This window comes from Rhodophyticola sp. (assembly GCF_965284195.1).
Taxonomy (GTDB): domain Bacteria; phylum Pseudomonadota; class Alphaproteobacteria; order Rhodobacterales; family Rhodobacteraceae; genus Rhodophyticola.
The window spans coordinates 3,484,932-3,597,313 of record NZ_CBDIRM010000001.1; the positions used below are offsets into that span (position 1 = coordinate 3,484,932).

Annotated in this window: 107 protein-coding genes, 1 tRNA gene and 1 pseudogene (2 of these 109 cut by a window edge); 61 read left to right on the plus strand and 48 right to left on the minus strand. The window is 65.5% G+C overall.

The annotated features are described in order from the left end of the window. The 5 genes in view from fliF to ACQ651_RS17465 are tightly spaced (at most 12 nt apart) and all read left to right on the plus strand, a layout consistent with a single transcriptional unit that may run on beyond the window. Nucleotides 1-1,319, plus strand: the 3' portion of a protein-coding gene (gene fliF, locus ACQ651_RS17445; RefSeq protein WP_375551001.1) for a flagellar basal-body MS-ring/collar protein FliF. 358 nt of this gene lie to the left of the window's left edge; the window shows 1,319 of its 1,677 coding nt (coding positions 359-1,677); its start codon lies off the left edge, out of view; it ends in the stop codon at nt 1,317-1,319. Beyond that, nucleotides 1,316-1,933 carry a flagellar biosynthesis protein gene (locus ACQ651_RS17450; RefSeq protein ID WP_430449981.1) on the plus strand — a complete coding sequence of 206 codons (618 nt, stop codon included), beginning with the start codon at nt 1,316-1,318 and terminating at the stop codon, nt 1,931-1,933. The genes fliF and ACQ651_RS17450 overlap by 4 nt, the downstream gene beginning before the upstream one ends. Next, nucleotides 1,933-2,211: a FliM/FliN family flagellar motor switch protein gene (locus ACQ651_RS17455; RefSeq protein ID WP_375550999.1), complete on the plus strand. Its 279-nt coding sequence runs from the start codon at nt 1,933-1,935 to the stop codon at nt 2,209-2,211. The genes ACQ651_RS17450 and ACQ651_RS17455 overlap by 1 nt, the downstream gene beginning before the upstream one ends. Then, nucleotides 2,201-2,929 (plus strand): flagellar type III secretion system pore protein FliP, encoded by a 729-nt coding sequence (fliP, locus tag ACQ651_RS17460; RefSeq protein ID WP_375550998.1) that lies wholly within the window; start codon nt 2,201-2,203, stop codon nt 2,927-2,929. The genes ACQ651_RS17455 and fliP overlap by 11 nt, the downstream gene beginning before the upstream one ends. Before the next feature lie 12 nt (nt 2,930-2,941). Then, nucleotides 2,942-3,427: a hypothetical protein gene (locus ACQ651_RS17465; RefSeq protein ID WP_430449982.1), complete on the plus strand. Its 486-nt coding sequence runs from the start codon at nt 2,942-2,944 to the stop codon at nt 3,425-3,427. A 245-nt stretch (nt 3,428-3,672) separates the two neighbouring features. Here the strand turns inward: ACQ651_RS17465 and ACQ651_RS17470 are convergent, their stop codons facing one another. The 13 genes from ACQ651_RS17470 to gmd all read right to left on the minus strand — a co-directional run bounded on the left by ACQ651_RS17470 (nt 3,673) and on the right by gmd (nt 20,805). Further along, a complete protein-coding gene (locus ACQ651_RS17470; protein WP_227286527.1) occupies nt 3,673-4,773 on the minus strand; it encodes a flagellar basal body P-ring protein FlgI in 1,101 nt (366 codons plus the stop codon). Continuing rightward, on the minus strand, nt 4,773-5,783 hold the full coding sequence (locus ACQ651_RS17475; RefSeq protein ID WP_430449983.1) for a flagellin: 1,011 nt from the start codon (nt 5,781-5,783) through the stop codon (nt 4,773-4,775). Before ACQ651_RS17475 ends, ACQ651_RS17470 begins: the two co-directional genes overlap by 1 nt. 2 nt (nt 5,784-5,785) lie before the next feature. Then, a complete protein-coding gene (gene flgK, locus ACQ651_RS17480; protein ID WP_227286218.1) occupies nt 5,786-7,243 on the minus strand; it encodes a flagellar hook-associated protein FlgK in 1,458 nt (485 codons plus the stop codon). Nucleotides 7,244-7,269: 26 nt separating this feature from the next. Then, nucleotides 7,270-8,574 carry a flagellar hook protein FlgE gene (locus ACQ651_RS17485; RefSeq protein ID WP_430449984.1) on the minus strand — a complete coding sequence of 435 codons (1,305 nt, stop codon included), beginning with the start codon at nt 8,572-8,574 and terminating at the stop codon, nt 7,270-7,272. Nucleotides 8,575-8,695: 121 nt separating this feature from the next. Next, nucleotides 8,696-9,532: a flagellar motor protein MotB gene (locus tag ACQ651_RS17490; protein WP_430449985.1), complete on the minus strand. Its 837-nt coding sequence runs from the start codon at nt 9,530-9,532 to the stop codon at nt 8,696-8,698. Nucleotides 9,533-9,614: 82 nt separating this feature from the next. Further along, nucleotides 9,615-12,140, minus strand: a complete 2,526-nt coding sequence (locus ACQ651_RS17495) for a DUF4214 domain-containing protein (protein ID WP_430449986.1) — start codon at nt 12,138-12,140, stop codon at nt 9,615-9,617. Between the two features lie 10 nt (nt 12,141-12,150). Then, complete coding sequence (locus ACQ651_RS17500) at nt 12,151-12,531, minus strand: hypothetical protein (RefSeq protein ID WP_430449987.1); 381 nt, start codon at nt 12,529-12,531, stop codon at nt 12,151-12,153. 225 nt (nt 12,532-12,756) lie between these two features. Further along, entirely contained in the window at nt 12,757-13,698 is a 942-nt protein-coding gene (locus tag ACQ651_RS17505) for a glycosyltransferase (RefSeq protein ID WP_430449988.1), read from the minus strand. Nucleotides 13,699-13,705: 7 nt separating this feature from the next. Further along, a complete protein-coding gene (locus ACQ651_RS17510) occupies nt 13,706-14,527 on the minus strand; it encodes an ABC transporter permease (protein WP_375550990.1) in 822 nt (273 codons plus the stop codon). Between the two features lie 45 nt (nt 14,528-14,572). Beyond that, on the minus strand, nt 14,573-15,985 hold the full coding sequence (locus ACQ651_RS17515; RefSeq protein ID WP_227288034.1) for a mannose-1-phosphate guanylyltransferase/mannose-6-phosphate isomerase: 1,413 nt from the start codon (nt 15,983-15,985) through the stop codon (nt 14,573-14,575). 12 nt (nt 15,986-15,997) lie between these two features. Next, nucleotides 15,998-16,921 (minus strand): FkbM family methyltransferase, encoded by a 924-nt coding sequence (locus tag ACQ651_RS17520; protein ID WP_227288035.1) that lies wholly within the window; start codon nt 16,919-16,921, stop codon nt 15,998-16,000. 49 nt (nt 16,922-16,970) lie between these two features. Next, on the minus strand, nt 16,971-19,598 hold the full coding sequence (locus tag ACQ651_RS17525) for a glycosyltransferase (protein ID WP_430449989.1): 2,628 nt from the start codon (nt 19,596-19,598) through the stop codon (nt 16,971-16,973). 193 nt (nt 19,599-19,791) lie between these two features. Next, complete coding sequence (gmd, locus tag ACQ651_RS17530; RefSeq protein ID WP_430449990.1) at nt 19,792-20,805, minus strand: GDP-mannose 4,6-dehydratase; 1,014 nt, start codon at nt 20,803-20,805, stop codon at nt 19,792-19,794. A gap of 246 nt (nt 20,806-21,051) precedes the next feature. Here gmd and ACQ651_RS17535 point away from each other — a divergent pair, with 246 nt between their 5' ends. Beyond that, nucleotides 21,052-23,784: a DUF4214 domain-containing protein gene (locus ACQ651_RS17535; protein WP_430449991.1), complete on the plus strand. Its 2,733-nt coding sequence runs from the start codon at nt 21,052-21,054 to the stop codon at nt 23,782-23,784. A gap of 11 nt (nt 23,785-23,795) precedes the next feature. On the opposite strand, the gene ACQ651_RS17540 is transcribed toward ACQ651_RS17535, so the two are convergent. From ACQ651_RS17540 to ACQ651_RS17555, 4 genes are all read right to left on the minus strand, one after another. Then, nucleotides 23,796-24,473, minus strand: a complete 678-nt coding sequence (locus ACQ651_RS17540; protein WP_430449992.1) for an ABC transporter ATP-binding protein — start codon at nt 24,471-24,473, stop codon at nt 23,796-23,798. Between the two features lie 11 nt (nt 24,474-24,484). After that, nucleotides 24,485-25,591 (minus strand): capsule biosynthesis protein, encoded by a 1,107-nt coding sequence (locus ACQ651_RS17545; protein WP_227286958.1) that lies wholly within the window; start codon nt 25,589-25,591, stop codon nt 24,485-24,487. 387 nt (nt 25,592-25,978) lie between these two features. Further along, nucleotides 25,979-28,204: a glycosyltransferase gene (locus tag ACQ651_RS17550; protein ID WP_430449993.1), complete on the minus strand. Its 2,226-nt coding sequence runs from the start codon at nt 28,202-28,204 to the stop codon at nt 25,979-25,981. A gap of 123 nt (nt 28,205-28,327) precedes the next feature. After that, nucleotides 28,328-29,254 (minus strand): LysR substrate-binding domain-containing protein, encoded by a 927-nt coding sequence (locus tag ACQ651_RS17555; RefSeq protein ID WP_430450344.1) that lies wholly within the window; start codon nt 29,252-29,254, stop codon nt 28,328-28,330. A 313-nt stretch (nt 29,255-29,567) separates the two neighbouring features. Here ACQ651_RS17555 and katG point away from each other — a divergent pair, with 313 nt between their 5' ends. Then, nucleotides 29,568-31,775, plus strand: coding sequence for a catalase/peroxidase HPI (katG, locus tag ACQ651_RS17560; protein ID WP_430449994.1), 2,208 nt, complete (start codon nt 29,568-29,570; stop codon nt 31,773-31,775). Between the two features lie 128 nt (nt 31,776-31,903). On the opposite strand, the gene ACQ651_RS17565 is transcribed toward katG, so the two are convergent. Continuing rightward, nucleotides 31,904-34,360 carry an alpha/beta fold hydrolase gene (locus tag ACQ651_RS17565; protein WP_430449995.1) on the minus strand — a complete coding sequence of 819 codons (2,457 nt, stop codon included), beginning with the start codon at nt 34,358-34,360 and terminating at the stop codon, nt 31,904-31,906. Nucleotides 34,361-34,792: 432 nt separating this feature from the next. Here ACQ651_RS17565 and ACQ651_RS17570 point away from each other — a divergent pair, with 432 nt between their 5' ends. From ACQ651_RS17570 to ACQ651_RS17590, 5 genes are all read left to right on the plus strand, one after another. After that, a complete protein-coding gene (locus ACQ651_RS17570) occupies nt 34,793-35,992 on the plus strand; it encodes an ABC transporter substrate-binding protein (RefSeq protein ID WP_227286961.1) in 1,200 nt (399 codons plus the stop codon). Between the two features lie 60 nt (nt 35,993-36,052). Next, nucleotides 36,053-36,607, plus strand: a complete 555-nt coding sequence (locus ACQ651_RS17575; RefSeq protein ID WP_430449996.1) for a GNAT family N-acetyltransferase — start codon at nt 36,053-36,055, stop codon at nt 36,605-36,607. Between the two features lie 122 nt (nt 36,608-36,729). After that, on the plus strand, nt 36,730-37,212 hold the full coding sequence (locus ACQ651_RS17580; RefSeq protein ID WP_430449997.1) for a DUF5946 family protein: 483 nt from the start codon (nt 36,730-36,732) through the stop codon (nt 37,210-37,212). An 11-nt stretch (nt 37,213-37,223) separates the two neighbouring features. Next, entirely contained in the window at nt 37,224-38,315 is a 1,092-nt protein-coding gene (locus tag ACQ651_RS17585; protein WP_430449998.1) for a S66 family peptidase, read from the plus strand. Further along, nucleotides 38,312-39,115 carry a hypothetical protein gene (locus ACQ651_RS17590; RefSeq protein ID WP_430449999.1) on the plus strand — a complete coding sequence of 268 codons (804 nt, stop codon included), beginning with the start codon at nt 38,312-38,314 and terminating at the stop codon, nt 39,113-39,115. The genes ACQ651_RS17585 and ACQ651_RS17590 overlap by 4 nt, the downstream gene beginning before the upstream one ends. 258 nt (nt 39,116-39,373) lie before the next feature. Here the strand turns inward: ACQ651_RS17590 and ACQ651_RS17595 are convergent. The 4 genes from ACQ651_RS17595 to ACQ651_RS17610 all read right to left on the minus strand — a co-directional run bounded on the left by ACQ651_RS17595 (nt 39,374) and on the right by ACQ651_RS17610 (nt 43,229). Beyond that, nucleotides 39,374-39,449: transfer RNA gene (locus ACQ651_RS17595), tRNA-Thr, on the minus strand. Nucleotides 39,450-39,491: 42 nt separating this feature from the next. Continuing rightward, nucleotides 39,492-41,003: a heme biosynthesis protein HemY gene (locus tag ACQ651_RS17600; RefSeq protein WP_227286966.1), complete on the minus strand. Its 1,512-nt coding sequence runs from the start codon at nt 41,001-41,003 to the stop codon at nt 39,492-39,494. Between the two features lie 11 nt (nt 41,004-41,014). Beyond that, entirely contained in the window at nt 41,015-42,403 is a 1,389-nt protein-coding gene (locus tag ACQ651_RS17605; protein WP_430450000.1) for a COG4223 family protein, read from the minus strand. A gap of 121 nt (nt 42,404-42,524) precedes the next feature. Continuing rightward, complete coding sequence (locus tag ACQ651_RS17610) at nt 42,525-43,229, minus strand: uroporphyrinogen-III synthase (protein WP_430450001.1); 705 nt, start codon at nt 43,227-43,229, stop codon at nt 42,525-42,527. A gap of 48 nt (nt 43,230-43,277) precedes the next feature. Here ACQ651_RS17610 and tsaD point away from each other — a divergent pair, with 48 nt between their 5' ends. The 4 genes from tsaD to ACQ651_RS17630 are packed head-to-tail and all read left to right on the plus strand — an operon-like array spanning nt 43,278 to nt 46,239. Continuing rightward, nucleotides 43,278-44,357 carry a tRNA (adenosine(37)-N6)-threonylcarbamoyltransferase complex transferase subunit TsaD gene (gene tsaD / locus ACQ651_RS17615; protein ID WP_430450002.1) on the plus strand — a complete coding sequence of 360 codons (1,080 nt, stop codon included), beginning with the start codon at nt 43,278-43,280 and terminating at the stop codon, nt 44,355-44,357. After that, nucleotides 44,354-45,310, plus strand: a complete 957-nt coding sequence (locus tag ACQ651_RS17620) for an NAD(P)H-dependent glycerol-3-phosphate dehydrogenase (protein WP_430450003.1) — start codon at nt 44,354-44,356, stop codon at nt 45,308-45,310. The genes tsaD and ACQ651_RS17620 overlap by 4 nt, the downstream gene beginning before the upstream one ends. Nucleotides 45,311-45,315: 5 nt before the next feature. After that, entirely contained in the window at nt 45,316-45,735 is a 420-nt protein-coding gene (locus ACQ651_RS17625) for an EVE domain-containing protein (protein WP_375550972.1), read from the plus strand. A gap of 21 nt (nt 45,736-45,756) precedes the next feature. Beyond that, nucleotides 45,757-46,239, plus strand: coding sequence for a RidA family protein (locus tag ACQ651_RS17630; protein WP_227286972.1), 483 nt, complete (start codon nt 45,757-45,759; stop codon nt 46,237-46,239). 353 nt (nt 46,240-46,592) lie between these two features. Here the strand turns inward: ACQ651_RS17630 and ACQ651_RS17635 are convergent, their stop codons facing one another. Further along, nucleotides 46,593-46,934 carry a DUF2853 family protein gene (locus tag ACQ651_RS17635; RefSeq protein WP_430450345.1) on the minus strand — a complete coding sequence of 114 codons (342 nt, stop codon included), beginning with the start codon at nt 46,932-46,934 and terminating at the stop codon, nt 46,593-46,595. 699 nt (nt 46,935-47,633) lie between these two features. On the opposite strand from ACQ651_RS17635, the gene ACQ651_RS17640 reads away from it, so the two are divergent. Further along, nucleotides 47,634-48,470, plus strand: coding sequence for a glycosyltransferase family 2 protein (locus tag ACQ651_RS17640; protein WP_227286974.1), 837 nt, complete (start codon nt 47,634-47,636; stop codon nt 48,468-48,470). Nucleotides 48,471-48,480: 10 nt separating this feature from the next. Continuing rightward, nucleotides 48,481-49,218, plus strand: coding sequence for a glycosyltransferase family 2 protein (locus tag ACQ651_RS17645; RefSeq protein ID WP_227286975.1), 738 nt, complete (start codon nt 48,481-48,483; stop codon nt 49,216-49,218). Nucleotides 49,219-49,284: 66 nt separating this feature from the next. Here ACQ651_RS17645 and ahcY read toward each other — a convergent pair whose 3' ends face one another. Next, nucleotides 49,285-50,676, minus strand: coding sequence for an adenosylhomocysteinase (gene ahcY / locus ACQ651_RS17650; RefSeq protein ID WP_227286976.1), 1,392 nt, complete (start codon nt 50,674-50,676; stop codon nt 49,285-49,287). A gap of 174 nt (nt 50,677-50,850) precedes the next feature. Between ahcY and adhP the strand changes: the two genes are divergently transcribed. The 3 genes from adhP (at nt 50,851) to ACQ651_RS17665 (ending at nt 53,082) form a co-directional block, all read left to right on the plus strand. Beyond that, nucleotides 50,851-51,879, plus strand: coding sequence for an alcohol dehydrogenase AdhP (adhP, locus tag ACQ651_RS17655; protein ID WP_227286977.1), 1,029 nt, complete (start codon nt 50,851-50,853; stop codon nt 51,877-51,879). 331 nt (nt 51,880-52,210) lie between these two features. Beyond that, a complete protein-coding gene (locus ACQ651_RS17660) occupies nt 52,211-52,807 on the plus strand; it encodes an HD domain-containing protein (protein ID WP_227286978.1) in 597 nt (198 codons plus the stop codon). 47 nt (nt 52,808-52,854) lie between these two features. Continuing rightward, entirely contained in the window at nt 52,855-53,082 is a 228-nt protein-coding gene (locus ACQ651_RS17665) for an N-acetyltransferase family protein (protein WP_430450004.1), read from the plus strand. 349 nt (nt 53,083-53,431) lie between these two features. Here ACQ651_RS17665 and ACQ651_RS17670 read toward each other — a convergent pair whose 3' ends face one another. Next, on the minus strand, nt 53,432-53,599 hold the full coding sequence (locus ACQ651_RS17670; RefSeq protein WP_227286979.1) for a hypothetical protein: 168 nt from the start codon (nt 53,597-53,599) through the stop codon (nt 53,432-53,434). Between the two features lie 96 nt (nt 53,600-53,695). On the opposite strand from ACQ651_RS17670, the gene ACQ651_RS17675 reads away from it, so the two are divergent. Further along, nucleotides 53,696-54,595, plus strand: coding sequence for a LysR family transcriptional regulator (locus ACQ651_RS17675; protein WP_227286980.1), 900 nt, complete (start codon nt 53,696-53,698; stop codon nt 54,593-54,595). Here ACQ651_RS17675 and ACQ651_RS17680 read toward each other — a convergent pair. From ACQ651_RS17680 to ACQ651_RS17690, 3 genes are all read right to left on the minus strand, one after another. After that, on the minus strand, nt 54,592-55,104 hold the full coding sequence (locus ACQ651_RS17680) for a hypothetical protein (protein WP_430450005.1): 513 nt from the start codon (nt 55,102-55,104) through the stop codon (nt 54,592-54,594). The two genes, ACQ651_RS17675 and ACQ651_RS17680, sit on opposite strands and share 4 nt — an antisense overlap. Then, nucleotides 55,101-55,658 (minus strand): ActR/PrrA/RegA family redox response regulator transcription factor, encoded by a 558-nt coding sequence (locus ACQ651_RS17685; RefSeq protein ID WP_121896139.1) that lies wholly within the window; start codon nt 55,656-55,658, stop codon nt 55,101-55,103. The genes ACQ651_RS17680 and ACQ651_RS17685 overlap by 4 nt, the downstream gene beginning before the upstream one ends. A 69-nt stretch (nt 55,659-55,727) precedes the next feature. Further along, nucleotides 55,728-56,321 carry an SCO family protein gene (locus ACQ651_RS17690; protein ID WP_430450346.1) on the minus strand — a complete coding sequence of 198 codons (594 nt, stop codon included), beginning with the start codon at nt 56,319-56,321 and terminating at the stop codon, nt 55,728-55,730. A 144-nt stretch (nt 56,322-56,465) separates the two neighbouring features. On the opposite strand from ACQ651_RS17690, the gene regB reads away from it, so the two are divergent. From regB to trxA, 8 genes are all read left to right on the plus strand, one after another. Then, a complete protein-coding gene (regB, locus tag ACQ651_RS17695) occupies nt 56,466-57,869 on the plus strand; it encodes a sensor histidine kinase RegB (protein ID WP_430450006.1) in 1,404 nt (467 codons plus the stop codon). Nucleotides 57,870-57,935: 66 nt separating this feature from the next. After that, on the plus strand, nt 57,936-59,525 hold the full coding sequence (locus ACQ651_RS17700; protein WP_430450007.1) for a PAS-domain containing protein: 1,590 nt from the start codon (nt 57,936-57,938) through the stop codon (nt 59,523-59,525). A 64-nt stretch (nt 59,526-59,589) separates the two neighbouring features. After that, nucleotides 59,590-60,111, plus strand: coding sequence for a tRNA (adenosine(37)-N6)-threonylcarbamoyltransferase complex ATPase subunit type 1 TsaE (gene tsaE, locus ACQ651_RS17705; protein ID WP_430450008.1), 522 nt, complete (start codon nt 59,590-59,592; stop codon nt 60,109-60,111). Further along, entirely contained in the window at nt 60,108-61,079 is a 972-nt protein-coding gene (locus ACQ651_RS17710) for an aminoglycoside phosphotransferase family protein (protein WP_430450009.1), read from the plus strand. The genes tsaE and ACQ651_RS17710 overlap by 4 nt, the downstream gene beginning before the upstream one ends. Continuing rightward, a complete protein-coding gene (locus ACQ651_RS17715) occupies nt 61,076-61,771 on the plus strand; it encodes a nucleotidyltransferase family protein (protein WP_375550961.1) in 696 nt (231 codons plus the stop codon). The genes ACQ651_RS17710 and ACQ651_RS17715 overlap by 4 nt, the downstream gene beginning before the upstream one ends. Then, a complete protein-coding gene (addB, locus tag ACQ651_RS17720) occupies nt 61,761-64,724 on the plus strand; it encodes a double-strand break repair protein AddB (protein WP_430450010.1) in 2,964 nt (987 codons plus the stop codon). The genes ACQ651_RS17715 and addB overlap by 11 nt, the downstream gene beginning before the upstream one ends. Beyond that, nucleotides 64,721-68,104, plus strand: a complete 3,384-nt coding sequence (gene addA / locus ACQ651_RS17725) for a double-strand break repair helicase AddA (RefSeq protein WP_430450011.1) — start codon at nt 64,721-64,723, stop codon at nt 68,102-68,104. Before addB ends, addA begins: the two co-directional genes overlap by 4 nt. Before the next feature lie 68 nt (nt 68,105-68,172). Next, nucleotides 68,173-68,493 carry a thioredoxin gene (trxA, locus tag ACQ651_RS17730; protein ID WP_121896147.1) on the plus strand — a complete coding sequence of 107 codons (321 nt, stop codon included), beginning with the start codon at nt 68,173-68,175 and terminating at the stop codon, nt 68,491-68,493. 76 nt (nt 68,494-68,569) lie between these two features. Here trxA and ACQ651_RS17735 read toward each other — a convergent pair whose 3' ends face one another. The 5 genes from ACQ651_RS17735 to ACQ651_RS17755 all read right to left on the minus strand — a co-directional run bounded on the left by ACQ651_RS17735 (nt 68,570) and on the right by ACQ651_RS17755 (nt 71,514). Next, a complete protein-coding gene (locus tag ACQ651_RS17735) occupies nt 68,570-68,896 on the minus strand; it encodes a hypothetical protein (RefSeq protein WP_430450012.1) in 327 nt (108 codons plus the stop codon). A 16-nt stretch (nt 68,897-68,912) separates the two neighbouring features. Then, complete coding sequence (locus ACQ651_RS17740) at nt 68,913-69,065, minus strand: hypothetical protein (protein ID WP_227286991.1); 153 nt, start codon at nt 69,063-69,065, stop codon at nt 68,913-68,915. Nucleotides 69,066-69,167: 102 nt separating this feature from the next. Continuing rightward, nucleotides 69,168-69,662: a nucleotidyltransferase domain-containing protein gene (locus tag ACQ651_RS17745; protein ID WP_430450013.1), complete on the minus strand. Its 495-nt coding sequence runs from the start codon at nt 69,660-69,662 to the stop codon at nt 69,168-69,170. Nucleotides 69,663-69,803: 141 nt separating this feature from the next. Continuing rightward, nucleotides 69,804-71,141, minus strand: coding sequence for an ammonium transporter (locus tag ACQ651_RS17750; protein WP_375550956.1), 1,338 nt, complete (start codon nt 71,139-71,141; stop codon nt 69,804-69,806). Between the two features lie 34 nt (nt 71,142-71,175). Further along, nucleotides 71,176-71,514, minus strand: coding sequence for a P-II family nitrogen regulator (locus ACQ651_RS17755; protein ID WP_121896780.1), 339 nt, complete (start codon nt 71,512-71,514; stop codon nt 71,176-71,178). Between the two features lie 275 nt (nt 71,515-71,789). Here ACQ651_RS17755 and ACQ651_RS17760 point away from each other — a divergent pair, with 275 nt between their 5' ends. Further along, on the plus strand, nt 71,790-73,973 hold the full coding sequence (locus ACQ651_RS17760; RefSeq protein ID WP_430450014.1) for a transglycosylase domain-containing protein: 2,184 nt from the start codon (nt 71,790-71,792) through the stop codon (nt 73,971-73,973). A 48-nt stretch (nt 73,974-74,021) separates the two neighbouring features. On the opposite strand, the gene ACQ651_RS17765 is transcribed toward ACQ651_RS17760, so the two are convergent. Then, nucleotides 74,022-74,648 carry an MlaC/ttg2D family ABC transporter substrate-binding protein gene (locus ACQ651_RS17765; RefSeq protein ID WP_430450347.1) on the minus strand — a complete coding sequence of 209 codons (627 nt, stop codon included), beginning with the start codon at nt 74,646-74,648 and terminating at the stop codon, nt 74,022-74,024. After that, nucleotides 74,638-75,408, minus strand: coding sequence for an MlaA family lipoprotein (locus ACQ651_RS17770; protein WP_430450348.1), 771 nt, complete (start codon nt 75,406-75,408; stop codon nt 74,638-74,640). Before ACQ651_RS17770 ends, ACQ651_RS17765 begins: the two co-directional genes overlap by 11 nt. A 184-nt stretch (nt 75,409-75,592) precedes the next feature. On the opposite strand from ACQ651_RS17770, the gene ACQ651_RS17775 reads away from it, so the two are divergent. The 7 genes from ACQ651_RS17775 to ACQ651_RS17805 all read left to right on the plus strand — a co-directional run bounded on the left by ACQ651_RS17775 (nt 75,593) and on the right by ACQ651_RS17805 (nt 82,357). After that, nucleotides 75,593-77,329: a type I secretion system permease/ATPase gene (locus ACQ651_RS17775; RefSeq protein WP_430450015.1), complete on the plus strand. Its 1,737-nt coding sequence runs from the start codon at nt 75,593-75,595 to the stop codon at nt 77,327-77,329. Beyond that, nucleotides 77,329-78,636: an HlyD family type I secretion periplasmic adaptor subunit gene (locus tag ACQ651_RS17780; protein ID WP_430450016.1), complete on the plus strand. Its 1,308-nt coding sequence runs from the start codon at nt 77,329-77,331 to the stop codon at nt 78,634-78,636. Before ACQ651_RS17775 ends, ACQ651_RS17780 begins: the two co-directional genes overlap by 1 nt. 67 nt (nt 78,637-78,703) lie before the next feature. Further along, complete coding sequence (locus tag ACQ651_RS17785) at nt 78,704-79,171, plus strand: RidA family protein (protein WP_227286998.1); 468 nt, start codon at nt 78,704-78,706, stop codon at nt 79,169-79,171. Next, complete coding sequence (locus tag ACQ651_RS17790) at nt 79,168-79,938, plus strand: glycerophosphodiester phosphodiesterase family protein (RefSeq protein WP_430450017.1); 771 nt, start codon at nt 79,168-79,170, stop codon at nt 79,936-79,938. Before ACQ651_RS17785 ends, ACQ651_RS17790 begins: the two co-directional genes overlap by 4 nt. A 42-nt stretch (nt 79,939-79,980) precedes the next feature. Then, nucleotides 79,981-81,171: a GNAT family N-acetyltransferase gene (locus tag ACQ651_RS17795; protein WP_430450018.1), complete on the plus strand. Its 1,191-nt coding sequence runs from the start codon at nt 79,981-79,983 to the stop codon at nt 81,169-81,171. Continuing rightward, on the plus strand, nt 81,168-81,470 hold the full coding sequence (locus ACQ651_RS17800) for a 4a-hydroxytetrahydrobiopterin dehydratase (protein WP_227287001.1): 303 nt from the start codon (nt 81,168-81,170) through the stop codon (nt 81,468-81,470). The genes ACQ651_RS17795 and ACQ651_RS17800 overlap by 4 nt, the downstream gene beginning before the upstream one ends. 5 nt (nt 81,471-81,475) lie before the next feature. After that, on the plus strand, nt 81,476-82,357 hold the full coding sequence (locus tag ACQ651_RS17805) for a mechanosensitive ion channel family protein (RefSeq protein WP_430450019.1): 882 nt from the start codon (nt 81,476-81,478) through the stop codon (nt 82,355-82,357). Nucleotides 82,358-82,425: 68 nt separating this feature from the next. Here the strand turns inward: ACQ651_RS17805 and ACQ651_RS17810 are convergent, their stop codons facing one another. Then, on the minus strand, nt 82,426-82,914 hold the full coding sequence (locus ACQ651_RS17810; RefSeq protein WP_430450020.1) for a peroxiredoxin: 489 nt from the start codon (nt 82,912-82,914) through the stop codon (nt 82,426-82,428). Nucleotides 82,915-82,999: 85 nt separating this feature from the next. Between ACQ651_RS17810 and ACQ651_RS17815 the strand changes: the two genes are divergently transcribed. Together ACQ651_RS17815 and rsmD are read left to right on the plus strand one after the other, a co-directional pair. Next, nucleotides 83,000-84,211, plus strand: coding sequence for an NAD(P)/FAD-dependent oxidoreductase (locus ACQ651_RS17815; RefSeq protein WP_375550948.1), 1,212 nt, complete (start codon nt 83,000-83,002; stop codon nt 84,209-84,211). Continuing rightward, nucleotides 84,208-84,771: a 16S rRNA (guanine(966)-N(2))-methyltransferase RsmD gene (gene rsmD / locus ACQ651_RS17820; RefSeq protein WP_430450021.1), complete on the plus strand. Its 564-nt coding sequence runs from the start codon at nt 84,208-84,210 to the stop codon at nt 84,769-84,771. The genes ACQ651_RS17815 and rsmD overlap by 4 nt, the downstream gene beginning before the upstream one ends. Here rsmD and ACQ651_RS17825 read toward each other — a convergent pair. Next, the gene (locus ACQ651_RS17825) at nt 84,761-85,813 is read right to left on the minus strand and encodes a TRAP transporter substrate-binding protein (RefSeq protein WP_227287006.1); all 1,053 of its coding nucleotides are present in this window, start codon (nt 85,811-85,813) and stop codon (nt 84,761-84,763) included. The two genes, rsmD and ACQ651_RS17825, sit on opposite strands and share 11 nt — an antisense overlap. Nucleotides 85,814-86,075: 262 nt before the next feature. On the opposite strand from ACQ651_RS17825, the gene recQ reads away from it, so the two are divergent. Both recQ and yaaA read left to right on the plus strand, forming a co-directional pair. Continuing rightward, nucleotides 86,076-88,121, plus strand: a complete 2,046-nt coding sequence (gene recQ, locus ACQ651_RS17830) for a DNA helicase RecQ (RefSeq protein ID WP_430450022.1) — start codon at nt 86,076-86,078, stop codon at nt 88,119-88,121. Nucleotides 88,122-88,326: 205 nt separating this feature from the next. Further along, nucleotides 88,327-89,097, plus strand: coding sequence for a peroxide stress protein YaaA (yaaA, locus tag ACQ651_RS17835; RefSeq protein WP_430450023.1), 771 nt, complete (start codon nt 88,327-88,329; stop codon nt 89,095-89,097). Nucleotides 89,098-89,179: 82 nt separating this feature from the next. Here yaaA and ACQ651_RS17840 read toward each other — a convergent pair whose 3' ends face one another. Together ACQ651_RS17840 and ACQ651_RS17845 are read right to left on the minus strand one after the other, a co-directional pair. After that, complete coding sequence (locus ACQ651_RS17840) at nt 89,180-89,476, minus strand: DUF1244 domain-containing protein (RefSeq protein WP_121896166.1); 297 nt, start codon at nt 89,474-89,476, stop codon at nt 89,180-89,182. 25 nt (nt 89,477-89,501) lie between these two features. After that, on the minus strand, nt 89,502-90,239 hold the full coding sequence (locus ACQ651_RS17845; protein ID WP_430450024.1) for an N-formylglutamate amidohydrolase: 738 nt from the start codon (nt 90,237-90,239) through the stop codon (nt 89,502-89,504). Between the two features lie 149 nt (nt 90,240-90,388). Between ACQ651_RS17845 and pyk the strand changes: the two genes are divergently transcribed. The 11 genes and pseudogenes from pyk to ACQ651_RS17900 all read left to right on the plus strand — a co-directional run bounded on the left by pyk (nt 90,389) and on the right by ACQ651_RS17900 (nt 100,456). Continuing rightward, on the plus strand, nt 90,389-91,840 hold the full coding sequence (gene pyk / locus ACQ651_RS17850) for a pyruvate kinase (RefSeq protein WP_227287013.1): 1,452 nt from the start codon (nt 90,389-90,391) through the stop codon (nt 91,838-91,840). 10 nt (nt 91,841-91,850) lie between these two features. Then, nucleotides 91,851-92,081 carry a hypothetical protein gene (locus tag ACQ651_RS17855; protein WP_430450025.1) on the plus strand — a complete coding sequence of 77 codons (231 nt, stop codon included), beginning with the start codon at nt 91,851-91,853 and terminating at the stop codon, nt 92,079-92,081. A gap of 110 nt (nt 92,082-92,191) precedes the next feature. Beyond that, nucleotides 92,192-92,392 (plus strand): 50S ribosomal protein L35, encoded by a 201-nt coding sequence (gene rpmI, locus ACQ651_RS17860; RefSeq protein ID WP_227287015.1) that lies wholly within the window; start codon nt 92,192-92,194, stop codon nt 92,390-92,392. 13 nt (nt 92,393-92,405) lie between these two features. Continuing rightward, on the plus strand, nt 92,406-92,765 hold the full coding sequence (gene rplT / locus ACQ651_RS17865) for a 50S ribosomal protein L20 (protein WP_121896171.1): 360 nt from the start codon (nt 92,406-92,408) through the stop codon (nt 92,763-92,765). A gap of 138 nt (nt 92,766-92,903) precedes the next feature. Beyond that, nucleotides 92,904-93,978, plus strand: a pseudogene (pheS, locus tag ACQ651_RS17870) (phenylalanine--tRNA ligase subunit alpha). A 3-nt stretch (nt 93,979-93,981) separates the two neighbouring features. Next, the gene (locus ACQ651_RS17875) at nt 93,982-94,578 is read left to right on the plus strand and encodes a hypothetical protein (RefSeq protein ID WP_227287016.1); all 597 of its coding nucleotides are present in this window, start codon (nt 93,982-93,984) and stop codon (nt 94,576-94,578) included. Nucleotides 94,579-94,999: 421 nt separating this feature from the next. After that, on the plus strand, nt 95,000-95,506 hold the full coding sequence (locus ACQ651_RS17880; RefSeq protein WP_227287017.1) for a hypothetical protein: 507 nt from the start codon (nt 95,000-95,002) through the stop codon (nt 95,504-95,506). Nucleotides 95,507-95,536: 30 nt separating this feature from the next. Then, nucleotides 95,537-95,761: a phenylalanyl-tRNA synthetase subunit beta gene (locus ACQ651_RS17885; RefSeq protein ID WP_227287018.1), complete on the plus strand. Its 225-nt coding sequence runs from the start codon at nt 95,537-95,539 to the stop codon at nt 95,759-95,761. A gap of 102 nt (nt 95,762-95,863) precedes the next feature. After that, complete coding sequence (gene pheT / locus ACQ651_RS17890) at nt 95,864-98,272, plus strand: phenylalanine--tRNA ligase subunit beta (RefSeq protein ID WP_430450026.1); 2,409 nt, start codon at nt 95,864-95,866, stop codon at nt 98,270-98,272. A 66-nt stretch (nt 98,273-98,338) separates the two neighbouring features. Continuing rightward, on the plus strand, nt 98,339-98,788 hold the full coding sequence (locus ACQ651_RS17895) for a YtoQ family protein (protein ID WP_375550936.1): 450 nt from the start codon (nt 98,339-98,341) through the stop codon (nt 98,786-98,788). Between the two features lie 48 nt (nt 98,789-98,836). Next, nucleotides 98,837-100,456, plus strand: a complete 1,620-nt coding sequence (locus ACQ651_RS17900; protein ID WP_430450349.1) for a GMC family oxidoreductase — start codon at nt 98,837-98,839, stop codon at nt 100,454-100,456. A 10-nt stretch (nt 100,457-100,466) separates the two neighbouring features. Here the strand turns inward: ACQ651_RS17900 and ACQ651_RS17905 are convergent, their stop codons facing one another. Together ACQ651_RS17905 and ACQ651_RS17910 are read right to left on the minus strand one after the other, a co-directional pair. Further along, nucleotides 100,467-101,237, minus strand: a complete 771-nt coding sequence (locus tag ACQ651_RS17905) for an SDR family NAD(P)-dependent oxidoreductase (RefSeq protein ID WP_430450027.1) — start codon at nt 101,235-101,237, stop codon at nt 100,467-100,469. A 197-nt stretch (nt 101,238-101,434) separates the two neighbouring features. Continuing rightward, nucleotides 101,435-102,133 (minus strand): glutathione S-transferase family protein, encoded by a 699-nt coding sequence (locus ACQ651_RS17910; RefSeq protein WP_430450028.1) that lies wholly within the window; start codon nt 102,131-102,133, stop codon nt 101,435-101,437. Between the two features lie 168 nt (nt 102,134-102,301). On the opposite strand from ACQ651_RS17910, the gene mscL reads away from it, so the two are divergent. Further along, on the plus strand, nt 102,302-102,733 hold the full coding sequence (gene mscL, locus ACQ651_RS17915; protein WP_227287023.1) for a large conductance mechanosensitive channel protein MscL: 432 nt from the start codon (nt 102,302-102,304) through the stop codon (nt 102,731-102,733). Nucleotides 102,734-102,841: 108 nt separating this feature from the next. After that, nucleotides 102,842-103,396: a thioredoxin family protein gene (locus tag ACQ651_RS17920; RefSeq protein ID WP_430450029.1), complete on the plus strand. Its 555-nt coding sequence runs from the start codon at nt 102,842-102,844 to the stop codon at nt 103,394-103,396. Nucleotides 103,397-103,400: 4 nt separating this feature from the next. Here the strand turns inward: ACQ651_RS17920 and ald are convergent, their stop codons facing one another. Next, entirely contained in the window at nt 103,401-104,519 is a 1,119-nt protein-coding gene (ald, locus tag ACQ651_RS17925) for an alanine dehydrogenase (RefSeq protein WP_430450030.1), read from the minus strand. 134 nt (nt 104,520-104,653) lie between these two features. On the opposite strand from ald, the gene ACQ651_RS17930 reads away from it, so the two are divergent. Beyond that, the gene (locus tag ACQ651_RS17930) at nt 104,654-105,115 is read left to right on the plus strand and encodes an Lrp/AsnC family transcriptional regulator (protein ID WP_227287026.1); all 462 of its coding nucleotides are present in this window, start codon (nt 104,654-104,656) and stop codon (nt 105,113-105,115) included. On the opposite strand, the gene ACQ651_RS17935 is transcribed toward ACQ651_RS17930, so the two are convergent. Continuing rightward, nucleotides 105,112-105,441 carry an AzlD domain-containing protein gene (locus ACQ651_RS17935; RefSeq protein WP_227287027.1) on the minus strand — a complete coding sequence of 110 codons (330 nt, stop codon included), beginning with the start codon at nt 105,439-105,441 and terminating at the stop codon, nt 105,112-105,114. The genes ACQ651_RS17930 and ACQ651_RS17935 overlap by 4 nt on opposite strands. Then, complete coding sequence (locus ACQ651_RS17940; protein WP_430450031.1) at nt 105,438-106,145, minus strand: AzlC family ABC transporter permease; 708 nt, start codon at nt 106,143-106,145, stop codon at nt 105,438-105,440. The genes ACQ651_RS17935 and ACQ651_RS17940 overlap by 4 nt, the downstream gene beginning before the upstream one ends. Nucleotides 106,146-106,198: 53 nt before the next feature. Here ACQ651_RS17940 and ACQ651_RS17945 point away from each other — a divergent pair, with 53 nt between their 5' ends. The 5 genes from ACQ651_RS17945 to ACQ651_RS17965 all read left to right on the plus strand — a co-directional run bounded on the left by ACQ651_RS17945 (nt 106,199) and on the right by ACQ651_RS17965 (nt 110,408). Next, entirely contained in the window at nt 106,199-107,092 is an 894-nt protein-coding gene (locus tag ACQ651_RS17945; RefSeq protein ID WP_375552819.1) for a formate dehydrogenase accessory sulfurtransferase FdhD, read from the plus strand. 88 nt (nt 107,093-107,180) lie between these two features. Continuing rightward, complete coding sequence (mobA, locus tag ACQ651_RS17950) at nt 107,181-107,786, plus strand: molybdenum cofactor guanylyltransferase MobA (protein ID WP_430450032.1); 606 nt, start codon at nt 107,181-107,183, stop codon at nt 107,784-107,786. Then, nucleotides 107,783-108,274: a molybdopterin-guanine dinucleotide biosynthesis protein B gene (mobB, locus tag ACQ651_RS17955; protein WP_375550930.1), complete on the plus strand. Its 492-nt coding sequence runs from the start codon at nt 107,783-107,785 to the stop codon at nt 108,272-108,274. Before mobA ends, mobB begins: the two co-directional genes overlap by 4 nt. Continuing rightward, complete coding sequence (locus ACQ651_RS17960) at nt 108,271-109,158, plus strand: molybdopterin guanine dinucleotide synthesis (protein WP_353618455.1); 888 nt, start codon at nt 108,271-108,273, stop codon at nt 109,156-109,158. Before mobB ends, ACQ651_RS17960 begins: the two co-directional genes overlap by 4 nt. Then, nucleotides 109,146-110,408: a molybdopterin-binding protein gene (locus tag ACQ651_RS17965; RefSeq protein WP_430450033.1), complete on the plus strand. Its 1,263-nt coding sequence runs from the start codon at nt 109,146-109,148 to the stop codon at nt 110,406-110,408. Before ACQ651_RS17960 ends, ACQ651_RS17965 begins: the two co-directional genes overlap by 13 nt. Before the next feature lie 68 nt (nt 110,409-110,476). Here the strand turns inward: ACQ651_RS17965 and ACQ651_RS17970 are convergent, their stop codons facing one another. The 4 genes from ACQ651_RS17970 to argH form a co-directional block, all read right to left on the minus strand. Beyond that, entirely contained in the window at nt 110,477-111,493 is a 1,017-nt protein-coding gene (locus ACQ651_RS17970) for a hypothetical protein (protein ID WP_227287032.1), read from the minus strand. A 42-nt stretch (nt 111,494-111,535) separates the two neighbouring features. Further along, complete coding sequence (gene greA, locus ACQ651_RS17975; protein ID WP_227287033.1) at nt 111,536-112,006, minus strand: transcription elongation factor GreA; 471 nt, start codon at nt 112,004-112,006, stop codon at nt 111,536-111,538. Between the two features lie 95 nt (nt 112,007-112,101). Beyond that, entirely contained in the window at nt 112,102-112,218 is a 117-nt protein-coding gene (locus tag ACQ651_RS17980; RefSeq protein ID WP_227287034.1) for an argininosuccinate lyase, read from the minus strand. Further along, nucleotides 112,215-112,382, minus strand: partial view of an argininosuccinate lyase gene (argH, locus tag ACQ651_RS17985; RefSeq protein WP_430450034.1) — the 3' end only. The gene runs 1,224 nt beyond the window's last position; 168 of the gene's 1,392 nt are visible here — the last part of the coding sequence; its start codon lies beyond the right edge, outside the window — the gene reads right to left on this strand; it ends in the stop codon at nt 112,215-112,217. The genes ACQ651_RS17980 and argH overlap by 4 nt, the downstream gene beginning before the upstream one ends.

The window sequence follows — 112,382 nt, forward strand, 5'->3', positions numbered from 1 at the left end:
AGATGTTCGATGCCGCGTATTGGCGCGCCAAGGAAGGGGAACTGGCCCGCACCATCCTGGCCAGCCCGCAAATCCGCGCCGCCCGCGTGCATCTTGCCAACCCCGGCAACGATCCGTTTCAGGACCGCGCCGAGGTCACCGCCTCTGTCGCAGTCCGGCCGGCGGCCGGCGGCATCGGGTCGGGTCATGCTCGCGCCCTGCGATTTCTGGTCGCCTCCTCCGTGCCGGGCCTTCTTCCGGAAAACGTAACCGTCATCGACGCGGATAGCGGGCAGATGCTCGGTGCAAGCGAACTGGACATGCCGGGCGCCGATGCGGCGAATCGCTCCGAGGAGTTGCGGCGCAATATCGAACGATTGCTGGCGGCGCGTGTGGGCCGGGACAATGCGGTGGTCGAAGTCAGCGTGGATCTGAACACCGCCCATGAGACGATTGTCGAGCGGCGGATCGATCCCGAAAGCCGGATCATCATCGCCACCGATACGGAGGAAATGTCGAACAGTTCCAGCGACGCGGCATCGGGCTCGGTCACCGTGGCCTCCAACCTGCCCGATGGCGATGCGGCCGGGGAGGGCCAAAACTCGCGGGCGGAGACAAGCGAAACCCGTGAGCGCGTGACTTTCGACGTATCCGAAACCCAGCGCGAAATCGAGCTGGAACCCGGTGGCATTCGCCGGATCAGCGTGGCCGTTCTGGTCAATGGCGTCCCGCGTGTGAACGCTGACGGGCTTGAGGTGATCGAGCCGCGCGACCCGGAAGAAATAGATGCGCTGGAACAACTCGTGCGGTCCGCGATCGGGTATGACGCCGAGCGCGGCGACCAGGTGACGATCCGCTCCATGGCATTCGAGGAATTGCCCGCCGGTGAGCTGATCGAGGGCGGTGGCAACGGCCTGCTTGCGCAACTCGACATGATGCGGCTTGCCCAGCTGATGATCCTTGCGGCTGTTGCACTGGCCATCGCGTTCGGACTGATCCGGCCGATCCTGAGCCGCCCGCCAATGGCCGCGGCGGAGAGCCCCCGTGGCCTGCCATTGACGCCCGCCCTGTCGCAAGGGGCGCTTGTCCCCACGCAATCCGCGGCGGACGGCGCCGCTTCGGCCCAGATGCTTGGATACGATCCGTCGCAATCACCCTCGGACGGCTCTGGTTCGGACGTTGCCGCAGCCGATACCGAGGCGGGCACGCCGGGATTGCCGGCTGTTTCCAATGCGGTGGCCGACCCCGTGGAACGCCTGCGGCGACTTATCGAAGAACGTGAAGACGAAACCGTCGAAATCCTGCGGGGCTGGATGGAAGAAGACGAGGAACCCGCATGAGCGCCCGCCGGCTGGACCTGGAGGAGTTCGGGCAACCGCCCGCGCCGGAAAGCGTGGCGCCCGCGTCGGTGCATCACGATCTTGAGGCGATAAAGCTCGATGCGTTCGAGAGCGGGTATCGCGACGGGTGGGACGATTGCCTGAGTGCGGAGCAGCAGGGACGGGCGCAGATCGGTGCCGACCTGAGCCGAAACCTGAAGGATCTCAGCTTCACATATCTGGAGGCCCGGAACGATGTTCTGAAAGGTCTTCAGGCGCTGCTGGACGGGATCATCGAGCGTCTGGTGCCGGAGGTCGCGGCCGTCGCAATGGTTCCCATGGTGCGCGCCGAACTGGCATCGATTCTCGGAACGCTGCCGGATGAGACATGTGAAATCCTGGCATCGCCCGCGGCCTGTCCGGCTCTGGAGGCCCTTGTCGCCGAACACGCGGAGGCCGAGATCCGGATTATCCCCGAGCCTGCCTATTTCGAGGGCCATGTCACCCTGCGGTTCGGAGCCGAGTTGCGCGAAATCGACCTGGGCGCCGCGACCGAACGGATTGCGCAAGCCATCCGCGATTTCACCCTGAACAGTGACGACGACCTACCTCAGCAACACGAGAGATCAGCCTGATGTCCGATCCCACGGCCCTTCCCCCCAAAGGCGCATTGCGCGGCGTCCCCATCGAGATGCGGGTTTGCGTCGGGCGCGCGCACCCGACAATCGCCGAGCTTCTGTCGATGGAACGCGATACGGTCCTGCCGCTGGATCGGCGGATCGAAGACGAGGTCGAGGTGATTGTCGGCGACCGGCTGGTGGCGATCGGCGAACTGGTCGAGCTGGATGGCGACAATGGCGGGCAACTCGCCGTCCGTCTGACCAAGGTCGTGGATGCCGGCGATGCTGCATAAAGGGCTTTGTCTCGCCTGCCTTGGTCTGCTGGCCATGCTGCTTGCGACCCAGACCGCGCAGGCGCAGGAAATCTCCATCGACATGGGCGATGGCGGTTCTCTTACCGCCCGCGCGCTTCAGCTGATTGCGCTGATTACCGTGCTCAGCCTTGCGCCCGGCCTTGCGGTCATGATCACGTGCTTTCCCTTCGTGGTGACCGTTCTTTCGATCCTCCGTCAGGCAATCGGCCTGCAGCAGTCGCCCCCCAACATGCTGATCGTCAGCCTGGCCCTGTTTCTGACCTATTTCGTGATGGCGCCCGTTTTCCAGGATGCCTACACGCAAGGCATCGCCCCGTTGATCGACGGCACCCTGACGCCGGAGAGTGCGATCCCGCTGGCCTATGCGCCGTTCCGCGCGTTCATGGAGGCGCGAGTCGACCCCGAAACCCTGCGGGGCATGATGGAGTTGCGCAACGCACCGGTCGACGCGTCGCCGGACCCGTCGGTGCTGATCCCGTCCTTCATGCTCAGCGAGGTCGAGCGCGCCTTCCAGATCGGATTCCTCATCTTCCTGCCGTTTCTGATCATTGATCTGGTCGTTGCCGCGATCCTCATGTCCATGGGCATGATGATGGTGCCGCCGGCCATTGTCTCGATGCCGTTCAAGCTGGCGTTTTTCGTTGTGGCGGATGGCTGGGCATTGATCACCAGCGCGCTGGTACGCAGCTATTTCTGAAGGGACATCACCATGGTGCAGCATCCAGAGCAGCCACGATCCAGCGCCGCCCCGGCCGGCGATTCCAAGTGGAAGGCCGACAAAGCGAGGGTTCTGCTGGGTCTTCTGGGCCCGGAACGCTTCGAGGCTTTTCGGAAAGGCTCCCCCGATGCGGCAAGCCTGAACATCGACACATCCTCTCCGACGGACAGCGATGTGACCGAGTGGCAACGCAACCGTCTGATACAGAGGTTTCGCGACCGGGGTCTGCTGGCCGGTGAGGATGCCGACGACGCACTCGTGCGCGCCCGTGCGCCCGCGCTCGATCCACCTTCGGGGGCCCCCGCACTGGTGGCGCGGTTGGCGGATAATCTCGATGACGCAACATTGATGAACGAACATCCCGCAGTCATCGCGCATCTTCTCAAACCGCAAAGCACCGCTCTGCGCGCGCGGGTTCTGCGGCAGTTGCCGGGGGCGCAGGCCCGCGCCGTCATGCGGGTCTTGAAGGCCCTGTAGAGCGGGGCGCGCCTGAAAACAGGCGGGCCCTGCCGATCAAAATGTTCGAAAAAGTACCGCTCAGTGTATCATGTCGATGGGTCCGCCCTTCGGGATCGGACCCATTTCATGCTCCGCCGTCCTGAATGCCTCATCCGCCGTCCGGATGCCGGCAAACGGGGGGCGATGATTGAGCACGACCTCCCGCGCGGTTGCCGGCCGACCAGCCCCGGGCGGGGGCGCAGACGGTACGCCGCGTCCGGATATCAGCGGACGATGAACTCGGCGTGCAATGCGCCGGCCGCCTGGATGCTGTTCAGAATGTCGATCATGTCCCGGGGCGACACGCCAAGCGCATTCAGGCCCGCGACAACTTCCGACAGGGACGTGCCGCCGCTGATTTCGGCAAGCCCTGTTCCGGGCTCTTCGACGAGATCCACGTTGGTCCGGGGAACGATCACGGTTTCGCCCTCCGCGAACGGGTTCGGTTGCACCGCGATCGGGCGCTCCTCGATCCGCAGGGTCAGGTTTCCTTGCGCAATCGCCACGCGTGAAATCCGTACATCTTCGCCCATCACGATTGTGCCGGAGCGCTGATCGACAACCACGCGGGCCCGGATTTCCGGTTCGACAAACAGGTTTTCGACCCGGCTGAGCGCATGGGCCGGGGAGGCCGATCTGGTGGCGGCCACATCCAGGGTGACGGTGCCCGAATCCAGCATGACGGCGACGCGGCGACCAAATTCCGCATTGATTGCCCCTTCGATCCTCGCGGCTGTGGTGAAATCGGGCGTACGGAGGGCGAGGCGGATATCCTGAAGGGCGGAAAAGTCGAACTCGACCTCGCGCTCGATCCGCGCCCCTGAGGGGACGACGCCCGCGGTGGGCACGCCTTGCACCACACGCGCCCCATCCCCTTCCGCCGAAGCGCCGCCAGCGATGACCGTGCCTTGTGCGACGGCATAGATTTCGCCGTCGGCCGCGGTGAGCGGCGTCATGACCAGCGTCCCCCCCAGGAGGCTGTCGGCATCGCCGATCGCCGACACGGTGATATCGATCTGGCTGCCGGCACGGGAAAACGGCGGCAAGCTTGCGGTGACGAAGACCGCCGCGACATTCTGTGGCCGGAATTGCTCTCCAGAGACATTGACGCCCAGGCGTTCCAGGATGTTGGTCATGATTTCTTCGGTGAACGGCGCATTGCGAATACCATCTCCGGTACCGTTCAGCCCCACCACGAGACCATAGCCGATCAGATCATTCCCGCGGACCCCGTCGAATTCCACAAGGTCGCGGATGCGGATGGGAGAAGCCGTGACCTGGGCCGCCATCAGCATCAACAGAATTGCGGAAGCAAGCATGCGCATCATCTCAGGAACTCCGTAAGGTTAAGACGCGCCATGCGCGAGGTGAGGACAAAGAGGCTTTCCAATTGCATTTGCACCGCTTCCAGTTCGGTCGCGGTCGTATAGGGGTCCGCCCTCACCAGGCGGTTGTGCTCGATCGACAGTGCCGTCTCCGTCGCCGAATTCCGGACGCGCGCGGTTTCGATCCTGGCTTCGGCGGCGCCGAGTTCGGCCCGGATCTTCGACAATCCGCCCTGGCTGCCGATCATGCGTGTCGCAGCCGCTTCGAGGAGCGTGCGCCGCGATGCCTCATCCGCGGGGCCCAGATCGTTGCCGACCAGCGCACTCAGCGCGAAAGCGGCCAATGCTCCGCGTATCTCCGGGGCAAGCGCCGACACATCTGCATCGATCACGTCGCCATCTCCGACCGTAAAGCCGGCCGCCGAAGACGTGCCGCCCCGATAGGCGGTCGTTTCGAACCCGCCGCCCGGAGCCAGAAACCAATCCTCCACAATCGCGATCATGTCCTGTGCCGTAGCGGCGCCGGCCACCAACGGGCCCAGATTCGCCAGCATTTCGTCGCCGCTGATCAACGGGATCTGGTCCGGCCTGTCGCCGCTGAACAGGCTGCGCCCCGCAATCCTGCCGTTCAGCGCGTTCACGACAAGATCAAGCTTGGCGCCGCTATCCACCGCGAGAATGCCGAGATTGCTCGACGATCCCGCACCGACGGCCGCCAGCAGGGTAGGACCTGTTTCGTCAAGCTGCGTCTGGACCGTCTGCAGCGCGTCTTGCATCACGGAGGTATGAAGCGCCGCCTCGTCGGCGGCGGCCTTGTAGACCAGCCCGAGGCGGAGCCCGCGTTCAACCGCGGCGAGGCCTGCAAAATCGCCGCCCAACGCCTTGCCCAGATCGGATTTCCGGCCGCTGCTGAGCTCGGAAGTAAGCCGCAGCATTTCCGTTTTCACCTCGGCGCTGCGTTGATACATGTGAAATGTCTGCGCCCTGTCGCCCGTTGAGATCCAGCTCATCTTCAGATCCTCAGCAACTGGTCAAGCAGCTCTTCGACCGTTTGAACAATCCGGGCGTTAGCCGCGTAGGCCTGTTCGATCAGGAGCAGCTCCTGCATCTCCCGGTCGGTATCGACGCCAGTGCTCAGCTCGGCCTCGCGCAGGGTGCCGTGCCGGGACGTGGCAAAGACTTCATCGTTTTCCGCCGATTGCCGGGCGAGGCCAGCCATCGACAGGAAATCCGCCGCGAGCGTACCAAGGCTGCGGCCGGCCCCGGAAAATCCTCCCGATTGGGTGGGAGTCACGGCCTGAAGAGCGGTCAGCATGTCCTGTAGCAAGCCGGCCTGACCGGCGGGACCTTCCACCGTTGCGCCCAGCCCATCGCGCAGCCGCCAGACCGCGCCGCCCCGGGCGGGATCGACCTGCGCGTTCACGCGAAGCCGCCCCGACAGGCCGATCTCATTTGCCGCGACCACCAGATTTCCGGCATCGGTAAACAGCCCCGGGTCTCCGCTTGCGACCGTCGGATCCAATGCGGGGTCATCCATGCGGCTGGCAAGATCGCGGGCGACGGCATCAAGTTGCGCCTGCGCTGTGATTGCAAGATCATCCCGCACCGTGAACCGCGCCGCAAGACCGCCGCCCTGCAATGCGGGAAAGGAGCCGCTCATCTCGACGGGCCGCCCATTCAGGCTGAGGCCGGACAATCCCGCATTGGCGAGCGTCAGATCCGCCGCCATCACCGTCGCGCCATCGAAGCCGAAGGTTGCGGGCCGCCCATCCAGCAAGGTCAGTCCGTCGGCGCTGTAAAGGGACACCTGCCCGGTATTGTCCCGCAATTCGCGCACCGGGATCAGCGGCGCAAGTCCGTCAATCAAGGCCTGTTGCTGGTCGAAGAGCGCCGAGCTATCGCGCCCGGCGCCCTGATTTCGGCGGATCTCGATATTGATCTCATGAATGTCTGCGAGCGTGCTGTTCAGATAGGCAACGTCGCGGACGATGCCTTTGTCCGCGTCCAGCCTTGCGGATTGCACGGTTTCCGAAAGCGTATTGAGCTTGCCGGCAAGCCGCTCCGCCGTGTCGAGAACGCCTGCAAGTCTGGTCTGGCTCTCCGGGCGGTTGGCCGCATTGATGAGGCTCGCCTCGAAATTCGCGATATGCGCGGTCAGGCTGAACGGGTCGTCCGGAGATCCGATCGCCGCCTCGATCCGGCGGGTGAAATCGGCCTGAGTTGCCGCTTGCCCCAGGGAAGCATCCGCATCGCGGCGCGCGCTGATCAACACGGTGTCGACCTGGCGGTCGACACCGACGATCCGGACGCCGGTGCCTTGCCCGCCCAGAACCGCCGCCGAGGTTACCAATCGTCTTACACCGTACCCGTCCGTGGACGCGTTCGCCACGTTTGACGATACGATCTGCGCCGCACGGCTGGTTGCGGTCAGCCCCGACAGGGCGTTGGAAAGTGCGGTTGAGATGCTCATGGCGGGACCTTCGGATCAACCCTGCATCAACGTTTGATGTTGGTCGTTTCCTGGAGCATCTCATCGACCGTCTGGATCACCTTCGCGTTCGAGGAATAGGCGCGCTGTGTCTGGATCAGCTGGGTCAGTTCCCCGGCGACATCCGTCGCGGATTCCTCACGTGAAAAGCCGATCACATCGCCCGTTGGCCCGTCGCCCGCATCCCACAGGAAGAATGGGCCGCTTTCGGGGGAGACCTGATAGGCTTGGCTGTTCAGCGATATCAGCTTGTTCGGGTTCGGGACATCGACCAGGGGAATCTGATAGATCGTGCGGGTGAAGCCGCTGTTGTAAATCGCGTTCACGTGACCGTCCGCGTCGACTTCGACGGAGTCCAGATTACCGACCGGAGAGCCGTTTTTGACAACAGGCGCGCGGGCAAAGGTATCCGACAACTGCGTCAGCCCCGATGGATCCCCGATACCGCCGATGGAAAGCTCGATCGGGCCGCCGACCACATCAACCGACAGGGTGCCGTTCGCCGGGTCATAGGCACCGCCCGCAGCGCCCGTGACAAGTGTGGCAGAGAGAAGGTTGCCACCATTGCCCCGTGTGTCATCGAAGGTCAGGATGTATTCGCCAATCGGCGTTGCGCCGGTGGCCGAGTCGCGGATGGTCATCGTCCATTCATGGGAGGTGCCGCTGGCCGGCACGGTCGGGGTAAAGGAGATCTCGATGCTTTTGGATGTCCCGAGATTGTCGTAATACTCCGCCGTCATGTTCAGCGGGTCACCCGATGCGCCGGCCTCGGTTGCCGTGGCGGGCAGGTTCACGCTGAGTTGCATTCTCGTCGTCGGGTCGCCGGAGAACTGGTTCGAGTTGATCTGAATCGGTTCCAACCCTTCGAAGGAGTCGCGCGGGAAACCGGCGATCACGCCATCGGCATCGGCGGGCCATCCCATCAGAACCAGTCCGGAATCGGTTCGCAGGAACCCTTCGGCATCCGGTCGAAAGGACCCGGTCGTGGTCAGCATCGTCGGAGTATCCCCCTGATCCAGCGCGGTGATCGATGTCACCGGCAGCATCCCACGTCCGCCGATCGCCAGATCGGTCGGGTTGTCGGTGGTGATCAGGGTGCCGCGCTGGTCGATCATCCGCCCTGTCGTGACGCGTACACCCCCCGCGGAGTAACTGCCCTGACCCTGGCTGATGACCATGGACTGAAAATCCGCGACTTCGCGCTTGTATCCGTAGGTGCCCGAGTTCGCGATGTTGTCGGCGATCGTTGCCAGGCGGCTGGCATTTACGTTCAGGCCGGCCACGCCGGCATTCAGAGAGGATGAGATGGTCATCAAATGCGCCTTTCTGCTGCATGTCTCGATTTGCAGGCAGCTTTGGCAGAGGCGGCTTAAGGACAGGCTAACAGATAAAATCCGAGCTAGTTTTCGCAGCCCGGCCGTCAGGACCGGTTGCTCAGATCCGGTTGCGCAGCAGGATGATCTCGATCCGGTCATTGCGTACCGACATCGGGTCGTCATCCACCGGGCGCCTGTCCGCATGGCCGGTGATCTGTTGGAGCCGTGTCGCGGGCAGGCCGGCATCTTCCAGGAGAACGCGGACCCTATGGGCGTGGGAGGTGGACTGCATCCAGCGGCTTTCCTCGACCACCGTGATCGGTTCGGACCGGACATGCCCGATGATCGCCACGCGATTGGTGACGGTATCGAAAAGCTCCACCATGACCCCGGCGAGAGCGACCAGCCAATCCGCAGGCGCACCCGTGTCTTCATCGAAGAGCGGCGCGCCCGGGCGGGCAAAAACCTCGATGATCAGCCCCTCGTCGGAAAGGCGGGTCTGGACATGGCGCAGGGCCAGATCCGTCACCATGCTGTCGCCGCCGCCGGCCATCAGGGCGTCTTCCAATGCGGCCAGCATCGCCTCTTCCTCTTCTTCGGTGTGCCCTACGCCGGTCATTCCCATGCTTTGCCGCCCTTCGGTCGGGCGGCGGTCGGTGGCGCCGGTTCCGTTCTGCGCCTCGACCCGCTCGGAAAACACGCTTTCGCCGCCGAATGCCCCGTCCCCGCCGCCGGAAATCCGCGCAATCGGCACCGTCGGGCTGAAGTAATCCGCAAGACCTTTGCGCTGCTGTTCCGTGGTGGCGTTGAGCAGCCACATCAACAGGAAAAATGCCATCATCGCGGTCACGAAATCCGCATAGGCGACCTTCCATGCACCGCCATGATGCCCATCTCCGCCGACTACTTTCTTGCGTTTGATGATGATCGGACGAGCGTCGTTCTGGCCGGACATTTCAGATACTCATGCTGCGGTTTCCCCGTATGGATAGGGACAAAATCTGAAAAACTCCCTAAAGGGTCTTTGACCTCTCTATTCAGATGATTTGGAAGATATCTGTCGTGATGTCCGCGATGTCGGTGTCGAGGAAGGTGATCGTGACGCCGCTGTCGGCGAGCAGCACATCGGTGCCCTGCTGGGTCAGGTCGGCAAGCACGGCGCCCGCATCGGCATAGCTGAACCCGTCCAGGATCACCCAGTCCCACGCCTCCAGATCCACCACCTCATGGGTGCCGCCATCGCCGGCGTCGAAGACGAAACTGTCCGCCCCGAACCCGCCGAAGACCGCATTGGCGCCGCCGCCCCCCTCCAGCCGGTCGCCGGGGAAGGTCGCGCGCATCCAGGCGCTGAGATCGGGGCCCGTGTTGTCCCGGAATTCGGCGCTCTCGGCGAACCCGCGCACCACCTCCTCCCGGCTGAGCGTGCCGTCATCCAGAAGCCCGCGCCAGCCCTGCAGCCCGGCCGGATCGGGCGCCCGGCCCAGCACGTTTTCATACATCAGCGTGACGAATTCGGCATTGTCCGTCGCGCCGTACCGCCCCTGGAACTCGGATGAGTTGACGAAGCCCGACACCACCTCCAGATAGGGCCGCCCCCCGGCCAGCTCCCCGACCCAGGCCAGCAGGCCACCCGGATCCGGCACCCGGTCCAGCGTCGCCTGATAGAGCCGGAACACCTCGTCGGCCCAGTTGGCCCGGTACCCCGCCTGGCTGAACTCCAGCGCCCCGGCGGCGGTATTGCCCATGAACTCCTGGCTTTCGGAGAACCCGAACACCACCTCCGCCCGGCTGAGCGCACCGCTGTCGAGCTGGTCGCGCCAGGCCTGCAGCCCGGCCGGGTCGGGCGCCCGGCCCAGCACGTTTTCATACATCAGCGTGACGAATTCGGTCGTGTCCGTCGCGCCGTACCGCCCCTGGAACTCCGGGGAGCCCATGAACCCCTCGATCACCTGCAGAAGGCTTGCCTGCCCGTCGCGCAGCGTCTCGGTCCAGCCCCGATGCCCGGCCGCATCCGGCGCCCGGTCCAGCGTCGCCTGATAGAGCCGGAACACCTGCGCCGAGACCGGGTCAAACCCCACATCCACATCGTCCCCGTTCAGAACGTCATCCCCCAAACCCCCGAACAAACTGTCCGAACCAGACCCGCCAACAAGCACATCAGAACCGGCCCCCCCGTCGATCTGGTTGGCTATGCCGTTTCCCAGCACGTAATCCGACCCGCTGCCAGCGTTGAGGTTCTCGATCAGCGTATCGCGGGCGATCACCAGATTGCCGATCAGGCCGTAGATATCCGATATGCCCTGCGCCCGCATGTCGATCGTCTGATCGGCGGGGTCGTCACTGAAGTCGAACAGATCGGTGCCGCCCGCGTCGTAGATGGTCAAGGCAAACGCCTGATCGCCGTAGTGGTTCGCCGGATCCTGCCCGTTATGGACCGCGTCCATCAGAAGCTTCATGTAACCGGTTTGTGTATGGCCGCGCCCGTAGACCGTATCGCCGGCGGATGCCGCGCTTTGCACATCCGGCGCGCCGTACAGATCTTGTATCGCAAGAATATCGGCCAGCATCGGGGTCACAAGCGCCGCCCGGCTGGCATTGACCGTCGTATTCTCATCTTGCGAAAAATACGACATCACCGACAGCTGATAGCTGTCATTGATGAAATCATTGTCGATCCCGAAAACTGCCGAGCCGTTGTAACCGCCCTGATGCCCGAGACCGAGCGCGTGGCCGACCTCGTGGATATAGGTCTGGAAGGAATAATCGTCGATCTGGGTGCCATAGGCCTGCAACCAGGCGGTGGAGACGTTCACCCAGGCGAAGGTGGTCACATCTCCGGTCGCCTGATAATTGGCAAAGGCACCGGACTGGTCATCGTCGAAATCGATCATCGCCTCCGTGACGCTGAACACCTCGACGAATCTGAGATTGGCGACCGCTTCCCAGGCTTCCAGCGCCCACTCGGCCAGGCGTCGGCCATCGGCCGTCAATTCGTTGAGATAAACGGTGATCTCGTTGCTTTGGCTGGTGTCGAACGCGTGGCGGGCCCCGCCGAATTGCTGCCAGAAACCATCGGTCAGGAAACTGGCGAGTTCATCCGGGGAGCCCGCCGGCGCGTCCGACGCGGTATTGACCGTGACCTCGTAAGCACCGGTCCCCGCATCGGCATAGGCGCCGAGATCGAGGTAGAAGGTGCCCGAACTGCCCGGCGCATAGACGATCTTGGAGTCCAGGTTGGTCCGCGGAACGATATCGTCGTTATAGGCCACCTGAACGCCGCCGGCATCGCGCAGACGCAGATAGGGATCGGCAAGTTCCGCGCCTCCCACCCCCGTCAGCTCGATTTCGTAGGTGACATTCGCCTCCAGCTGCACCGCGACCCAGTCGCGATCCCCGAAGGAGGAGATCTGGCCGGCGAAGACATCCCCCAACGAGATCGAATAGGCGGTGTTCTGGCCGGCCGCGGCATCGGCCCCTTCCGTCACGCGGGCCTGGGTTCCGGTCGCCGTGCCATAGGGGCAACTGTCGTCATAGGGGCGGAAGGAGGTACAGATCATACACATCAAACGGGTCCTATTCGGAAGGTGCCGGGCTGAAAGGCAGCGGGGCGCTGCGCACAAGCCCGTCGGCGAAACGTTGGTGAAGTGCCGGCGACAAGGTGGTGTCGAGCAGTCCGAACCGGATCTGCGGCCCCCGCCCCTCCGCCGCGGCGCTGCGCCATTCCAGATGCGCGACGATCAGGTCGGGACGCAGGTCATGGATCGTCATCACGAAGGCCAGATCGGCGGGGTCGTCGCCGAAATTCAGACCGTGGGCCTGGGAGAGCGCCATCCGCACGGCCCCGCAGAGCGCCGGCACCTGCCCGGTCACGTCGGGCACCGCCACCTCGCAGCGAAGCGTGGCCGAAACCGGCGGCTGATCGGCGAAGATGGGGGCGGTGGCGGCAGAGACCACGGCAAGTCCTCCAAGTATCTGATTCAGTTTTCGCGGCCGACGCGTTTTGCGGGCGGGGCATGTGTTGCGACTGATCGGTTTCACCTCGGGCTCCCGGTGGTCAGGGCTTGCCGGCCGTTCTGGCAAATGGCGCCGATCCGGGCTCAACCTGCCTGATTTCAATTAGAAAAAGAAAAAGAAAAATCCGTTAATGCGAGGCAAATTTGAACGGATTATCCCGGTCGGCTAAACCCGCGCGATCAGAGAGAGCAGGCTCAAAATCCCCGGCGCCGGCCGGCCCTGGCGAAACACGCCCGCCCGGCGCAGGCTGCGAAACCGGGGCAGGCCGCCCTGGCCGGACGTGGCCAGAACCTCGCCCAGACGGTCCGCCGCATCCGGGGTCAGATGGGGCGTCACCCGCGACAGGGCGGCTGCGTTTTGCCGGACCCATGAGCCATAGGTGCCATTGGCGATCAGCCGCAAGCGCCGCGCGGAGGCCCGGGTGCCGCGATGGCTGCCCATCAGATTTGCGTGATGCTGACGGTAATAGAGGCACGGCGTCTCGTCGAAAACGATCTCTCCGCCGATCCCCGTCAGCAACAGGTACAGCCACCAGTCGTGGAACGGCACGTCGGGTCGTGGCGGCATGGTTGCGCGGATGGCGCACATGGCCGCGGCATTCAACATGATCGTATTGCCCGCGATAATGTTCTGAACCAGCGCGTTGGCGAAGGAGGGGCGGAACCCCGCGCGGTTCTGCATGCGCCGCAGCCGCAGGTCGGCATCCGTCTGAATGGTGTTGGCGGCATAGAGAACGGGCCGGGCGCCGGGGCTGCGGGCGATCAGGTCCAGACCCCGCGCCAGCCGATGCGGCATCCAGACGTCATCCTGATCCGACAGGGCAACCGGCCCGTCCGGCAGATCGGGATGCTGCAGCAATGACAGGAAATTCGCGGCCATCCCGGCGCCCGGCCCCTGGATCAGACGAACCTCGTGCGACCCGCCCGGCCCGCGTTCGAACCGGCGCAGGATCGCGGCGGTCTCGTCGGTGGAGCCGTCATCGCTGACCCAGAGACGCCAATCCGCATGGCTTTGGGCGGTGTAGGAGGCCAGCTGCGCGCCCAGATGACGGGCGCCGTTGAAGGTGGCCAGAAGGATCGTGACGGTTTGGGGTGCGCGATTGGCCATGGGCAGGTCAGAAATTCAGGATATCGCGGTGGTAGCGCCGCAAGAAGACAAGCCCGGCCACCGTCAGGAACAGACTGAGGCCGAAGACATAGGCCATCGAGACGTAGGAGGCGTCGTAGCTGCTGTAGAAACCGGTCCGGACGTAACCCACGACGTGAACCAGCGGGTTGTACCAGAGATAGGATCGGTATGGTTCGGGAATGGATTCAAACGTGAAGAAAATGCAGGAGATAATGAAAAGCGGGCGGTTGAAAATGCCCCAGACCACCTGCCAGACCGGGAAAAGGGAAACCAGGAAGCAGTTCATCGTGCCGATGCCGATGGCAAGGCTGGCCATCATCAGGAACCCCATGGCGATCCGGTCGATCTCCACCACCGTGCCGGTATCCCAGATGGTCAGGATCCCGAAAAACAGGATGTAGGCGACCAGCAGCTCGGTCATCAGATTGAGGACGAACCGGGCGATCATGGCGTCGACATAGGTCACGCTTGGGTAGGAGAGCAGCGCGCGGGAATAGTTGAGCGACTGGGCCAGTTTCGCGCTGAGCCCGCTATAGGCCAGAAACGGGATCATCCCCGTGGCGTAGAACATCGCAAAATTCGAACCCATCGGCGGCGCTTCGAACGCGACCGAAAAGACCAGAACCAGAAGGCCGATACCCGCTGCGGGCTCCAGCACCGCCCAGATATACCCCCCCGGAGACCTGCCATAGGTAACGCTCATCTCGCGCAGGATCAGCGCCGCCACCGCGCGCGCCGTGGCAAATCTGCGGCCGCTTCGCACCGGCCTGAGACGCCGGGGGCGGTTGGTGTCGGGCACGCTCGTCATGGCGTATCCGCCATGCCGGCACGCCCGGGTGCAGGCCCGATAATGCTAGCGGCGTGCATATCGGTCCTCGTAACGCACGATATCATCTTCGCCGAGATAGCTGCCCGTCTGCACCTCGATCAGGACCATCGGCCTCGGTCCGGGGTTCTCCAGCCGGTGGCGCGCGCCCACGGGAATGTAGATCGACTGATTTTCGCCAAGACAGCGGACGGTATCGTCGACCGTCACCCTGGCCTCCCCCTCAACGATGACCCAATGCTCCGAGCGATGTTCGTGGGACTGCAACGACAGCGCCGCCCCCGCATGCACATGTATGCGTTTGACGTGAAACCGGTCGCCCAGGATCAATGTCTCGAACCAGCCCCATGGCCGGTAATCGACGGGAAGCTGCACCGCCTGCTTCGCCTCCCGCGCCTTCAACGTATCGACGGCCTTTTTCACATTCTGCGACTGGGACATGTCGGCCACCATCACCGCATCGCGCATGGCCACGGCGACGATGTTCTTCAGCCCGATGCCGACCAGCTCGATTTCCGGACTCTCGGAGCGCAGGAGCGAACCTTCGCAATCCATCGCGGTTGCGTTCTCGGAGACGGCATTGCCGGCGCCATCGCGCGGGCTCTGCTGCCAGACCGCCTGCCAGCTGCCCAGATCGGACCAGGCGCCTTCAAACCTCACGACAGAGACATCGCGCGCCTGCTCCATGATCGCATAGTCGATCGAGATATCCGGCATCTCCTGCCAGACCTCCGGGTCGATCCGGACAAAGCCCAGATCATCCCGGGCATCGCGCAACGCCTTCTCGGCCAGTGCAAGGATCTCCGGGGCGTGGGTCCGGTAGGCCTCGATCATGCGATGGGCCTTGGCGAGGAATACGCCCGCATTCCACATGTACCGGCTGTCGTCCAGCAACCTGCGGGCGGTGTCCGCATCGGGTTTCTCGATGAACCGCTCCAGCGCGAAGACACCGGGCGAGGTTTCCGTACTCCGTTCCAGCCAGCCGAACCCCGTTTCCGGACGATCGGGCGCGATGCCGAAGGTCACGATCTGGCCGGCTTCGGCGGCGGGCCGGCCTCTGCTCACCGCTTCGCGGAACAGGTCCGGGTCGGCCACCGCGTGATCGCTCGGCACGATCAGGATCAGATCGTCGGGCGCCGTCCGGGCCACATGCAACGTGGCGATGATCGCGGCGGGCGCGGTGTTCCTGCCCTCGGGTTCGATCAGGATCGAGCCCGGAGCGACAAGGCACTCATCCAGCTGCTCGGCGACGACGAAGCGGAAGGCATTCCCCGTCACCACGACCGGATCGGCAAACCCCTCGCCCACGAAGCGGCGGGCGGAGGCCTGAAACAGGCTTTCCTCCCCCACCAGATCGGCGAACTGTTTCGGAAAGCTCTTGCGGGACAAGGGCCAAAGCCGGGTTCCCGATCCACCGCAGAGCAATATTGGAGTGATCATGCGCGTCCGTGCCTACGAGCCGATGCCATCTTGGGCCAAGGTGACAGGATTGGCCCATAATTGCACCCCGTCGATTTGGATGGTCGGATCGCCGCCGACGGGCGGTGCGATGGCCGGGCGTTCCATCTCCAGATGCCAGCCCTTCTCCAGAAAGCGGCTGAAAAGCCGGCCCTCGATCACACGGCTATGGGTGCCGATCAGAACACGTTTCACATAAGCCGAGATGTCGGCAAAACACCCGTCCACATAATCGAACTCGGCCCCCTGAATGTCGATATGGAGCAGATCGACCATGTCCTCCGCGACAATCTCGGAGAGCGGTATGCTGGGCAGCTCGCGGTAACGGTCGCCCTGCCGCATACCGGCCAGTCTCTCGGGGCTCGGATCGAAGATCGCGGCGCCGCCCCAGTCGGTTCCGTCCTCCTCGGGGATCGGAAAGATCGCTGTGCCCCGCCTTGGCCCGGCCACCCCGTGGATCAAACGGTAATCGGACGCCGTGAACCCGTTCAGCCGCAGCGTCTTTTCGGCGCTTGCCAGATGATAGCGATCCGCTTCGATCCCGATCAGGTCGAGATCGAGCCCGCGCCTGCGCGCGGCCACGCCCATATTGGCGATCCAGCAACCCCAACCGCATCCCAGCTCGACAATCCGGTAGGTTCCGCACGCCAGCGCCACGCTGCGGAGCGCGGCCGCCCATTCCGCGATATCGGCATGCCAGTTGCCCGGATGCGGCACCGGTTCGACCATACCCGCCATCGGGGTGAGGATCGGCGGAAAGACATCCGGAGCGATCCGCGTGCCCAGAAAATTGCGCACGATGCCAGGTTCGGAGGCCTGATCGGCCTCATGAAACCGCTCCAGAAGAGCTTCGGCATCGAAGTCGCAGAAATAGGCGAACAACGCCTGCTGGATCCGGTCTTGTGGCTGAAGGGACATTGCTGCGGCTTTCTGGCGGAGCGGCCGAACCCGCCCCGGAGGTTTGGCGTCAGAGCGTCTTCAGGATTTCCTGCAAGCGCGCCTCGTAGCGTCTGGCGATCGCATCGGCGGAGAAGTTCTGCCGGACGTTGGCGAAGGCGGCCTCCACCTTCGCGGCCCGCTCCCGGGGATTGCGATACAGGGCACTGAGCTGGGCGGCGGCATCGTCGATATCCGGATCCGCCCATTTCTGACCGGCTCTCACGAAGATGTAATCCCCGTCGACGAGATAGCTGTCTTTGTAATCCACCAGCCATGCCGTCCGCTCCGAGCAGAAATCCATGTTCCCGGAATAGCCCGTGCAGACCACCGGCACCTTCAGGTTCATCGCCTCGATCATGCCGAAGCCCCAGCCCTCGGATTTATGCAGGGAGATGTAGCAGTCGCTGGCGGCCTTGAGATCGACCAGCGCCTCGTAGGTGAGCGTTTCATTGATCACGTGAATGCGCGGGTCGGCGGCGATCATGGCGTCGGCACGTTTCCAGATCCGTTCCTGCATCGGGTCCGAAACATGGTCGCGATTCTGCGTCTTGATGATCAGATGCGCGGTGTCGATCCCCCTAAAGGCCTTCTGAAACGCCGCCAGCACGCCAAGCGGGTTCTTCCGCTGCACGAAGGAAAACGAATCGAAGGCCACGAGGCAGAGGAACGCGTCGTCCGGCAGGTGCAACTGCTGCACCAGATTTCGGCGGGCCGCATCCTTGTCCACTGGACTCAATTCCTCGAAACACATCCCCACATTGACGACCGGCTGCGTGGTTTCGGGGCGATAGATGCTGACACCGAACTCGGTCGAAACCCAGATCTCGTCCAGCAATTCCATGCCCAGGTAATGGCACAGCGCGGGCGTATCGAGTTCCCAGTAGAAATAGCCGATATTGTAGCTGTCGGAAAACACATCCGGCCCGTAGGCAAACGCCAGAGGAATGGATTCCGCATTCAGATGCAGCAGGTTGATCCGGGCCTTCTTCCAGTCCGACATCTTGCCGACCTTGCTGAACCCTTCTGGCGCGGGGTTGTCCAGCCCGAAATCCACGCAATTCACGCGCAGTCCGGTGCGGCTCATGATCTCCGCGGAAAGGCGCGTGGCCTGCCCGAGCCCGGATGCTTTTTCAAACGGCCCGATCAGTTGCACATCCACCGTCTCCGCGTCGGCCGCAATCGGCAGGGCCACGGCGTGCAGTCTGTCACCGGTTTCGGTCCGGGCAAGGAACTGATGGCTTTGCAGGTCGTATCCGCGAAGACGGATCAGGGCCGCGAACCTCTCATGGGAGATCGGAACCGGATCATCCTGCAGGGTCATGGCCTGATAGAAGGTCTCGAAGATCGACGGGGTCTCGCCCTGTCGGGCGAAGATCTTCCTGAAGGATCCGGCCGGGACGTATCGCAGCAGATCGGGCCGGCTGGCGCCGCAGAGCACCATGCATAAGCTAAAGAGTTTCCGGTCCTCCTCCTCCGTCGGATCGAGGAACTGGAAGCTCGACCTGTCCTCCTGAAGGCGGACCATGAAATTGGAAAGCGGAAAGGCGTCGTCCTTGCGGGCGGTGGGCACCATCCGCAACAGGTCGGCATACCGCGCGGGCACGAGACAATCCTCGACCGAGAGGCGCGGCGCCTCCTTCTCCGCCCACCAATAGAGCAGGTCGAGGAAGGCCGCGCTGTCGGACAGATCCAGCGATTTCAGCTTGGTGCCGTCATCCACGATCCGCCACCACATCGCCCGGGTCAGCGCGTGTTTCTGGCCCCCGATGACGAACGGCGCATTCAGATATTCGATTGCGTCATGGGGCAGCGGCGTGCGCAGGCCGCGGCGTATGGTGCCGTAGCCGGTGAGGTACCAATGCAGGAAATGATCGCGATCTTCCGGCGTGCCGTCGGTATCGAAGCTCCGGTCCTTGTGCAGGCGATGTTTCACGTAATCGAGATAGGCGGGCAGGCGTGTGTCCGTATCCGGGGCCGCGTCGCTCTCGGGGATCAGGCGGCTTTTGTCGAAAAGCAGGGCGTGTTTGCCGAGTTTCGGCGAGGTGACCGGCCGGTCAACCCTGGCAAGCAGTTTCGCCATCAGGGTCAGCTCATCGCTCAGCAGCATCCGGCAATGGTCGATCATCGGGCTGTTCCGGTCGAGGCCGCCGAAAAGCGGTTTGGGCAGCGTATAGGTCCCGATCTCGAACTTCGGATCGTCAAGAACCCGGACGCTCACCTGATATCCGAAGCGTTTCGCAAGGGCATAGGCCGCGTCGTCCACAGGCAATTCAAAGCCGCAATAGCCATCCCCGATCCCGGCTTCCTTCACATCGGAGCGCGGCTTGCTCGCCAATTGGCGGATTACGGCGCGATCACCGATGAACAGACCCACCATGGGCCGGCTTTCCCGGGCATTGGTCCGGACCACCCAGCCATGCAGTTTGCCGGCGGAGAAATAGTCGATATTGCCTGAATAGGGCGGCTGCCGCTCCGTCGGGGCGGGGGTGGCGCCGGGCAGACTCCGCACCGAAGATACCGGCGTGCGGGCCTCTTCGCGCGCCCGGCTGGCTTCGCGGGCCCGGGTGACGGCGGCAGATCCGATCGCGCCAAATTCCGCAGTACCCTGTTTCGGGGTTCCGGGACCGTTGGCCGCCCCGCGTTTCTCAAATCCCATTTGCGCAAGACCCCTCTGTGATCGGTCGCCAAACCCCTGGCCCGGGCAATTGCCCGGGCAGCCTGCGCATCCGCGAAGGCCCTGAGTCATAAGACATGTCACGGGGATGCCAAAAAATGGTTAACGGATCGGAATATCCTGAGGAGCGCCCGCCAGAATCGGCCGATATCGGCGCCGCGGGCCGGCGCCGATCCTAACCCAGGGCGTCATAATCCGCCTTGGCCATCATCTCCGCCAGGGCGCGCACGTCGACCTTGGGCGACCAGCCGAGTTTCTGCCGCGCCTTGCTGGCATCGCCGATCAGCAGATCCACCTCCGCCGGGCGGAACCATTCCGCACTGACCTCCACGATGCGCCTGCCGGTCCTGCGGTCGGTCGCGGTCTCCCCGACGCCTTCGCCCTGCCACTCAAGATCCATGCCAAGCGGGGCCGCCGCGAAGGCCACGAAATCGCGGATCGTGGTCGTCACGCCGGTGGCCAGAACGTAATCGTCGGCCTTGTCCTGCTGCAGCATCCGCCACATGCCGTCGACATAGTCGCCGGCAAAGCCCCAGTCGCGCTGCGCATTGAGATTGCCCAGAACGACCGGCGCACTGCCGCCGCGCGCAATCCGGGCCAGCCCCATGGTGATCTTGCGGGTCACGAAGTCTTTTCCGCGCAAGGGGGATTCATGATTGAACAGAATGCCCGATGACGCGTGCAGCCCGAAGGATTCGCGATAATTCACCGTGATATGATGGCCGTATACCTTGGAAACGCCGTAGGGCGAGCGCGGGTAGAGGCGCGTCGTCTCGCTTTGCGGGACTTCCTGCACCAGCCCGAACATCTCCGATGTCGACGCCTGATAGAACCGGGTTTCAGGGGCGATCGTGCGCAAGGTATCAAGGATCCGGACCACGCCCTGCCCGTTCACATCCGCGGAGTAGACCGGCACATCCCAGGACGCGCCCACGAAGCTGAGTGCGGCGAGATTATAGAACTCGTCCACCCGGACATCCCGCAAGGTGCGGAAGATGTTGTTCATGTCGCTGAGGTCGAATTCATGCATATGGACCGCGTCGGCGACACCAAGCCGGGCAAGACGGGACTTCTGTTCGTGAGAAATCCATCGCGCGCCGCCATGCACCTCGTAGCCCTTGTCGAGCAGAAGCTTCGCGAGATAGGCGCCATCCTGACCGGTGATGCCGGTGATAAAGGCCTTCTTCATCTGATCGTTCCCGCCTGTCTGGAGCTGCCGCCGGGCCGGGGCAGAAGGGTGATAGTCTACCGGGCCCGGCTTTCGCAACCATGAATGGGCGCGTGTCTGTCCGGGCGGATCGTGCATGAGACCGGAAAACTGCAAGTCTAAGCGAATGTCCCAACTCTGCCACAATGCTCTGACCAGACGTTAATCCTCCCGAGGCATTGTCCCCCGGAATGCGTGGGGGCGCAGATTTGCGAGGGGGAGTCAGGGGTGGCTCAACTATCCTATGTCGCGACGATGTCGCACGCCGTGCCCGAAGTGGTAACGGCGATCACCGATCTGGATCTCTTCGTGACGTCCAGCGGTCAGGCGGCACTATACGCCACCAGCCGGTCCGGCGAGGCGATCACGGTTTTCGGGCTGGGCCCCGACGGGTCGGCACAGTTGATCGATACCCAGTATCTTTCCGAGGATACGATCTCGCTCGAACTGATGGAATTCGGCGGCACGCTGCGCGCGGTTACCCTCGGGCCCGCGATGGATGGGCCGATAAGCTTCCGGATCGCAGCGGACGGAACTATTGGCGGCGTGCCGCAAACCCTCTCCAGCATGGCGGCCAGCGAAGGCTTTTCCGATCTCGTGCTGACGGAAAGTGCCAGCGGCACCTATGTCTACGCGGGCGACAAGGCCGAAGGCACGATCAAGGCCTATGCGGTTCAGCCCGATGGCGAGCTTCTTCAGCAAACCCAGCAGGACGTGCCCGGAGGAGCTTCCCGCCTGATGGCCGCCCAGGCCGGGTCCGAGAAGTACCTGATTGCCGTGACCGGCGATGGCGACCAGGTGGTCAGCTACGAAGTCGTCGCGGGCGGGGCGTTGCAGATCCGGGGCCGCGCCGGGGCCGCCGACGGGCTCGGCGTGGCCGGGATCAGCGCCCTTGCGCAGGCGACGATGCCCGATGGCGAATACATCGTTCTGGCGTCCCAGGGCAGTTCGTCGCTGAGCGTTCTGCGGCTCAACACCGACGGGTCCTTGGTGCCGGTCGATCATGTTCTGGACGATCTGAGTTCCCGGTTCCAGTCCGTGACCAGCCTGGAACTTGTCACATTGGCAGATCAGGTCTTCGTCATGGCCGGTGGCGCCGATGACGGGATGTCGCTTTTCCAGCTTCTGCCCGGCGGGCGCTTGCTGCATCACGACACCATGGCGGACAGCTTTGCGGCCAGCCTGGAGAATGTCAGCAGCATCGCCGCCACGACCCGGGACGGCACGCTCGAAATCTTCGCGGCCAGCCATACCGAAACCGGCATCACCCATCTGAGCTATGATCCCGGCGCCGTCTCCGACACGTTGCTCGGCAGCGACGGCGGCGATGCGATCACCGGGACGGCCGCAGGCGAAGTGATCTCCGGCGGGCAGGGCGATGACACTCTGAACGGCGGCGCTGGCAACGATATCCTGATGGACGGAACGGGCGCCGATCGGTTGACGGGCGGCGCCGGGCGGGACGTCTTCGTCATGGCGGCCGACGGGATCGACGATACGATCACGGATTTTGACCCGGCCGAGGATGTGCTTGATCTCTCCGCCTATCAGATGTTCCGCAATCTGGACCAGATCACGTTCCAGACCACCGCGGACGGGTGCATCCTGACCTTCCGCAACGAGGTGTTGCGGGTGATCAGTGCCGATCAGCGCCCGCTCGACGCGGCCGATATTCTGGTGCCCGAACTGATCAACCTGTCCCGCCTTCCGGTCGGCAATCTGGGGGGCGAAACCGTCTTCGCCGGCAGCGTCGAGGCCGATTTTCTCAACGGCAACGGCGTGTCGAATTACATGGACGGGGCCGGCGGCGATGATCTGATGTTCGGCATGGCCGGTTCTGATGTGCTTGTTGGCGGGTCTGGTTCGGACAGTTTGTTCGGGGGTTTGGGGGATGACGTTCTGAACGGGGACGATGTGGATGTGGGGTTTGACCCGGTCTCGGCGCAGGTGTTCCGGCTCTATCAGGCGACGCTGGACCGGGCGCCGGATGCGGCCGGGCATCGGGGCTGGACCGAGACGCTGCGCGACGGGCAGGCAAGCCTTCTGCAGGTGATCGAGGGGTTCATGGGCTCCCCGGAGTTCCAGGGGCGGTACGGCGCGACGGACACGACCGAATTCGTCACGCTGATGTATGAAAACGTGCTGGGCCGGGCGCCCGACCCGGCCGGGCTGCAGGCCTGGCGCGATCAGCTCGACAGCGGTGCGCTCAGCCGGGCGGAGGTGGTGTTCGGGTTCTCCGAAAGCCAGGAGTTCATGGGCAACACGGCAGCCGGGGCGCTGGAGTTCAGCCAGGCGGGGTACCGGGCCAACTGGGCCGACGAGGTGTTCCGGCTCTATCAGGCGACGCTGGACCGGGTGCCGGATCCGGGTGGCCTGCTGGCCTGGGTCGGGGAGCTGGCCGGGGGGCGGCCCTATCTGGAGGTGGTGTCGGGCTTCGTCAACTCATCCGAGTTCCAGGGGCGGTACGGCGCGACGGACAATGCCGAATTCGTCACGCTGATGTATGAAAACGTGCTGGGCCGGGCGCCCGATCCGGCCGGGCTGCAGGGCTGGCGCGGGCTTCTGGATGACGGCACGCTCAGCCGGGAGGAGGTGGTGCGCGGGTTCGCCGAGAGCGCCGAATTCCGGGACAACACGGGCCCCGATCTCAGCGCCTGGATGCGCGCGACCTTCCCCGGCGACCGGCTGGAGGGGGGCGGCGGCGCCAATGCGGTCTTCGGCGGGTTCGGGGCGGACAGTTTCGTCTTCGACGCCGGCGATGGCGGCACCCATGAGGTGGTGGATCTGGAGGCGTGGGACTGGGTGATCCTGGACGGGTTCAGCTATGCCGATGCGGGCGCCGTGCTTGCCGACCTGACCCAGCAGGGCACCGATGTGCTGCTCGCCGACAGCGGCGTCACGATCACCTTCCTCGACACCGACATCGCGGACATCACGACAGATATCTTCCAAATCATCTGAATAGAGAGGTCTCAGGAATTCCCGGCCATGTTCGGAACGTCGAGGTTGCACAGGTGGTGGTCGATCGCCTCGTCCACATCCTCGTAGAGCGTGATCTTTCCGTGCTCCAGGACGATGCCGATATCACAGAGCTCGCGGATCTGCGGCATGTTGTGACTGACAACGAAAGATCCGGCCTGTTCCATCCGCTGACGGAACATCGCACTGCTTTTCTTGCGAAACGCCGCGTCGCCGACGGCGGTGACCTCATCCACGAGATAGGTGTCGAATCCGATCCCCATCGAGACGCCGAAGGACAACCGCGCCTTCATGCCCGAGGAATACCCGCGCAACGGTTGCCTGTAACTCGCCCCCAACTCGCAGAACTCCTCCACGAAATCGGATAACTCCTCGGTGTCTACACCGTAGATGCGGGCGACGAAGCGTACATTCTGCGACCCTGTCAGGTCCGGATGAAAGGATCCGGCAAACCCGACCGGCCAGGAGATGCTTCCCGTGGAGAGGATTTCGCCTGAGGTGGGTTCCAGCGTCCCCGCGATCATCTTCAGCAAGGTCGATTTTCCGGCGCCGTTCCGGCCCAGAAGCGCCACCGAAAGCTGCGACGGCACGGTCAGACTGAGATCATCGATCACCCGGTTTCGGAACCCGGCCCGGGTGAACTCCTTGGTCACATTGCGGAACTCGATCACCGGGGGCCACCCTAGCGCCGGTCGCGCAGGCTGTAGGCCACCAGCACGACCGCCGCCCAGATCAGGAAGGTGAACAGGGTGATCATCGACAGCAGCACGACCCGTTCGGGGTAGCGCGATGCCTCAGACAAGGTGGGGCGGACATGGGCGGCCAGATAACGGCTTTGCCGCCGGGCTTCGTTCCGGGCTGAATCGAACGCGGCCAGCGCGGCCGTATAGGCCTGCGCGGCGAATTCCTGATCCGTGGCCAGCCGCTCGTACTCCCCGACCAGATCGGCGAATGCGCTGTCGCCGGCGGCACTGGTGCCCAGAACCGCGCGCTCCTGAGCGATGCGGTTCTCGATCACGGATACGCGCCGCTCCACCTGCACGATCCGCGGATCGCTTTCCCGGGTCGTCTCCCGCAGGATATCAAGCTCGATCAGCGCTTCGGCCAACTGCGCCTGCAACGTGTTGAGCAGACCCATCTGGCCCTGGGTGTCGATCGTCGGATCCACGATCTGGGTCCGGTTGCGAAACGCGGTCAGCGCCACGCGCGCGCCGGTCAGCCGTTCCTCGGCCTGGGCCAGTTCATCGCGGGCATAGCCTATGGCGTCTTCGCGGGCGACTGCCGAAAGCGCGTTGATCATCGCGCTGCTCTGTTCGAAAACCTCCTGCGCGATCCGCTGCGCGTCGGCGGGGTCATAGGCCAAGATGCGCAGGTCGATCAGGCCTGTGCCGCTGTCGTAATATATCCGCACCTTGCGCGCCCAATGATCCACCAGATCTTCGATCGTGCCGGGCGGGTGAAAGGCGAAAACCGGGTCTTCTTCGGGGCTGACCCGGGACCAGATCGCGCGGAGGTCGAGCCGGTCGTCGACCAGCCGCACCAGTTCCTGACCTTGCAGGAATTCGTACAGGATATCGGTGTCGGACGAACTCGATCCCGACAGGTCGGTGATCCCACCCAGAATTTCGATGGCAGAGCTGACCTCTTCGGTGCGCACCGAAAAGCCCACGAAAGACGCGTATTGGTCGGCCGCGCGGGTCCAGAGATACCAGGCGGAGAGTGCGGCCGGGGCGGCCACCATGATCATGAAGGACAAGGCCACCAGCCAATGCCGTCGCCGCGTTCGCATGGGTCGGGCCGCTGGGGCGACGGGTATCGATGGCGCGCCGGGTTCTGCCTTGCCGCCCGGTTTCGGGCCCTGCCCTGCCGCTGCGGGTTTCGGGGGGGGCGTCACCTCCTGTTGTTGCTGCGCCGCCTTGCGGATACGGGCAAGAGGCTGCGTTTTCTGCCATGCCTCCACGGTTCGTTCAGCTTCTCCTGTCTCCGCCTGCGGGTCCGACGCCTTGTCGGCGGGCGGTATCCGGGCCGCGCGTTTGGATGGAATGCTGTCTGCCAAATCTGGGTCCACCCTGATCAATGGAGAGTGCGGAAACGCGGCCGCCCGCGCCCGAATGCTATGCCTTGCGCCGGTTCAGGCTCCCTCGCCACGCCCCGCGTTCGCGCCGAGGCTAGGGCATCAAGGGTCAACAGATGGTAAATTTTTGACGTTTTCTATGATAACCTGCGTGAGATTATCCTCAATTGCGAAGCCGATCGGGTGGCCGTTTTCCGCCTGTGCCACGGCCTCGCCTTGTGCGCCGATGTCGAAGGCCAGAACGGGCAGCCCGGTTGCCAGCGCCTCGTGGGTGGTGAAGGAAAAGGTTTCCGGCCAGGTCGAGGGGATTAGCCAGCAGGTCACCCCATAGTGGCGAGCATGCTCTGCGATATCCTCCGGGCGATAGGGGCCATGAAGAGGCACCGACCGGGGCAGGTTGAATGACGGGTCAAGCGTTCCGATCAGAACCATCGAGATGCCCGGGTGCCGTTCCAGTTCCCGGGCCAGATCGCAGATCAGCGCGGCGCCTTTCTGCGGCGCGATATTGCCGAGGATGCCGATGACCGTTTTCCGCGCATCCTGCGGCACCGGCACTCGGCCAGTCGCAGTTGGTGCCGGATGCGGGGCGACGGTGATCTTGTCCGACAGGTCGGGATAGGCGGCGGCCACCTGCGCCCGGCTGTCGTTCGAGTAGACGACGAGCTTGCCGGCGGCGCTGAGCGGTCGGTGCCACGCGCGCTGCCAATCGGCGAGGGTCACCACCGTGCCGTCCGCTCGGGTCGTGCTGTGGGCCGCGTCTCGGCGGCTGGCGGTGACCGGACCGCGGTAATGTCCGTCCTGATCCAGCAGGCAGTAGGACGGGGAGACCGGGAAAAAGTCGTGGAACCGGATCTCGATTTCCGCGTCGCTCACCGCCAGATCATGTATAAGATCTAGCAAGGCCATGGGATCCGTGTCGCCCACTGCGCAGGAATAGATGATGCGCCGGCGCCGCACCGGTTCCAGCAGCCGGTGGACAAGTGCGAGGTCCGAGGTCGCGCCCATGATCCGGCCCCGATCCGTATGAAGCTCCACCTGCACCCGCTGCCGCCCGCCAAAGCGGAGCACGATCGCGGCGCATTCACGGCTGAGGAGATCGGCAAGCTCGCGGCGCAGATGCGCCTCCGCTCCGCCGCCGAGGGAATGGGCAAGGTAGATCGGCACCGCCCCGTCCGCGCTTGCCGCCGCCCATCCGACGGCAAGCGCCAATCGACCCGACAGAAGCGGATCATGCCTCAGAAACGCCTGTACCTCGGCATCGAATTGCGGGTAGCGGCGGGACAGGATCGCCGCGTTCTTCGCCAATTGGGCGGCTTTCCCCCCGGTCCCGAAGCTGGCGCCGCCGCGATGTTCGACGAACAGACCGGGCAGGCCCACATGCCTGCCGCCCATGGCCAAAGCCTTGCGGCACCAGTCCACCTCTTCGCCGTAGCCCCGGCCGAAGCTGGTATCGAGTTGCGGCAGATCCCGAAGAAACCTGTGGCTGAGCGCCATGCAGAAGCCGACCCCGGTTGGAATGTCCACCGTGGCAAGGGGCGACAGGCCTTGCGCAACCGCATCGATCCGGTCGGCTTCTCCGGGGCGCAGATCGCGCCGCTGGCATGTGAGCGGGACCGACAGGATTTCCGCGTCATTCGACATTGGCGTCACGCTGGCGATGTCCGGCGCGTCAAGCAGGGGGGCGACGATCCGGCTGGCCCAGCCCGCGGGCACGAGGCTGTCCGAATTCAGCAGGATCACGGGATGATCGCGGCCCCGGATCTCCTCCAGCGCGCGGTTGACGCTGCCGACGAACCCAAGGTTTTCGCTGTTTTCCAGAAGGGTGACCCGAGGGGCCCGCGCCGTGGCCCAATCCCTCAGGAATGGCCGCACGCGGGCGTCGGTGGAGCCGTCTTCGACCGCGATCAGATGCCAGGGCAGATCCGTATGCCGCTCGATCCGGTCAAGACATTCCTGCAAGATCTCGAAGGCGTTGAAGACCGGCAGCAGGATCGTCACCGGTGTCTTCGCGCGTGGCGCATCTGACGGAGGCTCGCGAAACACGGATATGTCGAGCGGATGGGCCAGGTCGAGCGGGGTCAGACCCAGCCTTGCCTTGACCTCGGCCTTCCATTCCGGCGCGCCGGTCAGATACCAGCGCAGGGCCGGCGGTGCCGCGCCCATCGCATCGCGGAGGAAGCGCAGGAGCAGGCGGCGGTCCGAAGGCAGGGGCCGAGCGGCGACCGGTGCCGGGTTCCAGATCGTGCCTGTCTCGCCGGATCCGGTCGCGGCGATATCTTTGTGATGCGCCGCATAACGCGCGTATAATCCACGGAGCCGGCTGAGCACATGACATCCTTGGTAAGCGGCCCGCGACCGGGCGGTACGGTGCCAGATGTATTGGCCTGTCCGACGCCTGTCCACCATCGCGGCAATGCGGCGACACCGCCTGACCGGTGCGCGGGGCCGGGCTCAGTGACGGGGTGAGGCGTCGTTCCGCCGGGAGTGTACGGCCTCGGCGGCCTCCCGGACAATCTCCGAGATCTGCGTCAACTGCTCCGCCAGCGGGCTGGTCCTGCGCCAGATCATCCCGACCGTCCGCGATGGCTGCGGCCCCCGCAGCCGGCTTGTCGCGACCGGCGCCGAGCGGGTTTCCACCGCCACCGCCATGTCCGGGATCAGGGTCACGCCGATGCCCGCCCCGACCATCTGCACCAGCGTCGAGAGCGAACTGCCATCCAGCCCGTCACGGGGCTGCGACGACTGGATGTTGCAGAAGGACAGCGCCTGATCGCGGAAGCAGTGCCCTTCTTCCAGCAAAAGCAGTCGCATATCGCGCAGGGCCTCGCCGCTTGGCACGGGCGCGTCGGCATCGCCAATGGGGCGGACAAGCACCATATCCTCCTCGAACAGCGCCACCTCGGTGAGCGAGGGCTCCGATATGGGCAGGGCGACGATGGCGGTGTCGAGCTTGCCGTCCTCCAGTTCCTCGATCAGCCTGGGCGTGATGGTCTCCCGGATGTTCACATCCAGACCGGCATAATTCCGGGTGAGCGCGCCGATCAGTTCGGGCAACAGATAGGGGGCAATTGTCGGGATGACGCCGATCCGCAGCCGCCCCGAAAGCCGGTCGCCGGAGGCACGTGCCAGATCCTCCAGCTCGTCGATGGATTGCAGGATCTTCCGGACACGCAGCGCAAATTCCTCTCCCAGCCCGGTCAGCCGCACATGCCGGGGCCCGCGTTCGAAAAGTTTTGCGCCAAGGCTTTCCTCAAGCTCCCTGATCTGCACCGACAGGGCCGGCTGCGAGATGGCGCAGGCATCCGCGGCACGCCCGAAATGGCCGTGGCGGGACAGGGATTCGAAGTAGCGGAGTTGGCGCAGGGTCAGATTCATTATAACGTATGGTTATTGAGATGATTAGAAAATGCAACTTAATCCAATCGAAAACATTTGCTATCCTGCGTTTGAGAAGGAGGGATGCGATGACGGGTCTAGGCCGGGTTGATGGCTTTTTCAGGGCGTGGGCCATGCGCAAATCCGGAAAACCGGGCCCGTTCCTGCCCCGGCGCGACGGCAGGCGCCTGGTCCGTAAACAGAGCTTGCGGCGCGCGGACCTGCCGGGCTAGCCATTGGGCCGGATCGCCCTCGATACGAACACGCGCTCACCCAACTCGCTTTCTAGCATCAACAGCCAGGATCGGAATGAACCATGGACGGAAATGATATCGGAACCTCAGGAAAGTGCCCGATGATGGGCGGCTCCAGCCTGCACGCGACCTTCGGGGTCAGATCGAACCGGGACTGGTGGCCAAATCAGCTCAACCTCGGCATCCTGCATCAGAATTCGCAGATGTCCAACCCGATGGTCGACGGGTTCGACTATGCCGAAGCGTTCAAATCGCTCGACCTTCAGGCGCTCAAGAAAGACCTCCATGCGCTGATGACGGAATCGCAGGACTGGTGGCCGGCGGATTATGGCCATTACGGTCCATTCTTCATCCGCATGGCGTGGCACAGCGCGGGCACCTATCGCACCGCCGACGGTCGTGGCGGTTCCTCCTCGGGGACGCAGCGTTTCGCGCCGCTCAACAGCTGGCCGGACAACGGGAATCTCGACAAGGCCCGCCGCCTCTTGTGGCCGATCAAACAGAAGTACGGCAACAAGATCTCCTGGGCCGATCTGATGATCCTGACCGGCAATGTCGCGTTGGAATCCATGGGGTTCAAGACCTTCGGCTTCGGCGGCGGCCGCGCCGATATCTGGGAGCCCGAGCAGGACATTTACTGGGGTACGGAAACCGAGTGGCTGGGCGATGCGCGCTATTCCGGCGACAGGGAGCTTCAGAACCCGCTGGCGGCGGTGCAGATGGGCCTGATCTACGTGAACCCCGAAGGCCCCAACGGCAATCCCGATCCGGTCGCGTCGGGGCGCGATATTCGCGAAACCTTTGCCCGCATGGCGATGAATGACGAAGAGACCGTGGCGCTGGTTGCGGGCGGGCACACTTTCGGCAAGGCCCATGGCGCGGGTGATGCGGCGCTGGTCGGCCCCGAGCCCGAAGGCGCGCCGATCGAGGCGCAGGGCCTCGGCTGGCTCAGCACCCATGCCTCGGGCAGCGGTGTGGACGCGATCACCAGCGGTATCGAAGGGCCTTGGACGCCGACACCGACGACATGGGACATGAGCTATTTCGACGTGCTTTTCGGCTATGAGTGGGAACTGACGAAAAGCCCCGCCGGCGCGCATCAGTGGCAGCCCAGGGGCCTGTCCGCGGATGACCACGCGCCGCAGGTCGATGGCTCGGGCACCGTGCCGATCATGATGACGACCGCCGACATGGCCATGCGCATGGATCCGGCCTATGAGAAGATCTCGCGCCGGTACCACCAGAACCCCGAGGAGTTCGCCGACGCCTTCGCACGCGCCTGGTACAAGCTGACCCATCGCGACATGGGCCCACCGATTCTGTATCTGGGTGAGGAAGTCCCGCAGGAAGAGCTGTTGTGGCAGGATCCGATCCCCAAGGTCACGCATCCGCTGATCGACGCGCAGGATATCGCGGAGCTAAAGGGCAAGATCCTCGCCTCCGGCCTCTCCGTGGCGGACCTGGTCTCCACCGCATGGGCCTCCGCCTCCACCTTCCGCGGCTCCGACAAACGCGGCGGCGCGAATGGTGCCCGGATCCGGCTCGCCCCGCAAAAGGACTGGGAGGTGAACCAGCCGGACCAGTTGGCGCGCGTGCTGGACACGCTTGAGGGCATCCAGACCGCCTTCAACGATGCGCAATCCGGCGGCAAGCGTGTGTCGCTGGCAGACCTGGTCGTTCTCGGTGGCGCGGCGGCTGTCGAAAAGGCGGCGAAGGATGGCGGCCATGAGGTTGAGGTGCCGTTCGCGCCCGGCCGGGCCGATGCCTCCCAGGAGCAGACGGACGTCGACTCCTTCGAGGTGCTTGAACCGGCCGCCGATGGCTTCCGCAACTACCTGAAGGCGGACTACACTGTATCGGCCGAGGAGTTGCTGGTGGACCGTGCCCAGCTTCTCACGCTCAGCGCGCCGGAAATGTCCGCGCTGGTGGGTGGCATGCGGATGCTGGGCGCGAATTTCGGACAGTCCTCCCATGGCGTGTTCACCGATCGCCCGGGAGTGCTCAGCAACGACTTCTTCACCAATCTTCTGGACATGGGAACCGAATGGAAAGCGGTCTCCGACGCGGAAGACGTGTTCGAAGGCCGGGACCGGTCCACGGGAGAGGTCAAATGGACCGGCACGCGGGTCGATCTGATCTTCGGCTCCAACTCCCAGCTGCGCGCGATTGCAGAGGTCTACGGTCAGGACGATGCGCCGGAAACCTTCGTGAAAGCCTTCGTCGCAGCCTGGACCAAGGTGATGAACCTCGACCGCTTCGATCTGGCGTGAGATATCCATGAAACAGGCCCGGGCGCGGCCATCGAAACGCGGCGCCCGGGTCTTTCCCGACAGACCGATCCCTTTCGGCCTGTCCCGGTCCGGGGATGTCGGCGCCCGGCCCCGTCAGGCCGCCGTCTTTACGAATCGCGTCCAAGAAATCCGATCACCCTGTCCAGAACATCCCGCCATCCGGGGTCGCTTTCCGTCAGGATATGATTGCGCGTGTCCATCTCAAGAAACTCGGCACCCGGGATTGCCTCCGCCACCGCCTTGCCATGCTTGATCGGAACCGCAACGTCATCGGTTCCATGAAGCACGAGCGCGGGGATGCTCATGCTGCCCAGAAGGTCCCGGAAATCATAGGTGCCAAGCGCGTCGATCACCTGAAGGGAAACGCCCGTGCTGATCGTCTGGCGAAGATAGGTATCCAGCCAGGCCGTATCGGCGGGCGGCGTGTCGGACAAAACGGCCTGCGCCGTCAGCCGGCGGAATGTGGGCTCCTCCGCGTCCCAGCCAAGCCGGGCCACGGCCATGATCGCCTCGGTCCGTTCCGTCGTTTCCCCCCATTCCGGATGGCGCCATCCGGTTGCGGACGCGCCGAACAGGGCCATCCGGCTGATCCTGCCGGGATTGCGGCGCAGATATTCGAAGGCAACCGGACATCCGTGGCCCATGGTGAGCAGCGCGAACCGGTCCAGACCGGCCGCGCCCACCACCGCCTCCATATCCGACGCGAAATCGCTCAATGTCAGCCCGTCGATATCCCTCTGGGACTGGCCCATGCCCCGATGGTCGAACTGGACAAGAGTGAAGCGTTCGGCCAGCGCCGTCACGATGCGGCTGGAGAACGGGTTCTCGTGGTCGAGAGCGAGATTGCCCAGCCAGCGGGCGGCGGCGAGAAGAGGGGGCCCTGAACCAAATCTCGACCAGGCGATGCGCACTCCGTCCGCCGTCGTGGCATTCTCCAGCGGATAGGGTGGGGGAGATGCCGGTACCGCGCCCGGCGGTGTCGCCGGAACACCCCGCCGGCCCGAGCCGGTGAGGCCGGCGCGTTTCAGCGCCCGGGAGTAAGCCATGCCCAGAGCCGTGCCGAAGGGCTGGCGCGCGACCGCTTCGTCCACATCGTGATCCGGCAGAAGCTTCATCAGGGTATCGGCGGCCCGGCGCGCCTCCACGGTCCGTTCGAGACATGCGAGCGAGGCGCATTTCATGCGGTGGCCCGACGGGTGCTCGGGGCTGAGCGCGATCAGCTCTCTGGCCGATTGCAGGGCTCCCTCGAAATCGCCGAGACCGAACTGGGCGATGCCGTGCCCGGTGAGCCACAGGCCCCGGCGCCGGTCGCTCGGGCTAAGCGCCATGGCGGTCGCAAAAGCGGCCTTGGCGTCGTCATAATGGCCCGAATAGGCAAGGATCCAGGAGTAGCATCCGTGGGCCATGGCCGAGGCCGGATCGACCTCGATCGCCCTGCGCGCGGTGTCCAGCGCGGCATCGAAGCGACGCAAGGTCAGTTCGCAGATCGACAGGATCGACCAGGCCCAACTGTCGTCGGGCGCGAGTTTGAGGGCGCGCTCGGCATCCCGCGCCGCCGCGCCGAGGGACAGTTCGGCATTGTCCGACCAGCCGTATTTGTAATCCCAAAGATGGGTCATGGCGAGGCCCGCGTGAATGCGCCCCGACCCGGGCTCCAGCGCGAGCGCGCGCTCGAAATGGGTGCGTGCGGCCATGTTCGCGGCCTTGTCGGGGGCTGCGATCAGATGCTGGCCAAGTACGAATTCCTGCCAGGCGCTGCGCGCGTCGGGCCCGGTGGCCGCAGCCTTGAGCCGTTCGGCCTCGACCAGTTCCGGGTGAATCGTCGCCGTCACGATGGTCGATATCTCGTCGAGCAGCGTGAAAAGCCCGGTATAGGTCAATTCGTGGCGCGAGACGTGGATATGGAGCGCCGGTTCGGTATCCGTCAGTTGCAGATGCAGGCGAATATCGTCGCCGTCCCGGAAAACTCCGCCTTCGACCAGATAGGTGGCCCCAAGATCCTTGAACGGATGGCGTGCTTCGGCTGGAAGTTCGAGAAAGGTCCGCACCCGGTTGCGGGCGATCAGCGGAAACCAGCGCGAGCGGGCAAGCGCCGCCATGACCTCTTCGGTCACACCCTCGCTCAGGCCCTTCACGTCCGGTGTGTCGCCGACGATCTCGAACGGAAGAACCACGATTGCGGGTGCGCCCTCCACCCGCGGCTTCGCGCCGCCGGCCGTGTCGCGCATGGCGTCCCGGATGATGTCGGACCCCTCGATCTCGCGGATCTCGGCGCGAAAGATGAAACCCCGTCCGTGGCGGGTTGCGATGATGCGCTGTTCATCCCCTGAATCCCCCACCAGCCGTCTTGCGTTGCTCACCAGCGTCGAAAGCGCGGCGTCGGAGACAACCCGATCCGGCCAGAAGGTCTGATGCAGCGCCTCCTTGGACACGAGCTGCCCGCGATTGCGGATCATGTGGATCAGGAATTCGAGTGATTGCGGCTCGGCTTCAATCGGCCCCTCAGGGCCGGAAAGCTGGAATCGATCGGTATCGACCGTGAAGGTCTCGAATGCATAGATCATGACAATGCCTGGCGACACGGGCGGTGCCGCAAAAAAGGGGTCGATTTCAAAAATACCAGAAATGGCCAGGCATTCCCCAGGAAATACTCAGAGGTCCGCCAAGCTTCACCGTTCCGATCCGATTAGACCCATCTCGCGGCGTGCCGCAAGTCCATCGGCTCAGGAGTATTTTCATGACGCACATCATTACCGGTCTTGTGGCCGCCGCCCCCCGGCGCAAGGGCAACGTCCGCGCGTCGGGGGCATAGCCGTTCATCGGGCACGCCCGGGGGAACCGGGTAGGCGGAGCGGGACACGCGAAAACCCGTCATCCTCCGGCGGCCACGGGTTTTCGCGGGTTGCGCCCGGATCTCAAGCTCGGTCGGAAATCAGGCCGGTTTCGCTCCGACCTACCGGCCATTCGACCACCAAATCAAACTCAAAGGAATTGAAATGCTGAAACATATGCTCACGACAACCACCGCTCTGTCGCTGCTGGCCGGCGCTGCGCTGGCGGATGCCCATGGCGGCGACACGGTCAAGATCGGTGTTCTGATGGGCTTCACCGGCCCGGTCGAGTCGCTCACGCCCGACATGGCCGCCGCCGCCGAACTCGCCTTCGAGGAGATCAACGCCTCGGGCCTGTTCCTCGGCGGCCGCCAGATCGAACCGATCCGCGGAGACAGCACCTGCGTCGATGCGGGCGCCGCTGCCGCGGCCGCCGAACGCCTTGTCGGCGAGGGTGTTGCCGCGATCCTTGGCGCGGCCTGTTCCGGGGCCACAAGCGCGGTCGTGACCAACGTGGCCGTTCCGAACGGGCTGGTGGCACTGTCCCCCTCGGCGACCAGTCCCGGTCTGAGCGACATCGACGATCGCGGGCTCTTCTTTCGCACGGCCCCCTCGGATGCGCGTCAGGGCGAAGTCCTGGCGGAGCTGACCATGGCGCGCGGGATCGACGAGGTTGCCATCACCTATACCAACAATGACTACGGTCAGGGGCTCGCGGATGCGTTCTCCCGTGCTTTCGAGGCTCTTGGCGGTAGCGTGACCGTCTCCCTGGGCCACGAAGACGGCCGGGCCGACTACACCGCCGAAGTTTCCACGCTTGCCGCGTCCGGGGCGTCGGAACTGCTCGTGATCGGATATGTGGATCAGGGCGGGCGGCAGATCATCCAGACCGCGCTCGATCTGGGGGCGTTCGAGACCTTCATCCTGCCCGACGGGATGATCGGGGATAGCTTGCTGGCCGATCTGGGGGATCAGCTCGAAGGCTCCTTCGGCTCCGTTCCCGGCTCGGACGGGGAGGCCGCCACGGCCTTCGACGCGCTGGCCACCTCCGCGGGGATCACCGGCATCGGCCCGTTCCGTGGGGAAAGCTATGATGCCGCGGCCCTGATCGCGCTGGCGATACAGGCGGCGGGATCCGCAGATCGGGGCGGGATCGCCCAGCAGCTCGCTCGCGTGGCCAATGCGCCGGGCACCCGGATCGGCGTCGGTGAACTGGCCGAAGGGCTGCGCATTCTGTCGCAAGGCGGGGATATCGACTATGTCGGCGTCTCCAATGTCGAATTCGACGCGGGCGGCAACGCGGCCGGCACCTATCGTGAAATCGAAATCAGGGGAGCGGCTTTCGAGACCCAACGCGTCTGGTAGCAGCGAACCCCGACGCCCCGCCGGCATGGGTCCGGCGGGGCGCAACCCGGAAAACAGAAAATGACTTATCAAAAACCCATTCTCGATCTTCCCGTCATCGAGCTGCGGCGCGCCACCATGATGGACCGGCGGGCGCTCGAAGAGATGAAGGAAGTGTCGATCTCGACCCTGCTGGACCCGCTCTTGACGCCGGAGCAGCGACGGGAAATGAGACGGATCACCCCATTCGACCCTGTCCTGATCGAAGACCGGACATATTACGTCGCAACCGTGAATGGATGGATCGCGGCAAGCGGCGGTTGGTCGCGGCGCGCGGCGCTCTATGGCGCGGGCGGCTCCGCCAAGGCGCCGCTTCTCGATCCCGCCTGCGATGCCGCGGGCATTCGGGCGATGTATACGCACCCGGATTTCGCCCGGAACGGTCTGGGCTCTCTTGTGTTGTCGACGGCTCTGGCGGCCGCGCGGCTGGCGGGGTTCCGGCGGGCGCAGCTTCTGGCGACTGTCGCGGGGGAACGGCTTTACCGTGCCGCCGGGTGGAAACCGGAGGAGCGCGTCATGGTCGGCACGGATGGCAGGGCGATCGTGCCCGGCATTCGGATGTCGCGGGAGATCTGATGACCCGGTTCGCAGATCCGCGGCCCGGAGGCGGCCATGAGGACGGGAACCCCGTATCGCCCAATTCGGTTTCCGGGCCTCTGCCCTGGACGCGGTGCCGCTATCGAAAGAGGCATGAAAAGATGACGAATATGAGCGTTTGTCCCGGCTGTCTCGGTCGTTTCGCGGATATCGAAGGTCCGGTGCATGCCTATCTCAAGGGGTCGGCCGGATGTTGGGCCCGCTTCGGTCAGGCCTTGGCGCTTCAGTATTCGGACCACCGGTACTGGCCTGCGCACCAGCTTCTGACGGATGCCTATTCGCTCCAGCACAGCCGGGGTGACGATCCGCGGGCCAGACGGTCGGCACGGATACATCTGGCAGCGCTTTATGCGCAGATCCATCTCGGGCAATCCGAGGCGCGCCTCGTTGCGCTGAGAAAAGCGCTTTCGGATCCCTCACTGGCCGACCTGCCAACCGTCTGGCCGGTGCCGAGCGTGTCCATCGCAGAGATCGACATCTCCGAACCCGCGCGCCATCTGCACTCCGTGGAGCGGTTTGCGCTTGCGGTCCTGTCCGATTGGTCCGACCATCATTCCATCGCCGCGCAGCTCTGCAAGGTTTGACGGAAACGGAAATGGCGTACTGGCCCAGACCGCTGAAAAAGCCCCGAAAGCTCAACGTGGGAGACCGCGTTGCGGTGGTCACGCCCTGCTGGGGCGGCCCGGCGTGCCTCCCGCACCGGTTCGAGGCCGGAACGCGATACCTTGCGGAGGAATTCGGGCTTGAGGTCGTCCTCATGCCCCATGCCTGCAAGCCTGTGGACTGGCTGGACCGGAACCCCGAGGCCCGCGCCGATGACGTCATGGACGCCTTCGCCGACCGCTCGGTCTCGGCCGTGATCGCAAGTATCGGAGGCGACGATTGCATCCGGCTGCTACCATATCTGGATCTCGACCTGATCGCGGAGAACCCCAAGGTCTTGCTCGGCTACTCCGATGTCACCGTGCTCCATTTCGCCTGTCTCAAGGCCGGGGTGACAAGCATCTACGGCCCGACCGTGATGGCCGGTTTCGCCGAGAACGGCGGCATGCACGCCTTCACCAAAGACGCGATCCGTCAGGTCCTGTTCTCCAGCGAACCGCCGGGAAAGCTGCCTCGGAACACCGAAGGCTGGACAGATGAACGGCTCAGCTGGGCGGTGCCCGGAAACCAGTCTCGAAAACGGCGGCTGCACCCTGCGGCGCCGCCCCGGCTATGGCAGGGGTCCGGCCGGTCGCGAGGGCCCTTGATCGGAGGCTGCGCCGAGGTGCTGGAAATGATCAAGGGGACGGAGCTTTGGCCGCCTCTCGATATCTGGAGCGGCGCGATCCTCTTCTACGAAACCTCCGAAGAGGCCCCGGCCCCCTCGACTGTCGCGCGCTGGCTGCGCAATTTCGGCGCGCAGGGAATTCTCGGCGTGCTTGCGGGCGTCATTGTCGGGCGCCCCGGCGGCGGCGTCCCACTGGATCGGCAGGATGACTATGGCGCCGCCATGGCAAAGGTGCTCACCGAATATGGCGCCGAGCGGCTGCCGCTCGTCACCGGGCTGGACTTCGGCCACACCGACCCGATGACCCTGCTGCCCTACGGTGTCGCGGCGGAAATCGACTGCGACGACGTCAGTATATCGCTCCTAGAGGCCGCGGTCGGCGACGCGGAGGGCAAACCGGCGGGAGCCTCCGGATGACGACGCACTTTCGACAGAGGCCGGCGGTTCTGCTCCTGCATGGTCTTGGCGGTACGGGCAAGACGCTCTGGCCGATTGCGGATGCTCTCAGGACCCGGGGTTTTCGTGCCGTGGCACCGACGCTTGCGGAAGCGCAGCGACGGCACCCCCTGTCGAGGGTGGCGCTGGCACAGGTCGGTCTCGGCCACATTCTGGCAGAGGCGCGCAGCTGTGCGGACGGGCTTGCGACGGCCTTCGACGGTGTTTGGCCGATCATCTGCGGGCATTCGAACGGGGCGCTCCTTGCGCTGGCATTGGCCGACGAAGGATGCGCATCGCGCCTCGTTCTCATGGCGCCGGTTCCGCCGCCCTCCATCGGCTCCGGCGTGCCGCTTTGGGTGCAGAAAGCCTTCTTCACATTGTCTTTCGGGCTTGGCTGGCAGACTGGTGCGATCAGGATCGACAGCGGGAGAAGGCTGGACCCCGATCCGCCCTCCCCGGAGGCTGCGCACACACTTCTGCCGGACAGCGGGCGTGTTCTTGCCGAGGCTTTGGGTCTGCGACCCGGCGGCTGGCTGGATCCCGTCCCGCCATTGGAGTGCGATTGCACCATCATCACCGGAGAGAATGACCGCATCGTTCCCGCCGGGACGGCAGCCGCAATTGCCGCGCGTTTCGCCGCCGATCTTCATGTCATCCGGGGGGCCGGGCACTGGTTTCCGGCGGAGGCACGCCATGCCAACCGGCTCGCGGATCTCATCCTGGCACCGGCTGCGGACCGGCCCTCCGTCGAACCCGCCGATGCGGGGCGCGTTCGATGAGACCGATGCGATCTTCCGGGCTTCAGCCCCAAAAGTAGACCGCATCGAAGACCGATCCAGCAACCGGGCTGCCGCAGAAACCGGCGAGCCGACCGCGGCCTGCCGTCGGGCCGAGCCTTCCCAGATCTGAGATCCAGCGGAGCTATCCCGCCCACCGTCCTGCCGATGCCATCGACATTTCCGGAACGGGATTTCGCCCAGGACCCTGCGTCCGTGGCGCGTTCCTGCATACTTTCGGGACGACCTGCGTGGAAAAAGTGGTGCCGCTGAAGGGACTCGAACCCCCGACCCCATCATTACGAATGACGTGCTCTACCAGCTGAGCTACAGCGGCGCCCGGCGCGCTCTTAGCAAGCTTGCCAAGCGATGGATAGCCCTAATTTCGGGCCGTCGTCTCCACATCGCCGACTTCCTCGGGCGGCGTGGTTTCGCCGGCATCGCCGGTCGCGATGACATCGGGATCATCGACAAGATCTGCGTCCGGCACCTCGGCTTCGTGGCTATGGTCGTCCAATGCCCCGACGATGAGAGGCAGCATCTGCGTCGGGCCGGTCAGGGCCGCGTCGCTTTGCGGTGCGGCCTCCCAGCTCAGCGTGTCGAAGCTGTCGCAATGCGCGCAGACGGGCTGCCAGTCGGCATGGATATGCCCGCAGGCGGAACAGAGCCATTGCGGCCCGCGGGATGCGGTCACCGCTTTTGCCAGCCAGGCCCGGACCAGTTGATCCTCCCCCCCTTCACCCCGTTCGATCGCGGCCATGATGGTGAGTGACCGGGCGCTCGGGCTTGTCTCGGCCAGATCACCCAAGGCGGCGCGGGCCCCGTGGAAATCCTCGGCGGCGATGTGCAACTCCGCCTTCAGAAGCCGGGTTTCCTCGTCATTCACATGGCGGCTGGTCAGCACGGAAAACCGGCGCATCCGTTCGGAGGGGTTCTCGTTCGGCTCGATCGCGGCGAAGGCGGCGGCCAGATCTGGGTGCGGCTTGGCATCCCACGCCTTGCGGATGATCTTTGTGGCCACTTTGGGCTTGCCCTCGTCGATCGCCATCCGCGCGGCCATCACGGCGGCGGGCACCAGATCGGGGGACATCTTGTTGGCCTCGGCCGCGTCGCGCCGCGCGATTTCCACCTTGCCCTCGGCCAGCGCCTCGCGCGCATGGGCCAGCGCCAGAACCGCATCGCGGCGCTTGTGTACGTCCCGCGGGAGATTGCCGGCCTTCAGCTTCGCCGACAGGGTCGCGCGTGCCCCGCGCCAGTCCTCGTGCTGGGCCTGCAACCGCAACAGCGTGTCCTGCACCTCTTCATGCTGCGGTCTCAATGCAAGGGCCTTTTCGGCGAGTTTCAGCGCCGTTTCCGTGTCGCCCGCATCGAGTTTCTGCTTCATCAGCCCGCGCACACCCACGAACCGGGTCCGGCTGTCCCTGACCAGCTCCTTCAGCGTGTTCGTCGCAAGCACCCGGTCGCCGACCATCTCGGCGCCCTGCGCGATCAGCAGATTTGTGATCTCAGGCCGGTGCAGATAGCCCTCGGCGCGCTGCGCCTTGCGGATCGCAAGCCGGCCTTCTCCGGCGGCCAGCGCCAGCATGCCATCGGCCAGCGCCTGAAAGCCCTTCTGCTCGCTGCGCCTGTTGAAATAACGCGAAATCGCCGTCTCGTCGCCGTTCAGGAACCGCAGCGTCGCCACCAGCAATCCGGCCAGCCGGAAAACCAGCCAGATGGCCAGCAGCAGAACCAGCGCTACAACAACCGACGCCAGCGGCGTCAACGCGAATTCACGCCCCGCGAAGGTGATCAGCACCACGTCGCCGGATTCCAGCAGATAGATCGCGCCCAGAGCCACGGCGGCGACAATGCCGACGAAGAGCACGATTTTGAGCAGGGACCATAACATCGCGCCGCCCCCTAATTCGCGTCATCAAGCGCAACGGCGAACCCGTCGAGCGCGTCGGTCGCATCCAGCCGGGTTTGCGCGTCGCTGATCCAGATCGCCATCTGATCGCGGGCCGCTTCCGGCAATTCGCCGATTTCCCTCAAGGCCGTTGCCAGATCGCCCGAGGCAACCGCGGCCTCGGCTCTGGACAGCCGTGCATCCGGGTCGTCGCCCTCGCGCGGTTCCAGAGATCGCCCGCCGACCTGGCCGCGCAGAAACGCGCCGACCCTGTCCGCGGTGGAGTCGCCCGCGGTCTCGCGCAGGGCCACCGGCAGCGCGGCCCGCGCCACGGCGGGGAAGCTTGCCTGCAACTCCTCCAGCGTCGGCACGCCGGTTTCCGCGATCACGGCCAGCCGGTCCGGCACATCGAGATCGGCATTGGCCGCCACATCGGCCAGCGCGTCCGAAAACGGGTTGCCGGCCGCCATCGCGATCCGCAGCTGGCTGAGGGCCGCCTGCGCCGTGGCCGTCCCGACGTGCCGCTCGGCACGTTCCTCGGCGGCGGCGATCCTCGCCTCCGCCTCTGCGGCCGCGTTTGCGACCTGTTCGGCCATCGCCAGATTGGCGGCCTGCTGTTCGGCAAGGCTGGCCTGCAGATCGGCCATCGCCGCCGCCATCGCGGCATCGTCGATCGTGCCCTCTCCGGTCAGCACCGGGCGCGCCTCCAGCGCCGCGATCCGGTCGGTCAGATCCCGGATCGTCGCGGTCGCATCCGCCAGGGCCGTTTCCAGCGGGGAAAGGTCGATCTCCTGCGGTGCGACAGGTTCGGGCAGGGCGGCCAGCCGGCTTTCGATGCCGCCGGCCCGATCGGCCAATGCCGCGAGATCTTCGGATTGCGCCTCCAGCGCCGCGCCCAGTTCCGCGATGGCCGGGTCTTCACCCGGCTGCTGCGTCGGCAGAACGCCGAGATAGGCGGCCCCATAGCCCAGGGCGGCGGCAAGAACACCGCCCAGTAGCAGCGGAACGAAGCCGGGCCCCCGCTGCTCGACGATCGTCTGCGGCGGTGTCGCATTGCTCATCAGCGTGGCCATGGGTGTGGGCTCGGGCGCGGGGTCGGGCCTGCGCTCGTCCGGTTTCGCTTCCGGCTCGGGGGCATCCCCGTCGGCGGTTGCGTCTGTCTTGCTGTCACCGGATTGCGGGGCGTCGCCCGTATCGGGGCTTTGCCTGTCAAGGATCAGCGGCGACGTATCGCTATCCCCCGCGACCGTATCCTCGCCCGCGGGGCCTGTCGTTTCGGGGCCGATCTCTTCGGGGGCGGTCTTGTCCTGTCCCGTGGTCTCGTCCCGGGTGGCGGCGATATCCTGCTGCGTGTCTTCCCCGGCTACAGTGTCGCCCGATCGCTTTGAGGTCTTTCTTGCCACCACGCCATCCCTTCAACTGTACTTCATGGGCCGCCCGGCCGCAGCTATGGCGCGCCCGAACAGCGCCTGACCGGGCACCCGAGTCAGCTTAGACCAGCGTTGCATGCCCCTCAAGGCGCGGCTAGAGGGAAATATGCCTCGTAATTGCCGCAGTTAGCGCATCGGCGCTCGGGGCATCGGCCAGCACTGCCGATGCCTGCAAATCGGGCGGCAAGGCCGCGCGCACAGCTTCACTCAGACAGGGCAGTGTCAGCGCCGCGGGCCGCGCCGCGCCAAGCGCCTCGGCGAAGATCGCCGCGCTGCGGGGCGAAAACAGGGGTGCGATCACAGGGCGGCTGCCTCCCGCGACACCCAGAAACGCGTCATCCGGCGGGCATCTCACCTGATCGTAGATGGCCAGCCCGGCGGCATCCAGGCCGGCTGCGCGCAATCTGTCGACCACGTCGCCCCGCACATGGCGCCCGTGAAGATGCAGGAGCCGTCCACTGGGCCGTTCCTCCAGAACCATCGCCACCAGATCGTCCGCCGCGCCCTTCGCGGATCTGGCCGCAAGGCCCAGCGCGCGCGCCACCTCGGCGGTGCGATCCCCGACGCAGAAGGCGGGGATATCGCGCCGCGGCGAGATTTCCGCAAACACCCGCACGCCGTTTTCCGAAGTGAAAATCACCGCGCCAAGCCCGGCGTCATCCATAGCCACATCCAGCGGCGCGATCTTCTGAAGCGGCGCGATCACCGTGTCCAGCCTGCCCGCGAAACGGGCCGCAAACCGCCGCGATTGCGGGGCGGGGCGGGTCAGGAGCAGAACGGGGTCGGCATTGTCAGGCATGGGCCCGAGTGTTACCTGCGATCCCACGCCCTAGCAACGAAGCCGATGATGACCGTGCCCCTGACCCTTCTTGGCCTTGAAAGCAGCTGCGATGACACCGCGGCGGCGATCCTGCGCGATGACGGCACCCCGCATATCCTTGCGTCCGTTGTATCGGGCCAGACTGATCTGCATGCGGAGTTCGGCGGCGTGGTGCCCGAGATCGCGGCCCGCGCCCATGCCGAACGGCTCGATCTGGTGGTGGAGGAGGCGCTGGATCAGGCCGGCCTGAGCCTTACGGAGATCGACGCCATCGCCGTGACTGCGGGGCCGGGGCTGATCGGCGGGGTTCTGTCCGGCGTCATGGCGGCCAAGGGTCTTGCCTTCGCGCTTGGCAAACCCCTGATCGGGGTCAACCATCTGGCCGGGCATGCGCTGACCCCGCGGCTGACCCACGGGCTTGCCTATCCGTATCTCATGCTGCTTGTCTCGGGCGGGCATTGCCAGTTTCTGCGCGTGGATGGGGCGGACGCGTTCACCCGCCTTGGCGGCACGATCGACGACGCGCCGGGGGAGGCCTTCGACAAGGTCGCCCGCATCCTCGGCCTGCCGCAGCCGGGCGGGCCATCGGTCGAAGCCGAGGCGCTGGGTGGCGACCCGGCCCGGTTCGCACTGCCTCGTCCGCTACTCGACCGGCCGGGCGCCGATCTGTCGTTTTCCGGGCTCAAGACTGCGGTCCTGCGCGCCCGCGATGCGGTGATCGCGGAGAAATCCGGCCTGACGTCGCAGGGCCGTGCCGATCTCTGCGCCAGCTTTCAGGCGGCCGTCCGCGACGTTCTGGCCGAGAAATCCCGCCGGGCGCTCGGCGGTCAGACCGGGCTGAGCGGTTTTGCGGTGGCCGGCGGGGTTGCGGCCAACCAGACCCTGCGTGCCGCGCTGGAAGAGGTCGCGGCCGGGCGGGATCTGCCCTTCGTCGCGCCGCCGCTTGCCCTTTGCACCGACAATGCCGCGATGATCGCATATGCGGGGCTGGAGGCGTTTCGGCGCGGGCAGCGCGACGGCATGGATCTGTCCGCCCGCCCCCGCTGGCCGCTGGACCGGATCAGCCCGGCCCTGATCGGATCGGGCCGGAAAGGGGCCAAGGCATGACGCCCGCACCCATCGACATCGCGGGCGCGGGGGCGTTCGGCACTGCTCTGGCCATCACCCTTGGCAATGCGGGCCATCCGGTGCGGCTCTGGGCCCGTGACGGGGCCACGGCCATCGACGCGGCGCGCGAAAATACCCGTCGCCTGCCCGGTCACATATTGCCGCCGACGATCCGCGTGACCGGGGGTCTCGCCGATCTGACCGCGCCGATCCTGATCCTCACCATCCCGACCCAGAAGATGGATGATTTTCTGGGCAGAAGCGCGCCCTTCCGGGCCAGGGCTCTGGTTTCGACCGCCAAGGGCATCCATCGCGCCACCGGGCTTGGCCCGACCGCGCTGATCGCCCGGCACCGGGGCGCGGATACGACCATCGCTCAACTCACCGGGCCCAGCTTTGCCGAGGATCTGGCCCGGGGGCTGCCAACGGCCCTGACGCTGGCCTGCACGGATGCGGATATGGCCCGGGATCTGCAACATGCTCTCTCAACGCCCGCGCTGCGCCTCTACATCACCAGCGACGTGATCGGCGCCGAACTTGGCGGCGCGCTGAAAAACGTCATCGCCATCGCGGCGGGCGCGGTTATGGGGGCCGGGCTTGGGGAAAGCGCGCGCGCCGCGCTGATGGCCCGTGGCTTTGCCGAGATGCGCCGGGTGGCCCGCGCCGCCGGGGCGCTGGACGAAACGCTTTCCGGGCTTTCCGGGCTCGGCGATCTGGTTCTGACCTGCACCTCCGAGAAATCCCGCAACACGGCCTTCGGTATGGCGCTGGCCGAGGGCCGCAGCCCCGATCCGGCCGTCACGGTGGAGGGGCTTGCCACCGCGCAGGAACTGGCCGCGCGCCCGGAACTGGACACGCCCATCGCCGATGCGGTCGCAGCCCTTGCCAGCGGTGCGCTGACCCTTGATGCTGTCATCGACACGCTTCTGCGCCGCCCCCTGAAACCGGAGTAGCCCCGATGACATACTGGCTTTTCAAGTCCGAACCCTCCACCTGGTCCTGGGACCAGCAGGTCGCCCGGGGCGATGCGGGAGAGGAATGGGACGGTGTACGCAACTATCAGGCGCGGAACTTCATGCGCGAGATGAAAGTCGGCGACCGGGGCTTCTTCTACCACTCGCAGAAAGACAAGGAGATCGTGGGGATCGTGGAAGTGATCGCCGAGGCGCATCCCGACAGCACAACCGATGACGAGCGGTGGGAATGCGTGGATATCAAGGCGGTCAAGCCGCTGAAAACTCCGGTGACGCTTGAACAGATCAAGGGCGACGAGCGTCTCGCCGGCATGGTGCTGGTGAAAAACTCCCGGCTGTCCGTCCAACCTGTCAGCGATCGGGAATGGACCCTGATCTGCGACATGGGCGGCGTCGGCGGCTGACGCGCGCGGAAAGGCCGGAACATGCAAACCCCCGAAGAACGACTGGCCGAACTGGGCCTGCAGCTTCCCGCCGCGATCAGCCTGCCGCCCGATCTGCATCTGCCCTTTGCGCTCATCAATGTCCGCGGGGATCGCGTGTTCGTCTCCGGTCATCCGAAACAGACATCCGAGGGCGCGATAGCCGGCCCCTATGGCAAGGTCGGCGCCGAGTTGTCGACGGAGGAGGCGGCGCTTGCGGCGCGGGATATCGCCCTCTCGGTTCTGGCCAATCTCCGGGCCGAGATCGGCCCCCTGTCCCGGGTCGCGGGCTGGTCCCGCGTGTTTGGCATGGTTAACTCCGCCCCCGGGTATGATCAGCAGCATCTGGTGATCAACGGGTTCAGCGACCTGATCGTCGACGTGTTCGGCGCGGAGGTGGGGCGCCATGCGCGTTCCGCCATCGGGGTTGCGGGATTGCCGATGAATTTCGCCATCGAGATCGAGGCCGAATTGTCCCTCGCCTGATCCAGGCTTGGCTGCTCCGCCCGCGCCTGACGCCGATGCGCGCTTTGGCGGCGCGCCGGAAACACGCTTGGGAACATGTGAAGACCGGTTGCGAGAGGCCCGTCCGGCCCTCAAAAAAATGGAGGGTCCCGACCCCCCGGGACCCTCCAACACCCACGCGCACATCTCGCTCCGCACGTGTTCTATCTGAGGGCCCACCGTCCTGGCCGGGCATGCAGGGGGTGATAGCGCCAAGCCATCTCTCATGCAAAACAATTGCCCAGAGAATTTAAGCTAAACAAACCCTTACATATGCAAAAAGGGCCCGCACACCGGCCGGCCCCTTTCCGATTTCGGTGCGGTGCGGTCCGGCCTCAGCCGTAGACGCTTTCCTTTCCGAAATGCTTGGTCAGCATGTAGTAGACCACGGCGCGGTACTTGTTGCGCTCAGACTTGCCATAGGTGGCAATGACGCTGTTGATCGCCTCCATCAATTGCGGGCCGTCGCTCAGGCCCAGCTTCTTGATGAGGAAGTTGCTCTTAACCGTCTCCAGCTCTCCGGGCTGTGTGGCGGCCACGGTTGCGGCGTCGGCGTCGTAAATCGCAGGGCCGCAGCCGATCGTGACCTTGGTCAGCAGGTCCATATCCGGTGTCATGCCACACTTGTTTTTCAAATCATCCGCATAGATCGCGATCAAATCGTCTCGCTTGCCCATGGTGAATATCACTCCCTGTTTTGGACCATTTTGCGTCCCCCGGCTTATTTCGACCGGGACGAAGCAAAGGTTAGCCGAGCCAAGGCCGTTCAAAAAGGGGAAGTTGCCCAAGAGGGTGCCCCGGTGTGCAATGCGGACACAACTCTGATACTTGGTAACCTCGGGTCATACGCCTTTCGCTCCACAACTGACCTTATGACCGGTTCAAAATGTTCAAGCGGGTCAGCGGCATTATTCCGGTCAAGACTGGCTTGATCTACCAGCGGAGAGAGCTTCAAAATCTTCGAAACAGCAGTGATCGTGAAACCACGCGCAGGTATCTCTGTCCAATCCCTAGTGACCGGTGTTTTCAACACCAGGAACTTGCCTCGGTGTTCGGCGGGCCGGGCGACGTCCCGCTGCAGGGAAGGGTAGAGTACTTCGGTAGACATCTTGCCGCGATTCTGTGGTGCAAACCCGCCTCCATATCTCTGGCTTCGCGCTCGACCTAGGTGGCACCTTGCACGCACCAACGTCTGCCTGATAATGTGCGCGGGAAATGCTTCGGCAACTGATGAAGAATGGTGCTTAAGCGCCCGCAAGTGTTTCGAGGATCCAAATGTGGAAAGGCACATAGGGAACGTAGTCACGCTTCGGCTCTCTGCATGGTGCAAACTGCGGTTCCGTTGGACGGTTCGGTAGCTCTTGGGGTGCGAAAAAATGGCCAAGCTTGATGTTGCCGTCCCGACGTTTAACCGCGCGGAGCTCCTTCGCGAAGCTTTGATCTGCCTGCGGGATCAGGACTATGAAGAATTTAAGGTGACTGTGTTCGATAACGCGTCCAACGATAACACGCGCGAGGTTGTGCTCGACGAGTTCATGCACGACCCGCGATTTGAGTACCGGCGCAACGACATGAATATTGGACCGGGTGCAAATTTCCAATTGGCACTGCATCAGTCTGAAGCCGAGTACTTTATGTGGCGCGCGGATGATGACCTATCAGACCCAACCTATGTTGGCGCTCTCTTACGGTGTCTGGAAGACGATCCATCGTTAGAACTCGCCTATTCGAGTTGCGAGCAGGTCACCGAAAATAGTCGGAAACTGGTCGAGGCAGGATCCAGACGCGACGAGGATCCTGGGCGCGTCGTGGACTTGTTGTTGGATTGCAAACCGACTTGGGTTTACGGGATGTGGCGGCGGACTGCCCTGCAAAGTAATAGAAGAGCTTTTGAAGAAACAGGGTATCCATTTTTGTGGGCGAGCGATCATTTGATCCTTTTGCCGAGCCTGTTGAAAGGTGCCGCTGCACCGGTGCCAGACACCCGTTTTATCCAGCGTATCATTGGGAGTGCGGATTACGCGCTGCAACCGCGTGAGCAGCTACAAGCCCGTGCGGAGTTTCGTTGGCATGCTCATGAGATGATGGAACAGCTAACTGACCCTTCCTACAGGTCAGAGATCGCGACTGCCTTGGAACACCATATCGAACAGCGTGTCGGTCGGAAGTGGAGCCTGCGACGCCGAATTCTGCGCGGCATGTTGCGGCTTTGAAGGTTAAGCGATGAAGATCGACATTTGCATGACTGCCGTTCGGCGCCCTGACTTGCTCAAAACAACCTTGGATTCATTTCAAGAAAACCTATTTTCGAATTTTGTGGTCGAGTGCGCCTACGTGAACCTCGATCCGGCCTTTGGAGATGCGTCGGACGAAGCCAGCTGCGAAGAGGTACTGCGGTCTATGTTTCCGCGTGTGCAAATTCGGAAACCAGAAACGCCCTCCTTTGGAGCCGCGGTGAAATGGCTATGGGGTCAAGCTGCGGACAACGTCATGTTCCATATGGAAGACGATTGGATTTGCCTCGAGCATATGGACCCACAGGACATCGAACCGTTTCTGCGAAAGGGTTATGACGCAGTAGCCCCGTTGACGATTGAGCATCATTGGAAGCGGCGTTATCCGTATCTGACAGATAAAGAAGCATGGTTTTCGCTATTTGGTAAAACCATTTACCGGCGCGTATCAGCGCTTGGGACCAGCCCAAAGTTTATCCTGCCTGCCTTTGCAAACGCAGTGGCGGAGTTGCTAATCCCATCGCTCGATCCGGAGAAGCAGCAAGCGCGGGACATCAACCCTGCCCTCGCAGAGTTGGTCCAATCCCGAAAATGCGCCGTGCTGACTCGCGGCAAACGAACACCGATGATCAGAGATATTGGCCGTGCTTGGGCGGCAGAGGTTGGCATCTCAAAAGTAGTCACGGGCGGTGAAACCGTCTGGAACAAAGAAAACCCCACACTGTAAGGGGCGAGGTTTTCTATTGCTTAGTTCAAGACTTGCAGCTGTGACCAAACGTCCGGGCGACGCGCCTCAATACCGATAATGCTCGGGCTTGAACGGCCCGTCCTGCGCCACGCCGATATAGTCCGCCTGTTCCTTGGCGAGCTGGGTCAGTTTCACACCGATCTTCTTCAGATGCAGGCGCGCGACTTTCTCGTCCAGCACCTTCGGCAGGACGTAGACCTCGTTGTTGTACTCCTCCCCCTTGGTCCACAGCTCGATCTGGGCCAGTACCTGATTGGTGAAGGAGGCCGACATCACGAAAGACGGGTGGCCGGTGGCATTGCCGAGGTTCAGCAACCGCCCTTCGGACAGCAGGATCAACCGGTTGCCCGAGGGCATCTCGATCATATCCACCTGTTCCTTGATGTTGGTCCATTTGTGGTTCTTCAGCGCGGCGACCTGAATTTCATTGTCGAAATGGCCGATATTGCCGACGATCGCCATGTCCTTCATCTCGCGCATGTGCTCGATGCGGATCACGTCCTTGTTGCCGGTGGTGGTGATGAAGATATCCGCATGCGGCAGTTCGTCTTCCAGCAGCACGACCTCGAACCCGTCCATGGCCGCCTGCAGGGCGCAGATCGGATCGACCTCGGTCACCTTCACGCGGGCCCCGGCCCCGCGCAGGGACGCCGCAGACCCCTTGCCGACATCGCCATAGCCGCAGACAACGGCCACCTTGCCGGCCATCATCGTGTCGGTGGCGCGCCGGATGCCGTCCACAAGGCTCTCCTTGCAGCCGTACTTGTTGTCGAATTTCGACTTGGTGACGCTGTCATTCACATTGATCGCCGGGAAGGGCAGGTGGCCCTTCTCCATCATCTGGTACAGGCGGTGAACGCCGGTCGTCGTCTCTTCGGTGACGCCCTGGATCATGTGGCGCTGCTTCACGAACCAGCCCGGGGTTTCCTTGATCCGCTTGCGGATCTGATCGAAAAGCGCGACCTCCTCGTCCGACGTCGGCACCGCGATCAGGTCTTCCTCGCCTTCCTCGACCCGTGCGCCCATCAGGATGTAAAGCGTCGCGTCGCCCCCGTCGTCGAGGATCATGTTGCAACCGCCTTCCTTGAACTGGAAGATCTTGTCGGCGTAATCCCAGTATTCCTCCAGCGTTTCGCCCTTGATGGCGAAGACCGGCACCCCGGCAGCGGCGATCGCGGCGGCGGCATGATCCTGCGTGGAGAAGATGTTGCACGACGCCCAGCGAACCTCCGCACCCAGTTCCACAAGCGTCTCGATCAGCACGGCGGTCTGGATCGTCATGTGCAGAGAGCCGGCAATTCGCGCGCCTTTCAGGGGTTTGGAGGCCCCGTATTCCTCGCGCAGCGCCATCAGCCCGGGCATTTCGGTTTCGGCGATATCCAGTTCCTTGCGGCCATATTCGGCCAGAGCAATGTCTTTCACGATGTAATCGGTCACGGGGGGTAGCCTTTCCTTCGGGCACAGATCTCTGTTTGGATGGCGACATAGCAGGGCACCATGGGCGCGGCAATGCCGGTGGCGCCGCGAATCCGGCGCGCCTTGATCAGTGTCAAATCCCTGACAACCAGAACATGTAAGTTGCAGTTGAAAGCAATCTTGAGGAGAACGCCGATGTCCCTGCCCAAAACCATGAAAGCCGCCGTCGTCCCCGCACTCGGGAAGCCGCTGGAGATCCGCGAGGTTCCGGTGCCGGAGGTCGGCCCGGGGCAGGTGCTGATGCGGGTGCGGGCCAGTGGTGTCTGTCATACCGACCTGCATGCGGCCGAAGGCGATTGGCCGGTCAAGCCCACGGCGCCGTTCATTCCCGGCCATGAAGGCGTGGGCGAGGTCGCGGCGGTGGGCGCGGGCGTCACCCATCTGAAAGAGGGCGACCGGATTGGCGCGCCATGGCTGCACACCGCCTGCGGTCGCTGCGAACATTGCGTGGGCGGCTGGGAAACCCTGTGCGAAAGCCAGCAAAACACCGGATATTCCGTCGATGGCGGCTATGCGGAGTTCGTGCGGGCGGATGCGAATTATGTCGGCCAACTGCCAGATGGGCTGGAGTTCGGTCCCGCGGCTCCGGTGCTGTGCGCGGGTGTCACGGTCTACAAGGCCCTGAAGGAGCTGGAGGCGAAACCCGGCGACTGGGTCGCGGTCTCGGGCATCGGCGGGCTGGGCCATATGGCTGTGCAATACGCCAAGGCCATGGGGCTTCATGTGGTCGCGGTGGACGTGCATGAAGACAAGCTGAAGCTGGCGCGGGATCTGGGCGCGGATCTCACCTTCAACGCGGTTGATGAGGATCCGGTCGGCGAGTTGCAGACGCAGATGGGCGGGGTGCGCGGCGTGCTTGTCACCGCGGTGTCCAACAGCGCCTTCAGTCAGGCCGTGGGCATGTTGCAGCGCGGCGGGTTCATGTCTCTGGTGGGGCTGCCGCCCGGCGATTTTCCGCTGCCCATCTTCGAGATCGTGCTGAAACGGATCACCGTGCGCGGCTCGATCGTGGGAACGCGGAACGATTTGCGCGAGTCGCTGGTCTTCGCGGCCGAAGGCAAGGTCGCCTCCCATTTCACATGGGACAAGCTGGAGAACATCAACGCGATCTTCGACAAGATGCGCGCCGGTCAGATTGACGGGCGGATCGTGATGGAAATCTGAAACACCGGCCCTGCCGGAGGAAGAAACCGGCCGCCACGAACCCGGCGGCCGGTTTCGATCATGCGGTCACGCGGCGGAAAGGCTACTTGCCCTTGCCGCCGCCCGGCACCTTTTCTGTCCCGTGGGGCGTGGTGCCCGGGCCCTTGCCGCCGTCTTTGCCGCCTTTACCGTCCTTGGACATCGAAACTCTCCCCTGGATTGCACGTAAGAGATGGAAAGCGTAAGCGCAAAGCCCCGCGGGCGCCTAGCGATTTCTGGTGATCGGGAGGCGGTTGTCCTTTGCGCGACCGCCGCTTATCCATCTCGGGCGCAGCAATTGCCGGATAGAGCTATGCCCAAACATCCCCCCCGTGCCTGGCAGCGCATGTTGTCGGGGCGCAGGCTGGACCTTCTGGATCCGACGCCGATGGATATCGAGATCGAGGATATCGCCCACGGGCTGGCCTTCGTTGCGCGCTGGAACGGGCAGACAGCGGGGGATTATCCCTATTCGGTGGCCGAACATTCGCTTCTGGTGGAGGAAATCTACGGTCGGCTGGTGCCGGATGCACCGACAAAATGGCGGCTGGCGGCCCTGCTGCACGATGCGCCGGAATATGTCATCGGCGACATGATCTCGCCGGTGAAGGCGGCCGTGGGGCCGGATTACGGCGCGCTGGACGACCGGTTGTCGGCGGCGATCCACTTGCGGTTCGGGCTGCCCGGCCTGCTGCCGAAAACCGTCAAGGCAAAGATCAAGCGGGCCGACAAGATCTCGGCCTGGCTGGAAGCGACGCAACTGGCCGGTTTCGCCGAGGCGGAGGCCGACCGGTTCTTCGGGCATCCCCGGCCCGGCGTGACGAAGGGGCTGACCCTGCGCCTGCGCCCCCCGGCGGAGGCGCGCGCGGAATTCACCGCCCGCCATGCGGCCCTTCTGGCGGCGCTGTGACCGGCGAGTTGCATGTCAGGCCCGCGCACGGGCTGGATGCGGGCGGAATGGCCGAGCTTCTTTGCCGGATCATCCGCATCGGCGGGACAACCGCGATGACCCGCCCGGTGACCGCCACAGATATGACGGACTGGATGTCGAGCGATCCCGACCGAAGCGCATGGCATGTGGCGGAGGACGGGCAGGGACGCATCTTGGGGTTTCAGCTCGTCGGGCCGGCTGACTATCTGCCTGCCGCCGCTGCGGATATCTCGACCTTCGTCGCCCCTCACTAGCAGGGGCTGGGGATCGGCTCCCGCCTGTTCCGCGCCACCGTACCGGCGGCCCGCCTGCTGGGATATGCATGGATCAACGCCAATATCCGCACGGATAATGACAGCGGGCTCACCTATTACCAGAGCCGGGGCTTCCAGCCCTACGGGTCCATGACAGGGGTCCGGCTGGACGACGGGCAGGTGGTCGACAAGCAGCTGATGCGGTACGATCTGGACTGATCCCGGGCGCCATGAGACCGCTAAAAAAGGCCGGAAGGTTCGGAGCTTGCGCGTCGACCCTCCGGCCAAGTGGGGCAGGCCGTTTCCGGCCAGCCACAGGGATGAGAGAGATGCCTGATGTAAGCAGGCCTCATAAAATACCGGTATCGCGCAGCCAGCGCCGCATGGAGCTTTGACGCGGATTCTGCCGGGCCGGGCGGCGGACCGGGCGTTCGTCCATCTGGCGCCAGTAGTCGGGCGGGTCCCAGTCATGCTGGCGGGCTGCAATTTTCAGGCTGTCGGAAAGGATGCGGAGCATTGTCGATTTCCTTTGATATGATCTGTCCCGATGCTACCGCGCTTGACCGAAGGCGGTGAGTCAGCAATAGCTTTCGTATGTAAGATGAGGTTACATATGGATTGGCGCGATATCCCGTCCCTCTCCGCGCTTCGGGCATTCGAGGCGGCCGCCCGGCTGGAAAACTACTCGGCTGCCGCACGCACGCTGAACGTGACCCATGCGGCCATCGCGCAGCATGTCCGCGCGCTTGAAACCCATTTCGGACAATCGCTGATCGAGCGGGAAGGCCGGCGCATGGTGCCCACGCCCGCGGGGCGCCGTCTTGCCACGGATCTGGCCAACGGGTTCGCCGAGATCGCGGCGGGTGTCCGCACCCTGACCGAGGCGCGCTGCGAAGGGCCGATCTCGCTGACGACGACGCGCAGCTTCGCGGAAAACTGGCTGATGCCGCGCCTGTCGGAGTTCTGGTCGGCGCGGCCCGATATTCCGATCACCATCTCGTCCGACGACCGGGTCCATGATCTCCGGCGGGAGGGGCATCATCTGGCGATCCGCTATGGGCGCGGCGTGTGGCCGGGCGTCGAGACGCGGTTCCTGAGCCGGGCGAACACCGTGGTGGTCGCGCATCCCGCGCTGGCCGCAAGACTGCCGGAAACCTATACCGCCGCCGCGCCGGAGGCGGTGCGGATGCTGGCCGATCTGCCCTGGGTCGTGGACACGAGTTTCGGGGAGCTATTCTCCTGGCTGACGGTGCAGGGTCTGGACCGCGCCGACATCTCGGCGACCGAGCTCAGTTCCAGCGCCCTTGCGCTTGCGGCATGCCGGGCCGGGGCCGGGGTCAACATGCAACCCTATGCGGTGGTGCAGAAGGATCTGGACGAAGGCCGGCTGGTGCTCCTGCTGGAGCAATGCGACACGGAACTGGGATATTATCTGGTGCAGCAGCCGGGCCCGTTGCCCGCGCGGGTCAAGGTGTTTGTGGACTGGCTGGTCCGATGCGCGGTGGACTGCTAGCGCTGGAAACAGGTCGCCCCGGCCCAGATCATGCGCACCTCCGAGCCGCGCTCGTCCAGAATGCCGAAGATCCCGCCCGCGCGAAACCCGGTGCCCAGCGAGGTCTCGGAGAAATCCGCGCCCGGCAGGTCCGCGCGCGCCATGCCGGCGAAGATCCCTTGCGGCGTGCTCAGGTCCGGGCCCGTCATCGTCCAGCCGCGAAAATCGCCGTCGAGGAAGTTCAGCGTCAGCCCGTTCTGCCAGCGCGCAGCCGTCACCGGCCCCGGGCCGCACTCCGTCTGCCGGGCGATCTCGACCGGGGCCGCGCCCTGAAGGCGGGTCATCGTTTCGATCACGCCATCCTGCGCCCGGCCGAAATCGATCCGGAGCGGCGTGCCCGACGGCTGCACGCCGCCCTCATCGAGGGTGACGCTTCTTGGGGTGGGGGTGGTGGCGGCACGCTCGGGGAGCCCCGCGGGCGCGCAGGCCGTCAGCGCAAGACCGGCCGCGGCCAGCCCGATACGGATCACCGTGGCGACCGTTTGGCGAGGATGCGCTGCAAGGTCCGGCGGTGCATGTTCAGCCGCCGTGCGGTCTCGCTGACATTGCGGTCGCAAAGCTCGTACACGCGCTGGATATGTTCCCATCGCACCCGGTCGGCGGACATCGGGTTTTCCGGCGGCGGCGGCATCTCTTCCTCTGCCGCCAGCAATGCGGCGGTGATGTCGTTGGCATCGGCGGGTTTGGACAGGTAATCCGTCGCCCCGATTTTCACCGCGGCCACGGCGGTGGCGATGGCGCCATAGCCCGTCAGCACCACGATCCGGCTGTCGGGGCGCTTTTCACGCAGGGTTTCGACCACATCCAGCCCGTTGCCGTCTTCCAGCCGCAGGTCGATGACGGCATAGGCCGGGGGCCGGGCCGTCGCGATGGCGATCCCGGCGGCCACGGACCCGGCCGCTTCGACATCGAAGCCGCGTTTTTCCATGGCGCGCTGCAGACGTCTCAGAAACGGTTCGTCATCATCCACGAGAAGCAGGGATTTATCCGGCCCTATATCGCGTAGCGTCCGTTCCTGGGACATGCAAGTTCCTCCGGTTCTTCAACAATTCAACCTACATAGGCGTAATCGTCGGGACAGGTCAATTTGTGGCTACGAGCGGGCCTCGATGAAACATTCGACCTGTTCGGCCATCTGCGCCGGCGACATTTCCCTGCGGAAGAACTCCACGAACCCGTCCTCGGGCATCACCAGATAGGTGAAGGTGGAATGATCGACCAGATAAAACTCGTCCGACGTGTCATGGAGCCGGTAATAGGTGCGGTAGGCGCGGGAGGCGGCATCGGTCTGTTCCGGCGTGCCGGTCAGACCGATCATGTCGGGATGGATGTTGGCGGTGAAGGCCTCCACCACTTCGGGCGTGTCCCTGCCCGGATCGACGCTGATGAAGACCGGGGTCACCGAATGACCCTGTTCACTCAGGATATCGACCGCTTCGGCATTCCGGACCGTGTCCAGCGGGCAGACATCGGGGCAGAAGGTATAACCGAAATAGATCAGCGTGGGTTCGGTTATGATGTCGGCATCCGTCACGGTCTCGCCGGTTTCGCTGACCAGTTCGAACGGGCCGCCGATACTGCCCGCGCCGCCGGCGATCTGCGAACTGCGGCATTGCGCATAAGGGTCGGCATCGGCAAGCTGCTGCCCGCGGCCCATATAGATGACCACCGCGATGGCGGCCAGCATGGCCACGATCAGCGTGACCGCGCTGATGGCGTAAACTCGAGTCATCGCGACCTCCCGCAACGTTGTGCTGTTTGTTGAACACTTAAGACCAAGCGACTATCAATTCACGATCCTGTACCTGTGACAGAAAGCCCCGCTCGTCCGATGGCCTCACTCCCCGATCCGTCAATCACGCTCGTCACCCGGGATGCGCCCAGCGACTGGGTGCGTCTGCGCACGCTCTTGGTGCTGCGTTGGCTGGCGATCCTTGGGCAGACGATCACCGTGGTCGTGGTCAGCCTCTATCTGGGCCTCAGGGTCGAACTGGGCCTGTGTTTCCTGGCCATCGGCGCGGGGGTCATCTCGAACCTGATCGCGATGACGATCTTCCCGGAGAACCAGCGCCTCAGCGACCGCGACGCGATGCTGACGCTGCTGTTCGATCTGACGCAGCTGTCGTTCCTGCTGTTCCTGACCGGGGGGCTGAACAACCCGTTCGCCTTGCTGATTCTCGCGCCGGTCACCATCTCGGCCACGGCGCTGACCCTGCGCTCCACCCTTTTTCTGGGCGCCGTGGCGATATTGATGATCTCGCTTCTGGCGTATTTCCACATTCCGCTGGCGACGGTTGATGGCTCGGTTCTGGAACTGCCCGATCTCTTCGTGCTGGGGTTCTGGCTTGCGATCGTGATCGGGATCATCTTCCTGTCGGCATATGCCCGCCGCGTCACCCGCGAAACCCATTCGATGAGCCAGGCGCTGATGGCCACGCAGATGGCTCTGGCGCGGGAGCAGAAACTGACCGATCTGGGCGGTGTCGTGGCCGCCGCCGCCCATGAACTGGGAACCCCGCTTGCAACGATCAAGCTGGTTTCCACCGAACTGGTGGAGGAGCTGGCGGACAGGCCCGAGCTGCTGGAGGATGTGGCCCTGATCCGGGATCAGGCGGATCGGTGCCGCGATATCCTGCGCTCCATGGGGCGCGCCGGTAAGGATGACGTTCACATGCGCAGCGCGCCCCTGGGCGCCGTGGTGCGCGAGGCGGCGGAGCCACATGCGGATCGCGGTACGGAGATCCATTACGATTTCCAGCCCGCCGGCGACATGTCCGCCGCCCAGCCGATCATCCGCCGCAAGCCCGAGATCATCCACGGCCTGCGCAATCTGGTGCAGAACGCCGTCGATTTCGCCGATGGCCGGGTCTGGATCGAGGGACGCTGGGGCAACGGGACGATCCGGTTGCGGATGGTCGATGACGGGGCCGGGTTTCCCCCCGATCTGCTGGGGCGTCTGGGCGACCCGTTCCTGCGCGGCCGGTCCCGGCCCGAGCACGACCCGCGACCGGGCTACGAGGGGATGGGCCTTGGCCTGTTCATCGCCAAGACGCTTCTGGAGCGCTCCGGCGCCACGGTGCAGTTCATGAATGCGTCCGATCCGTTCCTGGCGGCCGAGGACAAGGGTGAAAAGCGCGGCGCGATCGTGGAGGTCAGCTGGCCCTATGAGGCGATCGGCCTGCTGGCGGACGAAGCCAGCAAGCCGCTTGGCGAGAACCAACCCATTCCCGTTTAACTGATCATTAATGCTTCTGCCGTTTGGTGCTTGGCGAATATGTCCCCCAGGCTCTGGAGCGTCGTCTTGCCCGATACCGCCGTGATTGTGCTTCTCGTGGTCGTAAGCGTGGCGGCGGCCTCCTGTGCCATGATTCTCAGCCAATGGCTCCTGCGCCGGCGCGGCGCGGCTTCGGCGCAGCAGTTCTGGCAGGCGCTGGACATGCCGCGCAGATATGTGTTCCGCGAAGGGTATCTGATCTCCGATCCGGATGAGGACGAGTGCTTTATCGCCGACCCTGAGGACCGGGCCGCCGCCTGGGTCGGGCTTGTGGAGGGGCTGACCCCCCTCAACGAGGGCATTCCCGACGCGATGCAGGAATTGCGGCACCGGGGCGAGGGTTTCGTGCTGATCGGCTATCTGGGCAGCGACGCGATCTCGGTCGCGGGCAGGACCGAGGGCGAGACGCTTTGCATCACGGTCGCCACGGCGCAGGAGGGAAAGGCGCGTCAGGCGATCCACAAGGGCAGTCTGGACGGTCTGCAGGCCGAACTTAAAGGCCTGCGCGCGGCGCTTGATTTCCTGCCCGTGCCGATGTGGCGGGAGGGGCCGGATGCGCAGATCACCTGGGCCAATGCTGCCTATTTCAGGCTGGTCCGGCGCTCTACGGAGCTGGACGGGCCGCTGGTCTGGCCGATCCGCAGGCTGTTCGCCGATCAGCTTGATCCGCCGCCCGATCCCGGCAGCTTCCGGCGCTGCCAGCTCGACATTCCCGATCAGCAGGACCCCAGTTGGTACGATGTCTCGATGACGCCGGAGGAGGATGGCGGAACGCTTTACGCGGCCCGGTCGATCGACCGGCTGGTGGCGGCGGAAACCGGGCTTCGCAACTTCGTGCAGACCCTGTCCAAGACCTTCGCGCATCTGCCCATCGGTCTGGCGATTTTCGACAAGCGGCGGGAACTGGTGCTGTTCAACCCGGCCCTGCTGACGCTCTCGACGCTTGACCCGGAATGGCTGTCCTCCCGGCCCAGCCTGTTCGCGTTCCTCGACCAGTTACGCGAACGCCAGCGGATGCCCGAGCCCAAGAATTACAAGGCATGGCGGGCCAGCCTGTCGCGGCTGGAACAGGCCGCGCAGGACGGCAGCTATCAGGAGCTGTGGACGCTGCCCACCGGGCAGACCTACCGGGTGATCGGCCGCCCGCATCCCGACGGGGCGGTGGCCTTCATGTTCGAGGATATCAGCTCCGAGGTTTCGCTGACCCGGCAGTTCCGCGCGGATCTGGACCTCTATCAGGCGGTGCTGGACGAAGGGGAGGCGGCGCTTGCGGTATTCTCCAAGGATGGCCAGCTGATCCTCAGCAACGATGCCTATGCACGGCTCTGGGGGACCGACCCGCGAGAGATGCTGGGCACGATGGGTCTGGTGGAGGCGACGCGCCAGTGGCAGGAGGCGACCCGGCCCGCGCCGGTCTGGGGCGATATCCGCGCCTTCGCCAGTCAGGAGGCCGAACGCGCGGCATGGTCCGACGACATCGTGATGGCCGACGGTCGGGCGCTGGAATGCCGGGTCGCGCCGCTGAAGGGCGGGGCGATGATGGTGAGTTTCGTGCGCTTGTCCAAAACCACCGAGAAGCTCGAACGGCTGCGCGAGGTGGCGGGCGGGCAGGACTGATCCCGGCCCATCTTGTGCAAGGTTGCGGTTGCGGGCCGCCGGGCCATGGCTAAACTCGCCGCAAATGTCCGACACCGCCGCCCGTTCCCCCGAATTGCCCTGCCTGGCCCGATGGGTCAGCACCTCCCCCGAGGCGACGGCCGCGATGGCGGCGCGGATCGGGGCGGAGCTTCATGCCGGAGACGTGATCCTGCTGGCGGGCGATCTTGGCAGCGGCAAGACTCATTTCGCCCGCGCCCTGATCCAGAGCCGTCAGGCGGAGCACGGAACGGCAGAGGATGTGCCCTCCCCCAGCTTCACGCTGGTTCAGACCTATAAGGCTGGAGATCTGGAGATCTGGCATTGCGATCTCTACCGTCTGACCGGTGCCGATGACGCGCTGGAGCTTGGGCTGGAGGAGGCGTTTTCCGATGCGCTTTGCCTCATCGAATGGCCCGACAGGCTGGCCGGGCGCTGGCCAGAGGGCGCGGCCTGGCTTGTCTTTTCGCATGATCTCGAAACCCCTGACCGTCGCGGGATCGCCCTGCACATGGCCGATGATACCGCACTTGCCGCCCGTCTTGCCCGCTGTCTGGAGGCGGGATGAGCGCGGAGATCGACGAGTTTCTGAAACCGCTGGGCTGGGCGGAGGCGCACAGAACGCCACTGCCCGCGGATGCCTCCCCACGGCGCTATCTGCGGCTTCATGACCGGGCAGGGGACCAGACCGCCATCCTGATGATCGCCCCGCCGGACGAGGAGTTCGACCGGTTCCAGGACATCGCCGCCTACCTGAAAGCCCACAGCCTTTCGGCGCCGGAGATCCTTGCCGTCCGGCGCGGCGCCGGGCTGATGCTGCTGGAGGATCTGGGCGACGACCTCTTTGCCCGCTGCGTCGAGACCGACCCGCAAGCCGAGCGCCCGCTTTACACCGAGGCCACCGATCTTCTGTCCCACCTTGCCGGTCTGCCGCCGCCGGCCGGTCTGCCGCATCTGGCGCCGGACCGGATGTGCGACATGCTGGCCGTGACGTTCGAGCACCTGTCGCCGGGGGCCGATGCGGCGGGTCTCCGGCAAGAGATATCCGACCGGCTTCTGCCGCTGTTCAGGAGCCATTTCGGCGGGCCCGGCGTTACGATCCTGCGCGATTACCATGCGGAAAACCTGATCTGGCTGCCCGGGCGGCAGGGGCTTGCCCGGGTCGGGTTGCTGGATTTCCAGCTCGCGGCCACGGGGCCCGCGGGCTACGATCTGATCTCCTTTCTGGATGACGCGCGCCGGGATGTGCCCGAGCCGCTTCGCGCCGACCTGATCGCGCGGCACGGGGCGGCGCTGGGTCTGGACCCGGCGGCGTTCCGACTGCATTGCGCGCTGTTGTCGCTGCAACGCAACCTGCGGATTCTGGGCGTTTTCGCCCGGCTGGCCAGCGAATTGGGCAAACCGGGATATCTGCGCCACATGCCGCGCGTCGCGGGGCATGTCCGGCGCGCGGCCGCGCATGCGGAGTTGCACGCGCTGCGCGCCCCGGTCTCCGCGCTTCTGGACAATCTGCCGGTCACGGACCCTGTCGGATGACGCCCCGGTCCTGCATGATCCTTGCCGCCGGGTTCGGACGCCGGATGGGCGCCCTGACCGCGGACCGGCCCAAGCCGCTGATCGAGGTGGCGGGCCGCCCGATGATCGAGCATGCCCTTGCGCAGGCCCGCGATGCCGGCGCCGCGCCAATCGCGGTGAACGGCCACTATCGCGCCGATCGGCTGGCGGCCTATCTGACGGAGCAGGAGGATGTGACCTTCCTGCACGAGACGCCGGAGGTCCTGGACTCCGGCGGGGGCGTCCGCAATGCCCTGCCGGTTCTGGGGGAAGGGCCGATCTGGTGCCTGAACTCCGACGCGGTCTGGCGCGGGGAAAACGCGCTGCGCCTGCTGGCCGCCGGCTGGCGGCCCGGGGCGATGGACGGCCTGTTGCTGCTGGTGCCCCGTGACCGGGCCGTGGGGCGGCAGGGCGGCGGCGACTTCGCGCTGTCCGAAACCGGGCGGATCACCCCGGACAAGACCGGGCTGGTCTGGACGGGCGCGCAGATCCTTGATGGCGCCGTGTTCGACGATACGGCCCCCGGCCCGTTTTCAATGTGGGTGATCTGGCGCAAGCTGATGGCGCGGGGCCGGCTGTTCGGCGCGATCTATCCCGGGTTCTGGGCCGATGTGGGCCACCCCGGCGGCATCCCCCTGGCCGAAGCGATGCTGGAGCGGCGCGATGCTGTTTGAGCCCGCACCCCAGCCACGCGTTTTCGCGACCCCGCTCGGCGTCGATTTCATCGCCGCGCTGATCGACGGGATCGAGACGCGTCTGGCCGGGCAGCCGCCCGAAGCGCTGGCCCGGGTGGAAATCTACGTCAACACCGCGCGGATGCAGCGCCGGCTGACCGCGCAATTCGCCGCGCGGCGCGCCAGTTTCCTGCCCCGCATCCTGCCCGTCACGGATTTGGCCGCGCGGCTCGATATGGCGGGGCTGCCGCCTGCGATGTCGCCCCTGCGGCTGCGCCTGCAACTGAGCCAGCTGATCGCGAAACTGCTGGAAAAACGGCCCGACCTGGCGCCCCGCTCCGCGCTTTATCCGTTGGCCGACAGTCTGGCCGATCTGATGGGCGAGATGCAGGAGGAACGGGTCAGCCCCGATACCGTCCGCATGCTCGACGTGGGCGACCATGCGCAGCACTGGCAGCGCAGTCAGGCGTTCCTGTCCATCGTGGCGCCGTTTTTCGCGGGCGAGGACAGCCTGACGGTGGAGGCGCGCCATTCCGCCGTCGTGGACCGGCTAGACCGGATCTGGGAGACCGCGCCCCCGGACCATCCGGTGATCGTTGCCGGATCCACCGGATCGCGCGGGTCGACGGCCCGGTTCATGGCGGCGGTGGCGCGTTTGCCGCAGGGGGCGGTGGTGCTGCCGGGGCTGGATTACGACATGCCGCCGGAGGTCTGGCAGGGGTTGATGCAGGGCCGCGCGGTGGGTCTGGGCGGGGAAGATCACCCGCAGTTCCGTCTGGGGCGCTTTGCGGAGACACTGGGCATGCTGCCCGGCGATGTGCCCGTCTGGAGCGGCCTCGAACCGCCGCATCCGCTTCGCAACCGCTTGATTTCGCTGGCCTTGCGTCCCGCACCAGTCACCGATCAATGGCGCGAGGAAGGGCCCGGGCTGGGGGATCTGACCCCGGCGGTGGCCGATCTGACCCTGATCGAGGCGCCGACGCCGCAGGCGGAGGCCACGGCGATTGCCCTGCGTCTGCGCCAGGCGGCGGAAACCGGGCAGACCGCCGCATTGATCAGCCCCGACCGGACCCTGACCCGGCAGGTGACCGCCGCCCTTGACCGTTGGAACATCCTGCCCGACGACAGCGCCGGACAGCCGATCTCCCTCACCGCGCCGGGCCGTCTGCTGCGGCACGTGGCCGAGCTTCTGGTTGCGCCGGCCACGGCGGAGGGGCTGCTTATCTTGCTGAAGCATCCTTTGAGCCATTCCGGGCGCGACGATCGCGGGCAGCATCTGCTCAGGGCGCGCGATCTGGAACTGCAGGTGTTGCGGGGTGGCGGGCCGCATCCGCAGCGCCAGGACCTGATCGGCTGGGCAAGCGGGCGCCGCGGCGATCCAGGCAGCGTCGACTGGGCGGCGTGGGTTGCCGATCTGGCGCTGGCCGACCGGCCCGGCGGGGCTCTGCCGCTGGCCGATCATGTCGCCCGGCATATCGCGGTGACCGAGGCATTGGCGGCGGGGCCCGGCGCGGATGGCGCGGGCGCGCTTTGGGCGCGCGACGACGGGCAGGCGGCCGAGCGCCTGATGCGCGCGGTGGCCGAGGACGCGGATGCGGGCGGCCTGCTGAGCGCCGCGGAGTACCGCGATCTGATCGGCGCGGTTCTGGACGATGCGGAGGCACGGAACCCGGTCCGGCCCCATGCGCGGATCATGATCTGGGGGGCGCTGGAGGCGCGGGTTCAGGGGGCCGACCTGATGATCCTTGCGGGGCTGAACGAAGGTATCTGGCCCGCCGCGCCGGGGGCCGATCCGTGGCTGAACCGGGCGATGCGGGCCGAGGCGGGGCTGCGCCTGCCGGACCGGCAGATCGGGCTGTCGGCCCATGACTTTCAGCAGGCCGCGGCGGCGCGGGAGGTCTGGCTCAGCCGGTCGCGCCGGGACGCGGAAACCGAAACCGTGCCCTCTCGCTGGCTGAACCGGCTGGTGAACCTGATGGACGGGACAAGCCCCGTGTCACGGGCTGCGCTTGCCGATATGCGCCGGCGCGGGGCCGGCTGGCTGTCGCTGGCCGACGCGCTTGGCGCTCCGGTGGCCCCCGTCGCCCCGGCGCCGCGCCCGTCGCCCCGCCCGCCCCTGTCGGCCCGGCCCGGCCGGCTGTCGGTGACCCAGATCGAGAAGCTGGTGCGCGACCCCTATGCGATCTACGCACTGAAAACCCTGCGCCTGCGGCCGCTGGAGCCGTTGAGACAGTCCCCGGATGCCCGCCTGCGCGGCACCGCGCTTCACGCCATTCTGCGCCGGTTCGTGGAGGCAACCCGAAGCGGTCTGCCCGACGATGCGGAGGATCTGTTCGTCCGGCTCGCGGCCGAAGCGCTCCGCAAGGAGGTGCCGTGGCCGGTCGCCCGCAGGCTGTGGCAGGCGCGGCTGGAACGCATCGCGCCGTGGTTCGTGGCGGGCGAACGCGCGCGGCGCGGCTTTGCGGAGCCCTATCTGCTGGAGGTCGCGGGCGAGATGCGGCTGGCGGTGCCCGACGGCACGCCCGACTTCACGCTCGGCGGCACCGCGGACCGGATCGACCTGACGCCGGACGGGGCGCTGGCGATCTATGACTACAAGACCGGATCGGTCCCCTCCGCCGATCAGGAGCGGTACTTCAACAAGCAGCTTTGGCTGGAGGCGCTGATGGCGCGGGCCGGTGCCTTCGGGGAGGTCAGGGACGTCGCGCGGATCGCCTATATCGGTCTGGGCGGCGGCGGTGCTGTTCTCAGCCACGACGTCGGCGCCGCGGAGATCGACCGGATCGGCCGGGAGCTTGGTGCGCTCCTTGCCCGCTACGCGGATCCGGCCACGGGCTATACGGCGCGGCGGGCCATGGCGGAGCTGCGCTATGCGGGCGACTACGACCATCTGGCGCGCTATGGCGAGTGGGACGAGACCACCGCGCCGACACCCGAGGAGGTGGGCCCATGAGCCTCGACGATGCGTCCCGCGCGCAGGTTCTGGCGGCCGATCCGGGCACATCCACATGGCTGTCGGCCAATGCCGGCAGCGGCAAGACCCGGGTGCTGACCGACCGGGTGGCGCGGCTGTTGCTGGATGAGGTGCCGCCCGAGCGGATCTTGTGCCTGACCTACACCAAGGCGGCCGCGTCGGAGATGCAGAACCGGCTATTCCGGCGGCTGGGGGGCTGGGCGATGATGCCCGATGACGATCTGGCCCGCGCTCTGGCCGATCTGGGATTGGCGGCGGAGCGGGTGACGCCGGCGCTTCTGTCGCGGGCCCGCACGCTCTTCGCCCGCGCGATCGAGACGCCGGGTGGCCTCAAGATCCAGACGATCCACTCGTTCTGCGGCGGCGTTCTGCGCCGTTTCCCGCTTGAGGCGGGGGTGTCGCCGGGCTTCACCGAAATGGACGAGCGCGCGCAGCTTCTGCTGGCCGAAGACGTCCTGGCGGATCTGGCCGGGGGAGGGGATATCGCGGCGGTTGACGGGGTGGCGCGCTACCTGTCGGGCGACGATATGGCGGGTCTGGTGCGCGGGCTGCTGGCCCATCGTGACGGGGTGGAGCCGCCGCGCGAACGCGACGGGATCTTCGGCTGGTTCGGGGTCGACCCGGGGCTTAGCGCCGACGATATTCTGCGCGAGACCTTTCTGGGCGATGAGAAGCGGCTTTGCGACAGGCTGGCCGGGCTGCTGGACCCGGAAAACCGCGCCCACGCCAAAAGCCACAGGGTGCTGAGCGGGTTCGACTGGGCCACGCCCGATCTGGAGGATCTGGCGCAGATCGAGGAGGTGTTCCTGACGGGCTCCGGCGCGAACACGCCCGATGCGGCGAAAATCGGCAGTATCGGGAACGCGCAGATCCGGGCCGCGATGGGGGCGGATCTGCCCCCGCTGGAGGCGTTCATGCTTCGGCTTGAGGCCGCGCGCCCGCGCCGCCGCGCCATGCTGTCGGCGCAGAAGACCGCGGCGCTGCATCGCTTCGCGGCGGCGTTCCTGCCGGCCTATGACGCGGCCAAACAGGCCCGCGGCTGGCTGGATTTCGACGATCTGATCCGGCGCATGAGAACCCTGCTTATGGCCCCGGGCGTCGCGCAATGGGTCTTGTTCCGTCTGGATGGCGGGATCGACCACATTCTGGTGGACGAGGCGCAGGATACTGCCCCCGCCCAATGGCAGATCATCGCGAAACTGGCCGAGGAATTCGCCTCCGGCGAAGGGGCGCGGGCGGATACGGCGCGCACGGTTTTCGTGGTCGGCGACAAGAAACAGTCGATCTATTCCTTTCAGGGCGCGGACCCTTCGGGGTTTGACCGGATGCGCGCCCATTTTGCCGACCGGCTGGCGCAGATCGACGCCCCGTTTCAGTCGCGCGAGCTGATCTATTCCTTCCGGTCGGCGGCCCCGATCCTGGCGCTGGTCGATCATGTGGCCGGCGGCGCGGCGGGGGCGGGGCTTGGCCCCGATGTTGGCCACAGGGCCTTCAAATCCGCGCTTCCGGGCCGGGTGGATATCTGGCCGCATATCCCGAAATCCGACACGACGGATCCCTCGAACTGGGAAAACCCGGTCGACCTGCTGGAGGAGGATCACCACCATGTCCGGCTGGCCCGGCGCGTGGCCGCGGCGATCGGGGCGATGCTGGACGGCAAGACCATGATCGAGGTCGAGAAAGACGGAAAACCCCATCGCCGCGCCGCCCGGGCCGGCGATATCCTGATCCTCGTTCAGCGCCGCTCGGATCTGTTTCACGAGATGATTGCCGCGATCAAGGCGGCGGGGCTGCCCATTGCGGGGGCCGACCGGATGCGTGTGGCCGCGGAACTGGCGGTGAAGGATCTGATCGCGCTGATGGCGTTTCTGGCCACGCCGGAGGATGACCTGTCGCTCGCGGCGGTCCTGCGCTCCCCGATTCTGGGCTGGTCGGAGGCGGATCTCTACGATCTGGCCAACCCGCGGGAGGGCTTCCTGTGGCGGGCGTTGCAAACCCGTGCGGCGGAGTTTCCGCAGACCGTGGCCCTGCTGGAAGACCTGCGCGATCATGCGGATTTCCTGCGCCCGTACGATCTGCTGGAACGGGTGCTGATCCGCCATGATGCGCGGCGGAACCTGCTGGCCCGGCTTGGCGGTGAGGCCGAGGACGGGATCGATGCGATGCTGGGCCAGGCGCTGGCCTATGAGCGGATGGAGGTGCCCAGCCTGACCGGGTTCGTCGGCTGGCTTCAGGCCGATGATGTGACCATCAAGCGCGATCCGGGCAGTGCGGGCAACCAGATCCGGGTGATGTCGATCCATGGGGCCAAGGGGCTGGAATCCCCGATCGTGATCCTGCCCGATTGCGCGCAGCGCCGCGCCGGGAACCGGGGTGTGACCCTTCTGGAGCCGGAGGACGGCCCGCTGGTCTGGCCGTTGGCCAGGACGGATGCGCCGGCGAGGGTCCGCGCCGCGCTGGACGGGATGGCCGAGGCCGAGGCGGAAGAGCGCAACCGCCTGCTCTATGTCGCGATGACGCGGGCGGAAAGCTGGCTGATCGTGGCCGCCGCCGGAGAGCTGGGCAAGACGGCCGCGCAAAGCTGGTACGGGACAATCCGCGAAAGCGCGGAGGCTCTGGGCGCCGCACCGCATCCGATGTTCGGGGAGACCGGGCTTCGCCTTGAGACCGGCGACTGGGCGGCCCCCGGCGACGAGACACCGCCCTCGGATGCCGCCCGCCCGCCCCTGCCGGGCTGGGCCCTGACCCCGGTGGCGGACGAGGGCCGGATGCAGGCCGCGCGCAGCCCGTCCGATCTGGGCGGCGCGAAGGCTCTGCCCTCGGAGGCCGCAGGATTGGCGGAGGAGGCGGCGAAGCGGCGCGGGCGGCTGATCCATCTGCTGCTTGAATACCTGCCCGGCCTGCCGCAGGCTGGCTGGCTGGCGGCGGCCCCGGGCATTCTGGCGCTGGAGGACGCGGTTGACGACGCGGAGGCCTTGGCCCTGCTGGAGGAGGCGGCGCGGGTTCTGAACGCCCCGGCGCTGGCCCCGGTCTTTGCCGGTGATGCGCTGGCCGAGGTGCCCCTGACCGCGTGGAGCGACACGCTTTCTGTCCAGATGATGGGGGTGATCGACCGGCTGATCGTCCGCGAGGACCGGGTGCTGGCCGTGGATTTCAAGTCCAACGCGGTCGTGCCCGCCGACGCGGTGGAGGTGCCCGAGGGCCTGTTGCGCCAGATGGGCGCCTATGCCGAGATGCTGGCCCCGCTTTATCCCGGGCGGCGGATCGACACGGCGATTCTGTGGACCCGCAACGCGACACTGATGCCTCTGGCTCACGGTTCCGTCATGGCTGCGTTGCAAAGGGCGGCCACAGCTTGACCTTGGGCGGGCGGGTCCATACCTTCGACCTCCAAGCCCACTTCCCGCGCCTTTGAGGAGAGCGACACATGAGCACCGTTTCCGTCACCGACGATACGTTTGATGCCGAAGTCCGGCAGTCGGCCATTCCCGTAGTGGTGGATTTCTGGGCCGAATGGTGTGGCCCCTGCAAACAGATCGGCCCGGCCCTGGAAGAGCTGTCGATGGAGTATGACGGCAAGGTCAAGATCGTGAAGGTGAATGTGGACGAAAACCCCAATTCACCCATGCAGCTTGGCGTGCGAGGGATCCCGGCGCTGTTCATGTTCAAGGATGGCGAAGTGGTGTCCAACAAGGTCGGCGCCGCCCCGAAAGCAGCACTTCAGAAATGGATCGAAGAGGCGGTCTGAATCGTTTTTTCTAAGGACATGAATTCGGGGCGCCTTCGGGCGCCCTTTTTCGTCGCCCCGGCGCATTTTCGCGGCTTCAATAGCGATAGGGGAACGAAACCTCCGTCCCGTCGGCCAGAACGGCGCCGGTCGCGTAGACCTCCAGCGGCAGGTCGTCATCCACCGTGCCGATCACGGTAAGGGTTTCCCCCTCCGCCGCGGGCACCGGATTCGGCCCGACATAGACCCGGACGCGTCCGGTCCCGTCGGCCAGTTCGAATTCGTCCTCGTCCGTTACCCGCTCGACCGTGCCGGTCAGCGTAACGGACATGCCCGGGCGCAGATCCGCGATATCGGTCGTTTCCGCGCCGGCGGCGGAGACGAGCAGGACGCCAAGGGCGAGACCAAGTGCGACTGGTTTCATTTGCGTCTGTCCGGGATCAATCCAGCGCGGCAATCAGAAGGACGAGCGCGGCAAGCCCGCCGGCGCAGAGGCTCCATCTGGGCAGGGTCAGATGCACATTGGTCGTCATCCACGCGCGCCAGTCGTCAAGGCTGGACGACCCGCGCGAGGGGGGTGTCGGATCTGTCATCGGGCTCTCCTGTTTCATGGGTTTCAGATGGGTGCGCGCCCTGTGCGTGCCAGTGGGTGTATCCTTTGCACGTCATAGGTTTTGCTGATTGCCGCCACCGTCTCAGATGCCGAAGGCGGCGCGCAGAACCCGGATGTCATGCAGGTCGACGTCGCGCAGGGCATATCCCCTCCGGTTCGCGATCTGGAATTCCGCCGTCATGCAATGCACCTGCTGCCCGGCCAGATCGCCCCGCCCGGCAAAGGCCGCGGCGGGATAGCTCTCGCCATTCTCGGGCGGGCCGTAAATGCCGTCGCCGCTGGTTTCGAAGACCACGACATGCAGGTCGATCCGATGGCCGGCGTCGTCCCCCAGCAGGAAGTTCCACGCTCTTTGATCCGGGCTGTCGATCACGGCGAAACCCATCTCGTCCAGCCGGGCCAGGATCGGTTCCAGATCGGCGGCGGCAACCACCAGATCAAGGTCGCCATGGGCTCGGGTCTGCCGCGCCAGAAGCGCGTCAACGCCCCATCCGCCGTCGATCCATACGGTGACACCGGCCCGGGCCAGTGCTGCGCAGATCCGGGCAGCCATGCTTTCCGGCATTTCTGGTGACATGGTCTGGCGCATTGTCCCGGCGGCGTTTTCGGATCCTGACCGGTCTTTGCATAGTGGCTGGCCGCAAGGCGCGCCAGCATTGAAAAAGGCGCCCCGTCCGGAGCGCCTTTTTCAGTCTTGTTTCGCGTGGTCCGGGCCCGATCAGCCCTTCGCGAATTCCGGGTAGGCTTCCATGCCAAGCTCGGAAACGTCGAGGCCGTTGATCTCGTCCTCTTCGCTTGCGCGCAGGCCGATGGTGGCCTTGAGCACGTAGAACACGATGAGCGAGCTGACGAAGACGAAGGCGATGACCGCCACGATCCCCAGGATCTGCGCGCCAAGCGTGGCTTCCCCATGGTAGCCGCCGGTCAGCACTACGGCGAGTGTGCCCCAGATCCCGGCGAAGAAGTGCACCGGAATGGCGCCGACCACATCATCGATCTTCAGCTTGTCGAGAAGCGGGACCGTGAAGACCACGATCAGGCCGCCGATCGCCCCGATGATCAGCGACAGGAAGAGCGACGGGGCAAGCGGTTCTGCTGTGATCGAGACGAGACCCGCCAGCGCGCCGTTCAGCACCATGGTCAGATCGGCCTTGCCATAGATGAGCTGGGTCAGGATCAGGGCTGCGATGGCGCCGGAGGCCGCCGCCATATTCGTGTTGGCGAAGATCCGGGAGACATCGGCCACGTCGCTCACCGTGCCCATGGCGAGCTGCGAGCCGCCGTTGAAGCCGAACCAGCCGAGCCAGAGGATGAACGTACCAAGCGTGGCAAGCGCCAGATTGGAACCCGGCATCGGGTTGACCTTGCCATCTTTGCTGTACTTGCCGATCCGGGGACCAAGCACGATGGCCCCGGCCAGCGCCGCGGCACCACCAGCGGCATGCACCAGCGTCGAGCCCGCGAAGTCGGAGAAGCCCGCTTCGGACAGCCAGCCGCCGCCCCACTGCCAGGATGCCTCGATCGGGTAGATGAAGCCGGTCAGCACGACAACGAAGGTCAGGAAGGGCCAGAGCTTGATCCGCTCGGCCAGGGTGCCCGAGACGATCGAGGCCGTGGTGGCGCAGAACATCAGCTGGAAGAAGAAGTCCGAACCCGCCGAGGCGTAGTCCAGCGAGGCCTCGGCCGGGTCGAGCGCCACAGGTTCCAGCGCGGTGACCGCAAAGAAGGGCCCAAGCCAGCCTTCGATCAGCCAATCGGCGGGATACATGATCCCGAAGCCCACCAGCCAGTACATGATCGCGGCGATGCCGAAGAGCGAGATGTTCTTGGTCAGCTGCATTGTGACGTTCTTGGAACGGACCAGCCCGGCTTCGAGCATCGCGAAGCCGGCGGCCATCCAGAACACGAGAAAGCCGCCGACGAGGAACAGAAGCGTCGTCAGGATGTAGGAGGTGTGCGCTGCGGCCTCTACGCCGGCTTCCTGCGCGACCCCCACGGATGGCAGCAGCGCAGCGGTTGCCACGGCGGCCAGCGGGATAAGATACTTGGTTTTCATCTGATGGATGTCCTTTTGTCGAAAGGGCGCGCGCTCACAGCGCGTCGTCATTGGTTTCGCCGGTCCGCACGCGCACGGCGGAGTTCACGTCGAGGACGAAGATCTTGCCGTCACCGATCTTGTCGGTCTTGGCGGTGCTCTGAATGGTTTCGACCACCTGATCCGCCATCGCGGCCGCAACGACGATTTCCAGTTTCACTTTCGGCACGAAATTCACGGCGTATTCGGCGCCGCGATAGATCTCGGTGTGGCCGGATTGAGAGCCAAAGCCCTTGATCTCGGTCACCATCATGCCGCGCACGCCGATGGCGGTCAGGGCTTCGCGGACCTCCTCCAGCTTGAACGGTTTGATTGCTGCGATGATGAGTTTCACGTTCATCCCCTTCCGGTTTTCGGTTTCTGTCCCCCAAAAGGACGTCACGGAGGAAAAGACAGGCCGCGGCCGCGCCAAGGGCAACGACACGGTGAAGGGTTTGCACAACCGGAAGTTGTATACGCAAATTTTTTGCGCAAATTACGTTAACTGCCCGTTTTTTTGGCAAGACGTGAATGCGGCGGTGCAGCATCATGGGCGAAAGAAAGGGCGCATTCTGCCCTCCACAATCGAGTCGTTTTTCCCTATCTTGGCGAAAAAGAAGGCAGGACATCATGAGCCCATCAGGAAACGGCGGCCGCCCGCCGCGCAAAGGGCAGCGCGGGCTTGTGGCCGACCGCAGGACAAAGTCCGCATCCGCATCCCCAACGCGCACGGCCTCCGCCAGGCGCGCACCCCGCCGACGGAAACAGGCGCGGACCCGCCGGCCCGGTATTCTGGGGTGGATCGCGGCCCTTGTCAGGTTCGTGTTCCGCATGATCTTCGGGGTGATCTGGCGCGGGGCGGTGGTGCTGGGCATCATCGTTCTGGGTGCGGCGGCCTATTACTACGCCCTGCTGCCGCCGGTGGGCGAGGTCGTCGATGCGCGGGCGCGCGGATCGGTGACCATGCTGGACCGCGACGGCAACGTGTTTGCGTGGCGTGGCGAGCAATATGGCGGGATGATCGACCCCGACAGCGTCAGCCCGCATCTGACCCATGCGGTGGTCGCCACCGAGGACCGGCGGTTCTATCGCCATGTGGGGATCAGCCCGCGGGGCATCGCCAGCGCCATCCGGATCAATATGCGCGAAGGCCGCGGCCCGCTGGAGGGGCATGGCGGTTCCACCATCACGCAGCAGGTGGCCAAGCTGATGTGTCTGGGCGTCGCCTATGACCCGTCCGAATGGGAAAGCGAGGCCGAATACGAAACGGATTGCCGCCGCACCACGCTCTGGCGGAAGATCCAGGAGGTGCCCTTCGCGCTGGCGATGGAGTTCCGCTACACCAAGGACGAAATCCTGACGATCTATTTCAACCGCGCCTATCTGGGCGCCGGGACGCGCGGCTTCGAGGCGGCGTCGCAGCGCTATTTCGGCCATTCCAGTTCCGAATTGCAGCCGCAGCAGGCCGCGATGCTGGCCGGTCTTCTGGTGGCGCCGTCCTATTATGCGCCGACCCGCAATCTGGAACGCGCGCAGCGCCGGGCCAATCTGGTGCTTGGGCTGATGGAGGAGCAAGGCTTCCTGACCACTGCCGAAGCGGATGCGGCGCGGGCCGCCCCGGCGACGCTGTCGGACGCGGCGCGACAGGAAACCGGCGGCTTTTTCGCCGACTGGATCATGGGCGCGGGGCCGGGGTTCCTGACCAATGAAACCACCGAAGACGTGATTATCCGCACCACGTTCGACCCGGCCATGCAGGCCGCTGCCGAAGACGCGCTGGCCGATGTGTTCACCAACCAGGTGAGCGAAGGTTCGGGCGCGCAGGCCGCTATCGTCGTGATGTCCGCCGATGGTGCGGTGCGGGCCATGGTCGGCGGTCGGGAGACGCAGGCGCCGGGGCAATTCAACCGGGCGGTGCAGGCGATGCGGCAGACCGGCAGTTCGTTCAAACCCTTCGTCTATGCGGCTGCGCTCAATTTCGGCTGGCGGTTCGACGATCTGATCTATGACGGGCCGTTGACCATCGACATTCCCGGATCGGGACCGTGGAGCCCCGAGAACTATACCGGCCGGTTCTACGGCGAGGTGACGCTGACCGATGCACTCAGGGCATCGCTGAACACCGCGGCGGTGCGCCTGTCGGAAACCGTGGGCCGGGAGGCGACGCGGGATGTGGCCGAGGGGTTCGGCATCGACAGCGATCTTGCCGACGGGCCCGCAGTGGCGCTCGGCGCGTCCGAGGCGAGCCTGATCGAGATGACGGGGGCCTATGCGGGCATTCTCAACGGCGGGTCCGCGGTGACGCCCTATGGGCTGATGGAGCTGCGGATTCTCGGCGATGACAGGGCCCTGATCGGGCAGGAAGGCGGCATACAGGATCGCGTGATCTCGGAAGAGGCCGCGCGGCAACTGACCTACATGATGGCGCAGGTGGTGGCCAATGGCACCGGCCAGCGCGCACAACTGCCCGACCGGCCCGCCGCCGGAAAGACCGGCACGACCAACTCCGCCCGCGACGCGTGGTTCATCGGGTTTACCGCTGATTACGTCGCCGGCGTGTGGATGGGCTATGATGACAACACGCCGCTATCGGGCGTGTCGGGCGGCGGATTGCCGGCAGAGATCTGGCGGCAGACGATGGAGCGGATCCATGTGGATATTCCGCCCCGCCCCTTGCCGATGATCGACCCGATCGCCGAAGCGCAACCCGCCCAGCCGCTTCAGCAGGCGCCGCAGGCTCAGGGCGAAAGACGCCCCGATCTGGCCGAGCAGATCCTGATGGAGGTGCTGGGCACGATCCTGAACGGAAACTGACGACCGCGGGCAGCCCGCGGCGGGGCTGCCTTCGGGGCCGGGCGTGAGCTAGCCCACGGTTCTCAGATGCCCGATCAACGCGTCGATATCGCCGCCGCGCCGGTCCAGCATTCCGCCGATTTCCGACCGCTCGGTGATCAGCAGGTTCACGCCTTCGATCACCAGATTGAAGAATCGATCCTGCCCCGATCTGTCCGACACCAGCCAGCGCAGCTCGAACGGGCGTTCATTCCGGATCCGCACGGTGGAGATGATCTCGAAATACTGGTTGACCTGACGGCCGTCGACCACCTCGATCCGCCCGCCAATGAACTCGCGGAAGCGGCGGCCGTATTTGCGCGCCATGTAGCCCTGAAACGCCTCGGTGAAGGCACGCATCTGCGCCCGGGAGGCGGTGCGCGCGGGCGGGCCCAGGACCGATTGCGCGATGATCGGCACATCGGCGTGGCGGGCGAAAAACCGCTCGAACTCGCGAATCATCGCCGCTTCGGACTGCCCGGAATTGATGATCTGCAGCAACTCGGCAACCACGCGGTCGATCAGACCGCGGGCCTCGGCGGTGGTCAGGGCCAGCGCCGGGCGCGGCAGGGCCAGCGCGGCCAGCCCGGCACCCACGGTCAGGGCTGCAAAGCGGCGCCGGGTCAGACCGGACGGTGGCGTTGCATTATTCTGCATAGGGGTCAAAGAACAACTCTCCATAAGGGTCCTCATACGGGTCGATGAAACCCGGATCGGCGTCGCCGCGCAACTCGAAGCGGCGATTCTGAAGATAGATCGACCGCGCCTGTGCGTAGCTGTCTTCGCTCTCATACAGGACACTGTCGATGGTGCCGCCAAAGCGATGCCGGTTGCCGAAACCCGCGGCGACATCGATCCCCCTCGTGACATTGCGGGGCCGGGTGTCGAGCCCACGCAGCGGATTGAGGGCAAAATCGACGACCCGCCCGACCGTATCGCGGGAGGTCGACGGGCCCAGCACCGGCAGTTCCATGTAAGGGCCCTCGGGCGCACCCCAGAGATGCAGGGTTTCGCCAAAATCCGTGTCACGCTCCTCAAGCCCCATCGCGCTGGCCGGGTCGAAGATGCCGCCGATCCCGATGGTGGTGTTGATCACGAAACGCGCGGTGTTGTGGATCGCCTGACCGAAGCGGAATTGCAGAACATTGTTCACCACATAGCCCGGCTGATTGAGGTTGGAGGACATCCGCCCGACCCCGACCAGCACCGGCTCCGGTATCGCGGAGCCGAGCGCGGAGGCGGTGGGCCTGACCAGCGCACGGTCCAGCCCGCGATTGAATTCATGCGCCGCGCGATTCTGCGCCTCGTCGGGGTCGTTTATCGCGCTTGCGGGCGGCAGCGCGGCCGGGCCACAGGCCGAAAGCGTGACAAGCAGCCCAAGAACGGCACACAGACTGCGGGTGCGGAAAATGGACATGACGGGCACACGGGACTCCTGTTGGCGATCTGCTGTTTCAATCGGGACCACGCGGAAGTAACCGTTTGCAAAGGGCCCGTGTTGCATAAAGTGTTTCACTGAACCTTTGAGAAAGGCGAGCGGCTGTATCCTAATGTCGCAGTGCCCGGCTCTGCCTGCAATAGACTTATGCCCGGATTGTTGGATGACCCCGACACGATCACATCACGGCCAGCCCGTCACGGATGACCTGACCCGCCACCGGCGGGCCAATTCCGCGCTGCTCTGGGCGATCTTCCTGTTCAGCGTGTTCACCAATCTGCTGATGCTCACGGGCCCGCTCTACATGTTGCAGGTCTATGACCGCGTCCTCGGCAGCCGGTCCGAGGAAACGCTTCTGGCGCTGTCCCTGCTGGTGACCTTCCTGTTCCTGATGATGGGGCTTCTCGACTATGTCCGGGGCCGGGTGGCGGCGCGCGTCGGCGCCCGATTGCAGGACGGTCTGGACGCGCCGGTGTTTTCCGCCGCCCTGTCGCGGGCGCGCAGGACGGGCGGCCCCCAGACCGGCCTGCGGGATCTCGAATCGGTGCAGCGGCTTTTGTCCTCGCCCGCGTTCCTGGCGATTTTCGACGTTCCGTGGACACCTCTCTTTCTGGCGGCGATCTTCATTTTTCATCCATGGCTTGGCTGGCTGGCGCTCGGCGGTGGCGCGCTGCTGATCGTCATCGCAATCGTCAATCAGGCGATGACGCGGGAGCCGCTGAATGCGTCCGGTCTCGCCTCGATGCGCGCCGACCGGATGGCGGGCCAGCTGCAATCGGAGGCGGAACTGATCCGCAGCCTGGGAATGCAGGGGTCCGCCTTTCGCCGCTGGCGTGCCCAGCGCTCGGTTGCGCTCGGCGCGTCGATCCGGTCCAGCGACCGGGCCGGCGGGTTCACCACGCTGACCAAGACGCTGCGGCTCTTCCTGCAATCGGCGATGCTGGGTCTGGGCGCCTATCTTGTGTTGCAGGGGGAGCTGACCGCGGGCGCGATGATCGCGGGCTCGATCCTGATGGGCCGGGCGCTTGCCCCGATCGAACTGGCGATCGGCCAGTGGGCGCTGATCCATCGCGCCCATGATGGCTGGACCAATCTGCGCCAGCTTCTGGCGGAAACCCCGCGGGAACCGCATCGCCTGCCGCTTCCGCGGCCTGCCGCGCAGCTGACGGTGCATCAACTGGCCGTTGTGCCGCCCGGGGAAAGCCAGGCAACGCTCAGAATGGTCAGTTTTCGCGTCGAACCCGGGCAGGCGGTCGGGATCATCGGGCCCTCGGGCGCCGGAAAATCGACGCTTGCCAAGGCCCTGACCGGGGTCTGGGCGCCGGCGGCGGGCCAGATCCGCCTCGATGGCGCGACGCTGGACCAGTACGATCCGGACGTTCTGGGCGGGCTGATCGGCTATCTGCCGCAAAGCGTGACGCTGTTCGATGGCACGATTGCGGAGAATATCGCCCGTCTGGCCCCCGACCCGGACCCGGAGGCCGTGGTCGCCGCCGCCCGGAAAGCGGCGGCGCATGATCTTATCCTGAAACAGCCCAAGGGCTACGACACGCCGGTGACCGCCGTGGGATCGCGGCTCTCCGGCGGGCAGGTGCAGCGCATCGGCCTGGCCCGCGCGCTTTATGGCGACCCGGTGCTGCTGGTTCTGGACGAGCCGAACTCGAACCTCGACAACGAGGGCAGCGAAGCCCTGAACCAGGCCATCCGCGAGATGAAGATCGATGGCCGCTCGGTGCTGATCATGGCGCACAGGCCCGCGGCCATCCGCGAATGCGACATGCTACTGGTTCTGGAGGGCGGCATGCCCAAGGTCTTCGGCCCGCGGGACGAGGTGCTGAAGAAAACGGTGCAGAACCACGCGCAGATTGCCGGTGGCGCCGCAGCCGGGGGGGTAAGCTGATGTCGGAAACGCCGGAAACCTCCTGGTCCATTCGCGGACCGATGCTGCTGGGGTTCCTGTCGCTTGCGATCCTGCTGGGCGGGTTCGGGACATGGGCGGTGATGTCGAATATCGCGGGCGCGATCATCGCGTCCGGACAGATCGAGGTGGATCAGAACCGCCAGGTCATCCAGCACCCCGATGGCGGTGTCGTGGCGGAACTGGCGGTGACCGAAGGCCAGCAGGTCGAGGAGGGGCAGGTGTTGCTGCGTCTCGACGCGTCGGACATCGCGTCGAGCTATGCGGTGGTGCGTGGCCAGTTGAACGAGGTGCGCGCCCGCCGCGCCCGGCTGGAGGCCGAACGGGACGGCCAGGCCGAGGTTGCGTTCGGGGCCGAGTTGCTGCGGGCCGCCGAGGGCGATGCGGAACTCGCCGATATCCTCGCCGGGCAGCGGAACCTGTTTGCGGCCCGGCGCGACACACTGGATCGCGAGATAGACCAGTTGAACCGCCGCACCGAACAGATCGGCAGCCAGATCGACGGGATGACCGCGCAACGCACCGCGCTGGAACGCCAGCAGGATCTGGTGGCCGAGGAGCTGAGTGCGCAGCAGGATCTTCTGGAACGCGGGCTGGCCCAGGCCGCCCGGGTGCTGAGCCTGCAACGCGAGGAGGCCAATCTTCTGGGCACGTTGGGGGAGATCGATGCCGCTGCCGCCGAGGCCGAAGGGCGGATCACCGAGACCGAACTGGCGATCCTCCAGGTCGAGACCGCCCGCCGGGAGGAGGCGATCGCCGAACTTCGCGAGGTGCGCCTGCAGGAGGAGGAGCTTGCCGAACGCGCCCAGGCGCTGGAACGCCAGCTTGCCAATATGGATCTGCGCGCGCCGGTGGCGGGGATCGTCTATGGCCTCACGGTGTTCGGCCCGCGATCGGTCGTGCGGCCCGCCGATCCGGTGCTGTTTCTGGTGCCGCAGGACCGGCCGCTGGTGATCTCCGCCCGGGTCGAGGCGATCCATGTGGATCAGGTCTTTCTGGGGCAGGAGGTGCTCTTGCGCTTTCCGGCCTTCGATTCGCGGACAACCCCGGATCTCTACGGGCTGGTGACGCGCGTGTCGGCGGATGCCTTTCTGGACGAGGCGACGGGCGCCAGCTTCTACCAGACGCAGATCGTTCTGGACGAGGGCCAGATCGAGCTTCTGGAGGGGGAGACCCTGCTGCCCGGCATGCCGGTGGAGGCCTTCATCCGGACCGAGGATCGCACGCCGCTTGCCTATCTCATGCGGCCCTTGACAGACTATTTCAACCGCGCCTTCCGCGAAAGCTGATCCCCCCTTTCCTCCGCCCGTCTCGGGCGTTAGCCTGTGCCTTGGATCAGGCCATTGGGAGAGGGCGATGAGCAACGGAACAGAAGCGCGGCTGGCGGAATTGGGCGTGGAATTGCCTGTCGCACCGGCGCCCGCGGCCAATTATGTGCCATTCGTGGTGGTGGGCGATCTGGCCTTCGTGTCGGGGCAGATCTCCCAGAACGCGGATGGGTTGATCACCGGCAAGATCGGTGTCGACCTGACGACCGAAGAGGGCGCCGCCGCGGCACGGACCTGCGCGATCAGCCTGCTGGCGCAGGCCAAGGCCGCCTGTGGCGGGGATCTGGGCCGGCTGGTGCGGGTGGTCAAGCTGACCGGGTTCGTCAATTCCGGCCCGGATTACACCGATCAGCCAAAGGTGGTGAACGGCGCCTCGGATTTCCTTGTGGAGGTTCTGGGGGATGCGGGCCGGCACAGCCGTTCGGCCGTCAGCGCCGGGGCGCTGCCGCTTGGCGTCGCAGTCGAGATCGAGGGGATTTTCCAGATCAGGCCATGACCTTTCCCGCCGCATTTCTGGGCCCGCCCATCGCACATCGCGCGCTGCATGACGCGGGCCAGGGTATCCCCGAAAACGGGGTCACCGCAGTGCGCCGCGCGGTGGCGATGGGCTACGGGATCGAGATCGACGTGCAGCCCTCGGCGGACGGGCAGGCGATGGTGTTTCACGATGCCACGCTGGACCGGATGACCGGCACGACCGGCCCGATCCGCGCCCGCACCGCGCGCGACCTGATGGATCTGCGCCTGAAAGGCTCGGAGGAGAACATCGCCTCGCTTTCGCAGATCCTTCAGCTGGTGGCCGGGCGCGTCCCGCTGCTGATCGAGATCAAGGATCAATCCGGCGGCATCGGCGCGCCTGCCGACGACATGCTTGAACGCGGCGTCGTGACAGCGCTACAGGGCTACGCGGGGCCGGTGGCGGTGATGTCGTTCAACCCGCACACGATCGCATCCTTCCGCACACATGCGCCGAATGTGGCGCGCGGGCTGGTCACCTCGGGGTTCATGCCGTCGCAATGGCCGGGACTGAGCCCCGAGCTTTGCAGCCATCTGCGGTCGATCCGCGATTTCGGCAAGGTCGGCGCGCAGTTCATCAGCCATGACTGGACCGATCTGGGCAGCCCCCGCGTGGCGGAGCTGAAAGCGCAGAAGATCCCCGTGCTGTGCTGGACGATCCAATCCGCCCAGGCCGAGGCAGAGGCGCGGCGGATCGCGGACAACGTGACCTTCGAGGGGTATCTGCCCCCGCTTGACCCGGCCTGATCGCGCCCCACCTGTTGACCCGACACAATCCAAGGCAAAGCCATGCGCGACGACGTGCAAATCGAGGTGACGGCGCTGGACAGCCTGCGCGGCGTGGACCCGGACGAGTGGGATGCCTGCGCCTGCCCGGAAGCCGCCGATGGCGGCCCGCCGCATGACCCGTTCACCACGCACCGCTTCCTGTCGGCGCTGGAGCAAAGCGGCTCCGTCGGGCCGGGTTCCGGCTGGCAGCCGCGCTATCTGCTGGCGCGTGCGGGCGGCGACCTGATCGCGGTGACCCCGCTTTACGCGAAGGGCCACAGCCAGGGTGAGTACATCTTCGATCACAACTGGGCCCATGCCTATGAACGGGCCGGCGGGCGCTATTACCCGAAACTGCAGATCGCGGTGCCGTTCACGCCCGCGACCGGCCGCAGGTTCCTGACCCGGCCCGGATGGGAGGGGGTCGGCCGGGCGGCGCTGGTTCAGGGCGCGGTGCAGATCGCCTCGGACAACCAGCTGAGTTCGCTCCACATCACGTTTTGCACCGAGGCGGAGGCGGCGGCGGGCGAGGAGATGGGTCTGTTGCGCCGCACCAGCCAGCAGTTTCACTGGACCAATCACGGCTATGGCGGGTTCGAGGATTTTCTGGCCAGCCTGAGTTCGCGCAAGCGCAAGAACATCCGAAAGGAACGGGCAACGGCCCAGGGTTTCGGCGGCGAGATCGTGTCGCTGACCGGCGACGCTCTGAAGCCCGGGCATTGGGATGCCTTCTGGCGGTTCTATCAGGACACGGGCGCGCGAAAATGGGGCCAGCCCTATCTGACGCGCGCATTTTTCGACATCGCGCAGGAGCGTTTGCGCGACGACATGTTGCTGGTTCTGGCGATGCGCGACGGCGCCCCGGTGGCCGGCGCGCTGAATTTCATCGGGCGCGACGTTCTCTATGGCCGCTATTGGGGCTGCATCGAGCACCACCCCTGCCTGCATTTCGAACTGTGCTACTATCAGGCGATCGACGCGGCCATCGCGCGCGGGCAGTCGCGGGTCGAGGCCGGCGCGCAGGGCGAGCACAAGCTGGCCCGGGGCTACATGCCGGTCACCACCCATTCGCTGCACTGGGTGGGGGATGAGGGGTTTCGCCGCGCGATTGCGAGCTATCTTGAGGCCGAACGCGCCGCGATTGATGAAGAGATCGAGATCCTGACGGCCTATGGCCCGTTCAGGACCGCACATGTGGAGGAACACGAATGAACAAACCCGAAAAACTGAGCGATGCGCAGCGCAGCACCGCACTGGCCGAGTTGACGGCCCATGGCTGGCAGGTGGGCGAGGATCGCGACGCGATCAGCAAGACCTTCACCTTCGGCGATTTCAACGAGGCCTTCGGCTGGATGACGCGCGTGGCGTTGATTGCCGAGCACATGAACCATCACCCGGAATGGTCGAACGTTTACAAGACCGTAGAGGTTACGCTAAGCACCCATGATGTCGGCGGGCTGAGTGCGCTGGACATTGCGATGGCGACCAAGATGGACCGGCTTGCCGGATAGGGACTATGGATATCGAGCAGATTCTGGCGACCGAGATCGCCGCGGGCGTGACCGTGGGCGACATTTTCACCGTCGAGTTCATGGCCAGCGTGCTGGGCGATGTCGTGCTCGCCCTCGTTCTGATTGTCCTGGCCTTCGTCATCTCCGGCTGGGCGCGGCGGCGGATCACCGCGCTTGGCGAGCGGCACAAGGCGCTGGACGACACGCTGTTCACCTTTCTGGGCAATATTGCGCGTTACGTGATCTTGGCCTTCGCGGCCATGTTCATCCTCAACACGTTCGGGGTGCAGACGACCTCGCTGGTCGCAGCGATCGGTGCGGCCGGTATCGCCATCGGCCTGGCGCTTCAGGGCACCTTGTCGAACCTTGCCGCCGGGATCATGATCATCCTGTTCCGGCCGATCAAGAACGGCGATTTCGTCGAGGTCGCGGGGGAGATGGGGACCGTCAGGAACATCTCCCTCAACATGATCGAGCTGGCGTCGCTGTCGAATGTGCAGATCCTGATCCCGAATTCGGATGTCTGGGGCAACGAGATCAAGAATTACTCGGCCTATCCCACGCGCCGGGCCGAATGGGAGTTCGGCGTCGGCTACGGGGCCAATCTGGCGGAGGCCGAGAGGATCATCCTTGAGACGATCATGGCCGACGAACGGAGCCACACGACGCCTGAGCCGTTCATACAGGTGAACACCCTCAATTCGAGCTCGGTCGATTTTCTGGTCCGCGTCTGGGTCGATGCGGGCGACTATTTCGCTTATCAGGCCGACATGAAGCGCAAGGTGAAAGAGGCGCTGGATGCGGGCGGCGTGGATATCCCGTTCCCGACCCGGACCATCATCCACGAAAACGCCACCGCCGATCAGGCGCAGGCGGCGGCGGAGTAGTCCCGCCCCCGTCTTCAGTCAAGTCGGGGCATTCGGGCGGCGGGCCGGGGCCGGCCGCCCGGTGTCCGTCAGATCTCCGCCAGCATCGCCTCGCCGCCCGACGCCTCGCAGACGCCCGGGTTTTCCTCGACATGCAGCACCTTGACCACGCCGTCCTCGACATACATCGCGTAGCGTTTGGAGCGCTTGATGAAGCCGACCGGCGGGGCGTCGAAATCCATACCGATGGCCGAGGTGAACTCGCTGGCCGCATCGCCCAGAAGGGTCAGGCCGGCCGCGCCGGCACCGGTGCTCTCGCCCCAGGCCTGCATCACGAACGGATCATTGACCGCCACACAGATGATCTCGTCCACGCCCTTGGCCTCGAAATCGTCCTTGGTGCGGATGAAGCTCGGCACATGGGCCGTGGTGCAGGTGCCGGTATAGGCGCCGGGCAGGCCGAACAGGATCACCTTGCGCCCGGCAAGCTTCTCGCCGATGGAAACGGATTCGGGCCCGTTTTCGCCCATTCGGAGCAGGTTTGCATCCGGTAGTTTGTCGCCAACGGCAATACTCATGTCGCGGTCTCCCTCGCTTGTGTAGCTGTGCCTCTCGCATATAGGGTGCGGACGGTTGGGTGCCAGACGAAAACGGGAAATCGCGATGTCGCATATCGTCGTTGTTGGGGCGGGCCAGGCCGGTGCGGCTCTGGTCGCCAGGCTGCGGACGGACGGGTTCGACGGCAGGATCACGCTGATCGGCGAGGAACATGTGCCGCCGTATCAGCGCCCGCCGCTGTCGAAGGCCTATCTGATGGGAGAGATGGCGCTGGAGCGGCTTTTCCTGCGGCCCGGGAGTTTCTATGCCGAGAACGGGATCGATCTGCATCTGGACGAAACGGTCGTGGCCATCGACCGGGCCGACAAGGTGGTGGTCGCCGGCGGCCGCAGCATTCCCTACGATCAGCTTGCCTTGACCACGGGCTCGGTGCCGCGCCGCCTGTCGGGGGCGATCGGCGGGGAATTGCGGGGCGTGCATGTGGTCCGCACACTGGCCGATGTAGATGCGATGGCCCCGGACATGGCGGCCGGGCGCAGGGTGCTGATCGTGGGCGGCGGCTATATCGGGCTGGAAGCGGCCGCCATCTGCGCCAAGCGCGGGATGGAGGTGACCCTGATCGAGATGGCGGAGCGGATTCTGCAGCGCGTCGCCTGCCCCGAAACCTCGGCCTATTTCCGTGACCTGCATCGGGCCCATGGCGTGGATATCCGCGAAGGAGTTGGTCTGACCTGCCTGAACGCGGCCGATCACCATGTCACCGGCGCGATCCTGACCGACATGACCGAGCCGCCCTTCGATATGGTGATCGCCGGCATCGGCATCAGCCCGGCCACATCGCTGGCCGAGGCCGCGGGGCTGGAGATCGACAACGGCATCAAGGTGGATGCCCGCGGCCGCACCTCGGACCCGGCGATCTGGTCGGCGGGCGATTGTGCGTCCTTCCCCTATCGGGGGCACAGGATCCGGCTTGAAAGCGTTCAGAACGCCATCGACCAGGCGGAACTGGTCGCCCGGAACATGATGGGCGCGGACGAGCCTTACGACCCGCACCCCTGGTTCTGGTCGGATCAGTATGACGTGAAACTGCAGATCGCGGGGCTGAATACAGGCTATGACCGGGTCGTGGTGCGGGGCGGGGCGGATGCGGCCCTGTCGCACTGGTACTACGCAGGCACGCGGCTTCTGGCGGTGGATGCGATGAACGACCCCCGCGCCTACATGGTCGGCAAACGTCTGCTGGAGGCCGGAAAATCGCCCGCGGCCGAGCTGGTTGCCGATACCGGGACCGATCTGAAGACCCTTCTGCGCGCATGAGGATCATCGCCGGGACGCATCGGGGCAAACGGCTGGCTTCGGTCGGAAAGGGGGATGCGGGCGCACATCTGCGCCCCACCTCCGACCGGGTGCGCGAAAGCTTGTTCAATCTGCTGGTGAATGGCGGCTATGGCGACCCGCTGGGCGGTGCGCGGGTGCTGGACCTTTTCGCGGGCACCGGCGCGCTGGGGCTGGAGGCGCTGTCGCGCGGGGCGTCCCATGCCACATTCGTCGATGACGGCGCTGCGGCCCGGGCGCTGCTGCGGGAGAATATCGGGCTTTGTCAGGCTCAGGGCGTGACCAGGCTGTTCCGGCGCGATGCCACCCGTCTGGGCGAGGTGCCGGGCAAACCCTTCGATCTGGTCTTTCTCGACCCGCCCTATGGCAAGGGTCTGGGCGAGCGGGCGCTGGCCTCGGCTCAGGCGGGCGGCTGGCTGGCCCCCGGCGCCCTGATCGTCTGGGAGGAGAACACCCCCCCGGTCCTGCCGGAGGGGGTCGCATTGCTCGATCAGCGCCGCTACGGCGACACGCTGATCACGCTTGCGCGGTCTACCGGTTGATCCGGCCCGCCGCGGTGCCGATCTCTGCGGCCATCGCCTCGCGCGCCGATTGCACCAGCGCCGCGCCATCGAGACCTTTCTCATCGGCCTCCGCGATCCAGGCGGCGATCACGCGGTCGCCCATCGCGCGGATTTCGGCGGTGACCTCTTCGGACATCTCGGCGATCTCGTTGCCCGCGGCGGCCATCGCGTCGCGCCCGCGCAGATCGCCTTCGTCATGGGCGCGGCCCGCCCATGCGCTGGCCATCATCCCGGAATTCGCGTCGATCACCGCGCGCAGATCCTCGGGCAGCGCCTCGTAGACATCCCGGTTCATCGCCCAGATGAAGTAGAGGTTGTAGAGCGACCGGTCGCCGGCGACATCCGTGTGGCTCCGGGTCAGTTCATCCAGCCGCAGGGACGGCGCCATCTCCCATGTGATCACGCCGCCATCGACCACGCCGCGCGCCAGCGCCTCCGGAAAGGCGGGAACGGGCATTCCAACCGGGGTCGCGCCCAGTTCCTCCAGCAGCAGGGTTGCCGGGCGGGACGGGCCGCGCAGCGACAGGCCGTCGAAATCCGCAACCTCGTCAATCGCGGGTCCGCGCAGATGCACAAGGCCCGGGCCGTGCATATGCGCGGCGATCACATGCACATCGGCGAAATCATCCATCAGATGCTGCTGCGTGTATGTCCAGGCCGCGCGGCTTGCCTCTTCGGCGGATTTCGGCGTCATGAACGGCAATTCCAAGGCTTCCGCCTCGGGGAAGCGGCCGGGCTGATATCCGGGGATCACCCAGCCGCCGTCGATCGCGCCGTCGCGGATCAGATCATACTGGCTTTGGGCGGCACCCCCAAGCTGCATGAAGGGGTAAAGCTCCACCCGGATACGGCCATCGGACTGCGCCTCGATCGCGTCGGCCCATGGCTGCATGAAGCCGGTGGGATTGGCCGATAGCGGCGAAACGAAATGCTGAAATCTCAGCGTGACCTCCTGGGCGGACAGCGCGGTGGCCGCGACAAGGGTGGTTGCGGCAAGTGCCAGGGACTTAACGAAAGACATTTCGTGCCCTCCTCTTCGGAACAGGGTCGGTTGCGGCCCATGTGGTTTCACACTGGCCCTCGATAGGTAAGCACTATTGTCGCAATTGCAACGCATTTGCAGATTTTTCGGCCGCTGGCGGGTTTTCGGGCCCCGCACCCCTCGCCGTTACGGGCACCCGGCGCGATCCGTTGCCACCGCCGCCTTGTGAACCTCATCCCGATATGGGACAGTCCGTGAAAATCGAGCGTCAAAGAAAAAATCGACAGGCCCAAGCACTGCCATGCAGGACCCCGAGAGCTATCTCTCCTCCGTCTTTGGTTTTGAAAGCTTCCGCCCGGGGCAGGAAGAGATCGTGCGTGCCGTGGCGGCGGGCCTGAACACGCTGGCAATCATGCCCACGGGCGGCGGAAAATCCCTGTGCTTTCAATTGCCTGCCCTGATGCAGCCCGGCGTGACGGTGGTGATCTCGCCCTTGATCGCCCTGATGCGCGATCAGGTGCGGGGCCTGCGCACGGCGGGCGTGGAGGCCGGTGCGCTGACATCCGGCAACACGCCCGAGGAAACCGATGCCGTCTGGCAGGGGCTGGAGGCGGGCACGCTCAAGCTTCTCTATATCGCGCCGGAACGGCTGGCGGCGTCGGGCACCGAACGGATGCTGAAACGCGCGGGCGTGACCATGATCGCGGTGGACGAAGCCCATTGCGTCAGCCAGTGGGGCCACGATTTCCGCCCCGATTACCTGCGCATCGGCGCCTTGCGCAAAACGCTGGACGTGCCGCTGGCCGCCTTCACCGCCACAGCCGATGCCGAAACCCGCGCCGAGATCGTGGAGCGGCTTTTCGACGGCACTCAGCCCGAGACCTTCCTGCGTGGCTTCGACCGCCCGAACCTTGCGCTGGCCTTCGAGGTCAAGAACCAGCCCCGCGCCCAGATCCTCAGCTTTGCCGCCGCACGCAAGGGCCAGTCGGGGATCGTGTATTGCGGCACACGGGCCAAGACCGAAACCATTGCCAAGGCGCTGCGCGACGAAGACCACAGCGCCTGCCATTACCACGCCGGCATGGAGGCGGAGGATCGCCGCATCGTGGAGACGCGGTTCAGCCGCGAAGACGGGCTGATCGTCTGCGCCACGGTCGCCTTCGGTATGGGCGTCGACAAGCCCGATATCCGCTGGGTCGCCCATGCGGATCTGCCGAAATCCATCGAAAGCTACTATCAGGAGATCGGGCGCGCAGGGCGGGATGACGCGCCCGCGGACACCCTGACCCTTTACGGCCCCGACGACATCCGGTTCCGCCGCAGCCAGATCGACGAAGGCCTTGCCCCGGGGGATCGCAAATCCGCCGATCATGGCCGTCTCAACGCGCTTCTGGGGCTGGCCGAGGCGCTTGGCTGCCGCCGGCAGATCCTGCTGGGCTATTTCGGCGAAGAGGCGACCGGCCCATGCGGCAATTGTGATCTCTGCGCCGTCCCGCCCGAGACCTTCGATGGCACCCAGCCGGTCCGCAAGGCCCTGTCCGCGATCCTTCGCACGGGCGAGAGTTTCGGCGCGGGGCATCTGATCGACATTCTGACCGGCAACGCCACCGACAAGGTGACCGAGCGCGGCCATGACCGGCTGCCCACGTTCGGCGTCGGGCGCGAACTGGACAGGCGCGGCTGGCAGGCGGTGTTCCGGCAGATGGCGGCCCATGATCTGGTCCGCCCCGACCCGGACCGGTTCGGGGCGCTTCGGATGACCCAGGCCGCCCGCCCGATCCTGAAGGACGAGGCCACGATCATCCTGCGCAAGGACGCGCTCGCCAAGGCGCCGCGCCGCCCGGCGGTCCGGACGCTGGTCTCGGAAGAAGATGCGCCGCTGCTGTCGGCGCTGAAGGCCAAGCGCCGCGCCCTGGCGGAGGAGGCGCGGGTTCCGGCCTATGTCATCTTCACCGACCGGACCCTGATCGAGATGGCCGAAACGCGCCCGGCCACGCCCGACGAGATGGCGAAGATCACCGGCGTCGGCGCCAAGAAGCTGGACAGCTACGGCGCGGCGTTTCTTCAGGTCATCAACGGCGAGGCGCCCGCGCCGCAGCATCCCGCGCGGCGCAAACTGGCGGGCCAGCCCGCCGGCAGCCTCTATGACCGGCTGCTGGAGGTGCAGGCCGCGTTGGCCCGCGGGCCGCAGGGCGCGGACAAGCCGATGAGCTGTTCCTCCTCGCAACTGGCGAAAGTGGCCGAGATCCAGCCCGCCGATCTGGGCGGGCTGACACGGTTGCTGGGCGACCGCCATGCCGAACGGTTCGGCGCTGCCTTTCTGGAGGTGCTGCGGGATGCCGGCTAGACCGCGACCAGAAAAGCACCGGCATAGAACAACAGGCCCAGTCCCGGCTGGTCGATCATCATGTAAAGCACGAAGCCCGGTTCCAAGAACCAAGGCGAATAATCCTGGATCACCGGGGGCGCCCTCCATTTTCCGTCCGTCCCCCGTGACACTGGCACGAAGCGATCTAGATTTCATCCCCGACATATGACAGGAGCCGCACCCGATGCTGACCGTGATTTCCCCCGCCAAACGCCTTGACTGGGCACCGCGCGCCGTGGAGATGTCGGCGCCCGCGTTTCAGGATGATGCCGATGCGCTGGCCGAAGTTGCGCGCGGGCTGTCGGTTCGCGAACTGGGCGCGCTGATGCATATCTCCGACGATCTGGCCCGGCTCAACCACGAGCGGTTTCAGCGATTTGCCGAAGACCGGGACGATCTGCGCCCCGCGGCGCTCGCCTTTGCCGGCGATACCTATACCGGGCTTGAGGCCGCCAGCCTCGATCCCGACGACCTGCGGTTCGCCCAGCAACGGCTGCGCATCCTTTCGGGGCTTTACGGGCTGCTCCGCCCGCTCGATGCGATCCGGCCCTACCGTCTGGAAATGGGCAGCCGGCTGAGCACACCGCGCGGGCCGTCGCTCTACGCCTATTGGGGGGATCGTCTGGCCCGGGCGCTCAACGCCGAAGCCGAGCGGACGAACAGCGACACGCTGATCAATTGTGCGTCGGTGGAGTATTTCTCCGCCGTGGATACCGGGGCGCTGGACCTCCGGGTGATCACGCCGACCTTTCTGGAAGACAAGCCCGGCGGCCCGAAAATCGTCAGTTTCTTTGCCAAGAAGGCGCGCGGCGCCATGGCGCGCTTCATCATCGAACATCGCCTGACGCAGCCGGAGCATATCACCGAGTTTGCCATCGGCGGCTATCGCTACGCGCCCGATCTCAGCACCGATACCAAGCCCGCCTTCCTGCGCGCCGAGGCGGTTGCCGCCTGACCGGGCGCTGCCTGCTTCGGGGGATATCCAGCACCGCCGGCCGCGCCGCCGTCGCGCCTGGCGGACGGCGGCGCGGCCAGCCTCAATGGCCGGGGTTCGACCGGCTGAACGCGTCTTTCTGCGCCTCGCTCGCCTCGGTCTGGTACTTGGCCTTCCACTCCGCGTAGGGCATGCCATAGACCACCTCGCGCGCGGTCTCCTTGTCGATCTCGATCCCCCTGGCCTCGGCGGCTTCGCCATACCAGCGGCTCAAACAGTTCCGGCAGAAGCCGGACAGGTTCATCAGATCGATATTCTGCACGTCCTTGCGCTCGTCGAGATGCTGCAAGAGGCGGCGAAACGTGGCGGCCTCCAGCTCGATCCGGGTTTGGTCATCCATCGGTGTCACTCCCTGCAACTGTCGGTCATACCTGTGCAATGGTCAGCGCCGCGTCAAGCATCGGGGCCAGACGCAGGCCCCAGGCCTCCTGCTGCGCCGCGGTTCTGATCAGGTCGTTGCGCAGCTCGATCAGGACATGGGGCCGCCGCGGCTCCACCCCGTGGCGATACATGCTGTCCCCGGGCAGATGGCCGGAATAGGGCTGGTTGTCGCCCACGCACAGATCGGGTTCGGCGTTCAGCCGCGCAACCAGCGGAAGCGCCAGGCGCGTGTCGCCAGCATAAAGCACGCCCACATGCCACGGCCGGGGCGGGCGCCCCATGAACTGTTTCGTGAAGGAATGGACGGCCACCAGAACCGGATCGGGCCGCGCCGCCAGAAGGCCCGCAAGCGCCGTATGATAGGGCCGGTGATAAAGCCGCAGCCGGCGCTCCACCTCGGCGGCGTCCGCATGGCGATTGGCGGGGATGATCGTGCCGTCATAGAGCTTCATCAACAGGGTCGGGTCGTCTTCGCCCCGGTTCGGATCGATCACCAGCCGCGAGAAATCCGAGGCGATCATCGGCGCGTCCAGCGCGCGGGCCAGCGCTCGTGTCACGCCAAGGGCGCCGGGGTCGTAGGCAATGTGCCGGTTCATGTCCGCCGCCGACAGGCCCAGATCGCCGCCATTCACCTCCGGCGGGACACGGTTCGAGGCGTGGTCGCATGTCAGCACCCACCGGCCTCTGCGGCCTTCTCCCTCGATATGAAACGGCGCGGTCATCTGGCTGTCACTCTTGCCTGTCAGGGCTTGCTCATAGGCCAGCTTCGGGCGGAGTGCCAGTTGTCCTTGCGCCGCTTTTCCGCCATAGCTGGCCCAACGCCGATGTGAGCGCTACCAATGAGAAAAGACCAAAAGGGACATTGCAGTACATGAGACGCCTGCGCAATGTGAAGATTGTCGCCACACTTGGCCCCGCTTCAAATGATTATGACATGATCCGTGCCCTGTTCGAGGCCGGCGCCGACGTGTTTCGCCTGAACATGAGCCATGGCGATCATTCCGAGATCCGGGCGCGTCACGGAATCATCCGGCAAATCGAAAAGGATCTGGACAGCCCGATCGCCATTCTGGCCGATCTGCAGGGTCCGAAACTGCGCTGCGGCGTGTTCGCGGGCGATCGCGGGTTCGATCTGGAGGACGGCGCGCCCTTCCGCTTCGATCTGGACGAGACGCCCGGCGACGAGAGCCGTGTGCAATTGCCCCATCCCGAGATCTTCGCGGCGCTGGAGGTTGGCGCGCATCTCCTGGTGAATGACGGCAAGGTCAAGCTGAAGGTCGAGGCCTGCGGCGAGGATTTCGCCGATTGCGTCGTTGTGGCGGGCGGCCCGGTTTCCAACCGCAAGGGCGTGAACGTGCCCGATGTGGTGCTGCCGCTTGCGGCCCTGTCCGAGAAAGACCGCCGCGATCTGGAGTTCGTCTGCGAACTGGGTGTGGACTGGCTGGCCCTGTCCTTCGTGCAGCGCGCCGAGGATGTGACCGAAGCGCGCGAACTGGCCCGGGGCCGTGCCGCGATCCTGTCGAAGATCGAGAAACCGGCCGGAGAGAAGGCCTTCGACGAGATCCTGGCCGTTTCCGACGGGATCATGGTCGCCCGCGGCGATCTTGGCGTCGAGTTGCCGGTGCAGAACGTGCCGCCGATCCAGAAACGGCTGGTCCGCAAATGCCGCTCCGCCGCGAAGCCGGTGATCGTGGCGACGCAGATGCTCGAATCGATGATCGAAAGCCCGGTGCCCACCCGGGCCGAGGTGTCGGATGTGGCCACGGCGATCTACGAAGGCGCCGATGCGGTCATGCTGAGCGCGGAATCCGCCGCCGGCGGCTATCCGGTCGAGGCCGTGACCACGATGAACAACGTCGCGATCGAGGTCGAGGGCGACCCGACCTATCACGAGATCATGCGCGCCTCGCGGCATGTGAACCGCTCCTCCGTGGCCGACGGGATCGTCGCCTCGGCGCGCGAGATCGCCGAAACGACGGATATCAGGGCGATCTGCTGCTTCACCCAATCGGGCACCACCGCCAGTCTGGTTGCCCGCGAACGCCCGGCGGTCCCGATCCTCGCGCTGACGCCGCTGCGCCATGTGGCCCGGCGGCTCTGCCTCACCTGGGGCACCAACTGTTTCGTCACCGAGGGGGAGGTGAGCCGCTTCAAGCTGGCGGTGGTGAACGCCGCCCGCGCCGCCCGCGAAGGCGGGTTCGCCAGCGAGGATGACCTGATCGTGGTGACCGCGGGCGTGCCCTTCAACGTGCAGGGCACGACGAACATCCTGCGCGTCGCCCCTTGCGCGGAACGCTTGATTTTCTCAACCGATCCGGATTGATCATGGTCCCATGACCGTCCCGGCCGACATCCTTCTGGTCATCGCCACGCTGGTGACGGGCCTTGCCCTCGCCTCGATGGTGTCGTCCTGGGCGGATCGGGTCCTCTCGGTGCCCGCCCTGACCAGCCTGCTGATCGGCCTTTGTCTTTTCGCGTTCGTGCATTTCACGCAGGAGGCCGGCCTTGTCTGGCGGGACATTCCGGATGCCTTCATCGCGGTGGCGGCGCGGATCCTGAACTGACCCCTTGCGTGACACGTCAATCGGCGCTACATCGCGCTTTCCTATCGGTGCGGCCGGCCCAAGTGGCATGCCGAGTCGCGCCTGAACCGACCCAGAGTTAGGAGACGGAAATGCCCAAGATGAAGACGAAATCGAGCGCCAAGAAGCGCTTCAAGATGACGGCCTCGGGCCGCGTCAAGGCTGGCCAGGCCGGCAAACGGCACGGGATGATCAAGCGGTCGACGAAGTTCATCCGCGAAGCGCGGGGGACGACGACGCTGTCGAAGCCCGACGAGAAGATCGTCAAATCCTACATGCCCTACGCGCGCTAAGGAGGCCTGAGATATGTCCCGCACCAAAGGTGGAACCGTCACCCATCGCCGTCACAAGAAGATCGTCGACCAGGCAAAAGGCTACTATGGCCGCCGCTCCACGAACTTCAAGACCGCGACCCAGGCCGTCGACAAGGCCAACCAATACGCAACCCGCGACCGCAAGAACCGCAAGCGCCAGTTCCGCGCGCTGTGGATCCAGCGGATCAACGCGGCCGTCCGCTCCCATGACGAGGCGCTGACCTATTCGCGTTTCATCAACGGCCTGTCGCTTGCCGGGATCGAGGTGGACCGCAAGGTTCTGGCCGATCTGGCCGTGCATGAACCAGAGGCTTTCGGGGCCATCGTGGCCCAGGCCAAGGCCGCGCTTTAACCAGCGCCTGCCTTGACAGAGCTTTGGGCCCCGCCGCCGGTATCCGGCTGCGGGGCCTTTTTGGTTCCGGGCACCGGCCCGGCTTGCAATCGGAGGGGGCTGTGATAGCTGACACCCGACTTGAGATGGAGACCTGAGATGGACGGGTTGAACGATCTGCGCGGCGGCTGGCTGGAGCGCATCGCCGAGGCCGCCGACGAGGCCGCGCTGGAAGAACTGCGGGTGGCCGCCCTTGGCAAGAAGGGCGAGATCAGCCTGAAGATGCGCGAACTGGGCCGCATGACGCCGGAAGAGCGGCAGGTCGCGGGCCCGGCCCTGAACGCACTGAAGGACGAGGTGAATTCCGCATTGGCCGCCAAGAAGGCAGCCCTGGGCGATGCGGCGCTGGAGGAGCGGCTGCGCGGCGAATGGCTGGATGTGACCCTGCCCGGCCGGCACCGGCGCGCCGGCACGATCCACCCGGTCAGCCAGGTGATGGAAGAGGTCACCGCGATCTTCGCCGATATGGGCTTCGCCGTGGCCGAAGGCCCGCAGATCGAGACCGACTGGTATAATTTCGACGCGCTCAACATCCCCGGCCACCATCCCGCACGGGCCGAGATGGACACGTTCTACACCCACCGGCGCGAAGGTGATAACCGCCCGCCCCATGTGCTGCGCACCCACACCAGCCCTGTGCAGATCCGCCATATGGAGGCCCACGGCGCCCCCGTCCGCGTGATCGCGCCGGGCCGCGTCTACCGTGCCGATTACGACGCAGACCCATTCGCCGATGTTCCATCAGGTCGAGGGTCTGGCGATCGACCGCGACATCTCCATGGCGAACCTGAAATGGGTGCTGGAGGAGTTCTTCACCGCCTATTTCGGCACATCCGTCAAAACCCGCTTCCGCGCGTCGCATTTCCCCTTCACCGAACCCTCGGCGGAGGTGGATATCCAGTGTTCATGGGAAGGCGGCACCGTGAAGGTGGGCGAAGGCGATGACTGGCTGGAAGTGCTGGGCTCGGGCATGGTGCACCCGCATGTGCTCCGCTCGGCGGGCGTGGACCCGGACGACTGGCAGGGCTTCGCCTTCGGCATGGGCATCGACCGGATCGCGATGCTGAAGTACGGCATCCCGGATTTACGCGCGTTTTTTGATAGCGATCTGCGCTGGCTGCGGCACTATGGGTTCAGCGCACTGGAGGTGCCGAGCGTGCATGGTGGGGTGTGAGGGGTGTCCAGCGCATCGATCCCTGATTGGATAAGCTCAATTGCAGCCGCCGTGGGCGCTCTGGCGGTAGTAGTAGGCCTATTTCGCGCAAGCAAAAAAGTTGACGAAGTGCAGCGAAACACGCGGCTGCTCAAGCGCGCAGAAGTAGCAGAAGAACTCATTGCTTTGGCTCTCAATGTCGACGACGCCATGAAGGATATCCGCAATCCCTTTGACTCTATTCCGAAAGACAAGTTGCACGACAAGAAATATGGCTACCAGCAACGATACGAGCGAGTAGCCAAATACAACGATCTCTTCAAAAGGCTACGTGAAGCTCACATCCGTGAACGGACTATAATTGGAAACGAAGCGGTAAACGAGGCAGTCGAAGCATTATTAAAAGCGCGAAACGAAGTCTTAGTCGCGATTGAAACTCTTGCTGACTACTCGGACGAACCTAGTATCGATGCATCTGTTCGGGAACACCGTCGCGAGTTACGCGGCAAAGTCTACGGTAGTTTTTCTAAGAGTGATGACCTTGGACAAAGGATACTTGCTGCAGTGAAGCTTATCGAAGAAGAGCTCAAGCCGTTTGCGCGTTTGGACGTTGAGAAGTAGGCGTTCCTCTTTAGATTGATGCCCCGCCCGAACAGCGCTGAAAGCGCCGGGCGAGCGCCTGCCCGTCCCGGCGGGCTGGCGCTTTGGTTGCGGACCAGTGCAGACACCACGTTAGATGTGCTTGGCTGGCATAAAGTGCGCTGACCACCCGTTGCAGCGCCACCCCACGGGCAGGCGCGCGCCCGGCTCTCATTTTGCGGGAGGGCAAATGCGCCCGAGGCTCCGCCTGTTCAGGCCTGAAAGGCTCCACCGGAGCCTTTCTTTCTCGGCCCTCACTCCCACGCGCAGACCTCCGCCCGGCCTGTGTTGCGCCTATGGCTGACAGCGGAGGCCCCCCGCACCCCCGGCGCGCGCCCCGCATCTTGACCTCGCCGCCGTCACACACACGTAACGGTCCAGGCCAGCCCGAAGGATCGCGCCCATGAAATCCGCCCTCTCGCTCCAGAACATGGTCCGGATCATGGACCGGACCCTGATGCCCGACGCCACAGATCTGGTGTTGCAGCCGGTCTGCCTGGAGATCGAGGCCGATGTGGGCGTGGCCAACATGGATCAGGACGAAGCGCGCCAGATCATGGCGGAGATCGACGCGAAATCCTCCGCGCTGCTGGCCGTACTGGCGATTATCCTCGCCACCTCGGCCTTCATCTTCTCGCTGGATCAGCGATGGCTCACGCTGCTGCTGATGTTCGCGCAGATCGTCAGCATTTCGGTCTCCATCCTGTTCCTGCTGCGGTGTCTGATCTACGAGCCCTCGCCCCGGCTGCGCCATGTGTTCGAACTGGACCGGGTGGCCGATGCGTTCTACCTCCAGATCGAAGCGATCAAACAGGTGCGCTATTTCAATCGGGTGATCGTGCTCACGGTCGTGACATGTGTGTTGTTCTTCGCCATGTCGATGATCGTGGGTATCGACGCCATGATGTAGGGCGCGCCGCCATTTCGGAGGCCGTCGCCCATGTCCACCCGCGCCCGCGTCGCCCTGCTCGTCATCGCCGTTCTCGTGATCGGCGCGCATGTGGCCATGTGGCGCTCGGACATGCCGCGCGATGTGGCGCTTCGCTTCACGGTGATCAATGCGATTGCCTGGGCGGTGGTTCTGGGTCCGGTTTTCCTTGTCGCGCGCTGGCTGAACGCGGTCGAAAGGCGCAATGCGGAGCGGGAGCGCGGCGAGGACCGGTAGCCTCGCGCGGGCCGGGGCATACGGGCGGACGCGCGCGCCGGGTTTTCATCCCCTTGCGCATGCGCTATCGCTCGGCCCGAGTTTTGACATGAGAGCGGACCGATGAAATTCACCCTGTCCTGGTTGAAGGATCACCTCGAAACCGAGGCGGAACTGGACGAGATCACCGAGACCCTGACCGATCTGGGCCTTGAAGTGGAAGGCGTGGAAGACCGCGCCGGACGGCTCGGGGATTTCACCATCGGCAAGGTCATCAAGGCCGAGCAGCATCCCGATGCCGACCGGCTGCGCGTGTGTCAGGTGGAGACCGACGAGGGCGTGAAACAGATCATCTGCGGCGCGCCCAATGCGCGCGAGGGGATCACCGTGGTCGTGGCCAAGCCGGGCGTCTACGTGCCGGGCATCGACACCACGATCGGCATCGGCAAGATCCGCGGGATCGAAAGCCACGGCATGATGGCCTCGGAACGCGAGATGGAGCTGTCGGAGGAGCATGACGGCATCATCGAACTGCCCTCGGGCGAGGTGGGGCAACGCTTCGTCGACTGGCTGGCGGTGCATGACCCCGCCAAGGTCGACCCGGTGATCGAAATCGCGATCACGCCCAACCGGCAGGATGCGCTGGGCGTGCGCGGCATCGCCCGCGATCTGGCGGCGCGGGGTCTGGGCACGCTTAAGCCGCACGAGATCGCGCCGGTTCCGGGCGCGTTCGACAGCCCGATCAAGGTCGCCATCGACGACGACACGCGCCCCGGCTGCCCGCATTTCGCGGGCCGCGTGATCCGGGGCGTCACCAACGGCCCGTCGCCGCAATGGTTGCAGGACCGGCTGCGCGCGATCGGGCTCAGGCCGATCTCGGCGCTGGTCGATATCACCAATTTCTTCACCTACGACCAGAACCGCCCGCTCCATGTGTTCGACGCGGACAAGGTCGCGGGCAACCTGCGGGTGCATCGCGCCCGGGGCGGCGAGACGATCATGGCGCTCGACGACAAGAGTTACACGTTCCAGCCGGGCCAGATGGTCATCGCCGATGACACCGGCCCCGAAAGCATCGCGGGCGTGATGGGCGGGGCCGCGACCGGCTGCACCGGCGAGACGGTCAATGTGTTCATCGAAAGCGCCTATTGGGACGTGATCGAGATTGCCGAAACGGGCCGGGCGCTCAAGATCAACTCCGACGCGCGTTACCGGTTCGAACGCGGCGTGGACCCGGAGTTCACCCTGCCCGGGCTTGAGGCGGCGACGCGCATGGTGCTCGATCTCTGCGGCGGCACGCCGTCTCATGTGGTGGAGGCGGGCGCGCCCTTGCAGACGGCCCGGAGCTATATGCTGGATACCGCGCGGGTGGTCAGCCTTGTGGGCATGGAGATCCCGAAGGACGATCAGATCCGCTATCTGACGGCGCTCGGCTTCTCCGCAACCGGGGCGGGCGACGTGCTGGAGGTCTGGGTGCCAAGCTGGCGGCGCGACATTCAGGGCGAGGCCGATCTGGTGGAAGAAGTGGCGCGGATGGCGTCGCTCACGCGGCTGGAGCCGAAGCCCCTGCGCCGCCCGAAACCGGGCGTCCCTGCGCCTGTGCTCACGCCCCTCCAGCGCCGCGAGCGCACCGCCCGGCGGACCATGGCCGCGCTCGGCTACAACGAATGCGTCACCTACAGCTTCATCGACCGGGCCAGCGCAGACCTGTTCGGCGGCGGGGACGATGCGACGATGCTGGACAATCCGATCTCCAGCGAGATGAGTCACATGCGCCCGGCCCTGCTGCCGGGCCTGTTGCAGGCCGCCGCCCGCAATCAGGCGCGCGGCATGATGGATCTGGCCCTGTTCGAGCTTGGGGCGGTCTTTCACGGCGGAGAACCGGGCGAGCAGCATCTGCTGGCGACGGGGCTTCTGATCGGCCAGACCGGGCCGCGCGACCCCCATGGTGCGCGCCGCGCGGTCGATGTCTTCGATGTGAAGGCGGATGCGGAGGCCGTCCTGTCGGCCATCGGCGCGCCCGCCAAGGTGCAGATCCTGCGCGGCGCGCCGGACTGGTGGCATCCGGGCCGCCACGGGATGATCTGCCTTGGCCCCAAGAAGGTGCTGGGCGTCTTCGGGGAGCTGCATCCCCGGATTCTGGCCGCGATGGATGTCAGGGGCCCGGCCATGGCCTTCACGATCTGGCCGGCGGAAGTGCCTGTGGCGCGGTCGACCGGGGCCAGCCGTGGGGCCTTGCAGATCAGCGATCTGCAGGCGGTCGAACGTGATTTCGCCTTCGTGGTCGATGCCGGGGTGGAGGCGCTCAGCCTCGTCAACGCCGCCGCCGGTGCGGACAAGGCGTTGATAGAGGATGTCCGCGTCTTTGACGAGTTCATCGGCGGCGCGCTTGGCGAGGGCCGGAAATCCATCGCGTTGAGCGTGCGGCTCCAACCCCGGGACAAGACGCTGACCGAGGAGGAGATCGAGGCCGTGGCGGCCAGAATCGTGGAGAAGGTCGGCAAGGCCACGGGCGGCGTTCTGCGGGGCTGAAACCGCGCGCCTGCGCGCCTGAGGGAGGGGCCCCGCACCATCATGTAAGCAAGGAAAGGCGGACACATGTCGTTGAAAGTCTATTTGTCGGGCGAGATTCATACCGACTGGCGCGAACAGATCGTCGAAGGCGCCAAGGATCTGGACGTGACCTTCGGCGGCCCGGTCACCGATCACGCGGCCAGCGATGATTGCGGTGTCGCCATTCTTGGCGCCGAGTCCGACAAGTTCTGGCATGACCACAAGGGGGCCAAGGTCAACGCCATCCGCACCCGCATGGGGATCGAGCAGGCCGATGTGGTCGTTGTGCGTTTTGGCGAGCAGTACAAGCAATGGAACGCGGCCTTCGATGCGGGCATGGCGGCGGCGCTCGGCAAATCGCTGATCGTGCTCAGCCGGCCCGAACACCAGCATCCGCTGAAGGAAGTGCATGCCGCCGCGCTGGCCGTGGCCGAGGAACCCCGCCAGGTGGTCGAGATCCTGCGCTATGTCCTGACCGGTGAGTTGCCGTCCTGACGTGGGGTTCTGCTTTGCCTGCGTCCGCACAGGCGTAGCATGACGGTCATGGAGTTCGATTACGTCATCGTCGGCGGTGGGTCTGCCGGATGCGTGCTTGCCGCGCGGCTTTCGGAAGATCCGAACGCGACCGTGTGCCTGATCGAAGCGGGCGGCGGCGGACGGGATATCTTCATCCGCGCGCCCGCTCTGGTGGCCGCGATGGTCTCGGGCCGCCCGAAAATCAACAACTGGGCCTTCCATACGGAGCCGCAGCCCGGGCTCAACGGGCGGCGCGGGTTCCAGCCGCGCGGCAAGGCGCTCGGCGGGTCTTCGGCGATCAATGCGATGCTCTATGTGCGGGGCCATAGCGGCGATTACGACGACTGGGCCGATCGGGGGTGTGACGGCTGGGACTGGTCCGGCGTTCTGCCCTATTTCCGCCGGTCCGAGCGGTTCGCGGGCGGCGGCGATGCCCTTCACGGCGGCGACGGGCCCTTGCAGGTCGGCCCGCAAAGCGCGCCGCGCAGGATCACCCGCGCGTTCGTCGAGGCCTGCGAAAGCCTGCAGATCCGCCAGACGGCGGATTTCAACGGCCCGGTACAGGAGGGCGCGGGCCTGTATCACGTCACCCAGTTTCAGGACGGCCCGCAGCGGGGGGAGCGGTGTTCCGCCGCGGCGGCCTATCTCTTTCCTGCCATGGGACGCGGCAATCTGATGGTGCTGACCCGCGCGCTGAGCGAAAAGATCGTTATAGAAGAAGGCCGCGCGACAGCCGTGCGCATACGCCATCGCGGGCGGGCCCGTGTGCTGCGCGCCCGGCGGGAGGTGATCCTCAGCGCCGGCGCCTTCGGCTCGCCGCAATTGCTGATGCTTTCGGGGATCGGCCCCGCGGAGGAACTGGGCGCCCATGGCATCCCGGTGATCCGCGATCTGCCGGAGGTGGGGCGGAACCTGCAGGATCATCTGGACTATGTGCTGTCCTACAAATCCCGCCGGCGGGACGTGGTGGGGCTGAACCCGCGCGGATTGCGCCGGCTGGGCCGGGCCGGGCTGCGCTGGCGCAAGACGGGGCAGGGGCTTTTCGCCTCGCCCATGGCCGAAGGCGGCGCCTTTCTGCGCAGCGCCCCCGGTCTCGACCGGCCGGACCTGCAGATCCACTTCGTGATCGGCATCGTCGACGATCACATGCGCAAGCTGCATTTCGGCGATGGCTATTCCTGCCATATCTGCGTCCTGCGCCCGCATTCCGCCGGTCATGTGGGGCTGCACGGCACGAACCCCTCCGCCGCCCCGCGGATCGACCCCGCCTATCTGAGCGATCCGCGGGATCTGGAGACGCTGAAACAGGGCGCGCGGATCATGGAGCGGATCATGCAGGCCGATGCGCTGACGCCATGGCGCGGCGAACGCCTCTATCCCCATGATGGCAGCGACCGTGCCCTTGAGGAGGATATCCGCAGCCGGGCCGACACGATCTATCACCCCGTGGGCACCTGCAGGATGGGCTCAGATGCCGATGCGGCGGTCGACACGGCCCTGCGGGTGAACGGCGTCGCGGGCTTGCGCGTCGTCGATGCCTCGATCATGCCGAAGCTGATCGGCGGCAACACGAACGCGCCCACCATGATGATCGCCGAAAAGGCCGCCGACCTGATCCAGCCCGGGCAGCGCCCCGCGCCGGTCTAGCAGGGGCGCGTCACCCCGCCGCCATGCCGCCATCCACCGGATACTGCGCACCGGTGATGAAGGCCGACGCGTCGGAGGCTAGAAACAGCAACAGATTGGCCACATCGCCCGCCTCGCCGTAGCGGGCCAGCGGAATGCTGTGTTCCAGTTGTTCCTTCACCTCCGCGCCGTGACCGGGATTGAACCCTTCCTCAAGCGCGCGCATCATGCGGGTGTTGATCGGCGACGGGTGGACCGAGTTGACCCTGACATTCGCCCCCGCCGCCTCGATCGCGGCGGCGCGGGTCAGGCCCACGACCGCATGTTTGGAGGTGATGTAGGGCGCGACATTCGGGCTGCCCTTCAGGCCCGCGATCGACGACATGTTGATGATGCTGCCGCGGCCCTGTTTCATCATCACCGGCAGCACATGTTGCAGGCCCAGGAACGCGCCGCGTACATTCACCGCCATGACCCTGTCGAAATCCGCGATATCCTGTTCGACGAGCGGCGCGACCTTGCCTTCGATCCCGGCATTGTTGAAGAAGATGTCGAGCTCGCCGAAATCCGCGACGGTCCGCTCCACGTAGCGCCGGGTATCCTCGACGGAGGAGACATCGGCCGCGATCGTCAGCAGCGCGTCGCCCGCGTCCAGATCGCGGGCCGCTTGGTCCAGATCGCCCTCCTTCAGATCGACAATGGCGACTTTCGCGCCCCTGATCAGAAACAGGCGGGCGGTCTCCAGGCCGATGCCTGCCGCCCCGCCGGTGATGAGGGCTGTTTTCCCGGTCAGTTCTGTCATGTGATACCTCCGATCCTCGGGTGATGGCGCCATTGCGCACGGGGCCCCCGTGCGCCCGGCGGCCGGGGGTCGGGCGGTATCAAGACATGGGTGCCGCCGCCCCGCTATGCCTCAGGTTAAACCGCGGCCACATCGGATGCAGGCGGGCAGGGGCGGCCCCGGGGGTGCCGCCCTTGCGGAAATGCGCCGCTTCGGTCCTAGTCGCGTGGCGGGGTCACAAGGCCCTTCTGCACCGCCGGGCGCGCCACGAACCGGTCGAGATAGGCCACCACATTGCCGTAGCCGTCCCAGCCCACGGCTTCTTTCACGCCATAGAAATCAAGGCCGCGCAGCCATGGCGCGATGGCGATGTCGGCGATGGAATAGCTGCCGGTGATCCAGCTCTTGCCCTCCAGTTCGCGGTCAAGCACGGCCAGCAGGCGCTTGGCCTCGTTCAGATACCGCTCCCGCGGGCGCGGATCGTCGATCTCGGCGCCCGCGAATTTCGCGAAATAGCCAAGCTGCCCGAACATCGGGCCGATCCCGCCCATCTGGAACATGACCCATTGGATGGCCTTGTATTTCTCCGCCGGGCCGTCGCCGATCAACTGGCCCGTCTTCTCGGCCAGATAGATCAGGATCGCCCCGGATTCGAACAGCCCGATGGGGGCGCCCCCCGGCCCGTTCGGGTCGATCAGGGCGGGGATCTTGTTGTTGGGGTTCAGCGACAGGAACGCCTCGCTTTTCACATCCGCATCGGCCAGCGTGACCCGATGCGCCTCATAGGCGAGCCCCATCTCCTCCAGCGCGATGGAGGCCTTCACCCCGTTTGGCGTGGGAAAGGAATAAAGCTGGATCACGTCCGGGTCGGACGCGGGCCAGCGGGCGGTGATGGGGAATGCGGAAAGATCGGCCATGAATACACCTTCGGTTTCGGGTCAGGGGTGACACATAGGCACCCTTTCCCATTGGGCCAGAGCCGAAAATGTATCACTATGCGCATGCGACTGTGCGCGGAGGCACCATCGGGGCGTGCGCCCGGGCCCCCGGCACAGAGGGATAACAGGACAACACAGGATCGACCCATGCTTAACGAATTCAAGGATTTCATCGCCAAGGGCAATGTCATGGATATGGCCGTCGGCATCATCATCGGCGCGGCGTTCACGGCGATCGTGTCGTCGATGGTGGCCGATCTGATCAACCCGTTCATCGGGCTGTTCACCGGCGGTCTGGACTTCACCAACAATTACCTTGTGCTGGCAGGCGAGGTGCCGGCGGGCGCATCTCTGGAAGCCGCGCGGGAGGCGGGCGCGTCGATCTTCGCATGGGGTGCCTTCGCCATGGCGGTCATCAATTTCCTGATCATCGCCTTCGTGGTGTTCATGCTGGTGCGCTTCGTGAACAAGGTGAAAGCCGCCGCCGAAAAACCCGACGAGGTGGCGCCGGAAGTGGAAACCGGCCCTTCCGAACTGGATATCCTGATCGAGATCCGGGATTCGCTGAAACGCGCCTGAGCCTGGCCCGACGCCGCACAGGCCCGCCCGCTGCGGCGGGTCTTTGCATGTCCGCCGCCGGGTCGGTACAATCGCGCATCCGGTCCAGATAGCGCAAGGAGACTGATCATGGCCGCAACCCCTCCCGTCTGCGATTTCGGCTGGGCGGCACCCGATTTCGATCTGCCCGCGGCCGATGGTCGGCGCTACGGCCTGCGCGATGTGATGGGCCAGAACGGCACGGTCATCGCCTTTATCTGCAACCATTGCCCCTATGTGCTGGCCGTGATCGACCGGCTGGTGCGGGATGCGCGCGATCTGGCCTCCCATGGGGTCGGCTTCGCCGCGATCTGCTCCAATGACCCTGAGCAATACCCGGTGGACGGGTTCGACGGCATGGTCGCAATGGCCAGGGAGCAGGCGTTTTCGTTCCCCTATCTCCATGATGCGGATCAATCCGTCGCCCGCGCCTATGGGGCCGCCTGCACGCCGGATTTCTTCGGCCTGAATGCGGACGGCGCGCTGCAATACCGGGGCAGGCTCGATGCCTCGCGGGCAAAGGCCGGCCCCCCCGATCTGCGCCGCGACCTGTTCGAGGCGATGCGGCAGGTCGCGGAAACCGGCCGCGGCCCGGAAGATCAGATCCCGTCGATGGGATGCTCGATCAAATGGGCCGCCGCCTGACGGCTCAGGCCTTCAGCGCCAGATTGGGCGACAGCACGTCGATGCCGAGCGCCTTGCCCACCGCGTAATTCGTCAGCTTGCCGGCATGCACGTTCAGCCCGTCCAGCAGATGCGGATCGTCGGTGCAGGCCTGCTTCCAGCCCTTGTCGGCCAGAGCAATCAGGAACGGCATCGTCGCGTTGCCAAGCGCCAGGGTCGAGGTGCGCGCAACCGCCCCCGGCATGTTCGCCACGCAGTAATGCATGATCCCGTCGACCTCGTAGATCGGATCCTGATGGGTGGTGGCCTTCGAGGTCTCGAAGCAACCGCCCTGATCGATCGCCACATCCACGATCGCCGCGCCCGGTTTCATGTCGGACAGTTGCGCCCGGCTGACCAGTTTGGGCGCCGCCGCACCGGGCACCAGAACCGCGCCGATCACCATATCGGCCTGCGCGACCAGTTCGGCGGTGTTCCCGGCGCTGGCATAGCGCGTGCCGAACTGCCCCCCGAAGACATCGTCCAGATACCGCATCCGCGGCAGCGACCGGTCCAGCACCGTCACCTTCGCGCCCATGCCCGCGGCCACGCGGGCCGCATGGGTGCCCACGACGCCGCCGCCGATCACCACCACCTCGGCGGGTCCGACACCGGGCACGCCGCCCATCAGCACGCCGCGCCCGCCATTGGCCTTCTGCAGGGTCCATGCGCCCATCTGCGGCGCCAGTTTCCCCGCAACCTCCGACATCGGGGCCAGAAGCGGCAGGCCGCCGTTCCGGTCGGTCACGGTCTCATAGGCAATCGCGGTGCAGCCCGAGGCCAGAAGATCCCTGGTCTGATCCGGGTCCGGTGCCAGATGCAGGTAGGTGAACAGCACCTGCCCCTCGCGCAGCATCCTGCGCTCCCCCGCTTGCGGCTCCTTGACCTTCACGATCATTTCGGCCCGCGCGAAGACATCCGCAGCGCCATCGGCAATCTCCGCCCCGGCCTCGATGTAATCCGCGTCGGAGAAGCCGGCGCCGATGCCCGCCCCCGCCTCGATCAGCACCTTGTGGCCATGGGCGACGGCCTCGCGCGCGGCCACGGGCGTCACGCCCACGCGGAATTCCTGCGGTTTGATCTCTTTCGGGCAGCCGATAATCATCTGGTGTCTCCTCCCATTCCTGGCACAGATGTCGCATGTTTTCTTCGGAAAGGCTTTGAAATCTGGTTGCGGTTTCACGGGCTTGCCGCAAGAATTTCCGACATGTGGGGCAATTTGCGGGAAACGGGTGCGTAATGATCGAAATCGACGAAATGGACCAGCGCATCCTGCGCCTGTTGCAGCGCGACGGGCGGATGACCAATGCCGAGCTTTCGGAACAGGTTCACCTGTCGCCCTCGGCCTGCCACAGGCGGGTGCAGCGGCTGGAACAGGCCGGCGTGATCCGCGATTACGTGGCGCTGGTCGACGCGCGGGCGGTGGGCCGGGTCACGACCGTGTTCGTCGAGATCGGGCTGAGCGGGCAGGCCAATGAACTGCTCGGGGCGTTCGAACGGGCGGTGGCGCAGGTGCCCGATGTGCTGGAATGCCATCTCATGGCCGGAAGCGCCGATTACCTGCTGAAGGTCGTGGCCCGCGACAGCGAGGATTTCGCGCGGATCCACCGGCAGCGTCTGGCAAGCCTGCCGGGCGTCGCGCGAATGCAGTCCAGCTTCGGGCTGAAAACCGTGGTCCAGACCACGGCCCTGCCGGTCTAGCCGGTCAGGTACAGCATCAGATAAAGCGTTCCCATCCCCGCGAGGATCGCGCCGACGGCGCTTTTCATCAGGTATCCCACGGCCAGCGCCATGGCCGCCGCCGCCAGCCGCGCGGGGTCGGGCTGGCCACCGGTGGCGTCGGGCCACAGCACGAGCGGCGTGATCAGCGCCGGCAACACGGACACGGTGGTGTAGCGCAGATGCCTCAGAACCCATGGCGGGCCCTTGCGATTGCCGATCAGGCCCAGAAAGGAAAACCGGATCAGAAAGGTGCCGATGGCCAGAACGACGATGATCAGCCAGATCTCGATATCGGAATAGGTCATCCGCGCCCCGCTATCCGCCGCTCGATCTCCGCGCCCACCATCATCGCGAGCGCGGCGGCCAGAAGCACGCCGAGATTGTAGGGCACCGCCGCGAAAACCAGCGCCATGACCACCGATGTCAGCGCGGCGGCCATATGGGCAAGGGTGCGCAGGGCGGGGCCGACAAGGGCCAGAAACGCGATCGGCACGGCGAAATCCAGCGCGTATTCGGCGGGGATCAGCATGCCCAGAACCGCCCCCAGCCATGTCGCCAGAAGCCAGACCGGCGCCAGCGGGGTGGTCGCCCCGAAATAGAACGCGATTTTCTCCGGCATTGGACGTTCGGGCCGCGCCTCGTATTCCTGAACCGACAGGGCGTAGTTCTGATCGAAATTCACATAGGCGACCAGCGCGCGCTGCCAGATCGGCGCGTCGCCCAGATAGGGGGTGAGCGCGGCGGAATACATCACCATCCGCAGGTTGACCGCCAGCGCCGAGATCAGCACCACCAGCGTCGGCGCGTTCTCTGTCATCAACTGAAGCGCGGTGAACTGCGCCGCACCTGCGATCACCAGCACCGAAAAGCCCATAACCTCCGCAAGGTTCAGGCCCGCCTCGGTCGCGGCCACGCCGAAAACCATTCCGAAGGGCATCACCACGAGCAAAAACGGCAGCCCGGCGCGAAGGCCTTGCCAATAGGCGCTTTTGGTGCTGGCAGCTGGCATGGGGGGCCTCTAGAGTGTGGGTCACCAACCGCCATAACGTCCGCACACCGGAGATGCAATTGAGTGTTCTTGATGAGCCAGATCACGGCTATTTGATCGCCCCCGATCCCGCCCGCGCGGGTCTGTCGCGCTCTGTTGCGGGCCATGACGAGGCGGGCCGCCCGGTCGACACCCGCGTGGTGGAGGAACGCCCGCTCACCATCTATCTGAACGCCCGGGAGATCGTCACGGCGATGACCATCGGCGATTATCCGGAGTATCTGGCGCTCGGCTTTCTGGCCAATCAGGGCATGCTCTCCGCCGGGGAGGAGGTGACCGGCGTCGAGTATGATGCGGAGCTGGAGGTGGTCGTGGTGCGGACCGCCGTCGAGACCGACCACGAGGCCAAGCTGCAGAAGAAAACGCGGACCAGCGGCTGCGCCGTCGGCACGGTTTTCGGCGACATGATGGCCGGGCTGGAGGGGCTGCAACTGCCGGCGGCCGAATTGCGCACAAGCTGGCTCTACGCGCTCAGCCACAAGATCAACCGCACGCCCAGCCTGTATCTGGAGGCCGGGGCGATCCATGGCACGGTTCTGTGCCGGCAGGATCGCCCGCTGGTCTATATGGAGGATGTGGGTCGCCACAATGCCGTCGACAAGATCGCCGGCTGGATGCGGGCCGAAGGCGTCGGCCCGCAGGACAAGATCCTTTACACGACCGGGCGCCTGACCTCGGAAATGGTGATCAAGACCGCGCTGATGGGCATCCCCGTTCTCGCCTCGCGGTCCGGTTTCACGGCCTGGGGCGTGGAGATCGCGAACCAGGTCGGTCTCACCCTTATCGGCCGGCTCAAGGGCAAGCGGTTTACCTGCCTCGCGGGCGAAAACAGGCTGGTGCGGGACGCGGATATGGCGGTGGTTCCCGAAGAGGGCCGGCGCCATCGCCGCAAGGGGGCCTCGGAATGAACCATCTGCCGACACGGGGGCCTCATCCGCCGCGCTGCCGTTCCCATTTTGTGCACCCGGGCCTGCACGCCCCGGCAGGGGGGCAAGCATGACCCCCCCCGGTGTGATCCTCGCGGGCGGTCTGGCCCGGCGCATGGGCGGCGGCGACAAGGGCCGCCTGATGCTGGGCGGGCAAAGCCTTCTGTCGCATGTCATCACCCGCCTCCGCCCACAGGTGAGCACGCTGGCGCTGAACGCGAACGGGGATCCCGCGCGTTTCGCCGATCTGGGTCTGCCGGTTCTGCCCGACGGGGTGGCCGATCATCCCGGCCCTCTGGCGGGGGTGCTTGCCGGTCTCGACTGGGCCGCGGTGCAGGGGGCCAGCCACATCGTCACCGCCGCTGCGGACACGCCGTTCTTTCCGGCTGATCTGGTCAGCCGTCTGACCCGGGCCGCCGAGATGCAGGGCGCGCAGATCGCGCTGGCCGCCACGCCCGGCCCGCACAAGCTGCTGCGCCACCCGACCTTCGGGCTCTGGCCCGTCGCGCTTCGCGACGACCTGAGGGAGGCGCTGGCCGGCGGCCTGCGCAAGGTCGTTCTCTGGACCGACCGGCACGGAGCCGCCAGCGCGATGTTCCCGGCAACCCCGTTCGATCCGTTCTTCAACGTCAACACGCCCGACGACCTCGCCGTCGCCGAAGGAATGCTGCCATGAAACTCTGGGGTGTCACCGGTTGGAAGAACACCGGCAAGACCGGCCTCATGGAACGTCTCGTGGCCGAATTCACCTCCCGGGGCCTGTCGGTGTCCACGCTCAAACATGCTCATCACGCCTTCGACGTCGATCAGCCCGGAAAGGACAGTTTCCGCCACCGTCAGGCCGGCGCGACCGAGGTGCTTCTGGCATCGGGAGCCCGATGGGCGCTGATGGCCGAACTGCGCGGCGCGCCGGAGCCGTCGCTCGATGCGCTGCTGGCCCGCTTGTCGCCCGTCGATCTGGTTCTTGTAGAAGGATACAAGCGCAGCCCCCATCCCAAGATCGAGGCCTATCGCGCCGCCGCCGGCCAGCGGCTGCTTGCGCCGGACGATCCGACCATCCGCGCCGTGGCCAGCGACAGTGCGCATGATCTGGATCGCCCCGTCTTCGATCTGGACGACACTGCCGGCATCGCGGGTTTCATCGCGCGGGAGCTGTCGCTGTGAGCCGGCCATCCGCCGATGCGGGCTTCGATACCGTCATCGTGGTCGACTGGTCCGCCCGGTCGCGGCCGTCGCCCGCGGCCCCCACCGCGGACGCGATCTTCATGGCGGTGTCGCACGGGTCCAACACCGACCCGCGCGTCAGCTATCACCGCACCCGCGATGCCGCGACGCGGGCCCTCGTGGCGCATATCTCGGCCGCACTGGATGCAGGCCACCGCCTGCTTGCGGGGTTCGATTTTCCGTTCGGATATCCACGCGGTTTCGCGCGCGCGCTGACCGGCACCGACGATCCGCTGATCCTCTGGCAGGCGCTGTCGGCGCGGATCGAGGACGCCGCCGACAATGCCAACAACCGCTTTCGCGTCGCCACCGAGCTGAACCGCCTTTTCCCCGGTGTCGGCCCGTTCTGGGGCTGCCCACCATCGCAGGCCAATCCCGATCTGCCGGAACGCGGCAGCCTGCGCCATGGCCACGGCCTGCCCGAGCGGCGGGAGGTCGAGCGCCGCCTGCCGCGGGCGCAGCCCTGCTGGAAGCTCTACACCACCGGCGCGGTCGGGTCTCAGGTCCTGCTCGGCCTGCCGCGTCTGAACCACCTGCGGGAGCGTTTCGGCACGGCGATCTCGGTCAGCCCGTTCCAGCCGCCGGTGACGCCCATCGTGCTGGCGGAGGTCTACCCGTCGCTGCTTCACCGGCTGGTCGCGGCGCGCCGCCGCACGGGCGAGATCCTCGATGCCGCGCAGGTGCGCGTTCTGGCGCAGGCGCTCCATGCCCTTCCGCCCGCCGCGCTCACCGGGATGCTTGCCGAAGGCGACGCGGAGGAGGGCTGGATCCTCGGCCTCGGCCATGACCGTCTTCTGTTGGAGCCCGCATCATGCGCAAGCTGACCCCGCCCCCGCTCAAGGACGATTGCTTCGCCCTGCCACCCGGCGTCGACTGGACCCCGGTGCCCGAGGCGCTGTCCCGGCTCCGGGCGGCGCTGCATCCTGTCGCGCGCCCGCAAACCGTGCCGCTGGCGCAGGCCAAAGGGCGTATTCTCGCCTCGGACCTTTACGCCCATCGGGCCAATCCGCCGCAACCGAACGCGGCGGTCGATGGCTATGGCTTCGCCCATGCCGCAACGGGCGCGGGGCCGCAAACCCTTCCACTCGCCGCGGGCCGCGCCGCGGCAGGGCAGCCCTTCGGCGCTGCACTCCCCCGGGGGCAGGCGCTCCGCATTCTCACCGGCGCGAGTTTGCCCGAGGGTGTCGACGCCGTCGTGCTGGAGGAGGATTGCACCGTCTCCGACACGGCCATCGCCTTCCACGGCCCGATCAAACCGGGCGCGAACACCCGCAAGGCGGGCGAGGATATGGCCGCAGGCGACCTTGTCTTGCCGAAATCCCATCGGCTGCGCCCGCCGGATCTGGCGCTTCTGGCGGCCACCGGCCACGCCGAAATCCCGGTTCATGCGCCGCTCAGGGTCGCGATCCTGTCCACCGGCGACGAGCTTCGGGAGGCCGGCGCGCCGGTTGCCGCGGGGCAGATCTACGATGCCAACCGCCCGATGCTGCGCGCGCTTGTAGAGGCCTGGGGGCACGAGGTCATCGACCTTGGCCGCCAGCCCGATGATCCGGTGCAGATCCGCGCCGCGCTCGACAGGGGCGCGGAGGCCGATGCCATTCTCACCTCCGGCGGCGCATCCGCCGGGGACGAGGATCATATCTCGGCCCTGCTCTCGACCGAGGGGCGGCTGACAAGCTGGCGCATCGCGCTCAAGCCCGGCCGCCCGCTGGCGCTGGCCATGTGGCGGGGCACGCCCGTCTTCGGCCTGCCCGGCAATCCGGTGGCGGCGCTGATCTGCACGCTGATCTTCGCACGTCCGGCACTTGCGCTGATGTCGGGGGCGGGCTGGTCCGAACCCTTGCGCCTGACGGTTCCGGCGGGGTTCTCGAAATCCAAGAAACCGGGCCGTGCCGAATACCTGCGGGCCCGTCTCACCGCGGATGGCGCGGCGGAGGTCTTCAAATCCGAAGGCTCCGGGCGCATCTCCGGCCTTTCATGGGCCGACGGGCTGGTGGAACTGCCGTCCGAAGCGGCCGAGATCACGCCCGGCACCCCGGTCGTCTATCTTCCCTATGCCGGTTTCGGGATCTGATCAGGGGCAGCCCGTCCTTTCGGAGGCCGATGCCGAGAGTCTCCCGGCTTCGCCCGGCCGGCGCGGGCTCAGTCGAAGGTGCCCGTCACCCGGCCCAGCAGCATGAAGGCCCGCGCGGTCCGGGTTTCGGCCAGCCGCGCGATCTCCTCGTCGGAGGCGTGTTTCTCGAACCCCAGAAACGTGTGGTCGAACTGGCGCAGAAAATGGTGCACCGCATCGCGGAACACCGGATCCTGCTTCATGCGCCCTGCCGCCAGCGCAAGCGACGATCTGTCGTGGATACCACCCAAGGGGGCGACGGCCCGCCCCCGTTCCCCGGCCGCGAATTTGCGCCAGATCTCGGGCCTTGACCGGTCGGGGCGCAGGTCGTCCATATAGATCCCGTCCTGCGACAGGAGCGTCAGCACATCCTGGCTTGCGCGAACCAGCCGTTCGGTGCTGCGATCTTCCAGGGCGCGGCGCAGGGTGCGGAACCCCTCCTTGTCATGCTCGTTTTCGGGGAAGTTCAGCGCCTTGACGAAATCGGCCACGGAAATCGGCTCTTTCAGCGCCTCCGCGGGTGTGCCCAGCCCAAGGCTCGCCTGATGTTCGTCGGGCGGGGCGGGCGCCACGGCGGCTCGGTTTTCCGATATCACCCCCTGCGATCGCATGGAGGTGAAGGTGGCCAGCTTCACCTCGGTGGAGCGCTGCGCCTCGGCAATCTCCTCCAGCTTGCGCACCATGTCGGGCTTCATGTCCAATGTCCCCCGCTGCTGGCCGGCCACATAGGCCGCGCGCATGGCATCGATGGAGCTTTGCAGCCGCGCGGCCTCTTCCCGCATCACCCGGGCGGTCCGCGCCGCCGAAGCCGCCACCCAGATCAGCGCTATGGGCATCAGGATCGCCAGCAGGGTCAGCGCAAGGCTGGCGCCGCCCGCCACCCCACCGGGCCCCGCATCCATGCCCCAGAAAAACAGCGCGACGGCCGCCAGCCAGACCACCGTCAGGATCAGCGCGATCACTTCGATCCCGGTGATCCGCGGGGCCGTCGGCTGCTGTGCGTAAACGCCAAGCTCCAGCGGGACGGGCTGTTTCGGGTCAGACATCGTCAGGTGGTCCTGCGCAGGGACAAACGGCGGTATTGGGGCTCAGATATATGAGATCTTCACGATCTCATAGGCCTTGCTTCCGCCGGGCGTGTTCACCTCGACACTGTCACCTTCATCCTTGCCGATCAAGGCGCGCGCCAGCGGCGATTTGATGTTGAGCAGACCGCTTTCGATATCGGCTTCGGCCTCGCCGACGATCTGATAGGTCTTCTGTTCCTCGGTATCCTCGTCGACCAGATCGACGGTGGCGCCGAACTTGATCGCCCCGGACAGCTTGGCCGGATCGATCACCTGGGCCAGGCCCAGCATCCCCTCCAGCTCCTTGATCCGACCCTCGATGAAGGACTGCTTCTCGCGGGCGGAATGATACTCCGCATTCTCCGACAGATCGCCATGCTCGCGCGCCTCGGCAATCGCCTTGATGATCGCGGGGCGCTCGACCGATCTCAGATTTTTCAGCTCCGCATCCAGCGCCTTGTATCCGCCGGGCGTCATCGGGATCTTTTCCATGTGCAGGGTCACATCATTAAGGGGAGAGAACAGGCTCAAAGCCCAGACGTTAGGGCCTGCGCGCGGCTTGTTCAACGGGGATTTGGCAAATCCGTTTAGAGGTTTGTGCTCTGCTCATCATCGTCGCGCGGCTCCGGCGGGATCGGGTCGCCATCCACGCCACATGCCGCCAGCAGGGACAGGATCAGAAGAGGGGCCAGAAACCGGATCATGCGAGACGCTCCTTCCAGCGGGCGATCTGCGCCCGCACCTGCACCGGGGCGGTGCCGCCGTAAGACATGCGCGAGGCGACCGAGTTGTGCACGCCAAGCACATCATAGACTCCCTCGGTGATCCGGCCCTCGACGCGCTGCATCTGCGCCAGCGCCAGATCCGG

Excerpts from the sequence above, each read along its gene's own strand:
- ACQ651_RS17450 (WP_430449981.1), top strand. The coding sequence starts at position 1,316 with ATGAGCGCCCGCCGGCTGGACCTGGAGGAGTTCGGGCAACCGCCCGCG.
- ACQ651_RS17455 (WP_375550999.1), top strand. The coding sequence starts at position 1,933 with ATGTCCGATCCCACGGCCCTTCCCCCCAAAGGCGCATTGCGCGGCGTC.
- fliP (WP_375550998.1), top strand. The coding sequence starts at position 2,201 with ATGCTGCATAAAGGGCTTTGTCTCGCCTGCCTTGGTCTGCTGGCCATG.
- ACQ651_RS17465 (WP_430449982.1), top strand. The coding sequence starts at position 2,942 with ATGGTGCAGCATCCAGAGCAGCCACGATCCAGCGCCGCCCCGGCCGGC.
- ACQ651_RS17470 (WP_227286527.1), bottom strand. The coding sequence starts at position 4,773 with ATGCGCATGCTTGCTTCCGCAATTCTGTTGATGCTGATGGCGGCCCAG.
- ACQ651_RS17475 (WP_430449983.1), bottom strand. The coding sequence starts at position 5,783 with ATGAGCTGGATCTCAACGGGCGACAGGGCGCAGACATTTCACATGTAT.
- flgK (WP_227286218.1), bottom strand. The coding sequence starts at position 7,243 with ATGAGCATCTCAACCGCACTTTCCAACGCCCTGTCGGGGCTGACCGCA.
- ACQ651_RS17485 (WP_430449984.1), bottom strand. The coding sequence starts at position 8,574 with ATGACCATCTCATCCTCTCTGAATGCCGGCGTGGCCGGCCTGAACGTA.
- ACQ651_RS17490 (WP_430449985.1), bottom strand. The coding sequence starts at position 9,532 with ATGTCCGGCCAGAACGACGCTCGTCCGATCATCATCAAACGCAAGAAA.
- ACQ651_RS17495 (WP_430449986.1), bottom strand. The coding sequence starts at position 12,140 with ATGTGTATGATCTGTACCTCCTTCCGCCCCTATGACGACAGTTGCCCC.
- ACQ651_RS17505 (WP_430449988.1), bottom strand. The coding sequence starts at position 13,698 with ATGGCCAATCGCGCACCCCAAACCGTCACGATCCTTCTGGCCACCTTC.
- ACQ651_RS17510 (WP_375550990.1), bottom strand. The coding sequence starts at position 14,527 with ATGACGAGCGTGCCCGACACCAACCGCCCCCGGCGTCTCAGGCCGGTG.
- ACQ651_RS17515 (WP_227288034.1), bottom strand. The coding sequence starts at position 15,985 with ATGATCACTCCAATATTGCTCTGCGGTGGATCGGGAACCCGGCTTTGG.
- ACQ651_RS17520 (WP_227288035.1), bottom strand. The coding sequence starts at position 16,921 with ATGTCCCTTCAGCCACAAGACCGGATCCAGCAGGCGTTGTTCGCCTAT.
- ACQ651_RS17525 (WP_430449989.1), bottom strand. The coding sequence starts at position 19,598 with ATGGGATTTGAGAAACGCGGGGCGGCCAACGGTCCCGGAACCCCGAAA.
- gmd (WP_430449990.1), bottom strand. The coding sequence starts at position 20,805 with ATGAAGAAGGCCTTTATCACCGGCATCACCGGTCAGGATGGCGCCTAT.
- ACQ651_RS17545 (WP_227286958.1), bottom strand. The coding sequence starts at position 25,591 with ATGCGAACGCGGCGACGGCATTGGCTGGTGGCCTTGTCCTTCATGATC.
- katG (WP_430449994.1), top strand. The coding sequence starts at position 29,568 with ATGGACGGAAATGATATCGGAACCTCAGGAAAGTGCCCGATGATGGGC.
- ACQ651_RS17565 (WP_430449995.1), bottom strand. The coding sequence starts at position 34,360 with ATGATCTATGCATTCGAGACCTTCACGGTCGATACCGATCGATTCCAG.
- ACQ651_RS17570 (WP_227286961.1), top strand. The coding sequence starts at position 34,793 with ATGCTGAAACATATGCTCACGACAACCACCGCTCTGTCGCTGCTGGCC.
- ACQ651_RS17575 (WP_430449996.1), top strand. The coding sequence starts at position 36,053 with ATGACTTATCAAAAACCCATTCTCGATCTTCCCGTCATCGAGCTGCGG.
- ACQ651_RS17580 (WP_430449997.1), top strand. The coding sequence starts at position 36,730 with ATGACGAATATGAGCGTTTGTCCCGGCTGTCTCGGTCGTTTCGCGGAT.
- ACQ651_RS17585 (WP_430449998.1), top strand. The coding sequence starts at position 37,224 with ATGGCGTACTGGCCCAGACCGCTGAAAAAGCCCCGAAAGCTCAACGTG.
- ACQ651_RS17590 (WP_430449999.1), top strand. The coding sequence starts at position 38,312 with ATGACGACGCACTTTCGACAGAGGCCGGCGGTTCTGCTCCTGCATGGT.
- ACQ651_RS17600 (WP_227286966.1), bottom strand. The coding sequence starts at position 41,003 with ATGTTATGGTCCCTGCTCAAAATCGTGCTCTTCGTCGGCATTGTCGCC.
- ACQ651_RS17610 (WP_430450001.1), bottom strand. The coding sequence starts at position 43,229 with ATGCCTGACAATGCCGACCCCGTTCTGCTCCTGACCCGCCCCGCCCCG.
- tsaD (WP_430450002.1), top strand. The coding sequence starts at position 43,278 with ATGACCGTGCCCCTGACCCTTCTTGGCCTTGAAAGCAGCTGCGATGAC.
- ACQ651_RS17620 (WP_430450003.1), top strand. The coding sequence starts at position 44,354 with ATGACGCCCGCACCCATCGACATCGCGGGCGCGGGGGCGTTCGGCACT.
- ACQ651_RS17625 (WP_375550972.1), top strand. The coding sequence starts at position 45,316 with ATGACATACTGGCTTTTCAAGTCCGAACCCTCCACCTGGTCCTGGGAC.
- ACQ651_RS17630 (WP_227286972.1), top strand. The coding sequence starts at position 45,757 with ATGCAAACCCCCGAAGAACGACTGGCCGAACTGGGCCTGCAGCTTCCC.
- ACQ651_RS17635 (WP_430450345.1), bottom strand. The coding sequence starts at position 46,934 with ATGGGCAAGCGAGACGATTTGATCGCGATCTATGCGGATGATTTGAAA.
- ACQ651_RS17640 (WP_227286974.1), top strand. The coding sequence starts at position 47,634 with ATGGCCAAGCTTGATGTTGCCGTCCCGACGTTTAACCGCGCGGAGCTC.
- ACQ651_RS17645 (WP_227286975.1), top strand. The coding sequence starts at position 48,481 with ATGAAGATCGACATTTGCATGACTGCCGTTCGGCGCCCTGACTTGCTC.
- adhP (WP_227286977.1), top strand. The coding sequence starts at position 50,851 with ATGTCCCTGCCCAAAACCATGAAAGCCGCCGTCGTCCCCGCACTCGGG.
- ACQ651_RS17660 (WP_227286978.1), top strand. The coding sequence starts at position 52,211 with ATGCCCAAACATCCCCCCCGTGCCTGGCAGCGCATGTTGTCGGGGCGC.
- ACQ651_RS17665 (WP_430450004.1), top strand. The coding sequence starts at position 52,855 with ATGGCCGAGCTTCTTTGCCGGATCATCCGCATCGGCGGGACAACCGCG.
- ACQ651_RS17670 (WP_227286979.1), bottom strand. The coding sequence starts at position 53,599 with ATGCTCCGCATCCTTTCCGACAGCCTGAAAATTGCAGCCCGCCAGCAT.
- ACQ651_RS17675 (WP_227286980.1), top strand. The coding sequence starts at position 53,696 with ATGGATTGGCGCGATATCCCGTCCCTCTCCGCGCTTCGGGCATTCGAG.
- ACQ651_RS17685 (WP_121896139.1), bottom strand. The coding sequence starts at position 55,658 with ATGTCCCAGGAACGGACGCTACGCGATATAGGGCCGGATAAATCCCTG.
- ACQ651_RS17690 (WP_430450346.1), bottom strand. The coding sequence starts at position 56,321 with ATGCTGGCCGCCATCGCGGTGGTCATCTATATGGGCCGCGGGCAGCAG.
- regB (WP_430450006.1), top strand. The coding sequence starts at position 56,466 with ATGGCCTCACTCCCCGATCCGTCAATCACGCTCGTCACCCGGGATGCG.
- tsaE (WP_430450008.1), top strand. The coding sequence starts at position 59,590 with ATGTCCGACACCGCCGCCCGTTCCCCCGAATTGCCCTGCCTGGCCCGA.
- ACQ651_RS17710 (WP_430450009.1), top strand. The coding sequence starts at position 60,108 with ATGAGCGCGGAGATCGACGAGTTTCTGAAACCGCTGGGCTGGGCGGAG.
- ACQ651_RS17715 (WP_375550961.1), top strand. The coding sequence starts at position 61,076 with ATGACGCCCCGGTCCTGCATGATCCTTGCCGCCGGGTTCGGACGCCGG.
- addB (WP_430450010.1), top strand. The coding sequence starts at position 61,761 with ATGCTGTTTGAGCCCGCACCCCAGCCACGCGTTTTCGCGACCCCGCTC.
- addA (WP_430450011.1), top strand. The coding sequence starts at position 64,721 with ATGAGCCTCGACGATGCGTCCCGCGCGCAGGTTCTGGCGGCCGATCCG.
- trxA (WP_121896147.1), top strand. The coding sequence starts at position 68,173 with ATGAGCACCGTTTCCGTCACCGACGATACGTTTGATGCCGAAGTCCGG.
- ACQ651_RS17735 (WP_430450012.1), bottom strand. The coding sequence starts at position 68,896 with ATGAAACCAGTCGCACTTGGTCTCGCCCTTGGCGTCCTGCTCGTCTCC.
- ACQ651_RS17740 (WP_227286991.1), bottom strand. The coding sequence starts at position 69,065 with ATGACAGATCCGACACCCCCCTCGCGCGGGTCGTCCAGCCTTGACGAC.
- ACQ651_RS17745 (WP_430450013.1), bottom strand. The coding sequence starts at position 69,662 with ATGTCACCAGAAATGCCGGAAAGCATGGCTGCCCGGATCTGCGCAGCA.
- ACQ651_RS17750 (WP_375550956.1), bottom strand. The coding sequence starts at position 71,141 with ATGAAAACCAAGTATCTTATCCCGCTGGCCGCCGTGGCAACCGCTGCG.
- ACQ651_RS17760 (WP_430450014.1), top strand. The coding sequence starts at position 71,790 with ATGAGCCCATCAGGAAACGGCGGCCGCCCGCCGCGCAAAGGGCAGCGC.
- ACQ651_RS17765 (WP_430450347.1), bottom strand. The coding sequence starts at position 74,648 with ATGCAGAATAATGCAACGCCACCGTCCGGTCTGACCCGGCGCCGCTTT.
- ACQ651_RS17770 (WP_430450348.1), bottom strand. The coding sequence starts at position 75,408 with ATGTCCATTTTCCGCACCCGCAGTCTGTGTGCCGTTCTTGGGCTGCTT.
- ACQ651_RS17775 (WP_430450015.1), top strand. The coding sequence starts at position 75,593 with ATGACCCCGACACGATCACATCACGGCCAGCCCGTCACGGATGACCTG.
- ACQ651_RS17780 (WP_430450016.1), top strand. The coding sequence starts at position 77,329 with ATGTCGGAAACGCCGGAAACCTCCTGGTCCATTCGCGGACCGATGCTG.
- ACQ651_RS17785 (WP_227286998.1), top strand. The coding sequence starts at position 78,704 with ATGAGCAACGGAACAGAAGCGCGGCTGGCGGAATTGGGCGTGGAATTG.
- ACQ651_RS17790 (WP_430450017.1), top strand. The coding sequence starts at position 79,168 with ATGACCTTTCCCGCCGCATTTCTGGGCCCGCCCATCGCACATCGCGCG.
- ACQ651_RS17795 (WP_430450018.1), top strand. The coding sequence starts at position 79,981 with ATGCGCGACGACGTGCAAATCGAGGTGACGGCGCTGGACAGCCTGCGC.
- ACQ651_RS17800 (WP_227287001.1), top strand. The coding sequence starts at position 81,168 with ATGAACAAACCCGAAAAACTGAGCGATGCGCAGCGCAGCACCGCACTG.
- ACQ651_RS17805 (WP_430450019.1), top strand. The coding sequence starts at position 81,476 with ATGGATATCGAGCAGATTCTGGCGACCGAGATCGCCGCGGGCGTGACC.
- ACQ651_RS17810 (WP_430450020.1), bottom strand. The coding sequence starts at position 82,914 with ATGAGTATTGCCGTTGGCGACAAACTACCGGATGCAAACCTGCTCCGA.
- ACQ651_RS17815 (WP_375550948.1), top strand. The coding sequence starts at position 83,000 with ATGTCGCATATCGTCGTTGTTGGGGCGGGCCAGGCCGGTGCGGCTCTG.
- rsmD (WP_430450021.1), top strand. The coding sequence starts at position 84,208 with ATGAGGATCATCGCCGGGACGCATCGGGGCAAACGGCTGGCTTCGGTC.
- ACQ651_RS17825 (WP_227287006.1), bottom strand. The coding sequence starts at position 85,813 with ATGTCTTTCGTTAAGTCCCTGGCACTTGCCGCAACCACCCTTGTCGCG.
- recQ (WP_430450022.1), top strand. The coding sequence starts at position 86,076 with ATGCAGGACCCCGAGAGCTATCTCTCCTCCGTCTTTGGTTTTGAAAGC.
- yaaA (WP_430450023.1), top strand. The coding sequence starts at position 88,327 with ATGCTGACCGTGATTTCCCCCGCCAAACGCCTTGACTGGGCACCGCGC.
- ACQ651_RS17840 (WP_121896166.1), bottom strand. The coding sequence starts at position 89,476 with ATGGATGACCAAACCCGGATCGAGCTGGAGGCCGCCACGTTTCGCCGC.
- ACQ651_RS17845 (WP_430450024.1), bottom strand. The coding sequence starts at position 90,239 with ATGACCGCGCCGTTTCATATCGAGGGAGAAGGCCGCAGAGGCCGGTGG.
- pyk (WP_227287013.1), top strand. The coding sequence starts at position 90,389 with ATGAGACGCCTGCGCAATGTGAAGATTGTCGCCACACTTGGCCCCGCT.
- ACQ651_RS17855 (WP_430450025.1), top strand. The coding sequence starts at position 91,851 with ATGACCGTCCCGGCCGACATCCTTCTGGTCATCGCCACGCTGGTGACG.
- rpmI (WP_227287015.1), top strand. The coding sequence starts at position 92,192 with ATGCCCAAGATGAAGACGAAATCGAGCGCCAAGAAGCGCTTCAAGATG.
- rplT (WP_121896171.1), top strand. The coding sequence starts at position 92,406 with ATGTCCCGCACCAAAGGTGGAACCGTCACCCATCGCCGTCACAAGAAG.
- ACQ651_RS17880 (WP_227287017.1), top strand. The coding sequence starts at position 95,000 with ATGAAATCCGCCCTCTCGCTCCAGAACATGGTCCGGATCATGGACCGG.
- ACQ651_RS17885 (WP_227287018.1), top strand. The coding sequence starts at position 95,537 with ATGTCCACCCGCGCCCGCGTCGCCCTGCTCGTCATCGCCGTTCTCGTG.
- pheT (WP_430450026.1), top strand. The coding sequence starts at position 95,864 with ATGAAATTCACCCTGTCCTGGTTGAAGGATCACCTCGAAACCGAGGCG.
- ACQ651_RS17895 (WP_375550936.1), top strand. The coding sequence starts at position 98,339 with ATGTCGTTGAAAGTCTATTTGTCGGGCGAGATTCATACCGACTGGCGC.
- ACQ651_RS17900 (WP_430450349.1), top strand. The coding sequence starts at position 98,837 with ATGGAGTTCGATTACGTCATCGTCGGCGGTGGGTCTGCCGGATGCGTG.
- ACQ651_RS17905 (WP_430450027.1), bottom strand. The coding sequence starts at position 101,237 with ATGACAGAACTGACCGGGAAAACAGCCCTCATCACCGGCGGGGCGGCA.
- ACQ651_RS17910 (WP_430450028.1), bottom strand. The coding sequence starts at position 102,133 with ATGGCCGATCTTTCCGCATTCCCCATCACCGCCCGCTGGCCCGCGTCC.
- mscL (WP_227287023.1), top strand. The coding sequence starts at position 102,302 with ATGCTTAACGAATTCAAGGATTTCATCGCCAAGGGCAATGTCATGGAT.
- ACQ651_RS17920 (WP_430450029.1), top strand. The coding sequence starts at position 102,842 with ATGGCCGCAACCCCTCCCGTCTGCGATTTCGGCTGGGCGGCACCCGAT.
- ald (WP_430450030.1), bottom strand. The coding sequence starts at position 104,519 with ATGATTATCGGCTGCCCGAAAGAGATCAAACCGCAGGAATTCCGCGTG.
- ACQ651_RS17930 (WP_227287026.1), top strand. The coding sequence starts at position 104,654 with ATGATCGAAATCGACGAAATGGACCAGCGCATCCTGCGCCTGTTGCAG.
- ACQ651_RS17935 (WP_227287027.1), bottom strand. The coding sequence starts at position 105,441 with ATGACCTATTCCGATATCGAGATCTGGCTGATCATCGTCGTTCTGGCC.
- ACQ651_RS17940 (WP_430450031.1), bottom strand. The coding sequence starts at position 106,145 with ATGCCAGCTGCCAGCACCAAAAGCGCCTATTGGCAAGGCCTTCGCGCC.
- ACQ651_RS17945 (WP_375552819.1), top strand. The coding sequence starts at position 106,199 with ATGCAATTGAGTGTTCTTGATGAGCCAGATCACGGCTATTTGATCGCC.
- mobA (WP_430450032.1), top strand. The coding sequence starts at position 107,181 with ATGACCCCCCCCGGTGTGATCCTCGCGGGCGGTCTGGCCCGGCGCATG.
- mobB (WP_375550930.1), top strand. The coding sequence starts at position 107,783 with ATGAAACTCTGGGGTGTCACCGGTTGGAAGAACACCGGCAAGACCGGC.
- ACQ651_RS17965 (WP_430450033.1), top strand. The coding sequence starts at position 109,146 with ATGCGCAAGCTGACCCCGCCCCCGCTCAAGGACGATTGCTTCGCCCTG.
- ACQ651_RS17970 (WP_227287032.1), bottom strand. The coding sequence starts at position 111,493 with ATGTCTGACCCGAAACAGCCCGTCCCGCTGGAGCTTGGCGTTTACGCA.
- greA (WP_227287033.1), bottom strand. The coding sequence starts at position 112,006 with ATGGAAAAGATCCCGATGACGCCCGGCGGATACAAGGCGCTGGATGCG.
- ACQ651_RS17980 (WP_227287034.1), bottom strand. The coding sequence starts at position 112,218 with ATGATCCGGTTTCTGGCCCCTCTTCTGATCCTGTCCCTGCTGGCGGCA.